At 70.9% G+C, this 112511-nt stretch carries 111 protein-coding genes (2 of these 111 cut by a window edge); 53 read left to right on the forward strand and 58 right to left on the reverse strand.

Annotated features, from left to right (window positions below; all coding sequences use genetic code 11):
* Positions 1–117, forward strand: the 3' portion of a protein-coding gene (locus AC07TY_RS15865; protein ID WP_494785949.1) for a cupin domain-containing protein. The gene continues 264 nt to the left of window position 1, outside the view; 117 of the gene's 381 nt are visible here — the last part of the coding sequence; its start codon lies off the left edge, out of view; it ends in the stop codon at positions 115–117.
* Positions 118–196: 79 nt separating this feature from the next.
* Here the strand turns inward: AC07TY_RS15865 and hxlA are convergent, their stop codons facing one another.
* Positions 197–820: a 3-hexulose-6-phosphate synthase gene (hxlA, locus tag AC07TY_RS15870; RefSeq protein WP_494785950.1), complete on the reverse strand. Its 624-nt coding sequence runs from the start codon at positions 818–820 to the stop codon at positions 197–199.
* A gap of 50 nt (positions 821–870) precedes the next feature.
* A complete protein-coding gene (gene hxlB / locus AC07TY_RS15875) occupies positions 871–1440 on the reverse strand; it encodes a 6-phospho-3-hexuloisomerase (protein ID WP_123505759.1) in 570 nt (189 codons plus the stop codon).
* A 98-nt stretch (positions 1441–1538) separates the two neighbouring features.
* Here hxlB and AC07TY_RS15880 point away from each other — a divergent pair, with 98 nt between their 5' ends.
* Positions 1539–2357: a helix-turn-helix transcriptional regulator gene (locus AC07TY_RS15880; RefSeq protein ID WP_123505760.1), complete on the forward strand. Its 819-nt coding sequence runs from the start codon at positions 1539–1541 to the stop codon at positions 2355–2357.
* 39 nt (positions 2358–2396) lie between these two features.
* On the opposite strand, the gene AC07TY_RS15885 is transcribed toward AC07TY_RS15880, so the two are convergent.
* Both AC07TY_RS15885 and AC07TY_RS15890 read right to left on the reverse strand, forming a co-directional pair.
* Complete coding sequence (locus tag AC07TY_RS15885; protein ID WP_494785951.1) at positions 2397–2891, reverse strand: nucleoside/nucleotide kinase family protein; 495 nt, start codon at positions 2889–2891, stop codon at positions 2397–2399.
* Positions 2892–2994: 103 nt separating this feature from the next.
* The gene (locus tag AC07TY_RS15890; RefSeq protein ID WP_494785952.1) at positions 2995–4185 is read right to left on the reverse strand and encodes an MFS transporter; all 1191 of its coding nucleotides are present in this window, start codon (positions 4183–4185) and stop codon (positions 2995–2997) included.
* Between the two features lie 58 nt (positions 4186–4243).
* On the opposite strand from AC07TY_RS15890, the gene AC07TY_RS15895 reads away from it, so the two are divergent.
* Entirely contained in the window at positions 4244–4984 is a 741-nt protein-coding gene (locus tag AC07TY_RS15895; protein ID WP_494785953.1) for a hypothetical protein, read from the forward strand.
* Positions 4985–4988: 4 nt separating this feature from the next.
* Here the strand turns inward: AC07TY_RS15895 and AC07TY_RS15900 are convergent, their stop codons facing one another.
* On the reverse strand, positions 4989–5441 hold the full coding sequence (locus tag AC07TY_RS15900) for a MarR family winged helix-turn-helix transcriptional regulator (protein ID WP_123505765.1): 453 nt from the start codon (positions 5439–5441) through the stop codon (positions 4989–4991).
* A gap of 341 nt (positions 5442–5782) precedes the next feature.
* Between AC07TY_RS15900 and AC07TY_RS15905 the strand changes: the two genes are divergently transcribed.
* A complete protein-coding gene (locus AC07TY_RS15905; protein WP_494785954.1) occupies positions 5783–6994 on the forward strand; it encodes a glycoside hydrolase family 16 protein in 1212 nt (403 codons plus the stop codon).
* Positions 6995–7002: 8 nt separating this feature from the next.
* On the opposite strand, the gene AC07TY_RS15910 is transcribed toward AC07TY_RS15905, so the two are convergent.
* Positions 7003–8376 carry an MFS transporter gene (locus tag AC07TY_RS15910; protein WP_123505767.1) on the reverse strand — a complete coding sequence of 458 codons (1374 nt, stop codon included), beginning with the start codon at positions 8374–8376 and terminating at the stop codon, positions 7003–7005.
* Between the two features lie 112 nt (positions 8377–8488).
* Complete coding sequence (locus AC07TY_RS15915) at positions 8489–8701, reverse strand: antitoxin (RefSeq protein WP_123505768.1); 213 nt, start codon at positions 8699–8701, stop codon at positions 8489–8491.
* Positions 8702–8821: 120 nt separating this feature from the next.
* On the opposite strand from AC07TY_RS15915, the gene AC07TY_RS15920 reads away from it, so the two are divergent.
* Positions 8822–9925, forward strand: coding sequence for a calcium:cation antiporter (locus tag AC07TY_RS15920; RefSeq protein ID WP_494785955.1), 1104 nt, complete (start codon positions 8822–8824; stop codon positions 9923–9925).
* A 65-nt stretch (positions 9926–9990) separates the two neighbouring features.
* Here AC07TY_RS15920 and AC07TY_RS15925 read toward each other — a convergent pair whose 3' ends face one another.
* Positions 9991–10734: an aspartate/glutamate racemase family protein gene (locus AC07TY_RS15925; protein WP_494785956.1), complete on the reverse strand. Its 744-nt coding sequence runs from the start codon at positions 10732–10734 to the stop codon at positions 9991–9993.
* A gap of 2 nt (positions 10735–10736) precedes the next feature.
* Positions 10737–12356: an NCS1 family nucleobase:cation symporter-1 gene (locus AC07TY_RS15930; protein ID WP_123505771.1), complete on the reverse strand. Its 1620-nt coding sequence runs from the start codon at positions 12354–12356 to the stop codon at positions 10737–10739.
* Between the two features lie 212 nt (positions 12357–12568).
* Between AC07TY_RS15930 and AC07TY_RS15935 the strand changes: the two genes are divergently transcribed.
* The 3 genes from AC07TY_RS15935 to AC07TY_RS15945 all read left to right on the forward strand — a co-directional run bounded on the left by AC07TY_RS15935 (position 12569) and on the right by AC07TY_RS15945 (position 15382).
* A complete protein-coding gene (locus AC07TY_RS15935; RefSeq protein WP_199738234.1) occupies positions 12569–13174 on the forward strand; it encodes a helix-turn-helix domain-containing protein in 606 nt (201 codons plus the stop codon).
* A 43-nt stretch (positions 13175–13217) separates the two neighbouring features.
* Positions 13218–14318, forward strand: a complete 1101-nt coding sequence (locus AC07TY_RS15940; protein WP_494785957.1) for a ketopantoate reductase family protein — start codon at positions 13218–13220, stop codon at positions 14316–14318.
* A 140-nt stretch (positions 14319–14458) separates the two neighbouring features.
* Positions 14459–15382 (forward strand): ketopantoate reductase family protein, encoded by a 924-nt coding sequence (locus AC07TY_RS15945; RefSeq protein ID WP_494785958.1) that lies wholly within the window; start codon positions 14459–14461, stop codon positions 15380–15382.
* Here the strand turns inward: AC07TY_RS15945 and AC07TY_RS15950 are convergent.
* Together AC07TY_RS15950 and AC07TY_RS15955 are read right to left on the reverse strand one after the other, a co-directional pair.
* A complete protein-coding gene (locus tag AC07TY_RS15950) occupies positions 15312–16106 on the reverse strand; it encodes an oxygenase MpaB family protein (RefSeq protein WP_494785959.1) in 795 nt (264 codons plus the stop codon). The two genes, AC07TY_RS15945 and AC07TY_RS15950, sit on opposite strands and share 71 nt — an antisense overlap.
* A 109-nt stretch (positions 16107–16215) precedes the next feature.
* Positions 16216–17229 (reverse strand): glycoside hydrolase family 6 protein, encoded by a 1014-nt coding sequence (locus AC07TY_RS15955; RefSeq protein ID WP_494785960.1) that lies wholly within the window; start codon positions 17227–17229, stop codon positions 16216–16218.
* A gap of 188 nt (positions 17230–17417) precedes the next feature.
* On the opposite strand from AC07TY_RS15955, the gene AC07TY_RS15960 reads away from it, so the two are divergent.
* The 5 genes from AC07TY_RS15960 (at position 17418) to AC07TY_RS15980 (ending at position 21644) form a co-directional block, all read left to right on the forward strand.
* Positions 17418–17897, forward strand: a complete 480-nt coding sequence (locus AC07TY_RS15960; protein WP_494785961.1) for a PaaI family thioesterase — start codon at positions 17418–17420, stop codon at positions 17895–17897.
* A gap of 295 nt (positions 17898–18192) precedes the next feature.
* The gene (locus tag AC07TY_RS15965; RefSeq protein ID WP_494785962.1) at positions 18193–19179 is read left to right on the forward strand and encodes a putative endonuclease domain-containing protein; all 987 of its coding nucleotides are present in this window, start codon (positions 18193–18195) and stop codon (positions 19177–19179) included.
* Positions 19176–20465, forward strand: coding sequence for a chloride channel protein (locus tag AC07TY_RS15970; protein ID WP_494785963.1), 1290 nt, complete (start codon positions 19176–19178; stop codon positions 20463–20465). The genes AC07TY_RS15965 and AC07TY_RS15970 overlap by 4 nt, the downstream gene beginning before the upstream one ends.
* Before the next feature lie 45 nt (positions 20466–20510).
* Positions 20511–20924 (forward strand): DUF4383 domain-containing protein, encoded by a 414-nt coding sequence (locus AC07TY_RS15975; RefSeq protein WP_494785964.1) that lies wholly within the window; start codon positions 20511–20513, stop codon positions 20922–20924.
* Positions 20925–20993: 69 nt separating this feature from the next.
* The gene (locus AC07TY_RS15980) at positions 20994–21644 is read left to right on the forward strand and encodes a biliverdin-producing heme oxygenase (protein WP_494785965.1); all 651 of its coding nucleotides are present in this window, start codon (positions 20994–20996) and stop codon (positions 21642–21644) included.
* Positions 21645–21720: 76 nt separating this feature from the next.
* On the opposite strand, the gene AC07TY_RS15985 is transcribed toward AC07TY_RS15980, so the two are convergent.
* Positions 21721–23019, reverse strand: a complete 1299-nt coding sequence (locus AC07TY_RS15985; protein ID WP_123505936.1) for an ATP-dependent DNA helicase — start codon at positions 23017–23019, stop codon at positions 21721–21723.
* Positions 23020–23105: 86 nt separating this feature from the next.
* Here AC07TY_RS15985 and AC07TY_RS15990 point away from each other — a divergent pair, with 86 nt between their 5' ends.
* The 8 genes from AC07TY_RS15990 (at position 23106) to AC07TY_RS16025 (ending at position 32276) form a co-directional block, all read left to right on the forward strand.
* Positions 23106–24083 (forward strand): hypothetical protein, encoded by a 978-nt coding sequence (locus AC07TY_RS15990; RefSeq protein ID WP_494785966.1) that lies wholly within the window; start codon positions 23106–23108, stop codon positions 24081–24083.
* 46 nt (positions 24084–24129) lie between these two features.
* Entirely contained in the window at positions 24130–25149 is a 1020-nt protein-coding gene (locus AC07TY_RS15995) for a LacI family DNA-binding transcriptional regulator (protein ID WP_488625034.1), read from the forward strand.
* 65 nt (positions 25150–25214) lie between these two features.
* Positions 25215–26150, forward strand: coding sequence for an ABC transporter ATP-binding protein (locus AC07TY_RS16000; RefSeq protein WP_494785967.1), 936 nt, complete (start codon positions 25215–25217; stop codon positions 26148–26150).
* Positions 26150–27376, forward strand: a complete 1227-nt coding sequence (locus tag AC07TY_RS16005; RefSeq protein WP_494785968.1) for an ABC transporter permease — start codon at positions 26150–26152, stop codon at positions 27374–27376. Before AC07TY_RS16000 ends, AC07TY_RS16005 begins: the two co-directional genes overlap by 1 nt.
* Positions 27373–27831 (forward strand): DUF6314 family protein, encoded by a 459-nt coding sequence (locus AC07TY_RS16010; protein ID WP_494785969.1) that lies wholly within the window; start codon positions 27373–27375, stop codon positions 27829–27831. Before AC07TY_RS16005 ends, AC07TY_RS16010 begins: the two co-directional genes overlap by 4 nt.
* A gap of 68 nt (positions 27832–27899) precedes the next feature.
* A complete protein-coding gene (locus AC07TY_RS16015) occupies positions 27900–29546 on the forward strand; it encodes an HAD family acid phosphatase (protein WP_494785970.1) in 1647 nt (548 codons plus the stop codon).
* Positions 29547–29806: 260 nt separating this feature from the next.
* The gene (locus tag AC07TY_RS16020) at positions 29807–31543 is read left to right on the forward strand and encodes a hypothetical protein (protein ID WP_494785971.1); all 1737 of its coding nucleotides are present in this window, start codon (positions 29807–29809) and stop codon (positions 31541–31543) included.
* A 154-nt stretch (positions 31544–31697) separates the two neighbouring features.
* Complete coding sequence (locus tag AC07TY_RS16025; protein ID WP_494785972.1) at positions 31698–32276, forward strand: GNAT family N-acetyltransferase; 579 nt, start codon at positions 31698–31700, stop codon at positions 32274–32276.
* A gap of 98 nt (positions 32277–32374) precedes the next feature.
* Here the strand turns inward: AC07TY_RS16025 and AC07TY_RS16030 are convergent, their stop codons facing one another.
* From AC07TY_RS16030 to AC07TY_RS16045, 4 genes are all read right to left on the reverse strand, one after another.
* Positions 32375–33601: a saccharopine dehydrogenase family protein gene (locus tag AC07TY_RS16030; RefSeq protein ID WP_494785973.1), complete on the reverse strand. Its 1227-nt coding sequence runs from the start codon at positions 33599–33601 to the stop codon at positions 32375–32377.
* A gap of 6 nt (positions 33602–33607) precedes the next feature.
* Complete coding sequence (locus AC07TY_RS16035) at positions 33608–35344, reverse strand: APC family permease (RefSeq protein ID WP_494785974.1); 1737 nt, start codon at positions 35342–35344, stop codon at positions 33608–33610.
* A 148-nt stretch (positions 35345–35492) separates the two neighbouring features.
* Positions 35493–40319 (reverse strand): GH92 family glycosyl hydrolase, encoded by a 4827-nt coding sequence (locus AC07TY_RS16040; protein WP_494785975.1) that lies wholly within the window; start codon positions 40317–40319, stop codon positions 35493–35495.
* A 132-nt stretch (positions 40320–40451) separates the two neighbouring features.
* Positions 40452–41072 (reverse strand): TetR family transcriptional regulator C-terminal domain-containing protein, encoded by a 621-nt coding sequence (locus tag AC07TY_RS16045; RefSeq protein WP_488625043.1) that lies wholly within the window; start codon positions 41070–41072, stop codon positions 40452–40454.
* A gap of 135 nt (positions 41073–41207) precedes the next feature.
* Here AC07TY_RS16045 and AC07TY_RS16050 point away from each other — a divergent pair, with 135 nt between their 5' ends.
* The gene (locus AC07TY_RS16050; protein WP_494785976.1) at positions 41208–42302 is read left to right on the forward strand and encodes an LLM class flavin-dependent oxidoreductase; all 1095 of its coding nucleotides are present in this window, start codon (positions 41208–41210) and stop codon (positions 42300–42302) included.
* Between the two features lie 202 nt (positions 42303–42504).
* On the opposite strand, the gene AC07TY_RS16055 is transcribed toward AC07TY_RS16050, so the two are convergent.
* The 9 genes from AC07TY_RS16055 to AC07TY_RS16095 form a co-directional block, all read right to left on the reverse strand.
* Positions 42505–44379 (reverse strand): bifunctional copper resistance protein CopD/cytochrome c oxidase assembly protein, encoded by a 1875-nt coding sequence (locus AC07TY_RS16055; RefSeq protein WP_494785977.1) that lies wholly within the window; start codon positions 44377–44379, stop codon positions 42505–42507.
* A 96-nt stretch (positions 44380–44475) separates the two neighbouring features.
* Positions 44476–44763, reverse strand: a complete 288-nt coding sequence (locus tag AC07TY_RS16060) for an HU family DNA-binding protein (protein ID WP_123505790.1) — start codon at positions 44761–44763, stop codon at positions 44476–44478.
* Between the two features lie 112 nt (positions 44764–44875).
* Positions 44876–45181 (reverse strand): 30S ribosomal protein S14, encoded by a 306-nt coding sequence (rpsN, locus tag AC07TY_RS16065; RefSeq protein ID WP_123505791.1) that lies wholly within the window; start codon positions 45179–45181, stop codon positions 44876–44878.
* A 2-nt stretch (positions 45182–45183) separates the two neighbouring features.
* On the reverse strand, positions 45184–45351 hold the full coding sequence (gene rpmG / locus AC07TY_RS16070; RefSeq protein WP_055961458.1) for a 50S ribosomal protein L33: 168 nt from the start codon (positions 45349–45351) through the stop codon (positions 45184–45186).
* The gene (gene rpmB / locus AC07TY_RS16075; RefSeq protein ID WP_123505792.1) at positions 45351–45587 is read right to left on the reverse strand and encodes a 50S ribosomal protein L28; all 237 of its coding nucleotides are present in this window, start codon (positions 45585–45587) and stop codon (positions 45351–45353) included. Before rpmB ends, rpmG begins: the two co-directional genes overlap by 1 nt.
* 246 nt (positions 45588–45833) lie before the next feature.
* Positions 45834–46226: a Fur family transcriptional regulator gene (locus AC07TY_RS16080; RefSeq protein WP_123505793.1), complete on the reverse strand. Its 393-nt coding sequence runs from the start codon at positions 46224–46226 to the stop codon at positions 45834–45836.
* Positions 46223–47128 (reverse strand): metal ABC transporter permease, encoded by a 906-nt coding sequence (locus AC07TY_RS16085; RefSeq protein ID WP_494785978.1) that lies wholly within the window; start codon positions 47126–47128, stop codon positions 46223–46225. Before AC07TY_RS16085 ends, AC07TY_RS16080 begins: the two co-directional genes overlap by 4 nt.
* Positions 47125–47958: a metal ABC transporter ATP-binding protein gene (locus AC07TY_RS16090; RefSeq protein ID WP_494785979.1), complete on the reverse strand. Its 834-nt coding sequence runs from the start codon at positions 47956–47958 to the stop codon at positions 47125–47127. Before AC07TY_RS16090 ends, AC07TY_RS16085 begins: the two co-directional genes overlap by 4 nt.
* Positions 47955–48875: a metal ABC transporter solute-binding protein, Zn/Mn family gene (locus AC07TY_RS16095; protein ID WP_494785980.1), complete on the reverse strand. Its 921-nt coding sequence runs from the start codon at positions 48873–48875 to the stop codon at positions 47955–47957. The genes AC07TY_RS16090 and AC07TY_RS16095 overlap by 4 nt, the downstream gene beginning before the upstream one ends.
* A 176-nt stretch (positions 48876–49051) precedes the next feature.
* Between AC07TY_RS16095 and AC07TY_RS16100 the strand changes: the two genes are divergently transcribed.
* Genes AC07TY_RS16100 through AC07TY_RS16115 form a run of 4 tightly spaced genes read left to right on the forward strand, consistent with a single transcriptional unit; the run spans position 49052 to position 52629 of the window.
* Positions 49052–50290, forward strand: coding sequence for a sensor histidine kinase (locus tag AC07TY_RS16100; protein ID WP_488625049.1), 1239 nt, complete (start codon positions 49052–49054; stop codon positions 50288–50290).
* Entirely contained in the window at positions 50287–50937 is a 651-nt protein-coding gene (locus AC07TY_RS16105; protein WP_494785981.1) for a response regulator, read from the forward strand. The genes AC07TY_RS16100 and AC07TY_RS16105 overlap by 4 nt, the downstream gene beginning before the upstream one ends.
* A gap of 52 nt (positions 50938–50989) precedes the next feature.
* Positions 50990–51907 (forward strand): ABC transporter ATP-binding protein, encoded by a 918-nt coding sequence (locus tag AC07TY_RS16110; RefSeq protein WP_494785982.1) that lies wholly within the window; start codon positions 50990–50992, stop codon positions 51905–51907.
* Positions 51904–52629: a hypothetical protein gene (locus AC07TY_RS16115; protein ID WP_494785983.1), complete on the forward strand. Its 726-nt coding sequence runs from the start codon at positions 51904–51906 to the stop codon at positions 52627–52629. Before AC07TY_RS16110 ends, AC07TY_RS16115 begins: the two co-directional genes overlap by 4 nt.
* Before the next feature lie 109 nt (positions 52630–52738).
* On the opposite strand, the gene AC07TY_RS16120 is transcribed toward AC07TY_RS16115, so the two are convergent.
* The 4 genes from AC07TY_RS16120 to AC07TY_RS16135 form a co-directional block, all read right to left on the reverse strand.
* Positions 52739–54100, reverse strand: coding sequence for a dihydrolipoamide acetyltransferase family protein (locus AC07TY_RS16120; protein ID WP_488625052.1), 1362 nt, complete (start codon positions 54098–54100; stop codon positions 52739–52741).
* A 10-nt stretch (positions 54101–54110) separates the two neighbouring features.
* Entirely contained in the window at positions 54111–55076 is a 966-nt protein-coding gene (locus tag AC07TY_RS16125; protein WP_488626750.1) for an alpha-ketoacid dehydrogenase subunit beta, read from the reverse strand.
* A gap of 65 nt (positions 55077–55141) precedes the next feature.
* Positions 55142–56287, reverse strand: coding sequence for a thiamine pyrophosphate-dependent dehydrogenase E1 component subunit alpha (locus tag AC07TY_RS16130; protein WP_123505802.1), 1146 nt, complete (start codon positions 56285–56287; stop codon positions 55142–55144).
* A 50-nt stretch (positions 56288–56337) separates the two neighbouring features.
* Positions 56338–57402: a histidinol-phosphate transaminase gene (locus AC07TY_RS16135; RefSeq protein WP_488625053.1), complete on the reverse strand. Its 1065-nt coding sequence runs from the start codon at positions 57400–57402 to the stop codon at positions 56338–56340.
* Between the two features lie 53 nt (positions 57403–57455).
* On the opposite strand from AC07TY_RS16135, the gene AC07TY_RS16140 reads away from it, so the two are divergent.
* The 3 genes from AC07TY_RS16140 to purB are packed head-to-tail and all read left to right on the forward strand — an operon-like array spanning position 57456 to position 59799.
* Positions 57456–57863, forward strand: a complete 408-nt coding sequence (locus AC07TY_RS16140; protein WP_123505804.1) for a phage holin family protein — start codon at positions 57456–57458, stop codon at positions 57861–57863.
* Between the two features lie 5 nt (positions 57864–57868).
* Entirely contained in the window at positions 57869–58423 is a 555-nt protein-coding gene (locus tag AC07TY_RS16145) for a low molecular weight protein-tyrosine-phosphatase (RefSeq protein WP_494785984.1), read from the forward strand.
* Positions 58420–59799, forward strand: coding sequence for an adenylosuccinate lyase (gene purB, locus AC07TY_RS16150; protein ID WP_494785985.1), 1380 nt, complete (start codon positions 58420–58422; stop codon positions 59797–59799). Before AC07TY_RS16145 ends, purB begins: the two co-directional genes overlap by 4 nt.
* A gap of 147 nt (positions 59800–59946) precedes the next feature.
* Here purB and AC07TY_RS16155 read toward each other — a convergent pair whose 3' ends face one another.
* From AC07TY_RS16155 to AC07TY_RS16185, 7 genes are all read right to left on the reverse strand, one after another.
* Positions 59947–60237, reverse strand: a complete 291-nt coding sequence (locus AC07TY_RS16155) for a hypothetical protein (protein WP_123505807.1) — start codon at positions 60235–60237, stop codon at positions 59947–59949.
* Positions 60234–60872: a DUF308 domain-containing protein gene (locus AC07TY_RS16160; RefSeq protein ID WP_488625056.1), complete on the reverse strand. Its 639-nt coding sequence runs from the start codon at positions 60870–60872 to the stop codon at positions 60234–60236. The genes AC07TY_RS16155 and AC07TY_RS16160 overlap by 4 nt, the downstream gene beginning before the upstream one ends.
* 99 nt (positions 60873–60971) lie before the next feature.
* Complete coding sequence (locus AC07TY_RS16165) at positions 60972–61646, reverse strand: hypothetical protein (protein ID WP_488625057.1); 675 nt, start codon at positions 61644–61646, stop codon at positions 60972–60974.
* Positions 61637–62695, reverse strand: a complete 1059-nt coding sequence (locus AC07TY_RS16170) for an alpha/beta hydrolase (protein ID WP_494785986.1) — start codon at positions 62693–62695, stop codon at positions 61637–61639. The genes AC07TY_RS16165 and AC07TY_RS16170 overlap by 10 nt, the downstream gene beginning before the upstream one ends.
* Positions 62692–64338 carry a GMC oxidoreductase gene (locus AC07TY_RS16175; protein ID WP_494785987.1) on the reverse strand — a complete coding sequence of 549 codons (1647 nt, stop codon included), beginning with the start codon at positions 64336–64338 and terminating at the stop codon, positions 62692–62694. Before AC07TY_RS16175 ends, AC07TY_RS16170 begins: the two co-directional genes overlap by 4 nt.
* Positions 64335–66332 (reverse strand): GMC family oxidoreductase, encoded by a 1998-nt coding sequence (locus AC07TY_RS16180; RefSeq protein WP_494785988.1) that lies wholly within the window; start codon positions 66330–66332, stop codon positions 64335–64337. Before AC07TY_RS16180 ends, AC07TY_RS16175 begins: the two co-directional genes overlap by 4 nt.
* Complete coding sequence (locus tag AC07TY_RS16185) at positions 66329–67459, reverse strand: hypothetical protein (RefSeq protein WP_494785989.1); 1131 nt, start codon at positions 67457–67459, stop codon at positions 66329–66331. Before AC07TY_RS16185 ends, AC07TY_RS16180 begins: the two co-directional genes overlap by 4 nt.
* A gap of 177 nt (positions 67460–67636) precedes the next feature.
* Here AC07TY_RS16185 and AC07TY_RS16190 point away from each other — a divergent pair, with 177 nt between their 5' ends.
* Positions 67637–68791 (forward strand): fatty acid desaturase family protein, encoded by a 1155-nt coding sequence (locus tag AC07TY_RS16190; RefSeq protein ID WP_494785990.1) that lies wholly within the window; start codon positions 67637–67639, stop codon positions 68789–68791.
* 26 nt (positions 68792–68817) lie between these two features.
* A complete protein-coding gene (locus AC07TY_RS16195) occupies positions 68818–69192 on the forward strand; it encodes a hypothetical protein (RefSeq protein WP_494785991.1) in 375 nt (124 codons plus the stop codon).
* A gap of 16 nt (positions 69193–69208) precedes the next feature.
* Here AC07TY_RS16195 and AC07TY_RS16200 read toward each other — a convergent pair whose 3' ends face one another.
* Positions 69209–69667, reverse strand: a complete 459-nt coding sequence (locus tag AC07TY_RS16200) for a hypothetical protein (RefSeq protein ID WP_123505816.1) — start codon at positions 69665–69667, stop codon at positions 69209–69211.
* Positions 69668–69754: 87 nt separating this feature from the next.
* Here AC07TY_RS16200 and AC07TY_RS16205 point away from each other — a divergent pair, with 87 nt between their 5' ends.
* Positions 69755–70786 carry an aldo/keto reductase gene (locus AC07TY_RS16205; RefSeq protein ID WP_123505817.1) on the forward strand — a complete coding sequence of 344 codons (1032 nt, stop codon included), beginning with the start codon at positions 69755–69757 and terminating at the stop codon, positions 70784–70786.
* A 34-nt stretch (positions 70787–70820) separates the two neighbouring features.
* Here AC07TY_RS16205 and AC07TY_RS16210 read toward each other — a convergent pair whose 3' ends face one another.
* The gene (locus AC07TY_RS16210; RefSeq protein ID WP_494785992.1) at positions 70821–71618 is read right to left on the reverse strand and encodes an FAD-binding oxidoreductase; all 798 of its coding nucleotides are present in this window, start codon (positions 71616–71618) and stop codon (positions 70821–70823) included.
* Complete coding sequence (locus AC07TY_RS16215) at positions 71615–72193, reverse strand: sulfite oxidase-like oxidoreductase (RefSeq protein WP_488625063.1); 579 nt, start codon at positions 72191–72193, stop codon at positions 71615–71617. Before AC07TY_RS16215 ends, AC07TY_RS16210 begins: the two co-directional genes overlap by 4 nt.
* Positions 72194–72318: 125 nt before the next feature.
* Here AC07TY_RS16215 and AC07TY_RS16220 point away from each other — a divergent pair, with 125 nt between their 5' ends.
* Positions 72319–73569 carry a mannosyltransferase family protein gene (locus AC07TY_RS16220; protein ID WP_494785993.1) on the forward strand — a complete coding sequence of 417 codons (1251 nt, stop codon included), beginning with the start codon at positions 72319–72321 and terminating at the stop codon, positions 73567–73569.
* Between the two features lie 67 nt (positions 73570–73636).
* Here the strand turns inward: AC07TY_RS16220 and AC07TY_RS16225 are convergent, their stop codons facing one another.
* Complete coding sequence (locus AC07TY_RS16225; RefSeq protein ID WP_233579944.1) at positions 73637–74113, reverse strand: MarR family winged helix-turn-helix transcriptional regulator; 477 nt, start codon at positions 74111–74113, stop codon at positions 73637–73639.
* Positions 74114–74154: 41 nt separating this feature from the next.
* On the opposite strand from AC07TY_RS16225, the gene AC07TY_RS16230 reads away from it, so the two are divergent.
* The 5 genes from AC07TY_RS16230 (at position 74155) to AC07TY_RS16250 (ending at position 79382) form a co-directional block, all read left to right on the forward strand.
* Positions 74155–75375, forward strand: coding sequence for a multidrug effflux MFS transporter (locus tag AC07TY_RS16230; protein ID WP_488625065.1), 1221 nt, complete (start codon positions 74155–74157; stop codon positions 75373–75375).
* Between the two features lie 107 nt (positions 75376–75482).
* Positions 75483–76523: a glycoside hydrolase family 6 protein gene (locus AC07TY_RS16235; protein WP_494785994.1), complete on the forward strand. Its 1041-nt coding sequence runs from the start codon at positions 75483–75485 to the stop codon at positions 76521–76523.
* 27 nt (positions 76524–76550) lie between these two features.
* The gene (locus AC07TY_RS16240) at positions 76551–76883 is read left to right on the forward strand and encodes a hypothetical protein (protein ID WP_494785995.1); all 333 of its coding nucleotides are present in this window, start codon (positions 76551–76553) and stop codon (positions 76881–76883) included.
* A 71-nt stretch (positions 76884–76954) separates the two neighbouring features.
* A complete protein-coding gene (locus AC07TY_RS16245; protein ID WP_494785996.1) occupies positions 76955–77533 on the forward strand; it encodes a PadR family transcriptional regulator in 579 nt (192 codons plus the stop codon).
* Positions 77534–77591: 58 nt separating this feature from the next.
* Positions 77592–79382: an MFS transporter gene (locus AC07TY_RS16250; protein ID WP_488625070.1), complete on the forward strand. Its 1791-nt coding sequence runs from the start codon at positions 77592–77594 to the stop codon at positions 79380–79382.
* A gap of 75 nt (positions 79383–79457) precedes the next feature.
* On the opposite strand, the gene AC07TY_RS16255 is transcribed toward AC07TY_RS16250, so the two are convergent.
* The 6 genes from AC07TY_RS16255 to AC07TY_RS16280 form a co-directional block, all read right to left on the reverse strand.
* The gene (locus AC07TY_RS16255; RefSeq protein WP_494785997.1) at positions 79458–80666 is read right to left on the reverse strand and encodes a C40 family peptidase; all 1209 of its coding nucleotides are present in this window, start codon (positions 80664–80666) and stop codon (positions 79458–79460) included.
* A 68-nt stretch (positions 80667–80734) separates the two neighbouring features.
* Positions 80735–81733: an alpha/beta hydrolase gene (locus tag AC07TY_RS16260; protein ID WP_488625072.1), complete on the reverse strand. Its 999-nt coding sequence runs from the start codon at positions 81731–81733 to the stop codon at positions 80735–80737.
* 95 nt (positions 81734–81828) lie between these two features.
* Positions 81829–82548, reverse strand: coding sequence for an SDR family oxidoreductase (locus AC07TY_RS16265; RefSeq protein ID WP_494785998.1), 720 nt, complete (start codon positions 82546–82548; stop codon positions 81829–81831).
* A gap of 57 nt (positions 82549–82605) precedes the next feature.
* On the reverse strand, positions 82606–83097 hold the full coding sequence (locus tag AC07TY_RS16270; protein WP_494785999.1) for a winged helix-turn-helix transcriptional regulator: 492 nt from the start codon (positions 83095–83097) through the stop codon (positions 82606–82608).
* Position 83098: 1 nt separating this feature from the next.
* Positions 83099–83446: a LysR family transcriptional regulator gene (locus tag AC07TY_RS16275; RefSeq protein ID WP_123505829.1), complete on the reverse strand. Its 348-nt coding sequence runs from the start codon at positions 83444–83446 to the stop codon at positions 83099–83101.
* A 103-nt stretch (positions 83447–83549) separates the two neighbouring features.
* Positions 83550–84407 carry a thioredoxin-like domain-containing protein gene (locus tag AC07TY_RS16280; RefSeq protein WP_494786000.1) on the reverse strand — a complete coding sequence of 286 codons (858 nt, stop codon included), beginning with the start codon at positions 84405–84407 and terminating at the stop codon, positions 83550–83552.
* A 100-nt stretch (positions 84408–84507) separates the two neighbouring features.
* On the opposite strand from AC07TY_RS16280, the gene AC07TY_RS16285 reads away from it, so the two are divergent.
* The 3 genes from AC07TY_RS16285 to AC07TY_RS16295 all read left to right on the forward strand — a co-directional run bounded on the left by AC07TY_RS16285 (position 84508) and on the right by AC07TY_RS16295 (position 86425).
* Positions 84508–84906 carry a DUF3060 domain-containing protein gene (locus tag AC07TY_RS16285; RefSeq protein ID WP_494786001.1) on the forward strand — a complete coding sequence of 133 codons (399 nt, stop codon included), beginning with the start codon at positions 84508–84510 and terminating at the stop codon, positions 84904–84906.
* Between the two features lie 107 nt (positions 84907–85013).
* Entirely contained in the window at positions 85014–85907 is an 894-nt protein-coding gene (gene pucL, locus AC07TY_RS16290) for a factor-independent urate hydroxylase (RefSeq protein ID WP_123505831.1), read from the forward strand.
* A gap of 26 nt (positions 85908–85933) precedes the next feature.
* A complete protein-coding gene (locus AC07TY_RS16295; protein ID WP_494786002.1) occupies positions 85934–86425 on the forward strand; it encodes a nucleoside deaminase in 492 nt (163 codons plus the stop codon).
* A 171-nt stretch (positions 86426–86596) separates the two neighbouring features.
* Here the strand turns inward: AC07TY_RS16295 and uraH are convergent, their stop codons facing one another.
* Both uraH and uraD read right to left on the reverse strand, forming a co-directional pair.
* Positions 86597–86923 carry a hydroxyisourate hydrolase gene (uraH, locus tag AC07TY_RS16300; RefSeq protein ID WP_494786003.1) on the reverse strand — a complete coding sequence of 109 codons (327 nt, stop codon included), beginning with the start codon at positions 86921–86923 and terminating at the stop codon, positions 86597–86599.
* Complete coding sequence (uraD, locus tag AC07TY_RS16305; RefSeq protein WP_494786004.1) at positions 86920–87396, reverse strand: 2-oxo-4-hydroxy-4-carboxy-5-ureidoimidazoline decarboxylase; 477 nt, start codon at positions 87394–87396, stop codon at positions 86920–86922. The genes uraH and uraD overlap by 4 nt, the downstream gene beginning before the upstream one ends.
* Here uraD and AC07TY_RS16310 point away from each other — a divergent pair.
* From AC07TY_RS16310 to AC07TY_RS16325, 4 genes are all read left to right on the forward strand, one after another.
* Complete coding sequence (locus AC07TY_RS16310) at positions 87395–87988, forward strand: nucleotidyltransferase family protein (RefSeq protein WP_494786005.1); 594 nt, start codon at positions 87395–87397, stop codon at positions 87986–87988. The genes uraD and AC07TY_RS16310 overlap by 2 nt on opposite strands.
* Before the next feature lie 83 nt (positions 87989–88071).
* The gene (locus AC07TY_RS16315; protein ID WP_494786006.1) at positions 88072–88887 is read left to right on the forward strand and encodes an FAD binding domain-containing protein; all 816 of its coding nucleotides are present in this window, start codon (positions 88072–88074) and stop codon (positions 88885–88887) included.
* On the forward strand, positions 88884–91586 hold the full coding sequence (locus tag AC07TY_RS16320) for a molybdopterin-dependent oxidoreductase (RefSeq protein ID WP_494786007.1): 2703 nt from the start codon (positions 88884–88886) through the stop codon (positions 91584–91586). The genes AC07TY_RS16315 and AC07TY_RS16320 overlap by 4 nt, the downstream gene beginning before the upstream one ends.
* A 150-nt stretch (positions 91587–91736) precedes the next feature.
* A complete protein-coding gene (locus AC07TY_RS16325; RefSeq protein WP_494786008.1) occupies positions 91737–92495 on the forward strand; it encodes a methyltransferase domain-containing protein in 759 nt (252 codons plus the stop codon).
* On the opposite strand, the gene AC07TY_RS16330 is transcribed toward AC07TY_RS16325, so the two are convergent.
* Complete coding sequence (locus AC07TY_RS16330; RefSeq protein ID WP_494786009.1) at positions 92492–93532, reverse strand: XdhC family protein; 1041 nt, start codon at positions 93530–93532, stop codon at positions 92492–92494. The genes AC07TY_RS16325 and AC07TY_RS16330 overlap by 4 nt on opposite strands.
* A gap of 265 nt (positions 93533–93797) precedes the next feature.
* On the opposite strand from AC07TY_RS16330, the gene AC07TY_RS16335 reads away from it, so the two are divergent.
* Positions 93798–95132 carry an amidohydrolase family protein gene (locus AC07TY_RS16335; RefSeq protein WP_494786010.1) on the forward strand — a complete coding sequence of 445 codons (1335 nt, stop codon included), beginning with the start codon at positions 93798–93800 and terminating at the stop codon, positions 95130–95132.
* Between the two features lie 112 nt (positions 95133–95244).
* On the opposite strand, the gene AC07TY_RS16340 is transcribed toward AC07TY_RS16335, so the two are convergent.
* Positions 95245–96204 (reverse strand): PDR/VanB family oxidoreductase, encoded by a 960-nt coding sequence (locus AC07TY_RS16340; RefSeq protein ID WP_494786011.1) that lies wholly within the window; start codon positions 96202–96204, stop codon positions 95245–95247.
* Complete coding sequence (locus tag AC07TY_RS16345; protein ID WP_494786012.1) at positions 96201–96824, reverse strand: helix-turn-helix domain-containing protein; 624 nt, start codon at positions 96822–96824, stop codon at positions 96201–96203. Before AC07TY_RS16345 ends, AC07TY_RS16340 begins: the two co-directional genes overlap by 4 nt.
* A gap of 156 nt (positions 96825–96980) precedes the next feature.
* Between AC07TY_RS16345 and AC07TY_RS16350 the strand changes: the two genes are divergently transcribed.
* From AC07TY_RS16350 to AC07TY_RS16365, 4 genes are read left to right on the forward strand one after another with little or no spacing between them, the layout of a single operon-like run.
* The gene (locus tag AC07TY_RS16350) at positions 96981–98282 is read left to right on the forward strand and encodes an amidohydrolase family protein (protein ID WP_494786013.1); all 1302 of its coding nucleotides are present in this window, start codon (positions 96981–96983) and stop codon (positions 98280–98282) included.
* Complete coding sequence (locus tag AC07TY_RS16355) at positions 98279–99622, forward strand: FAD-binding oxidoreductase (RefSeq protein WP_494786014.1); 1344 nt, start codon at positions 98279–98281, stop codon at positions 99620–99622. Before AC07TY_RS16350 ends, AC07TY_RS16355 begins: the two co-directional genes overlap by 4 nt.
* Positions 99619–100413 (forward strand): creatininase family protein, encoded by a 795-nt coding sequence (locus AC07TY_RS16360; RefSeq protein WP_494786015.1) that lies wholly within the window; start codon positions 99619–99621, stop codon positions 100411–100413. Before AC07TY_RS16355 ends, AC07TY_RS16360 begins: the two co-directional genes overlap by 4 nt.
* On the forward strand, positions 100410–100541 hold the full coding sequence (locus tag AC07TY_RS16365; protein WP_488625090.1) for a hypothetical protein: 132 nt from the start codon (positions 100410–100412) through the stop codon (positions 100539–100541). The genes AC07TY_RS16360 and AC07TY_RS16365 overlap by 4 nt, the downstream gene beginning before the upstream one ends.
* A 129-nt stretch (positions 100542–100670) precedes the next feature.
* Here AC07TY_RS16365 and AC07TY_RS16370 read toward each other — a convergent pair whose 3' ends face one another.
* Together AC07TY_RS16370 and AC07TY_RS16375 are read right to left on the reverse strand one after the other, a co-directional pair.
* Positions 100671–101066, reverse strand: a complete 396-nt coding sequence (locus tag AC07TY_RS16370) for a PIN domain-containing protein (protein ID WP_494786016.1) — start codon at positions 101064–101066, stop codon at positions 100671–100673.
* Positions 101063–101407 (reverse strand): type II toxin-antitoxin system Phd/YefM family antitoxin, encoded by a 345-nt coding sequence (locus AC07TY_RS16375; protein WP_494786017.1) that lies wholly within the window; start codon positions 101405–101407, stop codon positions 101063–101065. The genes AC07TY_RS16370 and AC07TY_RS16375 overlap by 4 nt, the downstream gene beginning before the upstream one ends.
* 233 nt (positions 101408–101640) lie before the next feature.
* On the opposite strand from AC07TY_RS16375, the gene allB reads away from it, so the two are divergent.
* Positions 101641–102975: an allantoinase AllB gene (gene allB, locus AC07TY_RS16380; protein ID WP_494786018.1), complete on the forward strand. Its 1335-nt coding sequence runs from the start codon at positions 101641–101643 to the stop codon at positions 102973–102975.
* Positions 102976–103001: 26 nt separating this feature from the next.
* Here allB and AC07TY_RS16385 read toward each other — a convergent pair whose 3' ends face one another.
* From AC07TY_RS16385 to AC07TY_RS16405, 5 genes are all read right to left on the reverse strand, one after another.
* Positions 103002–103853, reverse strand: coding sequence for a MurR/RpiR family transcriptional regulator (locus tag AC07TY_RS16385; protein WP_494786019.1), 852 nt, complete (start codon positions 103851–103853; stop codon positions 103002–103004).
* The gene (locus tag AC07TY_RS16390; protein ID WP_494786020.1) at positions 103853–105091 is read right to left on the reverse strand and encodes an allantoate amidohydrolase; all 1239 of its coding nucleotides are present in this window, start codon (positions 105089–105091) and stop codon (positions 103853–103855) included. Before AC07TY_RS16390 ends, AC07TY_RS16385 begins: the two co-directional genes overlap by 1 nt.
* Positions 105088–106323, reverse strand: coding sequence for a pyridoxal-phosphate-dependent aminotransferase family protein (locus AC07TY_RS16395; RefSeq protein ID WP_494786021.1), 1236 nt, complete (start codon positions 106321–106323; stop codon positions 105088–105090). The genes AC07TY_RS16390 and AC07TY_RS16395 overlap by 4 nt, the downstream gene beginning before the upstream one ends.
* Positions 106324–106507: 184 nt before the next feature.
* Complete coding sequence (locus tag AC07TY_RS16400; RefSeq protein WP_494786022.1) at positions 106508–108037, reverse strand: AtzH-like domain-containing protein; 1530 nt, start codon at positions 108035–108037, stop codon at positions 106508–106510.
* A gap of 46 nt (positions 108038–108083) precedes the next feature.
* A complete protein-coding gene (locus AC07TY_RS16405) occupies positions 108084–109148 on the reverse strand; it encodes an acetamidase/formamidase family protein (RefSeq protein ID WP_494786023.1) in 1065 nt (354 codons plus the stop codon).
* Between the two features lie 127 nt (positions 109149–109275).
* Here AC07TY_RS16405 and AC07TY_RS16410 point away from each other — a divergent pair, with 127 nt between their 5' ends.
* Together AC07TY_RS16410 and AC07TY_RS16415 are read left to right on the forward strand one after the other, a co-directional pair.
* Positions 109276–111513, forward strand: a complete 2238-nt coding sequence (locus tag AC07TY_RS16410) for a transglycosylase domain-containing protein (protein ID WP_494786024.1) — start codon at positions 109276–109278, stop codon at positions 111511–111513.
* A 94-nt stretch (positions 111514–111607) separates the two neighbouring features.
* A protein-coding gene (locus tag AC07TY_RS16415; RefSeq protein ID WP_494786025.1) for an AI-2E family transporter crosses the window boundary here: on the forward strand, positions 111608–112511 show its 5' portion. The gene runs 293 nt beyond the window's last position; only the first 904 of its 1197 coding nucleotides appear in the window; its start codon is at positions 111608–111610; the stop codon falls past the right edge of the window.

Below are 112511 nucleotides of genomic sequence, written 5' to 3' on the forward strand. Positions count from 1 at the left end.
CCCGTCGCCGACGAGGAGGTCGGCATCGTGCTCATCGAGACGGTGACGACGGCCCACACGGGCGATGTGGTCGACGCGCGGAGCGTGCCGATCGACCAGCGGGTGGCGCCTAGCTGACGGCGGTCAGCACGTTCCTGCGCCCCAACGGCAAAGGGGCGGGCGACATCGTCGCACCGCCCCCGAGGGTGAAGCTGGACTACTTGATGGCGGCGCGGAGCTCGGCGGCGGCGGCGCCGACGTCGGGGGCACCGTAGATGGCGGCACCGGCGACGGCGACCTGAGCGCCCGACTCCTGCACCGACGCGATCGTCGCGACCTTGACGCCGCCGGCGACCGAGAAGGGCACGCCCGAGGCCTTGCCGTCGTCGAGGAGCGTGTCGAACGTGAAGCCGTCCTCGGCCTGCTCGTCGAGGCCTGCGTGCATCTCGACGAACTCGGCGCCGAGGGCGACGACCTCCTTGGCGCGGGCCGACTTGTCGGCGACGCCGATGAGGTCGACGACGATGCCCTTGCCGTGCTTCTTGGCAGCCGCGACCGCACCGACGATGGTGTTGTCGCCCGCGACGCCGAGGACGGTCACGAGGTCGGCTCCGGCGGTGAAGGCGATGTCGGCCTCGAGCTCGCCGGCGTCCATCGTCTTGAGGTCGGCGAAGACGATCTTGTCGGGGTGGGCGGCCTTGATCGCGGTCACGGCCGAGAGGCCGGCCGACTTGATCAGCGGCGTGCCGAGCTCGATGATGTCGACGTGCGGGGCTGCCGCGGCGGCGAGCTCCAGGGCGGCTTCGGTGGTCAGGGTGTCCATTGCGAACTGCAGTTTCATGATTTTCCTTGTCTTTGCGGTGAGGGAAAGGGGCGCAGGATCCGGCAGCGCTACTCGAGGTTCGCGTGCCGAGGCCAGATCTCGTCGGCCGTCAAGCCCGACCGCTTCCACAGTGAATGGAAGACGGCGTCGCCGACGAGTCCGACCGCCTGCTCGAACAGGCTTCCGGCGTACTGCTGGCTGGCGGTCGCCGAGCGGTCGAGCTTGGCGGCGGCGGGGATGACGACGACCACGTCGGCGCGCTCGGCCAGGGGCGAGTCGCCGGCCGTCGTGAGGACGGCGACGCGCGCGTTCGCCTCGGCGGCCGTGGTGGCCGCTGCGACGATGCCGGACGTGGTACCGGAGCCGCTGGCGACCAGGAGGACGTCGCCGGCCGCGATCGCGGGCGTCGTCGTCTCTCCGACGACATGCACGGCGAGGCCGAGGTGCATGAGGCGCATGGCCGTCATGCGGAGGGCGATGCCCGACCGGCCGGCGCCGTGGACGAAGACCCGGTCGGCCCCGGCGAGGAGTGCCGCGAGTTCATCGAGCGCGTCGGCGTCGATGCGGCTCGTCACCGCCTCCAGCTCGCCCGTGATCAGGTCGAGGGCCGCCGTTGGTCGCTCGTTGTCGTCGCTCATGACTCGAGTCTCGTCCGCCGGGAGCCGCATCGCGGCCACCCACTGGGACGGTTCGGCCTACCCGTTGGGGTAGGCCAGGACATGGGTAGGGTTGAGCCATGATCGACACCGGCGAGCACGCGACTCGCGAGCTCCTCCTCGCACACGCTCGCACCGTCGCCGAGCAGTCGGACAGGCATGCCGTGGCCCTGGAGTCGATGCTGGCAATTCTTCGCTCGACCCGGCTCGACGACCGCGCCGCCCGGACCATGGCGATCGATGTCGCCGCCGCCTCGCTGGTCGAGATCCGCATGACGACCGACCAGCAGCGCGACAGCATGCTCGAGCCCGTCATCGGAGCCTTCGCCCGGCTCCGCTCCGACCTCCGCCCCCTGGTGCGGTTCGGCGACCTCGACGTGCAGTTCGTCGAGCCTCCGGTCACCGGCCGGGCCCTGCCCGGCGAGGTCGCCCACGCCGCCCGCGCGATCGTGCGCAGCGCCGTGCTCGCGTTCGTCGACACCGGCGAGAGCCGGCGGGTGCGGATCCAGTGGGACTGCGACGGCCTCAACCTCCTGATCGGCATCCGCGACGACGGCCGCGGCGAGATGACCGCCCACGACGACTCGCTGCGCCCGATCGCCGAGCGCGTCTCCGCCCTCGACGGCGACCTCAGCGTCGCCTCCACGCCGGGCTGGGGCTCGGAGCTCTCGATCGCCCTCCCGCTCGACCCTCCGGTCGAGCCCGATCAGACGATCACCGCCGTGCCCCTGAGCCCGCGCGAGCGCGAGGTGCTCAGCCTCGTCGCCGCCGGTGCCCGCAACCGAGACATCGCCCGGAAGCTCGGGATCAGCGACAACACGGTGAAGTTCCACGTGTCGAACCTGCTGCGCAAGGTCGGGGCCCGGTCGCGGTCGGAGCTGGTGGCGCTGGCGCGCTGAGGTCGGGTTGGGCGGGGGTGGGGCAGTTCCTGCGCCCGATCAGAGGCCGAGCAGCGCCTGGAGCTCGTCGGCGACCGTCGCGGTCGGCCGGCGCGCGTCGATGCGGGCGGCCCCGCGCTCGATCATCTGGGCCTGCATCACCGGAAGCCCTGCGGCGATCTGCTGCCGGTCGAGGGGATGGCGGGTCAGGACGCGGTCGTGCTGGGTGGCCTCGTCGAGCTCGAGGAGCACGAGGCGGTCGAAGCGGTCGGTGAAGTCCCACTGGTTGACGGCGATGCCGAGCAGCACGCCGTCGGAGCCCAGCTCGTCGAGTACGTCGTCGAGACGGGCGGCCGACCAGCCCCAGTAGAAGTCGGCGAGCAGCTCGGGCGTGACGGGCAGGGTGTGGTCGCCGACGACGGCGCCGGACGCATCCATGAAGGCCGCGAGGCCGTCGACCGCGTCGGAGTCGAGGGCGCGGACGCCGCGGCGCACGAGCTCCGCCGTCAGCGTGGACTTGCCCGCGCCGGGATTGCCGCTCACGAGGTAGGCCATGGGCCATGGTCGCACGGACCCGCGAGAGCCGTCGAGAGTGGCCGCCTCGCGGCCCGCCCGGCGTCACGGTGCCGACGTGCCGCCCTCGGCGACACCGGCCCCGTCAGGCGACGCGACGGATCGCCCTCGCGCTGACGGCGGCGCACGCGAGGCTGATGACGACGAAGCCGCCGAGCACGACGGCGGTCCCGACGATCGGCGCGAGGGCGGCGAGCACGACCGGGAAGAAGAAGCCGACGTAGCTGAGGGCGTAGAAGACGGCGGTCAGCCCCGCGAGGTCGCCGCCCGTCGCCATGCCCTGCACGGTCGTCAGGCCGGTGACCATGCAGAGGCCGTAGCCCGCGCCGAACAGCGGTGCCGCGACGAGTACGGCCCAGGGCGCCGTCGCGACCGCCGCCACCATGAGCACCGCGGCCGCTGCGGAGCAGAGGAGCACGCCCGCCGTACCCGACCGGCCCTGGAGCAGCCGGTCGATCGGCGCCGAGGCGAGCTGCACTGTCGTGCCGACGCCGAGGGTGATCGCCGTCGTGAGCGTGGCGAACGCGACGACGTAGTCGCCCACTCGCGACGCGACGAGGCTCGGGCCGACGGCGAACGAGAGGGCGGCGGCACCGAAGATCCACGGCGCCATCGGGACGATGCCCCGGACGAAACGCGGGCGAACTGCCGGGGGCACGCGCACGTCGCCGAGAAGGGACGCGACCGACGGATCGGGCAGACGAGTCTCGGCAGCCCGGAGCACGATCGCCAAGGCGACGAGGCACGCCAGGATCTGCACGGCGTACGGCAGCACGGTCGGCCACGGGGCCCACTGAGCGAGGACACCCGCGACCCCGGCTCCGCCCCCGAAGCCGAGCGACATGGCGACCGACGCGCGCCGGGCGCCGGACGAACCTCGGCCTTCCGCCGTCGAGAGCTCCTTGATCCAGCTGCTGCCGACGACCATCGCCACGGCGACGCTGATACCGCTCAGAAACCGCCCCGCGCACAGCCCGACGAGGCTGCTGCTGGTGCTGGCGAGCACGATGCTCGCGACGACGCCGATCGCGATGCCGGCGAGCATCACCGGCTTGCGCCCGTAGCGGTCCGACCACGCGCCGGCGAGCACGAAGCCCGGCACGATGCCGAAGACGTACACGGCCAGCGAGAGGTCGATCTCGACCTGGGTGTAGCCGTCGACCCGACGGTAGAGGAGGAGCAGGGGCACGAAGTGGTTGCCGCCCCACGCGAGGGCGATCACCGCCGGGGCGACGCGGAGCCACCCGCCGAGGGCGGCGGGTGAGGAGCTCGGCATGGATTCAGACTAGGGGGAGCCTCCGACACCAGATCCCCGCGCGTGCCAGGCTGGCTCCATGACACGGCTACGAGGGGCAGGCCTGGCAGGGGGCATCGTCGCGGCGGCGCTGCTGATCAGCGGGTGTACGGGCACGACGACAGCGGCGCCGCCGGCCACGTCGCAGGCTGCGGTCGTCACGCCGACGCCGACGCCCACGCCCACGCCCACCGTGACGGCCCCGGCCGTCGAGAAGCCGCTCTCGAAGACGGTCGACGCAGGAACCGTCGCCGCCGCCGTCACAGCCACCGCCTCCGGCACCGGCTCGTCGAACGTCACGTACAAGCGCAACGGCGACTTCGCCGTCGTCGTCGAGCTCAACTGCCTCGGCTGCGCGGGCACGGCGACCGTCACGGCGCCCGGCCGCCTGTCGCCCTTCGGTCAGGCCGAGGCGCCCCTGCGCGCGTCCTTCCTGATGGACGTCTTCAAGGACGACCCGGTCTCGCAGACGCTGATCGTCAAGGCGACCGGCCCGTGGAAGGTCACGCTGCAGAGCTGGAACGACCTGACCCCGGTGTCGGGCAAGCAGTCCGGCGCGGGGCCCGCGGTGCTGTTCTTCTCGGACGACGTCAAGCACGTCATCGTCGACTACAAGCCGTCGGGAGCCGGCGACTCGTTCTCGGGGCGCGTGTTCACGACGTCCGACAAGCCGCTGGTGTTCGGCGACTCGGTCTCGTTCGCGAAGAAGTACGACGCCGATCTGCCGGGCGTCATGGCCATCCAGACCAACGGGACCTGGAGCGTGACGCCGACCCCCTAGCCGGCTACTCGCCGTCGACGGGACGCTCGAGCGCCTCGGCCAGCCGGAGCAGCAGCTCCGTCGCCGCAGGCCGCTCGCTCAGGGGGACGACCGACTCGGTGACTCCGGCGTAGAGGGCGCCCGCGCCAGTGGCCGCCGCGAGGCCGCTCGGCGTCAGCATCATCAGCGTGCTCCGACGGTCGGTCGGGTGCGGCTCGCGCGTGACGTAGCCGGCCGCGACCAGACGGTCGATCAGCGCTGTCGTGGCCCCGGTCGTCAGGCCGAGCGCCTCGCCCACGGCCTTCGCCGGGCTGCCGTTCTTCGCCGACAGGAAGACCAGCGTCTGAAAGTCGCTCAGAGACAGTCCCGCCTCGCCGGCGAACCGCTCGCGCACGTGCCGGCTCGCCACCTCGAGGGCCTGCCAGGCGAGCAGGAACTCGACGGTCGAAGGATCGAAGGGGGAAGCGGCATCGGACATGACGCAAGTGTGGCGCAGGCGAGCCCTGCGACGCGCCGCGTTACGCTCCGCGCACCGAGCCCGAGGTGCCGCCCGGCTCGTCCCCCGCTGGTCCCCCCTAGTGCCGACACCCTCCTTGGGGGCTGTGCGAGCGACCCTCGCCTGGGAGGCTGGACCCAGGAAGAAACGGGTGGTGGGACACCCGGGACTTCGCAGAGGGCCGCGGGGTGCGGCTGACACCGTGGTGCGGGAATTCGGGCCGGCACCAGGGCGTCAGCCGCGCCGCTCACCGGGCTCTCATTCGCGACCCCAGTGTTCTCCTCACAGCACGCGCCGTCCCGGGCTCACCCCGAGGAGCACACGTGACCTTCTCTCTTCGACTCGCCGCAGCGGCCGTCGTCACCGTCTCAGGACTGGTCGGCATCGGAATGCTGGACGCCCCCGGGGCCTCCGCCGAGTCGAGCGTCACGGTGCCGACCGAGGCCGGCGCGAAGGCGCTGAGCGCGACGTACGAGTCGAAGCAGGCGGCGTCGGTGAAGGCCGCATCCGCGTACGCGACGAAGTCGGCTGCCGCAGCGAAGTCGCGTGCGACCTACCTCGCCAAGGCGAAGGCCTCGACGGCGTCGCAGTCGCGACTGAAGGTGGTCCTGACATCGTCCACGTACTCCGCCTCGTACAAGGCCACGGCGAAGAAGAACTCGGCCGTCACGGTGAAGGCCACGGCGTCGGCCAAGACGGCGTACTCCGCCGCGAAGGCGATCGCCGCGAAGTACAAGGCGCTGGCCGCCGTAGCGGCGGCTGCTGCGGCAGCCGCACAGAAGGCGGTCGCAGCGACGCAGGGAGGCCTGGTCGCCATGGGCAGCGGAGACGCCGCGATGCCCACCGGCAGCGTCACCTCGAACGGCCGCACCTGGACGCAGTCGTACGCCGAGGACTTCACCACCCCGGCCGCCCTCGGCACGGTCTTGACGACCTATCCCCAGATGGAGGCTTACGACGGCTTCGACGACACCAGCGGCCAGGGCCTCTACGCTCCGGACAGGGTGCTCAGCGTGTCGAACTCGAACCTCGACTTCTTCCTCCACTCCGAGAAGGGCCAGCCCCTGGTCGCCGCGGTCATGCCCGACGGCTACACGCCGCACACCACAGGCCGCGTCTCGATCCGCTACAGGTCGGACGACATCCTCGGCTACAAGTTCGTCGGCATGTTCTGGCCGTCGAGCGACGACTGGAACGACGGCGAGATCGACTGGCCCGAGGCCGACCTCGGCGCGAATCCCCGTCCCGCCTCGGCCGTCCCCGGCTCGCTCCGAAACGGCGGCATGACCTTCAAGCCGGCCGTCGAGACGTTCGCGGCGACCGACCAGAGCGAGTACCACGTCGCCACCACCGAGTGGGATCACGACGCCATCCGCTACTACTGGGACGGCGAGCTCGTCTCGACAGTCACCGACGCGGTGCCCGCCACGGCCATGCGCGTGACCCTGCAGGCTGAGACGTTCATCGGCGAGGGCACGGTACCGAAGACCACCGCGGGCCACCTCGACATCGACTGGATCAGCATCTGGGACTGACCTGACGGTCAGCCCTGGCGGCGCCCCACCGGGATGCCGCGACCGCTGACGATCAGTGCCACGACCGCGACGAGAGCCGCGACCGCGAAGCACGCCACGAACGCCGTGATGTCGCCCGGCCCGCCGATCAGGCCGAACAGGGCGCCATTGACGCCGAGCACGACGGCCGCGCTCGCGGAATCCGAGATCGTCAGGGCCGAGCTGTTGAACCCCTTCTCGGAGTCCTTCGACCATCGCAGCGTGAGCACCGAGAAGCGGGAGTAGACAAAGCCGATCCCGAAGCCGAGGATCGTCCACCCGATGATGATGACGACGGGGTGCAGGTGCCACAGCGGCGTCGCCACCGCCGACAGGCCGCCGACGATCATCAGCGCGATGCCCGTACGGAGGCCCGTGAGCTGAGGCACCCTCTCGCCGATCCGCCCCACCAGCCAGCTCGCGAACGCCCAGCTGACCGCGCCGGAGGTGAGCGTCACCCCGGAGGCGGCGGGTGAGAAGCCGTAGTGGGAGCTCAGCAGATAGGGGATGTAGACGTCGCCGCCGATGAAGGCGGCGCCGACGAGGCCGCGGAGGAGGACCAGGGCGGGGATCCCCGTTCCTGCGCCCAGGGTCTTCTTCGGGAGCAGCGGACGCAGGGTCACCGCCAGGGCCGCGACCGATGCGACGACGACGAGGGCTCCGAGGAGGTCGGGCAGCTCGGAGATGAGGTTGAGAGCGACGATGGCGGCCGCTGCGCCGAGGGCCCAGAGGATTCGGGCGGGGCGCCAGGGGGCTCGAGTGTCGGAGGGCTCGAGACGCCGGAGCGTCGGCAGGATCATGAGAAAGGCGGGGACGCAGAGTCCCAGCGCGCCGATGAACACCCAGTGCCAGCCGACGGTCTGCGTCACCGTGCCCGCGATGACGGGGCCGACGAGGCCCGGGAGCACCCAGGCGGCCGCGAAGCCGGCGAAGACCGCCGAGTGCAGCCGCTCGGGGAAGACCTGCGAGACCATCACGTAGAGGCCCACGATGACGGCGCCCGACCCCAGGCCCTGGATCAGCCGTCCGATGAGGAGGACGGTCATCGACGGGGCCAGCCCGACGACGAGGAGGCCGACTGCGAAGAGGAGCGTCGACGCCAGGACGACGGGGCGCGGCCCGCGACGGTCGGCCCAGTTGCCGGCGACGACCATGCCGACGAGGCCCGACGCCAGTGGCGCTGCGAAGGCGAACGCGTAGAGCGACTCGCCGTCGAGCTCGCGGCTCACCGTCGGCATGACGGTCGTGACGGCGAGAGCCTCGAAAGCGCTGATGCCGATGAGGGCGCACATTCCGAGGGTGGCGAGGATGTACTTCTTGCTGAGGACGCCCGGCGAAGACGTGTCGACAGCGGCGGTGCTCATGGGGTCAGCCTAGGCCCCGTCGAGAACTCAGGCTTGGTGCGCGATGGCCGACCCGGGGCCATGGCCCGAGGCCGACGCCTCGCGCACCGCCCCTGAGTTATCGACGCAGGGCCTACTCGTTGCCGACGCGCTTGTCGGCCTCGTCGCGCGCCTTGTCGATCTTGTCGGTGTACTTGCCGCCGGTCGCCTTGTCGGCGGCACCCGCGACGGCGTCGAGCAGCTTGTCGCTGGTCCCCTCCGCCTTCTCGCTCTTCAGAGCGTCCTTGACCTTGTCGTTGCCGAGGAATTGCTGCGCCTTCTTGGCGATGTCGTCGAATCCAGCCATGGTGTGCTCCTTCGGTCGGTGAATGTTCGTCACGATAGACCAGCCAGACCCCTCGTGCACGGCCGGGGGTTATCAGGCGGCGTTCAGTAAGCTGAGATCCCGACCTGGAAGGGGTACTCCATGGCCGCCCGACTCCAATCGCTCGCACCGATCCTGATGCCTGTGCTGGCGCTGATCGCTCTCGTCGCGACGTATCACCGGCATCTCTCGACCGGCGTGGCGATCCTCGTCGGCGCCATCCTCATCGGCGCCGTCCTCGCGGCGGTCCACCACGCGGAGGTCGTCGCGCACCGCGTCGGCGAGCCGCTGGGTTCGATCGTCCTGGCCGTCGCCGTGACCGTCATCGAGGTCGGATTGATCGTGACGCTGATGATCGCCGGCGGCCACGACGTCGAGACCCTCGCCCGCAACACCGCGTTCGCCGCCGTGATGATCACGTGCAACGGCATCGTCGGGCTCTCGCTCCTGCTCGGCTCCGTCAAGCACGGCCTGCCCCGCTTCAACCGCGAGGGCACCGGCGCCGCCCTCAGCGTCGTCGCCGCACTCGCCGGCATGGCGCTCGTGCTTCCGGCCTTCACCACCGGCGCCTCGGGTGGGCGCTTCACCGGCGTGCAGCTCGCGTTCGTCGCCGTCGCGGCCCTCGCGCTCTGGCTGGCGTTCGTGTCGACTCAGACCGGTCGCCACCGCGACTTCTTCCTGCCGGTGAAGCTCACCTCCGACCCGAAGCTCGACTCCACCGACTCGGGCGACCACGCCGACCCTCCGTCCAACCGCGCGACGATCATCAGCCTCGTCCTGCTCGTCCTGTCGCTGCTCGCGGTCGTCCAGCTCGGCCACACCGTCCAGCCCAACATCGAGGACGGCCTCGACGCCGCCGGCATCCCGGGAGCCTTCGTCGGTGTCGTGATCGCCTTCATCGTCCTGCTCCCCGAGGGCATCGCGGCCTCGCGCGCCGCCCTCGGCAACCGCCTCCAGACCAGCCTCAACCTCGGCTACGGCTCGGCGATCGCCAGCATCGGCCTCACGATCCCGGCCATCGCCGTCGCCAGCATCTGGCTCGACGGGCCGCTCGTGCTGGGCCTCGACAGCGTGCAGATCGTTCTGCTCGCGATCACCCTCCTCGTGAGCACGCTCACCGTGGCGCCGGGCCGTTCGACACGGCTGCAGGGGATCATCCACCTGATCATCCTGGCGGCGTTCGTCTTCCTCGCCATCAGCCCGTAGAGGCGAGGGCCGCAGGAACTCGCGGCCCGGCGACGGGCTCGGAGTTCCTGCGCCCGGATCCGCCGTCAGGCGTCGGCCCACGCCCGTTCGAACCCGGCCATCAGGCCCGTCATCGCCTTGACCGGCGGCGGCGCGTACTCGCCGCGCTTGCCGGTGGCGAGGCGCAGGCGGACGAGCGACTCCGCGAAGACCGTGGCGGAGGAGACGCCGTCGACGACGGGCGCGCCGATCTCGTCGGAGACGCGGTGGCAGAGGTCGGCCATGCCGGCGCAGCCGAGGAGGACGGCGTCGGCTCCGGCGTCGAGCACGGCGCGGCACTCCGCGACCACGCGGCCGTAGGCGTCGGAGCGCGGGTCGTCGAGGGCGAGGACCGGGATCTCGCACGCGCGGATGGCGACGCAGACGTCGCCGAAGCCGTAGCGGTGGGCGAGCTCGCGGGCGCGTCCGGTGGTGCGCTCGAGGGTGGTGACGATGCCGAATGTGCGGCCGAGCATCGCCGCGGCGTGCATGCCGGCCTCAGCGATGCCGAGGACCGGCCCGCGCGCCAGCTCGCGCGCCGCATCGAGCCCCGGGTCGCCGAAGCACGCCACGACGTACGCATCGACCCCCTCGGACTCCCCCAGTGCCACCTGCTCGAGGATGCCGGGTACGGCCAGCGCCTCCTCGTAGTGGCTCTCGATCGAGGCGGGGCCCATGCTCGGGCTCACCGCCTCGACGAGGGTGAGCGGACCCGCGACGTCGCTCGCACACCGGCCGATGGCGTCGGTCATGGACTGCGTGGTGTTGGGATTGATGAGGCGGATCCGCATGGTCAGTCCGTCTCGAGGGTTCCGTCGCTGACGGTGGAGTCGTCGGCGGACAGCTCGGGCATGCGCGGGTTCACGGTCTCGAACGCCCAGAAGATGGCGAGGCCGAGGGCGCAGCCGATGAACCATCCGTAGTTGCCGAGCCAGGTGAAGTCGACGCCGCCGAGGTCTTTCACGATGGACGGGACGAGGGCGGCTGCGACGGAGATGATCCCGGCGATGACCATGGTCCACACGGCGTTCGGGTTGAAGCCCCTCTTGTACCAGTAGCGGCCGGTCGGCTCCATCGTGAACATGTCGTCGACGGCGATGCGCTGCTTGGCGACGAGGTAGTAGCCGGCGATGAGGAGGCCGAACAGCGGGCCGATGAGGGCGCCGAGGATGCCCAGCGTGTACTGGATCGCCTGGGGGTTGCTGTACCAGTTCCAGGGGGTGAGGAGGACGGAGCCGACTGCTGCGATCATGCCGCCCATGCGCCACGAGATCTTCTGCGGCGACACGTTCGAGAAGTCGAAGGCCGGCGAGATGAAGTTGGCGACGATGTTGATGCCGACGGTCGCGGTGACGAAGGTGAGACCGCCGAGGAGGATCGCGAAGGGGGCGCCGATGGCCTGGACGGTCTCGATCGGGTCGGTGATGAGCTTGCCGAAGACCGGGACGGTCGCCGACGCGCAGAGCACGGTGAGGACTGAGAAGAACAGGAAGTTGAGCGGGAGGCCGAGCCAGTTGCCCTTCTTGACCGACTTGAACGACTTGCCGTAGCGCGAGAAGTCGCCGAAGTTGAGCATCGGGCCCGAGAAGTAGCTGACGACGATCGCGACGGCGGAGATCATGACGGGGATGGCTGCGGCGAGCGACATCGGCGGCCCGGAGGAGAGGTTGAGGCTGATGTTGCCCCAGCCGGCGGTGGCGACGAGGTAGACCGCGAGCGCGATCATGATGACGTAGACGGCCGGTCCGGCGAAGTCGATGAACTTGCGGATCGTCTCCATGCCCCGCCAGAACAGGGCTGCCTGCGCGACCCAGAGGATGGCGTACGAGATGTAGCCGAGGGCGCTCAGGCCGAGGAAGGAGTGGTCGAGGAGCGCGGACGACGCCGGGATGAACTTCAGGAAGATGATGTTCAGCGACTGGGCGGCGAGGTAGGTCTGGACGCCGTACCAGGCCGTCGCGATGAGGCCGCGGATGATGGCCGGGATGTTCGCGCCGAGCACGCCGAAGACGGCCCGGTTGATGACCGGGTACGGGACGCCGGTGCGCTGGCTGGGCTTCGCGACGAGGTTGGCGAAGACCATGACGATCATGATGCCGACCACGAGCGAGATGAGCACCTGCCAGCTGGCGATGCCGAGCGCGAACAGGCTTCCCGCGGTGACGTAGCCGCCGACCGAGTGGACGTCCGACATCCAGAACGCGAAGAAGTTGTAGCCGCCCCAGGTCTGCTTGCGGAGGGGCGCGAGGTCCTCGTTGGTGAGGCGGGGGTCGTAGTGGTCTTTGATGAGTCCGCCGCCGACCGGGTGGCCGGCCGCCTCGACGATGTCGTGCGGACCGGTCAGCGTGGCGGCGCGGTTGGCCTCCTCGCGGGGGTCGGTGGTCGAGGTGGGCGGAGCGATGTTCGATGCCATGGCACTCTCCTGGGTGGCTGATACCCTCGTGGGCAGATGAGACGAGCTGGTGATCCCGGCGCGTGGCCGGCAGGCGTTCCCGTGATTCGGTCTGAAGAGTGAACCTATTGCTTCACGCGAACGCGCAGGTTTCGGCCTTGTAACAAGCATGTGACAGCGATTGCTTCACGTGCTTCCCTGTTCTTGTTCTTGTGCAGTCCTGGAGGCGCGACGTGACCGAGGCCGTCGCCAGCGAGCTCGACGCGGTCGTGCTCGGAGCCCGGCTGCGGACGCTCCGCACCGATTCCGGCCTGACGCTTCGCGAGATGGCCGAGGCGCTGGGGATCTCCTCGAGCGCCGTCTCGCAGATCGAACGCGGCGTCAGGCGCCCCTCGGTGTCGCGGCTCCTCGCGATCGTCCAGGTGCTCGGCCGCCCCCTCGCCGACGTGTTCGACGCCGCCGAAGAGCCGGCCGCCGACCGCGCCGAGATGCCCGTCGGGTACGTCCTCGCCCGTGCGGGAGCCACGCACCCCGTGACCCTCGGCACCGGCGTGGTCTTCCGCCGCCTGTCGCCCGCGCACACCGCCGGCGTCGACTTCTTCGAGTCGACCTACCCCGCCGGAGCCGTCGCCACCGACATGGGCTCGCTGATCACGCACGAGGGCTACGAGGTCGGCACCGTGACCTCCGGCGAGCTCACCATCGACTTCGCCGACGAGCGCGTCGTGATGCGCGCCGGCGACTCGATCCGCTTCCCGTGCGAGGTGCCGCACCGGATGGGCAACTACGGCTCGGTGGACGCCGTCGCCACGTGGGTCATCGTGCACTCGCGGCGCTAGGCGGGCCTGTCGCGTTCGCAGGGGCCTTTGGTTAGGTGGGGCCATGCGATACGTGATCATCGGCGCCGGAGCCATCGGAGGGGTGCTGGGTGCGCGGCTCGCCCAGCACGGGAAGTCGCCGCTGCTGATCGCCCGCGGTGAGCACGGCGACGTGATCGCCTTGGCGGGCATGCGGCTCCGCTCGCCCGACGACGACACCGTCGTGCGCATCCCCGTCGCGTCGGAGCCCGCAGGCGTACACCTCCGGGTCGACGACGTGCTGGTCTTCGCCACCAAGACGCAGTCGCTCGACGCGGCCGTCCGGGAGTGGGTCGACGAGCCCGTGTACGTCGACGGCCGCCCGATCGGGACCGCGGGGGCGTTGCTCCCGGCGTTCATCGCGCTCAACGGCATCCAGGGCGAGCGCATCGCCGCCCGCTACTTCGACCGGGTCTATGCCGTCTGCGTGTGGCTCCCCGGTGTCCACCTCGTGCCCGGCGAGGTCATCGTCCGCATCGCGCCGTCGAGCGGGACGTTCATCGTGGGGCCGGCGTTCGGCGGCGCCTCGCTGGGCGGCTCCGGGTCGTCGGGCGGCGGTGCCGGCTTGAGCTCCACGGCCGGCGGCCCCGGGTCGTCGGGCGGCGGTGCCGGCTCCACGGCCGGCGGTGCCGCCGCTGATCCGTTGCTCCTCGAGCTCCAGCGCGACTGGCAGGACGCCACCTTCCGCATCTTCCTCGACGACGACGTCCTGGCGTGGAAGCACCGCAAGCTCCTGTCGAACCTGGGCAACGCCCTCCAGGCCCTCCTCGGGCCGGACGCCGCACCCGACATCTACGACGACCTGAGGTCGGAGGCGGAGGCCGTCTACCGCGCGCTCGGGATCACCTGGCCGAGCGACGATGACGAGGCGGCTCGCCGGGGGAACGCGTTCGACCTGCGGCCGGTCCCCGGCACCGGCGAGCTCGGCGGGTCGTCGTGGCAGAGCGTCCAGCGCGGAGGCTCGATCGAGACCGACTACCTGAACGGCGAGATCGCTCTCCTGGCCCGCAGCCACGGCCTCGACGCGCCCCTCAACGCCGAGGTGCAGCGGCTGGCGCGCTCGGCCGACGGGGCGATGAGCGTCGAGCGGCTGCGCGAGCTGCTCGAACGCGTCGCGGCGCGGTAGCCGCCCGCGGCTGCGGCGCCGCCGCGCGCCGGCCCGCCGTCGAGAACTCAGGCCCGGTGCGCGCTGCCGGGCCGATGGAGCCCGACCTGCGGCCCGCCGCCGCGCACCGCCCCTGAGTTGCCGACCGCTACCGTTGCCCCATGCGGATTCTGGTGGTGGGCGCGGGTGCCGTCGGCGGCTATTTCGGCGGCCTGCTTGCGCAAGCGGGCAGGGACGTCACCTTTCTGGTGCGGCCCGGCCGTCTCGAGTTCCTGCGCTCGGGGCTGGTGATCGAGCAGCTCGACCGCACCCTGCGCATCGATGTGCGGGCGACGACGGCCGATGCGCTCCACGGGACCTACGACCTCGTGCTCGTGACGGTGAAGTCGTTCGGGCTCGAGGCCGCGATCGACGACTTCGCGCCCGCCGTCGGCCCGACGACGACGATCGTGCCGCTGCTGAACGGCATGCGGCACCTCGACCTGCTGCAGGCGCGGTTCGGCGACCGGGTCGTCGGCGGCCTCTGCTTCGTCGCGACTCACCTCGATGGCGGCACGGTGCGGCAGCTCGGCCCCCTCCAGACCCTCATGTACGGGGAGCTCGACGGCACTCCGACGCCGCGGATCGACGCTGTCGACGCCGCCCTCACGGGCGCCGGGTTCGACGCGCGGGCGCGCTCCGGGCCCGACGGCATCCTGCAGGCGCTGTGGGAGAAGTGGTTCGTGCTCGCGGCCGGCGGCGCCCTGACCACCCTCCTCGGCGGCGACGTCGGCGCCATCGAGGCAGCGCCGAACGGCACGCGCACGGCTCTCGCGATCGTGGCGGAGTGCGCGTCCGTGGCCGCGGCGGCGGGGCACGAGCCGTCGGCGAAGGCGCGCGCGAGCGCCGAGCGGACGCTGACCGCGGCGGGCAGCGACTTCACGACGTCGCTCTACCGCGACCAGGCGGCGGGCGGCGAGGTCGAGGCGGAGCAGATCCTCGGCGACCTGGTCGCGCGGGCCGACGGGCTCGGCGTCAGCGTCCCGCTGCTCGCTGCGGCGGATGCGGCGCTCGAGGTGTACCGGCGAGGGCGCGCAGCCTCCTGAGGTAGTAGCGCTCGGGCCAGGTCCGGACCCCGCCCGGCAGCCGCGGGTACACGGCCGCGACGACGCGCCAGAGCCGGTCGAGGCGGCGCTGGTCGGCGCGACTCCAGGTGAGCCCGTAGGCGTCGCGCACCGTCTCGGGCAGGAGCCCCGCGGTCATCCAGCGGTTGAACGGCATCAGCAGACGCACCCACCGCGGCGCCCGCTCGGCCCTCCAGAGCGCGTCGGCCTGCGCGCCGATCGCCGGCGACACCGTCAGCTCGGCCACCCGGGCGGCCCAGTACGTCCTGAATTCCGCGCGCGACGAAGGCCACATCGACGCAGGAACTCGCAAGGCCGTCCCGAGCCCCGCGTACCGGGCGAACAGGGCGTCCGCCGCCCCCTCCGGGAGGTGCCCGAGCACGCGGTCGTGGACGAGCACGGCCGTGTCGTACAGGGTCGCGGCGACCCAGAGCTGGAGCTCCGGGTCGTGGGCGTCGTAGGCGTCGCCGTGGACGGGGTCGTGCCTGCGGTCGACGTAGGCCGAGGCGGCGCGGCGGTCGGCGTCGGTGCCGCACATCACTGCGTAGACGTACATCAGCGTGCCATGCAGCCGCCCCATCGGGTTGCTCGCGAAATCGCTGTGGTCGGCGACGCCGCGGCCGACCTCCGGGCGGGCCAGCTGGAGGAGGATGGCCCGGCCTGCTCCGGCGAGGATGACGGCCTCACTGGGCGGGTCGATGCGCATAGGCGCACGATACCGGTCGGGTTCTGGAGCTTCGCTGCGCTTTCTTCTCGGGCTTCGCTGCGCTTTCTTCTCGGGCTTCGCTGGGTCTGCTCTTTGAGCTTCGCCGCGTCTACTTCTTGAGCTTGACCAGGGCGTTGGCGTAGCTGGCGAACCACTTGCCGGCGGCGGGGCCTCCGTTGCAGGTGCCGTCGCTGGCGCCGGGCGTCTTGACCCAGAGGAGGGCGTCGAGGCCGGTGCTGCCCGCCGTGACGTGGGGGTCCTGGCCGAGGCCCGCGCCCGGAGCGTTGCACCAGGTGCCCTTCCAGCCGCGGCCGTTGCGCGACACGTCGATGACGTAGTGCGCGCCGTTCGTGAGCTTCGAGACGGAGGAGGCGTAGGCGCGCTCCTCGTCGACTCCGACGTAGTTCGAGACGTTCGTGTAGAAACCCCGCGCGTACTGGATACCGGCCTTGTCGAGGAGGTCCGCCACCTGCTGCGGCTTGAGCCAGCGGGAGTTTCCGCCGTCGAGATACGCGGGGATGCCGTCGGCGGCGAAGGTCTCGACCGCCGACTTCAGCTGGGTGAAGCGCTCCGAACCGAGGCTGGCGCAGGTCGTGGTCTGGCCGAGGGAGTCCGGCTCGACGAGCACGACGGCGTTGTGGCCCTTGAGCGTGGACGCGATCGTGGAGTTCCAGCTGGCGTAGGCCGCCGGGGTGAGCCCGCCGGCCGAGTAGCCGCCGCAGTCGCGGCCGGGGATCGCGTAGGTGACGAAGACCGCGGTCTTTCCGGCCTGGTCGGCGGCATCGACGTTCTTCTTCACGTACGCGGCGAGCTTGTCGCCGGTGTACCAGTCGCCGAGCCAGATGGCGACCGGGCGCTTGGCGATGTAGGCGGCCGAGGCGGCGTCGGTCGCCTTGCCCGCCGCGCTGAGCTCGGCCGCGCGCTTGGCGGCGAAGCTCTCCTTCTGTACGTAGAGGCCGCCGTCGAAGAGCGACCTGTTCGTGGCCGCGGCGATCGAGGCGGCTTGGGTCGTGGCGCTGGCCTTCGTAGAGGTGGCCGCGCTGGCAGCGCTCGCTTCGAGCGGCGAGGCCAGGACGAGCGCCGCCAGGGCGACTACGGCAGCGATCTGGTGCGTTTTGGGCATGCGTGGGTCCTGATCCTGGAGCGCACGTCGAGAGACGCGGAGGGCGGAGGTGCGGGGCGGTCCGAATGACGCGAAGCAATCTCAACATGTGCGCTGGCTGGGCTGTAGCGGCATTTTGGGGGACACAAAGCTGACAGCCGCTCCGTACCCTTCCGTCCGGTCGGCGATCCGCCTCGTAGGGTCGACGGGTGGAACGACGACGCGACTACTCCTGGACCGACCCCGCCGAGATCGCGGCGGCGGCGCCGTTGACGAGCGGGGTCGAGTTCCTGCGCCGGATGATCGCCGGGGCGATCCCGCAGCCGCCGATCGCGCACACGCTCCAGTTCGAGCTGGTCGAGGCGAGCGAGGGGCGCGTCGTGCTGGTCGCGCACCCGGCGGAGTTTGAGTACAACGCGATCGCGTCGGTGCACGGCGGGGTCATCGCGACCTGGGCCGACACGTCGATCGGCTATGCCGTGCAGACGCGGCTGGCTCCCGGGCAGAGCCTGACGACGCTCGATCTGCAGGTGCGGTACCTCCGGCCCATCACCGCGGCCCTCGGGGACGTCACCATCACGGCGGTGACCGACCACGTCGGGCGGCGGACCGCGACGGCGCGGAGCGAGATCGTCGACGGGTCGGGGCGGCTGCTGGCGACGGCGACCTCGACCTGTCTCGTGCTGTAGGGGCCGCTGCGCGGCCGCGGCCCCGGGGCAGCCCGCGGCGCCACCCTCCCGGCGCCGCCGCCGTCCCGCACCGCCGCCTCCCCGCGCCGTCGCCGTCCCGCACCGCCGCCGTCGGCAACTCAGGCCCGGTGCGCCGAGCGGCCGTCGGGCTCGCCCCGGGGCGGCCCGCCGCTGCGCACCGCCCCTGAGTTGCCGACGCCCGACCATCTCTCCACAGCCGGCCGCCTCCGGTCGCCCCTCCACAGATGGGCCGCAGCACCCCACCGGGCCCGCCCGAATCGCGAACCTCGACGGCATGATCATCAGCGAACTGGTCGCTCAGAGGGGCGGCATCCTGCACAAGAACCACCTCGTGGCCCTCGGCGCCACCGACCGCGACCTGACGTGGGCAGTGCGCCACGGTCACGTCAGGCGGGCGCGGCGGGGGTGGTACACGACGTTCGCGAAGTCCGATCCGCGGTTCGTGGCCGTGCAGGTCGGTGGTCGCCTGACGGGCGCCTCGGCGCTGCGGATTCGGGGGGCGTGGATGTGGGGCGAGCCGCCGGTCACCGTGTCGGTGCCGGCGAATGCGAGTCGGCTGCGGCGGCGGAAGGGGGTCCGGGTCGTGTGGGACTCCCCCGAGGTCGGCGGGCGCGGCGACCTCATGTCAGTCGGCCTCCGCGATGCGCTCCGCCAGGCCGTGCTCGACCTCGCGTTCGAGGAGGCGGTGGCGGTGCTCGACTGGGCGCTCTCCGAGAGGCACCTCGACGTCGACGAGGTGCCGCAGCTGCTGGAGGCTCTGCCGCAGGATGTTCGCTCGATCGCGGACTGGGTCGACCCGAAGTGCGGCAGCTTTCCCGAGAGCATCGCGCGGACCCGGTTGCGCAAGCTCGGCCACACGGTCGAGACCCAGGTCGCCGTCGACGGGAACAAGGCGATCGACCTCGTCGTCGACGGGGTCGTCGGGATCGAGGTGGACGGGCGCGAGTTCCACGAGTCGCGGTTCGAGAAGGACCGCCGGAAGGACCTCGCGATCGTCATCGAGGGGCGGACTCCGGTCAGGTTCAGCTACCGGATGCTCGTGGAGGTGTGGGACCGCGTGGCGCTGGCGGTGCGGACCGCCGTCGCGGCGCACCGGCGGGGCCGTGCTGCCGTCGGCAACTCAGGCGCGGTGCCGCGGCCGGCGCGGCGCGCGCCGCGCCTGTGGCGCCTGCCGGCGCCGCGGCGGCGCACCGCGCCTGAATTGCCGACGCGCGGCCTCGCGCGAAGGCCCTTCCCGCGCATCGCTACGATCGTCGGGTGACGCATCCCCCCATGAAATGGCTCGCCCGACTGACTTTCGTGACGATCCTGGTCGGCATCGGGAGCGGCCTGAGCGGCCTCGTCGTGAGCTTCCTCCTGCACGGCCTGGAGCACCTGGTCTACGGGTTCGGCGAGGGCGACTTCCTCGACGAGCTGCCGACCCCGAGCAACGGCCTTCGCGTCCTGGCGCTGTTCGTCGCCGGCGTCATCGGCGGCTTCGGCTGGTGGGCCGTCCGCCGCTGGGGCCGGAAGGTGGTCTCGGTCGAGGCCGCCGTGAAGGGCGAGCGGATGCCCTTCTGGTCGTCCCTCAGCAACATCGCGCTGCAGATCGTCATCGTCGGACTCGGCGCGAGCATCGGCCGCGAGGTCGCCCCGCGGGAGCTGGCAGCGCTCGCGGCCCAGTGGATAACCCGCAAGACCGGTGTCACTTTTCGCGAGACCAGGATCCTGGTGGCCTGCGGCGCCGGCGCTGGCCTGGCCGCCGTCTACGACGTGCCACTCGGCGGTGCCGTCTTCGCGGTCGAGATCCTCCTCGCCGAGCTCACCCTGGCGACCGTCGTGCCGGCGATCGCGACATCGGCCATCGCGGCGATCGTGGCCAGACTGGTTACCAGCGCCGCCCCGCTCTACAGTGTCCCCCACCTCGAGCTGAGCCCTTCCCTCATCGTCTGGTCGATCATCGCCGGGCCCGTCATGGGGTTCGCGGCTCTCGGCTTCGTCGTCCTGGCGAAGAAGGCGGGGGAGCGCCGGCCGAAGAGCTGGGGCATCCTCATCGTCATGCCGGTGGTGTTCACGGCGGTGGGCGTCTTGTCGATCTGGTTTCCGCAGATCCTCGGAAACGGCCGCGCGCTCGGCCAGCTCGGGTTCGACGGCGGCGCGAACCTCGACGGTGCGACCCTCGGCGCGGCTCCGCTCCTCTTCATCCTGATCATCGTGCTGCTCAAGCTCATCTCGACCGTCGGCACGATCGGCGCCGGGGCGGCCGGCGGCACCCTGACCCCGTCGCTCGCCCTCGGCAGCGGGCTCGGCGCCGTGCTCGGCGGACTCTGGCTGCTCCTCTGGCCCGGCAGCGGCATCGCGGCCTTCGCATTCGTGGCCGCGGCGTCCTTCCTCGCGGCGAGCATGCGGGCGCCGCTGACGGCGCTCGTCCTGGTCGTCGAGTTCACCGGCCAGGGCCAGGCGATCCTGGTGCCGGCCCTCCTCGCGATCGCCGGCTCGATGACGATCGGCTACATGATCACCCGCCGTCAGCTGTGGAAGACGCCGCGTGGCGAGGGCGTGGCGTAGGTCCAACTAGGCTGGGGGCACGCATTCGCTAGGAGGCACCTCGACATGATCCACTCCCCCAATCGGCTCCTGAGCACGATCATCGGCATCGTCTTCCTGCTCATCGGCCTGTTCGGCTTCTTCGTGGCGACCCCGCTCCCGTTCGCCACGGCCGAGGGTGCGGTCCTGATCGGCCTCTTCGGAGTCAATGCGGCCCTCAGCACGATCCACGTCCTGGTCGGCGCCGCGCTGCTGCTGGCGGGCCTCGGCGGCGTCCTCCCGGCGAAGCTCGCCACCGTCGTCCTCGGCGCTGCTCTCGTCGTCTTCTCACTCGTCGGCTTCGGCATCGCGCACACAGGCGCCAACATCTTCGCGCTCAACACCCCCGACAACCTGCTGCACCTCTTCGCCGGGCTCCTGCTGGTCGCCTTCGGCCTCACGACCGACAAAGTGATCCTCAAGGCTCCGAAACTCGCGTAGCGAGCCCTGGCGATTCGCGGCCTCCGCCGTTAGAGTTAGGGTCACCTAACCGTGACCGAGAGGCGCCGCATGCACGCTGTCGTCCCCTTTTCCCAGGTCCTGCGCGAGCGCGGTTCACGGCCACGATCGACTCCCGCGGCGAGCGAGCTCTTCATGTCGGCGCTGCTGAGCGGCCACGGTTCGCGCGGCGACTACATCGCGATGGTCGAGCAGAACTACTTCGTGTACCGCGCCCTCGAGCGCGCGGCCGAGGCCCGGCAGTCCGATCCGGTCGCTGCGGCATTCATGTCGCCGGCCCTGACCCGGCTCCCGGCGATCCGCGAAGACCTCCGTTTCCTGATCGGCGACGACTGGGAGTCGCGCGTCGTCCCGATGCCGACGACCCTCCGCTACGTCGACCGGATCGAGACCGTCGCCGCCACCTCCACCGGCGGCTTTGTCGCCCACCACTACACGCGCTATCTCGGCGACCTGTCGGGCTGCGCGATCATCCGCCAGATCATGCAGCGGCAGTTCGGCTTCGAGACGAACGGAGTCGGCTTCTACCTCTACGCCGGCATCGCCCGCCCGAAGGAGTTCAAGTCGACCTACCGGGCCCAGCTCGACTCGGTCGGCTGGACGGACGACGAGCGCGAGCGCGTCATCGACGAGGTCGGCGTCGCCTACCGCCTGACCGAAGACCTCTTCGGCGAGCTCTCCGCGCCGCGAACCGCGGCATAGCCCGAAACGCCGCACAGCGACGCGAACTGCAGCGCGTCGACGCGAACCGCAGCGGAGTCCGGCAGGCCCGCAGCCCTTACGACCCCACCGTCGCAGCCTGAATCGCAGGAACTCGGGTCGCCTGCGACATGAAGCGCCTCACGTCCAGATCGACGATGATGTCGGCGGGTCGCAGTGGCCGTGAGAGGTAGAGGCCCTCGAGTGACGTGATCCTGCTGAGTGCCACGTACGTCTGACCGGCGCTGAACACTCGGGTACCGAGGTCGACGATGGCCTGGTCGTACGTCTTGCCCTGCGACTTGTGGATCGTCACAGCCCACGCGAGCCGCAGCGGGAACTGCTGGAACTCGGCGACGATGTCTTTCTTCAGCTCTTTCGTCGTCTCGGAGTAGGTGTACTTGTACTTCTCCCAGACGGCCGGCTGCACCTCGACCTCTTCGCCGTCGAGCTCGACGAACACGGTGTCGCGGATCTTGGTGACCACGCCGACCGAGCCGTTGACCCAGCGCTGGTCGGAGTCGTTGCGGAGGAACATCACCTGCGCCCCCACCTTCAGCTCGAGCGCCTCGTCGGCCGGGAACGTGCGCCCGCCGAAATCGCCGGTCACCTCGGCTTTCGCCGTCTTCACCCCGCCGGCCAGGCGCGACAGCTCGAGCTTGTTGATGCGGTTGACGGTGTCGTTGCGGGTAGCGAGCGTGATCGTGCCGTCGGTGGGCACGGGCCGGGCCCCGGCAGTATTCAGCGCGTTCGCGATCTCGGCGGTGACGCGACCGTGGCGGACGGCGTTCAGCATCTCCTTGAAGCCGGCATCGCTCTGCCGGTGGATGAAGGCGAGCTCGAGGATTCGGAGCGTCGCCTCCTCCCAGACGTGGGCGTCGAAGAACCACATCGACCGATAGTGGTCTTTGAAGTACGCGCGCTCCTCCGGGTCGCCGGGTACGGGCGGCAGCTGGTACGGGTCGCCGAACAGGACGACCTGCACGCCGCCGAACGGCTCGCTCTTGCGCTGACGAGCCTTGCGGAGCGACCGGTCGATCGCGTCGAGGAGATCGGCGTTCACCATCGAGACCTCATCGATGACGAGCGTGTCGATGGTGTTGAGCAGCTTGCGCAGCTCGGAGTTCTGGTCGATGTCGTGGTCGGCGATGAGCCCGATCGGCAGCCGGAAGAGCGAGTGGATGGTCTGCCCGCCGACGTTGAGGGCGGCGACGCCCGTGGGCGCGCAGACGACGACCTGTTTCGAGGTGTTCCACGACAGGTGGTTGAGCAGCGTCGACTTGCCGGTGCCGGCCCGCCCGGTGACGAAGATGTGCTCCCGGGTGTTCTCGATCGCGTCGTAGACGGCGGCCTGCTCGGGCGACAGCTCTGGAGCCACGAGCACCCCTTTCGTCGACCGGCCCGGGTCATCCAATCTACCGGTCGCGGACGGGTCACCCGGCTAGCCGAAGTTAGGATGTGGAAATGTCTGTGCCTGTGGGGAGCGCGCGGCGATCCGCGAGAAGACGGGCCGCCCTCCTCTACGGCGGGCTCCTCGTCGGGATCGCGATCGCCTTCGTCGTGACGGTGGCGATCCTCAACTCGACGGTCTACAGCGCGTCGGGATTCGTCCGCGGCTACCTGCACGCCCTCGACCGCGGCGACACGGCGAGCGCGCTCGGCCTCGCCGGCGTGACCCCGTCGGCCGACGACGTGCTCCTGACCATCCCGGAAGACGGCCGGATCGACGACATCTCCACGACGGCGAAGGGCGACCGCGTCACGGCGAGCTTCCTCCTCGACGGAACGCGCCACGAGGCCGTGTACGACGTCGCGCCGACGGGCGCCTTCGGCGGGCTCTTCACGGCGTGGGGCTTCCGGACCACGCCGACGGCGTTCCTCGATGTCACGCCCGAGCACGACCCGCGCTTCACCGCCAACGGCGTCGATGTGAAGGCGGAGGGGTCCGACATCGCGACCCGCTACACGGTCCTCGCACCGGCGGTCTTCGATCTGACCCACGACACGACCTACCTCACGGCCGATCAGACGACCGTCGTGGCCGCCGCTCCCGGCGCCGTCGCCAAGGGCACGGTCGACGTCGAGCCCCGCAAGAGCTTCGCCGACGGCGTCCGCCGCGACGTCACCAAGTACCTGCGCACGACGTGCGTCCCGCAGAAGGTGCTCTTCCCCGCCGGCTGCCCGTTCGGCAAGGAGGTCGACGACCGCGTCACCTCCACGCCGACGTGGTCGATGACGTCCTACCCGCCCGTTGCGCTGAAGCCGACGAGGACGTCGGGCGTCTGGATCGTCAAGCGCGCGGCCGGCCGCGCCCACCTCGAGGTCGAGGCCCAGTCGCTCTTCGACGGCCAGGCCTACGACATCGACGAGGACGTCCCCTTCGACGTCGAGTACCTCGTCACCATCGGCTCCGACAACAACCTGACGATCACCCCGCGCTGACGGACGCCAGCGCTGACATAATCGACTCACCCGACCCAGGAGCGCCGTGCCGATCCCCCAGACTCCCGCGACGCTCGTCGACGTCGCCGAGCGGGCGGGCGTCAGCCTGAAGACGGCGTCCCGCGCCATCAACGGGGAGCCGCACGTCGCGGAAGCCACGCGCAAGAAGGTGATGACGGCCGCGGGCGAGCTCGGCTTCCAGCTCAACAGCATGGCGTCCCTGCTCAAGCGCGGCATCCGCTCGAGCTTCATCGGCCTGGTGACCGGCGACCTGGGCAACCCCTTCTACTCGGCGCTGGCCAAGGGCGTCGAGCGTGAGCTCCGGGACGAGGGCCTCCAGCTCGTCATCTCGTCCACCGACGAGAGCGGCGACCGCGAGCGCGTCCTCGTCGACGAGATGGTCGCCCGCCAGGTCCGAGCCCTCATCGTCGTCTCCACCCTCGAGTCGAGCGACGCCCTCGGCCAGGCTCAGGAGCGCGGCATCCCCGTCATCTTCGTCGACCGCCCCTCGACCGACCTCACTGCCGACAGCGTCGTGCTCGACAACCGCGCCGGCGCCCGCATGGCCGTCGAGCACCTCATCGCCCACGGCCACACCCGCATCGGCTTCATCGGCGACTACTCCCGGCTCCCCACCCACCAGCAGCGGCTCGACGGGTACCTCGACGCGGTGGCCTCGGGCGCAGGAACTTCAGCTCGCGAACTCGTCCGCGAAGATCTCCACGACGCCGCCGGGGGCCGGAACGCCGCGCGCGAGCTCCTGTCGCTCCCCCACCCGCCGACGGCCCTGTTCACCAGCAACAACCGCGTCACCATCGGCGCGCTCACCGCCTTCCGGGGCCTATCGACGGCTCCGGCGCTCGTCGGCTTCGACGACTTCGACCTCGCCGATGTGCTCGGCGTGACGGTGGTCTCGCACGACCCCGTCGACATGGGAGCCCGCGCGGCCCGCCTGGCCCTGGAGACGCTCGCCTCGCGCACCCCGCGGGGTGACGAGCTGGTGCTGCCGGTGCGCCTCGTGCCGCGGGGGTCCGGCGAGGCGGGGCCCGGAGTGGACTGGCGGTAGACCCGAGTTCCTGCGCCGGTTTCGCCTGCTGGCAGGTGTCGGCGGCCTTCAGTAGGGTGTTGGCCATGGATCAGGGAACGACCGAGCCGATCGTCCGAATCCAGAACTTCCGGATGGATTTCGGGCGAACCACCGTCATCCACGACCTCTCGTTCGATATTCGGGCGGGTGAGACGTTCGGATTTCTGGGCTCCAACGGATCGGGCAAGACGACCACCATCCGCGCGCTGCTGGGCATCTACCAGCCGACGGGCGGGGTGCTGCACATCGACGGGCGGCCGTTCTCACCCGAGCAGGGATCCCGCCTGGGCTACCTGCCGGAGGAGCGCGGGCTGTACAAGAAGGAGTCCGTCATCGACGTGATGACCTACTTCGGGCGGCTCAGGGGGCTCGGCAAGGCCGAGGCGAAGGGCTGGTCGCTGGAGTACCTCGAGCGCGTCGCCCTGGCCGACAAGGCGACGACTCGGCTCGACAAGCTGTCGGGCGGCCAGCAGCAGAAGGTGCAGCTCGGTGTGACGATCATGAACGGGCCCGAGCTGCTGATCCTCGACGAGCCGACCAAGGGGTTCGATCCGGTCAACCGTCGGCTGCTGATGGACATCATCGAGGAGCAGAAGCGGGCCGGGGCCACTGTGCTGATGGTGACGCACCAGATGGAGGAGGTCGAGCGGCTCTGCGACCGCGTGATCCTCCTGAAGAACGGCACCGCCGAGGCGTACGGCACGATCCCCGAGGTGCAAGACCAGTTCGGCGGCACTACGGTGCGGCTGCGCTACTCGGGCGACATCCCCGCGTCGGGCAAGTACGAGGTGACGCTGCGGGAGCGCAACTACGCCGAGCTCGCCGTGATGGAGGGCGTCGACGAGGCGGGGATCCTGCGCGATCTCATCGAGGCCGGGTTGACGGTGCGCGGGTTCGAGACGAGCAAGCTGAGCCTCGACGACATCTTCCTGAGGGTCTACGGCGAAGCCGCCGACGGGCATAGCAGCGAGGCCGCCTGATGGCGCGGCACAACCTCTCGACCGTCGTCTCGTTCGAGATCGGGCGCACGCTGTCGAAGCGGCGGTTCTGGATCACGACGCTCATCGTGCCCGTGATCATCGGCATCGTCGTCGCGCTGATCGTGGCCGCGAACTCGTCGACCGATTCGAGCGTGGCGTCGCAGAAAGACCAGAAGTTCTCGTTCTCGTACACCGACGCGTCGGGGATCGTCGACCCCGCGCTGGTGCAGAAGCTCGGCGGCAGGGAGGCCGCGTCGCCGACTGCCGCGATCGCCGCCGTCAAGAACGGGACGCTCGACGCGTACTTCTCGTACCCCGCTGATCCCGCGAAGCAGGCGACCGAGGTCTACGGCGTCGACACCGGGGTCTTCGACAACGGCAAATACAAGTCGGTGGCGACGCAGGTGCTGACTCTGAGCGCCCAGGAGAAGGTCGGCGACACCACGCTGACGAAGCTGGTGCAGGGCGACCTGCCGGTCGACGCGACGACCTACGATTCGGGCGGGCGGGTCTCGGCGGGCGTCGCCGGGGTGATCCCGCCGCTGCTGTTCCTCGCGATCTTCTACGTCGTGATCCTGCTGCTGGGCAACCAGATGCTGACCTCGACGCTGGAGGAGAAGGAGAACCGCGTCACGGAGATGATCCTGACGACGCTGAACCCGACGACGCTGATCATCGGCAAGGTGATCTCGCTGTTCGTCATCGGAATCGTGCAGATGCTCGTGTTCGCGCTGCCGGTCGTGATCGGGTACCTGTTCTTCCGCTCGTCACTCAACCTGCCGTCGTTCGATCTCGCGAACCTGCAGCTCGACCCGTGGCAGATGATCGTCGGCGCGCTGCTGCTGATCGGCGGCTTCACCCTGTTCACGGGCACGCTCGTCGCCGTCGGCGCCATCATGCCGACGGCCAAGGAGGCCGGCCAGATCTTCGGCATCATGATGGCGCTGATCTTCGTGCCGTTCTACGCGGTGACGCTCATCGTCAGCGATCCGAGCGCGTTCATCGTGCAGGTGTTCACGTGGTTCCCGTACTCGGCGCCGGTGACCGGCATGCTCCGCAACGGCTTCTCGTCGCTGTCGCCGGTCGAGGCGATCGGCCTGATCGTCGAGCAGTTCGTGCTCGGGATCATCGTGCTGCGGCTGGCCGTGCGGCTGTTCCAGTACGGGTCGGTCGAGTACTCGAAGAAGGTGTCGCTGTCGGTCCTGCGGTCGACGCGAAAAGCGTGACGCCGCTCGACCTGCTCGGCGAGTGGGCGTTCGACAGGATCATCGACGACCGGCTGACGGGGTCGCGGATGCCGGTGGTCGGGACGGCTGTGTTCACGGTGGGCCCCGACGGTGTCGACTGGGTCGAGACCGGAACGCTCGACGGGCCGACGGGGCCTGTGCCGGTGGCGCAGACGCGGCGAATCGTGGCCGACGAGAGCGGCTGGCGGGTCGAGTTCGCCGACGGACGACCGTTTCACCCGTGGCAGGTCGACGAGCCGCTCGTGCACGACTGCGCGCCCGACCTCTACCGCGGCCGCGTCGCCGGGCCTTCGCAGGGCGCCGATGCGGGGTCTTCGGCGGGCTCGGCGGGCTCGGCGGGCTCGGCTGACGCGTGGACGATGCGCTGGGCGGCCACCGGCCCCGCCAAGGACTACGTCGTCGACACGAGGTACGTGCGCGTGATTTCTGCGTAGAGTGCAATCACCCCCGAACAGGGGGTCCGCTTCGATCAGGGCGGAACGATCACACTCGAGGGACACCCATGCCACGTCGCAGGTCCATGACCACTGTCGCCGCCATCGCGGCACTCGCGCTGGGAGCGACGCTCGTCAGCGGCGCCTCCGCCTCCGGATACGCGCCGTCGCATCACGGACCGACGCATCACAGCGACAGCGCACTCTCGCCGCGCACCCAGTTCGTGATGGCAGCAGATGGCTCGAGCGGCGCGACGCAGGGCGGCGAGGGCATCCCCAACATCGACAGCGTGAAGTCGACCATCGCGAAGTACTACGGCGACACCGGCACGGGCATCGCCTCGAAGACGGCGTCCCCGTACATCAGCGAGATGGCGTCGATCGTGTCGTCCGAGAAGCGGGCGCTCCGCTCGCTCTACGCCTCGTCGAAGCGGCACCACCAGAAGCCCGCGATCGTCTTCGACGCTGACGACACCACTCTCATGACGTACGACATGGAGGTGGCCGACATGCACTTCACGTTCGACCCCGCCGAGCAGGACGTCTGGGTGCAAGACGAACGGTTCCCGGCGACGCCGTCCATGGTGTCGTTCGTCGCGGCGGCGAAGAAGATGGGCTTCGCCGTCTTCGGCCTCACCGGCCGCAACGACGACCAGAAGGCGGCCACCCTCGCGAACCTCACCAAGGTCGGCTACACGGGATTCACCGCCGACAGGTTCTACACGAAGTGGACCGGGACGGGATCGTCGCAGCAGCCCTCGTACGTGACCTGCGCGACAGCCAAGTGCACGACCGTCGAGTACAAGGCGCTCACCCGCAAGCACATCGAGAGCCTCGGCTACGACATCGCCCTCAATGTCGGCGACCAGTGGTCTGACCTCCAGGGCGGGTACGCCGACCGGATCCTGAAGCTGCCGAACCCCACCTACTACCTGCCGTCGGCCGACCTTCCCGGCGTCTCGGAGCCCCGGCTGGCGCCGCGGACCCGCTTCACGATGAAGGCGGACGGCTCCAGCGGCCTGACCCAGGGCGGCGAGGGCATCCCCAACATCGACAGCGTGAAGTCGACCATCGCGAAGTACTACGGCGACACCGGCACGGGCATCTCGAACAAGACCGCGTCGCCGTACATCAGCGAGATGGCGGCTCTGGTGAAGCGGGAGATCCCGAAGGTCGCGTCGGAATGCTACGCCGCCAGCGAGAAGGGCGAGAAGCCGGCGATCGTGCTCGACGCCGACGACACCACGCTGTGGACGTACGACATGGAGGTGGCCGACATGCACTTCACGTTCGACCCCGCCGAGCAGGACGTCTGGGTGCAAGACGAGCGCTTCCCCGCGACGCCGAAGATGACGACGCTCACCCAGGTGGCGCAGGCCGCCGGATGCACGCTGATCGGCCTCACCGGCCGCAACGACAACCAGAAGGCCGCCACGATCGCCAACCTCGCGAAGGTCGGCTACACCGGGTTCACCTCGGCGAACTACTACACGAAGTGGACCGGGGTCGGCTCGTCGCAGCAGCCGTCGTACGTCACGTGCGCCGCGGCCAAGTGCACGACGATCGAGTACAAGTCGCAGACCCGCGCTCACGTCGAGTCGAGCGCCGGCGGCGGGTACGACATCGTTGCGAATTACGGCGACCAGTTCAGCGACCTGATCGGCGGCCACGGCCGGGCGGTCAAGCTGCCGAACCCGACGTACTACCTCCCGTAGGCAGGAGCACGAGCGCAGCCCTGCCGAAGGCAGGAGCCCGGGTGCGGCCCATCGCACGTCGCGCCGTACCCCGGAAATCGCCTGGACGCCACCCGATGTAGGAGTCGAACTGTGTCATAACGTTCTCTCAGGGCAGCGATGCGCGCCGCCCGGAGAGACCGGGGGCCGGGATGCGTCGGAAGAGCGGCACGCGCACAACGAGATCGGCGACCATGGTCGCGTTGGCCCTGGGCCTGGGGGTGATCAGCCTGGGAGCGCTCATGGCCGTTCCGGCCCCCGCCGAAGCCGCGGCGACCACGCGGATCGGCAGCATCAGCCTCGCCGCCCGCGGTCCGGACTCACCCCTCTCGAGGTTCTTCGCGGACGGCAGCGGCCTTCAGCTGAACACGGCGACCACGAGCGCCGGTATCAGCATGGGCGGAGGTTCAGGCCGTGACCGCTTCGGCTTCTCGATCGTGCCGCCGAAGGGCGACTACCTCCGTCCTGGCACGTTCTACGCCCGGCCCACCGGCACGGACGAGCCCGATCCGGCTGTGCCGTCGTACACGGTGGCGGTCGGCTCGATCACGACCGAGGCGGACCGCGCGGACATCATCGACCTGGCGTCCGATGCGAGCGGTCGCATCACCCGGTTCGACGTCGTCCTCGAGGGGATCGGCGAGTTCCGCCTCGGGCAGGACGAGGGGACGTCCGTGTCGATCGGGATGCGCCACATGGTCTTCCCGATGACGGCGCCGGGCGCCCCCATCCGCATGACGCAGACGCTCCACAACCGAAGCGCCGTGGGTCTGGCGCTCGGCGCGAAGGCGTTCTCCGGTCTGTCGAGGTCGTCGTTCGACTTCGGGAAGAGCGGCTGCCCGGTCGTGCTCGCGGCCGGCGCCACCTGCCGGTTCGACGTCGTCTTCGACCCGACGAAGGGCGGGCCGGCGCAGGCGACCCTGTCGATCCCGATCGGCTCGAAGACGCAGAAGGTCGCCGTCTCCGGACAGGGCATGCTCGGCACGACGCGCCTCCAGACCACCGGCGACGTGGCAGGCACGACGGTCAACGCCGCTGCCGCCGACGTCATCTGGTTCCGCGCCAGCGGCTGGTCGTTCATCGGGGTGGAGCCGTACGCGGAGCTCGGTGCGCCCAACCGGGGCTCGCAGCTGTACACCGTCCAGCTGCGGTCGGACACCTTCGGCACGCCCCTGGCCGTGGGAGTCCACAACACGACCCCGTTCAACGCCCTCGACCGCAGCCAGTACGGCACCTACGTTTCCGTCGACAACCGCGGGCCCTGCAGCGACAGCGAGGAAGGCACAGAGACGGTGCGCTCGTTCGCGGTCGACGACCGCGATCTTCCGACCGTCGCGGACGTCGAATTCGACCTGGCGTGCACGCCGGGTGCCGGCGGTCACCGCATCTCGGGTCGCTTCCAGTACCAGGCTCGAGACGACCTCACGCCGCCCGCCGCACCCACGGGGCTCGCGATCTCCGGCTCGAGGGCCACCTGGAAAGTGTCGAAATCTAGCGACGCGGTCGCCAGCGTGGCTCGGCTCGTCCAGGGCAACGGTGCGCGCGTAGGACCGAACAGCGGTATCTCGCTCTCGGCTGGCACTGCGACCAGCACCACCCTGCCGACCCTGAGGACGGGCGTCCGCTACACGATCGCGCTGTTCGCGGTCGACCGGGCCGGCAATGTCAGCCTTGCCGCAAAGAAGTCTCTCGGGACGGCGGCGCCCGTCGTCCGGGTACCCGGCGCCCCCGTAGTCCTCTCGGCGGCGAGCGGCAAGGGCAAGGTCACCGTCCATTTCAGGCCTCCCGCCTCCACGGGCGGATCGCCCATCACCCAGTACGTGGTGACGACCTCGGGCGGTCGGTCGGCGACGGGGACGCACAGCCCCATCGTGATCTCGGGCCTGCGGCACGACGCGAGCGTCTCGCTCAGCATGGTCGCTTACAACGCCGCCGGTCGCGGGGCGCAGGCATACATCGGCGTGCGGCATCCGAGCTAGAGCGCCCGGGCAGGAGTCCTCAGCTGACCGGGAACGGGGCCCCGTCGACAAGGGCCGGGCGCAGGAACTATCGAGCTCCAGTGAGCCTCGGCAGTCCGGGGCCGATGCTCGCCGCGCGGCCCCTCCAGCTGCCGAACCCGACGTACTACCTGCCGTGAGCGAGGACGCCCGAGTGGAGCTCCGGGCGTACCTCCCCGAGGATGCCGCCGCCACGCTCGCCGTGTTCCGGCGGGCAATCCGCGTGACGGCGGCGGGCGACTACACGCCGGCGCAGATCGAGGCGTGGGCGTCGGACGACATCGACGGCGGCGACTGGGCGGCCAGACGGCTGGCCTCCGCCACCGTCGTCGCCGTGGCGGAGGGCCGCGTCGTAGGGTTCAGCGATGTCGACGATTCCGGCTGCATCGACATGCTCTTCGTCGACCCCGCCGTGGCCCGACGGGGAGTCGCCTCCCGGCTGCTCGAGTCGCTCGGCGACGGCCCCCGGTCGGTGCACGCCAGCCGCACGGCGCGCCCGTTCTTCGAGCGGCATGGCTTCGTCGTCGTCGCCGAGGGGCGGCCGATCACCCGCGGCGTGGAGCTCGTGAACTACGTGATGGAGCGCCCCGCCGTCGACAACTCAGGCTCGATGCCGGGCGACGGCCCCCTCGCCCGCCGACCCCGACGACGACAGCTCGCACCGAACCTGAGTTCTCGACGGGCACCCGGCGCCGCTCCCGCCCGGCCCCGGTGAAGCCCCGACAACTCAGGCCCGGTGCACGCGCCGCCGCCCCATCCGGGGCCGCCGGCGCGGATCCGGCGCACCGGGCCTGAATTGCCGAGGCGGCTGCGCTAGACCGCCTTCTCCTGGATCCCCCACGGCGACCCGTACCCCTCGGGCGCCGGAGCGGCGAGCAGCGACAGGAACGGCCGCGCGTCGAACGCCTCCGGCCCGAGCACGCCGGCGCCGCTCCACACCCCCGCGGCCAGCAGCTCGAGCGCGATGACCGGGTTGATGGCAGTCTGCCAGACGACGGCCTGCGACGAGTACTCGGCCATCGTCTGCTCGTTGTCGACGACGTGGTAGAGGTAGGTGGAGCGCGGCTGGCCGTCCTTGCCGGTGCCTCGGACCCAGACGCCGGCGCAGGTCTTGCCCGACATTCTGTCGCCGAGGGTGGCCGGGTCGGGCAGGGCTGCGGCCACGACGTCGCGGGGCGACACCTCGACGCCCTTGACCGTCAGCGGCTTCGTCGAGTCCAGGCCGAGCTTGTGAAGGGTCTTCAGCACCTCGATGAACTCGTCGCCCAGGCCGTACTTGAAGGTCACGCGCTTGGCCTTCGTCCAGCGCGGCATGAGGAGCACCTCCTCGTGCTCGACGTTGACGCACTCGACCGGTCCGATGCCCTCGGGGAAGTCGAACACCTCGGGCTCCGAGAACGGCGCAGTCGTGTACCAGCCCCTGCCCTCCTCGAACACGACGGGCGGGTTGAGGCACTCCTCGATGGTGGTCCAGATCGAGAACGACGGCGCGAAGTCGTAGCCCTCGACGACGAGGTTGGCGCCGTCGCGCACGCCGAGCTCGTCGATCTCGTCGAAGAGCTCGTCTTCGGCGTAGCGGGCGAAGACGTCTGACAGGCCCGGTTCGACGCCGATTCCGACGAGCGCCAGCGATCCTGCGTCCGTCCAGGCCGAGGCGACGGCGAACTGGTCGTCTCCGAGCTTGACGCCGGTCTCGGTGTGCGGGTCGGTGGGGTGCGGGCTGGAGAGGCTCATCGCCATGTCGAGGTAGGTCGCACCGGCCTCGAAGCAGCCGTTGAAGATCGGCATGACGAAGCGCGGGTCGACGGCGTTCAGCACGTGGGTGATGCCGTGCGCGCGGATGAGCTCGGCGACCGACGACGCCGACGACGCGTCGACCTGGGCCGCGACGAGCCGCGGGTCGCCGACAGCCTCGACGAGCGAGGCCGGTCGGGCGGGGTCGTAGTCGGCGACGACGAGAGTGTCGAAGAAGTCGCGGCGGACGGCGATGCGCACGGCGGCGGAGCCGACGCCACCGGCGCCGACGATGAGGATCTTCATGGGGAGCTACTTCTCTGTGGGGGATGTCGGACCCGTGTGGCGGGTCCCGCGGATGGGCTTGCCGGTCTCGGCGTCGATGGCGATGGCGCCGGTCGGGAGGTTCGAGAGGTCCTGCGCGACCACGGTCGGGAAGTACCCGGAGTCGGGCATCCCGAAGTTGGCGACGACGCCCTCGCCCGGCGCGAGCACGTAGTCGGCGCGCTTGGTCAGGGTCTGGCCGCGGAAGAAGTCGGGCTTCCGCCATCGCCAGATCAGCATGAGCACGACCCCGACGAGAAGTCCGCCGACGCCGACGACCGCCTGGGCGCCGATCCCGAAGATGGTGATCGGCTTCTTGTCGGCGTCGGTCAGCCAGTCGGGCGCCGCGAAGGCGTAGACGCCGTAGACGAAGACGGCCAGAAGCATGACTCCGCCCAAGAAGGGGAAGATGCCGCGCATGATGATGTTGCGCGGCGACGAGAACAGCGTCTTTCGGTAGAACCACACGCAGGCGAAGCCGGTGAGGCCGTAGTAGAAGGCGATCATCAGGCCGATCGACCCGATCAGGGCGCTGAGCAGATTGACGCTGATGAGGGTGAAGATCAGGTAGAAGGCTACGGACGCGACGCCCATGCCGACGGTCGACCAGGTCGGCGTCAGGAACTTCGGGTGGATGCGCGCGAACTGCGCTGGGAGGGCCTTGTAGACGGCCATCGACAGGGAGGTGCGAGCCGTCGGCAGGATCGTCGTCTGGGTCGAGGCCGACGCGCTCGTGAGGATCGAGAAGCCGAGCAGGGCCATCAGGATGCTGCCCACGACGCCGCCGCCGAACAGGGTGGGGCCGACCGATGAGAAGACGTCGAGCGCGTTGTCCTCGTTCGCGAGGCCGATGCCCTTGTCGCCGACTCCGGCGAAAGCGATCGTGGCGACCGCGACGAGCACGTAGGTGACGAGCAGCAGCACGGTCGAGATGATCGCGGCGCGGCCGGGGGTCTTCTCCGGGTCCTTCGTCTCCTCGTTGATGGAGACGGCCGTGTCCCATCCCCAGTAGATGAAGATGGCGGTGAGCATGGCCGGAGCGATGGTGCCAGGGCCGAGGGTGAACGGGTTGAGCCAGTCGAGCGACGGCGTCAGCGAGTACGACTCGGCGTTGCCCGTGTAGACCTTCACGAGCGCGAACACCGCGAAGAAGATCAGGATGACGACTTCGAACGCGAGCAGAAAGTACTGGAGGCGGGCCGAGACCTCGATGCCGCGGTAGCAGATGTATGTCATGATCACGATCCAGGCGATGCCCGCCGCGGTCGACCAGAAGACGTTGGTCGACAGGGCCGCGACAGCCGGCAGCCCGAAGCTGCCGACGAACGTGAACGAGTACGAGCCGGCGATCGAGGCGAGGTTCGCCATGACGATCACGTCGGCCACGATGATTCCCCAGCCGCCCATCCATCCGGTGATCGGCCCGAACGCTCGCGAGGCCCACGTGAAGGTGGTGCCGCAGTCCGGCTCCGCCTTGTTGAGCTCCTGATAGGCGACGGCGATCAGGTACATCGGGATGAACGCCAGCAGGATGATGCCTGGCGCGTGCACGCCCGCCACGAGCGTCCCGCCGATGACGATGTATCCGAGGCTCGCCGCCAGGCTGTAAGCCGGGGCGGTGGAGGCGACACCCACGACGACGCTCGAGACCAGCCCGAGTGAGCCCTCTTTCAGGCCTTTGGTGTCGACAGGTTGAGTGGTCGTCGCCACTGACGGTGCGGTCATCGTTTCTCCATCACGGTGCGTGAACAGCGAAGGGAAGAGCAGTTGGCCAACCCAATCGTTTCGGCCCGCGAAGCGTCAATGCCGTTCCGTCGCACAATGCGAAGGCCGGCTGCCAGATCGGCAACCGGCCCCGCACGGGCGTCGACCGCTACTCGACGGTCACGTCGACCGTCGCCGGCACGCCTGACTTCACGCCGGTCGCGATCACCGGGTAGGTGCCGGCCGTCGCCTTCTTCGGCACGGTGCCGCTGAGCACGAACGCGCCCGTGGCCGTGGCGGTCGTCGTCTTGGCCAGCTTGAGGCCCGAGACCGTCAGCTTCACCCGCTCACCGGGGGCGAAGCCCGCTCCGCGCACGGTCACGATCCCGCCGGGCGTGGTCGCCCGAGCGGTCAGGGTCGGCGCGTAGGCGACCGTGGCCTTCGCGATGACTGCCTTGAGCGTCGTGGTGGCGCTGCCCGTGCCGTCGTCGGCGGTGACGGTCACCGTGTAGGTGCCGGGGGCGGCGTAGGTGTGGGAGCCCGTGACCGTTCCGTCGGCGATCGTCGCATCGGCCGTCGCGGAGCCGTCGCCCCAGTTCACGGTGGCGGCGTAGCTCTCCGCGGCACCTCCCGCGACGGTGGCGAGCGTCTGCTTCACGCTCACCCCGGCTCGCGCCTGGATCGAGGCTCCCGCCTTGACGCTGAGCGCAGGAACTGCCTCCCGGGTCCCGTCCGTCGCGACCGCAAACACGTGGATCCGGCCCGTGCTCGTGACCGCACCCGTCTGCACCGGCAGCGTCAGCGACACGGCCTTCTTACCCTCCGGCAGGGTGAACGGCGCCGTGGCGTAGATCGCCGCGACGGCGTCGTCGCCCGGGGCACCGCCGTCGTAGCGTCCCTTCGAGGTGGCGACAACCGTGTTGCCGAACTGCGGCTTCGCCGCCGCGGCGGTCCAGTCGCCGAACTGGATGGGCATGTCGGCCGTCGAGCCGTCGTCGAAGGTCAGCGTGCCGACGGTGTCCTGCGCCTTCTCGTTGGCCGTGCCGATCACCGACAGCTGCGTCACGTCGTCGCCCAGCGAGAGGGGGATGACCTGGCCGGCGCCGGTGGCGTTGTCGGCCTGGCCCGGCGCGACGTCGGGCAGGTCGAAGGTGAGCGCAGTTCCTGCGACCTCGTTCGTCTCGCCCTGCACGAAGCCGGACTCGGCGAGCGACGCAGCCGAGAAGGCGTTGCCGAGGCCGTCGCAGTTGCCGCCGTGCCCGTCGGTCGCCAGGCAGGTGCTGTCGTAGGCGCCGGTGAGGCTGGGTGCCGTGCGCGAGACCGTGACGGTGGCGGTCGTCGACGCCATGCGGGTGCCGTCGGTCGCGGTGACGAGGACGGAGTACGCGCCGGGCTTCGCGAACTCGTGCGAGGCGGCGATGTCGTACGAGCCGAGCTTCGACTTCGTCAGTGTGGCCGTCTGCGGGCCCTTTCCGTCGAGGAAGTCGACGGTGGCCGTCGAGGTCGCGGCGGTCGAGCCCGCGACGGATGCGACGGGCCCGTCGAAACGGCCGACCTCCGTCTTCGCGGACGCCTTCGGCGACACGGTGTAGCCGGCCTGGGTGGCCGTCGTGTCGGTCAGAAGCTCGACCTCGGAGAGCGTCGGCGCCGCTCCCGTCGTCGTTCCCGTGACGGTGAGGCGGTAGTGCGACAGAGCGCGGGGCTTCGCGATCTCGAACGGCCGCGTCTGCGTCTGCCACGGCCAGGTCTGCGCCGAGCGCTTGTCGACCGTCACCCACGTCTTGCCGTCGGAGGAGCCCTCGAGCTTCCACGACGTCGGGGAGTCGCCGTCGGCGCCGTTCGTCAGCGTGTACGAGTCGACCGTCGCCGGCCCCTCGTCGGAGTCGAACGTGATCGCCGGGTCGGACGTCGCGAACTCGACCGACGAGCGCGAGTTGTCGTCGGTGAGGGCCGTGACGTCGACGCCGTCGTTCGACGTGACCGTGCCGGAGCCCGCGGCGTCGACGAGCGGGACAGGCGTCGGCTCGGCCGGAGCGCTGCCCGCACCCCAGTTCGACGGGGTGGCGCTCATGTCGAATCGGAGTGCGCCGCCCTTCGCGACGAGAGCGGACGACAGCGTCGCGCTGGAGAGCGCCTTGCCGTTCAGCGTCGCCCCCTTGACGTAGACGTTCTTGGCCGAGTTGGCGGGAGCGTCGATCGTGAGGCGGTTGCCGCCGATCGGGCTGACCACGGCGTGCGTGAACAGCGGCGAGCCGATCTCGTACGAGTCGGACGCCAGTGCCAGCGGATAGAAGCCGAGCGCCGAGAACAGGAACCACGACGACATCTCGCCGTTGTCCTCGTCGCCGGGGTAGCCCTGGCCGATGTCGCTGCCGACGAACAGGCGCCGGGTGATCTCGCGGACTGCGGCCTGCGTCTTCGACGGCGCACCGGCGGCGGCGTAGAGGTAGGGGATGTGGTGCGAGGGCTGGTTGCTCATGCCGAGCTGTCCCATGCGGACGTCGCGGGCTTCGAGCATCTCGTGGATCGTTCCGCCGTAGCCGCCGGGCTTGTCGGCCTTCTCGGGCGTCGCGAAGAACTCGTCGAGCTTCTTCACGAGACCGGCGTCGCCACCGTAGAGCGAGGCCAGGCCCTGCACGTCGAACGGCGCGTGGAAGGCGAAGTTCCAGCCGTCGGTCTCGGTGTAGGCACCGCCCCACGAGCCGGGGTCGTAGTCTTTCGCGGCCTGCTGGAAGCTGCCGTCGGCGTTCTTCGCCTGGAAGAAGCCGATGGACGGGTCGAACAGCTCGACGTAGTGCTTCGCCTGCTCGAGGAAGTACGTCGACTCCTCGCGCAGCTGCGGCTTGCGGGCCGCCGGGACGGCCGGGTCTTTCGCGAGCTTCGCGGCCATCCGGCCGATCCCGTAGTCGTTGATGTAGCCCTCGAGCGCCCACGACACCGACTCGCCGGTGGACGACGGGGTGTAGCCCAGGAAGATGCTCGTATCGAGCCCCTTCCGCCCGGTGCCCGAGTTCGGCGACAGCACGGTGGCGTTCTTGAGCGCGGCGTCGTAGGCCGACAGGGCGTCCTTCGTCGAGGCTCCCTTGAGGTAGGCGTCGGCGAACGCGACATCGGACGACGTGCCCGTCATGAGGTCGGCGTAGCCGGGGCTCGACCAGCGCGCGATCCACCCGGCGTCCTTGTACTGCTGCACGAAGCCGTCCATCAGCTCGCCCGCGAGCTTCGGGTAGAGCATCGAGTAGGCGGGCCAGGCGGTGCGGTAGGTGTCCCAAAAGCCGTTGTTGACGTAGACCTTGCCGGGCTTGACGACGGCGTTGGTCGTGGTCGCCGTGGCGTCGCCGACGGTGGCGGCGACCGGGCTGGCGTACTTGTACACGGGCTTCGCGACCGTGCCGGTGTTCTCGAACTGCGAGTTCGGGTACATGTTGAGGCGGTACAGGCTGCCGTAGGTGGTGGCCAGCTGGTCTGTCGTCGCGCCGCCGAGCGTGATCACCGAGAGCCGGTCGTTCCAGGCCTTCTGCGCCGCGGCGTGGACCCTGGCAAACGACTTGCTGCCGACCTCCTGCTGCAGGTTCCTCGAGGCCTGGGCCGCCGAGATGAACGAGGTGGCGACGCGCAGCACGACGGACTTGTCGCTCGACGTGTCGAAGCGGGCGTACTTCGCCGAGGTGCGGTCGCCGGCGGCTGCTCCGGAGGCGAGGGGGGCCCGGTCGAACCTGCCGCTGACGAACATGCGCGAGGCGCCGGCCGAGAGGCCGGACCCGCCGTCGACCCAGCCGCTCACGGTGCCGTCGTCAGCGACGGTGAGTCCGGACGTTCCTACGACCCGATCGACCAGGACGCTGCCCGTCGACCCGGTGAAACCGAACCGCATGACAGCGGCATGGTCGGTGGGGGTCACCTCGGCCGTGATGCCGTCGGTGAACTTCACCGAGTACAGGTCGGGGCGGGCCGTCTCGTCGTCGTGGCTGAACTCGAGCGCGCGGGTCTTCAGCGTCGCGTCGGGGGTGCCGGTCTGCGCGGACGGGAGGAAGGCGAGCTGGTTGCGGTCGCCCATCCACGGGCTCGGCTCGTGCGAGACGCCGATGCCCTGGAGCGTGGGCAGGTTCTTCGCGTCGTTGGTCGAGGCGTAGTCGTAGAGCCAGGTCTGCGACGAGGCGTCGGTCATCGGCGTCCAGAAGTTGAAGCCGTTGGGCACGGCTGCCGCCGGGAAGTTGTTGCCGCGCGAGAAGCTCCCCGACGAGTTGGTGCCGCGGCGGGTGTCGACGTAGCTGACGAGGCCCGCGCCGGTGGCCGCCTTCGGGGCGTTCGCCACCGCGATGTCGTCGACCCACCCGGCGAACTCGGTCTTCGACGTTCCTGCCGGGTTCGAGTAGCTGAGCAGCACCTTCGTGACCGTCTTGCCGGCGAGCGAGCCGAGATCGATCTTCACGGAGTTCCACTGGTCGGCGTAGAGGATCTTCGACGTGCCCTGCGCTGCGGCCGAGATGCCGTCGCCGTGGCCGTCGACGAGGCCGTACGACGCGTCGCTCACGCGCGTGCCGTCGCTCAGCTCGAGGTCGACGGAGACGTAGGTGGCGGGGTACTGCAGGTCGGCGCCCAGCTCCGGGAAGACCTTGTAGCTGAGCTGGGTGCGTGTTCCGAGCCTGAGCGACTGGTCGGCGAAGAGCACCGTCGTGCCATTGGCCGCCGCTGCCGACTGCGAGCCGCCGTACGAGAGCGAGCGCGTGCCCGTGAAGCCGGCGCCGGACTTCATGTTGGGGCCTTCCGTCGGGCCGGCACCGGTCTTCGCCGCGAAGTCGGCGAGGTGGGTCGGGGTGCCGATCGGGGTCGGCGTCGGCTGCGCGTCGCCCGTCTCGAACGATGTGTGGAAGTCGGCGGCGGGTTTCGGGGTCGTGGTGGCGGGGGCTGCCATGGCGAGCGACCCTCCGCTCACGACCAGGGCCAGCGCGGTCACGGCTACGGCCGCGGCTCTCAAGGGCGAATTGGACGTCATCGTCGTGTGTCTCCGTGTGATCGGCGGATGCGACTCGACTGCCCTGGTTATGACAGCGTTGTCACGGTCCTCTAGTTCTACCCCCGTTCGGGTGGCACGTCAAGGGCGGGTGCGAGGGCGCGGCGAAACGCGCTACAGCGACCCGACAGGCAGCGCCAGCGAGATCTCGAGCGTGCGGCGCATCAGCTCGGCCCGCTCGGCGGCGGTGCGGTAGCCGACGAGCGAGTAGGCGGTCGTCGAGTCGATGAGGGCCAGGAACTGCATGGCCACGAGATCCGGGGCGACGTCGGCGAACTGGCCTGCGGCGATCCCCGCCTCGACGACGCGGGCGATGGTGTCGTTCCAGCCCTCCATGTTCGTGCGGGCGGCGGCCGCGAGCGGCGCATTGTGGCGGCCGAGGCTCCACGCATCCGCCCACACGGAGTTGTAGTCGTCGTGGGTGTCTTGCAAGAGCGACTCGACGAGCATGGTGAGGGTCTCGAGCGGTGAGGCGCCCGCGGCGATGGAGCGGTCGATGTCGGCGGCGGCGGCCAGGAGCTCGTCGGTGGCGAGCACCTCGAAGGTGCGCGCGATGAGGGCGCTCATCGAGGGCTCGTGCTGGGCGACGTCACCGGGCGAGACGCCGGCGGTCGCGGCGAGACGCCGGAGGGTGATCCCGGAGAGCCCGGACGTGAAGGCGATCTGCCTGGCGGCAGCATCGATGGCGGAGCGGCCGTCAGAGCTGCCCCCCGACAGCTGAGTGGTGGTCGACATGGGCATGATTCTAAAGTCACGGCGCCGGCCTCCCCCACCCCCAGTCGGTGTGCGACCCGTCTGCGGGTCGTGCGGAATAGTGGCCGCCGCCAGGCGTTGACCAGTAACATGCGTATGCATAGAAAAGGGGATCCCATGGCCACCGCCACCAATCCAGACCGCATCCTGCCCGAGATCGACCCGTCGACGATCGAGCTCGGCCTCGACACCTTCGGCGACGTCACCGAGAAGCCCGGGTCGACCGACCTCGTGTCGCATGCCCAGGCGATCCGCGACCTGGTCGACCAGGCCGTCCTGGCCGACGAGGTCGGCATCGACTTCATCGGGGTCGGCGAGCACCACCGCATCGACTTCGCCGTCTCCGCCCCCGAGGTCGTGCTCGGCGCCATCGCGGCCCGCACGAAGCGCATCCGCCTCGGGTCTGCCGTCACGGTGCTGTCGTCCGACGACCCGGTCCGCGTCTTCGAGCGCTTCTCGACCGTCGACGCCCTGTCGATCGGGCGTGCCGAGGTCATCCTGGGACGCGGCTCGTTCACCGAGTCGTTCCCCCTCTTCGGCCTCGACCTCGCCGACTACGAGGCGCTCTTCGAGGAGAAGATCGAGCTCTTCGCCGAGCTGCTCAAAGACGCCCCGGTCAGCTGGTCCGGCACCAAGCGCGGCGCCCTCCACGAGCAGTGGGTCTACCCGCGGCCCGAGAGCGGCACGATCACGACCTGGGTCGGCGTCGGAGGCTCACCGCAGTCGGTGATCCGCGCCGCGCACTACGGCCTGCCGCTCTTCCTCGCGATCATCGGCGGCAGCCCTGCCCAGTTCGCTCCGTACGCCGACCTCTACCGACGCGCGCTCGTCGAGTTCGGCCGGGCGCCGCAGCCGATCGCCATGCACTCCCCCGGCTTCATCGCCGCGACCGACGACGAGGCCCTCGACACGCTGTATCCGTACCAGTCGGCCCAGACGGCGCAGCTCGGCCGGGAGCGCGGCTGGCCGCCGCCCACGCGCGAGCAGTACCTTCAGCAGGCCGCCCCGGACGGCGCGCTCTACGTCGGCTCGCCCGAGACGGTCGCCCGCAAGATCGCGCACAACATGCGCCTGCTCGGAGCCACCCGCTTCGACATGCGCTACAGCATGGGCACCCTCCCGCACCCCGACATGATGAAGAGCATCGAGCTGTACGGCCGCGAGGTCGCGCCGATGGTGCGCGAGCTGATGGCGTCGCCCGTCCCGGCCTAGCCTTTCGCGGGCGCAGGAACTCGCCGCCCCGCCGATTCGGCCCCGCCCCGCTTGACCGGCACCGCTCCCCCGCCGATTCGGCTCAGGCCCGCCTCTGTTCGGGCGGGTCCGTGCCGTTTCGACGGGACCCACTCCGTGCCGCCTCCGCGGGACCCACTCCGTGCCGCCTCCGCGGGACCCACTCCGTGCCGCCTCGGCGGACCTACTCCGTCGAGGCGACCGGACGCCGCCGGCGCACGGCGGCCGCCCCGAGCACGGCGCACGCGACGATGCCGACGACGCCGAGCACCACGCCGCCCTGCTGCTGGTCGGCGACGGGGGCCGAGCCCCACGTGCGCCCCATCGCCCCGAACCAGGAGGCCAGGCGGAGTCCGGGCGAGACGCTGAGCACGGCGCCGACGGCGAGCACGGCGGCTCCCACGAGAGCGGCGAGCGAGACTCGCACACCGAAGCCCGCCCGCAGCGGCACGGGATCGACGCCGACCAGCGCCTGCACGAACAGCCAGCCCGAGAGCAGCAGCCCGAGCACGAGCGAGAAGTGGCCGAGCTCGGTCGAGACGGTCCAGCGGAGCAGCGGCCATACGGCGGCCCACAGGCCCAGCGCGAGGAGCGGCCCGCCGACGAACGGGTGGGTCAGGCGAGCGGCGACCCTGGACTGCACGACGAGCAGCGTCCACTCGCGGGGTCCACGGCTGCCGTCGGTCCGCTTCGCCATGGCGCGCAGAGCGAGGGTCCACGGGGCGGCGGGCACGAGCAGGGCCGGCACGACGAGCCCGACCAGCACGATCTGCAGGAGGTGCGCGCTAATCAGGTAGCGGTCGTAGACGTTGACCGCACCGCTCGTCGCGTACGCGAGCACGAGCAGGCCGACGCCCCAGCAGATCGTGCGCTGCAGCGGCCAGGTCTCGCCCCGGCGGCGCAGCCGGATCACGCCGGTGAGGTAGAACGCGAACAGGAAGACCACCCCGAGCAGCCACACCAGGTCGACGTTCCACGCCGTGAGCCACGCCCCGGGCGTGAACGGACCGGGCAGCTTCCCGTCGGTCAGCACCTCGGCGGGCGTCAGGTCGGCCGTGTCGGCGGCCGCCGTCTGCGCGACGGGCGTCTCGGTGCGCGAGAGCGCGGCCGCGATGCCCGAGGCGGAACCGAGAAACGCGATCTCGGCGGCGACGAACCACCAGAACGGCCCCCGGGCCAGGGCGCGGTCGGCCATCCGCCCGACGACGACGCGCCGGTGCACCACGCCGAAGAGACCGAGGACGACGAGCGCCACCGACTTCGCGACGACGAGGAGCCCGTAGGCGGAGCCGAGCTCCGACCATCCGCCGATCCGGATCTGCGCGCTGACCACTCCCGAGACTGCGACGATGACGAAGCAGACGAGCGCGATGGACGAGTACCGTCCGAGGACGGTCGCGAGCCGTCGCTCGAGCACGGACCGCAGCAGCACCAGCGCGAGCAGGCCGCCGAGCCAGACGGCCGCCCCCTCGACGTGGATGCCCAGCGCCGTGACGGCGGCGGCGTGCGATGCGGTGCCGGCGGCATGTCCCTGCTGGGCGATCGGGATCAGCCCTGCCGCCGCGACGACGGCGACGACGAAGACGGCCGTGACCCCGCGGACGGCGAAGCAGAGCACTGTCACGAGCGCGGCGATCAGAGTCGACACGAGCCAGGCGAGGCCGAGATCGGTACCGGTCAGGAAGAACGCGAGCGACTGGCCGAACTTCTCGTCGAGCGTCACCTGCACGTTCGCGACGCTGAGGAACGTGAAGAAGCCGGTCGCTGCCGAGGCGATCGTCCAGAAGAGGGCGCCGGCCGACGCGATGTCGAGAGCCCGCCCCCACTCCGGCCGATCGGCGCTGAGGCAGAAGCAGGCGACGGCCAGCGTGCCGATGGTCAGCGACGCCCCGATCTCAGAGAGGAACGTGGCGATCGGCAGACCGAAGCGGACGGTCGCACCCGGGTCGGCGAGCGCGAGCGGAGCCGCGGCGCCGCCGGCCTGGAGGGCGATGATGAGGGAGGCGAGCCCCACGACGATCAACAGTGCCGGCGCGGCGAGACGAGAGAGGCGGGGCACCGCATAAGCCTAACCGGGCGCAAATGAAGGGGCGGATCACGACCTGAGTCGTGATCCGCCCCTTCGAACGGTGCTGATGTCTACCGGTGCTGATGTCTACTTGACGGAAGCCTTGAGCTTCGAGCCGGCGCTGACCTTGACACTGTCGCTGGCGGCGATCTCGAGAGCCTCGCCGGTCTGCGGGTTGCGGCCGGTGCGAGCGGCGCGGTGCGTCTTCTCGAACGCGATCCATCCGGGGATGGTGACCTTCGTGCCGTCGGCGACGTTCTTGGAGACGACGGCGAAGAGAGCGTCGACGACGCCGCTCACTGCGGCCTGGCTCTGGCCGGACTCAGCGGCGACAGCTGCAACGAGCTCGGTGCGGTTCAGTGACTTGTCAGCCATTATTTGTCCTCCTCGGACACGATTCGAAAGCACATGCTTATTTGGCGCCCGCCGCGTAAACGGCGGTCGGCGGCCCTACACGGGCAAAACCCCTGTAGAACCGCCTCAGAACCTACCAGGAAGACTTCGTGATGCCCGGCAATTCGCCTCGGTGAGCCATTTCGCGGAAGCGCACACGGCTGATGCCGAACTCCTTGAGGTGGCCACGGGGACGACCGTCGATAGCGTCGCGATTGCGGACGCGGACGGGCGAAGCGTTGCGGGGCAGCTTCTGCAGGCCGACGCGGGCAGCCTCGCGGCTCTCGTCGGTGCCGTTCGGATCGATGAGAGCCTTCTTGAGCTCGAGACGCTTCGCAGCGTAGCGAGCGACGATCACCTTGCGCTGGTTGTTCTTCGCAACCATGCTCTTCTTGGCCATGTTTAGCGCTCCTCGCGGAATTCGACGTGCTTGCGGATGACCGGGTCGTACTTCTTGAGCACGAGGCGGTCGGGGTTGTTACGACGGTTCTTCTTGGTCACGTACGTGAAGCCGGTGCCCGCCGTCGAGCGGAGCTTGATGATCGGACGAACGTCCTGGGACTTGGCCATTAGATCTTCTCCCCACGAGCAAGGATGTCCTTGACGACCTTCTCGATGCCACGGGCATCGATGACCTTGATGCCCTTGGCGCTGAGCGTCAGGGTCACGTTACGTCGCAGCGACGGCACGTAGTAGGTCTTCTTCTGGACGTTCGGGTCGAAACGGCGCTTGGTGCGTCGGTGCGAGTGCGAGATGTTGTGTCCGAAGCCGGGAACGGCTCCAGTCACCTGGCAGGTTGCTGCCATGGTTATTCCTCCGTAGATACCGTAGGAGCCCGCCTCTTCTTACGGAGACTGGCCCTACCCAAGGTCACTTGTCGGCACGCGTCGTCCACTCCGCCAGGGCGGAAAGGCGTGGATTCGGCATACGTGAGCGCAGATAGCACTCAACCAAAGAGCAAGCTTAGACGACACGCCCGCGTGTGAACAAGTCCTGAAGGCAAGCTCAGCCTGAAGGCAAGCTCAGCCGGCAGGCAAGCTCAGCCGGCAGACTCAGCCGGCACCCGGCACCGAGCAGGCGGCGCACAGCCCGAACACGTCGACGACGTGGTTCGCCTGCGTGAAGCCGTGCTCGGCGGCGACGGCTCGCGCCCAGGTCTCGACCGGGTCGGCGGAGATCTCGACGGTGGTGCCGCAGTTCCGGCAGATGAGGTGGTGATGGTGGGCTCCCGTGGAGCAGGAGCGGTAGAGGCTCTCGCCGTCTTGCTGCAGGCTGTCGACCTCGCCCTCGCCCTCGAGCGAGGCGAGCGCCCGGTAGACGGTGGCGAGCCCGATCGCCGACCCGCCGTCGCGCAGCTGCGAGTAGAGCACCTGCGCGCTCACGAAGCCGCTCTTCTCATGCAGCGCCTCGCGGACGGCCTCGCGCTGCCAGGTCTGCCGCTTCATGCGGCGACCTTCTCTCGGGACGGTGCGGGAGCCCCGGGTTCCTGCGCCCGCCCGCCCCTGCCGCGGGCGGAGCGCCGGCCCCCCACGATGCGGCAGACCAGCCAGATCGCGAACGAGATGGTCGTGACGTAGGGCGAGATCGGCAGGCCGCCGCCGAGGGCCAGGAGGATTCCGCCGACGACGCTGGTGACGGCGAAGACGACGCTGAGGATCGGCACCCAGAGCGGCGCGACCGTCAGGCGCAGCGCGGCCGCCGCCGGGGTGACGAGAAGAGAGAGGACGAGCAGTGCGCCGACGATCTGCACCGAGACCGCGACCGCAAGGCCGAGCGCGAGCATGAAGACGATCGACAGGCCGCGGACAGGGACGCCGGCTGCGGCCGCCACGTCGGGGTCGACGCTCGCGAACGTCAGGGGGCGCCAGACGATGAACAGCGTCACGACGACGACCGCCGAGATGCCGAGCAGCCAGCCGAGCTGCGGGTTGTCGACCGACACGATCTGGCCCGTCAGCAGGCCGAACTTGTTGGCGGCGCGGCCCTGGTAGAGGGCGAGCGAGAGGATCCCCAGGCCGAGGCCGAACGGCATCAGCACGGCGATGATCGAGTTGCGCTCGCGGGCGCGGTTGCCCAGGAGGCCGATGATGAGGGCCGCCAGCACGCTGCCGACCACCGACCCGGTGACGACGTTGACGCCGACGAGCAGGGCGATGGAGGCGCCGGCGAACGAGAGCTCGCTGATGCCGTGCACTGCGAACGGCAGGTTGCGTGTGATCACGAACGGGCCGATCAGGCCGCCGACGACGCCGAGCACCGCGCCCGCGATGATCGAGTTGCGCACGAGCACGACGAGCTCGCCGAAGTTCTCGAACGACAGGATGTGAGTGAGCACGTCGAGGTTCATCGCACCGGGCCTTCGGGGTCGAGGTCGTCGGCGTGGTCGACGTGGTGGTCGTGATCGTGCGCCTCGCTGCCCCCGACGATCACGATGCGCCCCATCGTGCGCACCACGTCGACGGGCGTGCCGTAAAGATCGGAGAGGACGTCGGCCTGCAGCACCTCGTCGGGCGTGCCGATGGTGAAGCGCCCGCCGGCGATGTAGACGACGCGGTCGACCGCGTCGAGGATCGGGTTGACGTCGTGCGTCACGAAGACGACGGCGGCACCCGTGGTGCGACGCTGCTGGTCGATCAGCTCGGTGACACCGCGCTGGTGGCGCAGGTCGAGCGAGATGAGGGGCTCGTCGCACAGCAGCAGCGCCGGGTCGGAGGCCAGCGCCTGGCCCACGCGAGCCCGCTGCTGCTCGCCGCCCGACAGCGACGCCACCGGGGCCATCGCGAACGACGTCGCGCCGACCTGCTCCACGAGCGAGTCGACCCGGGCCTTCTCGGCCCTGGTCTCGCGGCCCAGGCCGAAGCGGTGGCCCGTGATCCCGAGGGCGATCATGTCGCGCGTCCGCAGCGGCGTGCCCGACTCCATCAGCCTCTGCTGGGGAATGTAGCCGATGCGGCGGTGGCCTCGACGAACCGGACGGCGCAGGAACTCGATCTCGCCGCCCGACAGCGCCTGCTGGCCGAGTACCGCCTTGAGCAGCGTCGTCTTGCCCGCCCCGTTCGGACCGAGAACCGCGATGAACTCACCCGGCGCCACATCGAGGTCGAGGTTCGCCCACAGCTCGCGGTCGCCGAAGCGCATGGCTGCGCCGCGGAGACGGAGGACGGGCTCGGCGCTCACTTGCTCAGGACGGCCTTCGCGAGAGCGGCCTTGACCGCGTCGATGTTCGCCTGCTGCCACGCCTGGTAGTCGTCGCCATTCGGCAGCGTCTCGGTCACCGGGACGACCGGGATGCCGGCGGTCTCCGCGGCCTTCTGCACCTGCGAGGTCTCCGGGCTGGAGGCCTGCTCGTTGTACGCGAGGAGTGCGACCTTCTTCTGCGTCATCAGCTTCAGCGTGTCGTTCAGCGCGGAGGGAGCGACGTCGTCGCCCTCCTCCACGGCCTCGGAGAACGCCGACGGCGTGACGTTCGTCAGGCCGATCGCGTCGAAGAGGTAGCCGGGCACCGGCTCGGTGTACGACACGTCGTCGCCCGCGTAGGTCTTCTTCAGCGCGGCCGTCTGGGCCTCGAGCTTCGACATCGAGGCGCTGAACGTGACCGCGTTGTCGAAGAAGAGCTTCGAGTTGTCGGGGTCGGCTACCGAGAGGTCGGTGGCGATGCGGTTCGCCAGCTTCGCCATCGTCGCGTAGTCGTAGAAGACGTGCTCGTTGAGCTCGCCGCCGGTCGCGGTGAAGCCGGAGACCTCGACGGCGTTGATGAGGGTCGCCTTGCTGCTGGTCGAGTCGCGCATCGTGTCGACGTAGTCGTCGTAGCCGCCGCCGTTCTCGATGATCAGCTGCGCCTTCGAGATGGCGAGCTGCGTCTGCGCGTCGGCCTCGAACCCGTGCGGGTCTTGGTTGGGGTTCGACAGGATGCTCGTGACCGAGACGTGGTCGCCGCCGATCTGCGAGGCGATGTCGCCGTAGACGTTGGTCGAGGCGACGACGAGGACCTTCTCGTCGGACGAGGTCGAGGCGGAGGGCGTCGAGGACGAGCAGCCGGCCAGGGTCAGCGCGGCCACGACGGCCGTGGCTGCGGCGAGGAGGGGGTACTTCACGGAGGAATCCATCTAAGGGCGGCGCGGAGGGAGGAGGACGGGTGCCGCCCTGAGGCCCGACCGGGATCGACGCTATCGCTAAACGATAATCATTGTCAAAAGCAGTGGTACCGCGGTGCCTGAGCGCGGAACCGGGGGGCGATCCTGCGCGGCTCGGCCCTGCGTACGCTGGCATCATGTCGACCCCCGCGCCCGCAGACGACCTGCTGCTGCCGCGCCCGCCGGGGCTCTTTCGTCGGCTTCTCGCGCGACCCTCCCTGCTTGTCGACGCCGTCGTGGCCCTGCCGGTGCTCGGCATCGAGTACCTCGACGCGCTCAGCGGCGACGGTCTCGGGTTCCAGGGTGATCTGCTGCTGCACGGCACCTGGCCGCTCGTGCTGATCGGCTGCGCCGGACTCCTGCTCCGGCGCCGCCAGCCGCTCGTCGCCCTGGCCGTCATCGCGGCGTTCGGCGTGACCCTGACCCTCCTGGGCCAGCCCTACCTCCTCGTCGCGGCCTCGTTCGCGGTCTACGCGGCGGCCGTCTACCGCTCACCGCGGCTGGCCTGGCTGGGCCTGGCCGGCACGGTGGTCCTCTTCATCGCCGCCACGAGCGCGGCGCACCTGATCATGCACGACCGCTCCTTCTGGTCGGGATTGCAGGGGACCATCGGCCTCACCCTCTTCCTGGCCATCGCGGCCCTCATCGGCGTCAACATCGGCGACCGCAAGCGCTACCTCGACGCTCTCCTCGAGCGCGCCGCGCAACTGGCCCGCGAGCGCGACCAGCAGGGCCAGCTCGCCGCCGCCGCCGAGCGCTCTCGGATCGCCCGCGAGATGCACGACGTCGTCGCGCACAGCCTCTCGGTCGTCGTGCGCCTCGCTGACGGCGCCGACGCGATCGCCGACGCCGACCCTGAGAAGTCGCGCGAGACGGTGCGCCAGATCGGCGAGGTCGGACGGGAGTCGCTTCGCGACATGCGCCGCCTCCTCGGAGTGCTCCGCGACGACTCCTCGGCTGAGCTGGCACCGCAGCCGTCGCTCGACGAGCTCGACCGGCTGATCGAGACGTACCGCAGCGCAGGGCTGCCGGTCGCCGTCCAGCGCACCGGAGACGCGCCCTCCGACGTCGCCCTCCAGGTGGCCGTCTACCGCGCCGTCCAGGAGTCGCTCACCAACGCCCTGCGCTACGCGACCGAGCCCTCGCGCGTACTGGTCCAGCTCGCCTTCGAGCCCGAGTCGTCGACGGTCGACGTCACCGACGACGGCATCTTCGTCGGCGCCAAGCCGTCCGTCGGCACCGGCAGCGGCCTCGTCGGCCTGCGCGAGCGGGCCGCCGTGTTCGGAGGGACCGTCGAAGCCGGTTCGACTCGCTGGGACGGCGCCGGCTGGCGGGTCCGCATGACTCTTCACCACCCTCGAGAGGACTCCCCATGACCGACACGACCCTCCTCCTCGTCGACGACCAGGACCTCCTCCGCGCCGGCATGGCGATGGTGCTCGGCGCGGCCGAGGGGCTCCGTGTCGTCGGCGAGGCCACGAACGGCGCCGAGGCCGTCGAGCGCGCCGCCGCGCTCTCGCCCGACGTCGTGCTCATGGACGTCCGCATGCCCGGCATGGACGGCATCGAGGCGACGAAGCGGATCACCGAGGCCGCCCCGGAGACGCGGGTCGTCATCCTCACCACGTTCGACCTCGACGAGTACGCATTCGGCGGCCTGAATGCGGGCGCCAGCGGGTTCCTGCTGAAAGACGCCCCCGCCGCCGACCTCGTCCAGGCGATCCGCACCGTCGCCGCGGGCGAGGCCATCGTGTCGCCGCGAATCACGCAGCGGATGCTCGAGATGTACCGCGGCAAGCTGCCCTCGCAGGCTGCTGCGACCGACGCCGACTCGCCGCTGTCCGAGCGTGAGCACGAGGTGCTGGTCGCGATCGGCCGCGGATTGTCGAACACGGAGATCGCCGCCGAGCTCTTCCTGTCGGAGTCGACGGTGAAGACGCACGTCGGGCGCATCCTGTCGAAGCTCGAGCTCCGCGACCGCGTCCAGGCCGTCATCTACGCGTACCACCGCGGCCTCGTCTGAGTGGTACCAGGAGACGATATGCAAAATACGGAGTGATTGATATCATCGAGGAATGATCGAAGCGATTGACCTCACTAAGCGATACGGCGACAAGACCGTCGTCGACTCCATCTCATTCCGAGCCGAACCCGGCACCGTGACCGGCTTCCTCGGCCCCAACGGCGCAGGGAAGTCGACGACGATGCGCATGATCGTCGGTCTCGACCGACCCACCTCCGGCCGCGTCACCGTGAACGGCCATTCCTACGTCGACTCCCGGGCCCCGCTGCACGAGGCATCGGCCCTTCTCGATGCGAAGGCCGTGCACCCCGGCCGGACAGCCCGTGACCACCTCCGGATCATCGCCCGCACGCACGGCATCCCCGACCGCCGCGTCGATGAGATCCTCGACTACGCGGGGCTGTCCTCCGTAGCCCGCAAGAAGGTCGGCACGTTCTCCCTCGGGATGGGGCAGCGCGTCGGCATCGCCGCAGCGCTGCTGGCCGACCCGAAAGTCGTCATCCTCGACGAGCCGGTCAACGGCCTGGACCCCGAGGGCGTCATCTGGGTCCGCACGCTCGCGCGCGATCTCGCGGCGAGGGGGCGCACCGTCCTGCTCTCGAGCCACCTGATGGCCGAGATGGCGCAGACGGCCGACCGCGTGATCGTCCTCGGCCGCGGCCGGATCATCGCCGACGCGGCTATGGAGGACGTCCTCCGCGGGGCCGGCGACCCCAAGACCCGCGTCCGCAGCGACGACATGGCGCGCTTCGCACGCGTCCTCGAGGCGGCGGGCGCCGCGGTCACCGTCGAGTCTGCCGACACGGCTGTCGTCGACGGACCCGACAGCGCGTCGATCGCCCGGATGGCCTCGACGGCAGGCGTGATCCTGTTCGAGATCGCCCCTGTCAGCACGTCTCTCGAGGAGGCGTTCTTCGCACTGACCGATGACACGGTCGAATACCGCACCACCGAGAGGCCGAGCCGATGACCGCCGTTCCCGTTCTGCAGACCGCACCCCGCGCATCCTGGGCCGGATCGCTCCGGAGCGAGCTGCTCAAGCTCACCAGCCTGACATCGGTCCGCTGGACCTTCGTCATCGCCGTCGCCGCCGGTATCGTCGGCGCGATCCTGCAGGTCGGCATCGCAGTGACCCCGACGGCCGCACTGCTCGGCTCGACGGTGTTCAGCGCCGCCGCCATCGGCGTCATCGGCGCCGTCGCCGGCTCGTCCGAGTATGCGACGAAGACGATCGGACCGAGCCTCATGGCCACCCCTCGACGCGCCGCGTTCCTGTTCTCGAAGCTCGTCGTCAGCGCCATCGCCGGAGCAGCTGTGAGCCTGGTGTCCGCGGTGCTCGGCATGCTGGTCGTCGGGCTCGTGCCCCGTGCGGACGATGTCGCGGCCATCGCCGGGTGCACGGCCTACGGCGCGGCCGTCGGCGCGTTCGCCGCGTGCTTCGGCATGGTGATCCGGAGCGCGGCCGGCAGTGTGGCGGGCATCCTCGGATTCCTGATCCTGCTGCCGGGCCTGCTCGGAGCCATCCGGCTCGGCGACGGCTACCTGAGCGACTTCAGCGTGGCCGAGAGCGGCGGCAGGCTCGTGACGGCGCCGACGGCGGGCGACGCCCTGGCAGCAGCGCTTGCGCTCGCCGTCTGGCTGGCAGCGTGCGGCACGGTCGCACTCGTGCGGCTGATCCGCACCGACGCCTAGATACAGCACCCGCTCCCACACCACGATCGGGACTCGGCACCGCAGAATTCTGCAGTGCCGAGTCCCGATCGTGGGCAGGAGAAGAAGAGCTGGCCCTCGCGCGCCGACGTCAGTCGAGCAGCAGCGCCGGCTCCTCGAGCACCGAGGCGACATCGGCCACGAAGCGCGACGCCACGTCGCCGTCGACGACCCGGTGGTCGAACGACGCGCCGATGGTCGTGACCATGCGCGGACGCACCTCGCCGTCGACGACCCAGGGCTTCAGCTTGATGGTGCCCAGTGCGACGATGCCCACCTCGCCCGGGTTGAGGATGGGCGTGCCGGTGTCCATGCCGAACACGCCGATGTTCGTGATGGTGATGGTGCCGTCGGCGGTGTCGGCGGGCTGCGTCTTGCCGTCGCGCGCCGTCAGGGTGAGCTGCTCCAAGGCCTGCGCCAGCTCGAGCAGGGTCATCGCCTGCGCCTCTTTGACATTGGGCACGATGAGGCCGCGGGGCGTCGCGGCGGCGATCCCGAGGTTCACGAAGTGACGCACCAGGATCTCCTGGTCGGTCCACGCCGAGTTGACGGTGGGGTTGCGTCGCACCGCCCAGATGACGGCCTTCGCCATGATCAGCAGTGGCGAGACCTTCACGCCGGCGAACTGCGCGGAGTTCTTGAGGCGCTTGACGAACTCCATCGTGCGGGTCGCGTCGACGTCGACGAAGAGGCTGACGTGCGGGGCCGTGAACGCGCTCGACACCATCGCCGAGGCGATCGCCTTGCGGACGCCCTTGACCGGGATCCGCTCGATGCGCTCCTCGCTCCACTCGGGCGTCTCGATGTTGTGGAACACGCTGGCCTGGCGCGCGTGCCGGATCACGTCGTCGCGAGTCGTCTCGCCGGCGAGACCCGTCGGCTCGACGGTCGACAGGTCGACCCCGAGGTCTTTCGCAAGCTTCCGAATCGGCGGCTTGACGATGACAGGCTGCGCCGAGGCCGCAGGAACTGAGGCCGGCCGCCGCCGCTTCTCTTCGGCAACCCGCTGCACCCGCGCGTCGGCCTCGCCCTTGGAGGGACGGCGTCGGCGAGTCGCACCGTGGGCCCCGGTGATGCCGTAGCCCACCAGCACCGACCCCGAGGCCTCGTCGGCTGCGGCAGCGGCGGGCGAGGCGGCGGCATACGCGGCCTCCTCGGCCTCGGCCTCGAGGACCTCGTCGGCGGGGGTGCGGGGGATCTCGCCACCCGCGACTCGGATGATCGGGGCGCCGACGGCCACCGTCTGGCCCGAATCGACGAGCAGGGCGTCGACGACGCCGGCGAACGGCGAGGGGAGCTCGACGAGCGATTTGGCAGTCTCGATCTCGACGATGACCTGGTTCAGGGCGACGGTGTCGCCGGGCGCGACGCGCCATTCGACGATCTCGGCCTCGGTCAGGCCTTCTCCCACGTCGGGGAGGTGGAACTCGTTGCTGGTCGTGACAGTCGACACGGGATTCCTTCTAGTAGGCGAGGGCGCGGTCGACGGCCTCGAGCACGCGGTCGGCGTCCGGGAGGAAGACCGACTCGAGCTTCGCGGGCGGGAAGGGCGTGTCGTAGCCCGAGACGCGGAGCACCGGCGCCTCCAGCGAGTAGAACGCCTTCTCGGTGACGGTCGCGGCGATCTCGGAGCCGACGCTCACGTTCTGGGGCGCCTCCTGCGCGACGACGAGGCGGCCCGTCTTGCGGACGGACTCGAGCAGGGGGCCGTAGTCGACGGGCGACAGCGAGCGGAGGTCGACGACCTCGATGCTGATGCCCTCCTCGGCGGCGATCTCGGCGGCCTGGAGCAGGACGCTCACCATGGCGCCGTGGCCGACGACGGTGACCTCCGTGCCGACGCGGACCACGCGGCTCGCGTGCAGCGGCACTCCGGCCGAGGCGAAGTCGACCGGGCCCTTGGGCCAGTAGCGGCTCTTCGGCTCGAAGAACATGATCGGGTCGTCGCTCTTGATCGCCTCCTGGATCATCCAGTAGGCGTCGTGCGGGGTCGACGGGCTGACCAGGCGCAGGCCGGGGGTGTGCGCGAAGTACGCCTCCGGGCTCTCCTGGTGGTGCTCGACGGCGCCGATGTGCCCGCCGTAGGGCACGCGGATGACGACGGGGAAGGCCTGCGACCCCTCGTGGCGGGCCGTCAGCTTGGCGAGCTGCGAGGTGATCTGGTCGAAGCCCGGGAAGATGAAGCCGTCGAACTGGATCTCGGCGACCGGTCGGAATCCGCGCATCGCGAGGCCGATGCTCGCGCCGACGATGCCGGACTCGGCGAGCGGGGTGTCGATGACGCGCTTGGCGCCGAACTCGGCCTTGAGGCCCTCGGTGACGCGGAAGACGCCGCCGAGCGTGGCGATGTCCTCGCCCAGGAGGAGCACGCGCGGGTCGTCCTGCATCGCCTTGCGGAGGCCCGCGTTGAGCGCTCGGCCGAGCGGCATGGTCTCAAGGGCGGAGGCCGCAGGGGTTGCGAGGGACGCGGCGGCGAGGGTCTGGGTGGCGTCGGTCATGAGGTCTCTCCGAAGGACGACTCGTAGTTGCTGAGCCACTCCCTCTGCTCGTCGATGCGCGGGTGCCGCTCCGAGTAGACGTGGCGGAACATCGAGTCGTTGTCGGGCTTCTCGAGGGCGAGCGTGCGCTTGCGCACGTCTTCGGCGAGGTCGTTCGCCTCCTCCTCGATCGAGGCGAAGAAGGCGTCGCTCTCGCCGCGGCTGCGCAGGAAGAGCTCGAAGCGGACGATCGGGTCGCGCGCTACCCACGACTGCAGCTCGTCGTCGGTGCGGTACTTCGTCGGGTCGTCGGAGGTCGTGTGGGCGCCGATGCGGTACGTCATCGCCTCGATGAACCGGGGACCGCCGCCCGCGCGAGCGGCGTCCATGTCGCGGAGCGTCACCGCGTAGCTCGCGAGGACGTCGTTGCCGTCGATCTGCGTGGAGGGGATGCCGAAGCCGGTGCCGCGGAGGTACAGCGGAGTGCGCGACTGCGTGGCCACCGGGACCGAGATGGCCCACTGATTGTTCTGCAGGAAGAACACCTGGGGCGTCTGGAAGCTCGCGGCGAAGATGAAGGCCTCGTTGACGTCGCCCTGGCTGGTGGCGCCGTCGCCGAAGTAGGTGATGACGGCGGTGTCGCGCTCGGGGTCGCCGGTGGCGTAGTCGCCGTCGATGGCGACGCCCATCGCGTAGCCGGTGGCGTGCAGCGTCTGCGAGCCGATGACCAGCGTGTAGAGGTGGAAGTTCTGGCGCTCTGCCGGATCCCACCCGCCGTGCGTGTTGCCGCGGAGGAGACGGACGACGTCGACCGGGTCGATGCCGCGGACCATGCCCACGGCGTGCTCGCGATACGAGGGGAAGAGGTGGTCCTGCGGCCGGGTCGCTCGAGCCGAGCCGACCTGCGCGGCCTCCTGCCCGTGGCTCGGGACCCACAGGGCGAGCTGGCCCTGGCGCTGGAGGTTGCCGGCCTCGTCGTCGAAGCGTCGCGTCAGCACCATGTCGCGGTGGAACGACCGGAGGGTGTCGTCCGAGAGGGCCTCGATCACCGGGAGGAACTCGGCGGTGGCGTCGGAGACCTGGAGGACGCCAGCGGTGTCCAGAAGCTGGACGGGAGCGGCGCCCGGATCGGACTCTGCTGTCGGGCGCACGCCGTGCCCCATCGCGTCAGATGACATGAGGACGAGCCTATAGGGATGCTCCTCCTCGGAACCTAGAGGCTACGGACAACCTCCTGGGCCGCTCCTAGGAGTTTGTCGACAGACGCCGACTCGCCGATCGAGATCCGGATGCCCTCCGGGGCGAAGGCCCTGACCACGATTCCGGCGCGGTCGAACACCTCTGCGGCGCGCGCCGTGTGCTCGCCGGTGGGGAGCCAGACGAAGTTGCCCTGCGCCCTCGGGACGTCCCAGCCCTGGTCGATCAGGGCCTGCCGCACCTGATCGCGGAGGCGGACGATGCGCGACACGCGCTCGAGCAGCTCCTCCTCGTGCTCCAGCGACGCGATCGCGGCCTGCTGACCCATGGCGGTGACCGAGAGGGCGATCGCGGTGGATCGCGCGGCGTCGAGAACATAGGCCGGGCCGATGGCATAGCCGATGCGGAGTCCGGCCAGGCCGTACGCCTTCGAGAAGGTCCGCAGCACGACGAGGTTGGGGTGCTTCTCGGTGAGCGACTCGCCCTGGACGGCGGTGTCGTCGGTGACGAACTCCGCATAGGCCTCGTCGAGCACGACGAGGACCGACTCGGGCACGGCGGCCATGAAGCGCTCGAAGTCGTGGGTCGAGACGACCTCGCCGGTCGGGTTATTCGGCGAGCAGATGATGACGAGGCGCGTCGCGTCGGTGACGGCGGCGGCCATGGCCTCGAGGTCGTGGCTGCCGTCGGCGCGGTTCGGCACCTGCACGCTCGTCGCGCCGGTCACCGTCACGAGGCCGGGGTAGGCCTCGAACGAGCGCCAGGCGTAGACGACCTCGTCACCCGGCTGGGCCGTCGCGAGGAGCAGCTGCGACAGGATCGAGATCGAGCCGGCACCGGCGTGGACCTCGTCGATGCCGACGCCGAAGCGCTCCGCGAGCACGGAGCGGAGGCCCGACGCCGCGCCGTCGGGGTAGCGGTTGACCTGGAGGGTGTCGCGGAGCACGTCGAGCACGGCCGGGAGCGGCTCGAACGGGTTCTCGTTGCTCGACAGCTTGAACGCGTGAGCGTCGGCCTGCTTGCCCTGGCGGTAGGGCGGAAGGGCGGCGATCTCCGGGCGGAGTCGAACGGGAACGGTCATCCCGCAAGACTACGGGCTACCACCGACGGCCCCGGGTCGGCATAGTGGTGCCCATGCGATTCTTCGTGCGACTGGTGATCAACGCCCTCGCCCTCTGGCTGACCACGTTCCTCCTCGCTCCCCACGTGAGCGTCGACTCCTTCGGCGATAAGACCGTCGTGCCGACCGTCCTCACCTACCTGCTCGTGGCCTTCATCTTCGGCCTCGTGAACAGCATCGTCGGCACGGTCATCCGGATCGTCGCCTTCCCCCTTTACATCCTCACGCTCGGCCTCGTGTCGTTCGTCGTCAACGGCCTGCTCCTCCTCGTCGTCGCCTGGGTCTCCGACGTGATCGGCTTCGGCCTCGACGTCGAGAACTTCGGCTGGGGCATCCTGGGTGCGCTAGTCCTGGCCATCCTCGGCTGGCTGATCGGCCTCGTGCTCCGCCCCCTGTTCGGCAACGTGCGCGGGCGAGCCTGACCACCATGGCCTTCGAGGTGAGCGCGTTCGACGAGGACGGCGACACCCCGCCCCTCTTCCGCGTCGTGTTCGTCTGCACGGGAAACATCTGCCGCTCCCCCATGGCCGAGGTCGTCTTCCGGGCTCGCGTCGAGGAGGCAGGCTTCGGCGACCGCGTGGTCGTCGGCTCCCGCGGAACCGGCGACTGGCACGTCGGCGAGCACGCCGACGCCCGCACGGTCGCCGCCCTCCAGAGGCGCGGCTACGATGGTTCTCGGCATCGGGCCCGGCAGTTCGAGGCCGCCGACTACGACCGCCACGACCTCGTGGTGGTCTTCGATCGGGGCCAGGAGCGCATCCTCCGCGGCTGGGCTCCGACCGAGGCCGACCGGTCGAAGGTGCAGCTGCTGCTGAGCTTCGACCGCGACGCGGCCACGGGCGCAGGCGACGGGACGGACGTCCCCGACCCCTACTACTCCGATGCCGCCATGTTCGAGACGGTCCTCGACATGGTCGAGCACGCGTCGACGGCGCTGTTCCGGCAGATCGAACCAGCACTCCGACAGGGATCCACCTCATGAGCCTTCCTCCCCAGCCCCTCAGCCCGCTCGACGGCCGCTACCGTCCCGCTGTCTCCGAACTCGGCGAGTTCCTGAGCGAGGCCGGCCTGAACCGGGCCCGCGTCCACGTCGAGATCGAGTGGCTGATCGCGCAGACCGATCGCTCCTTCGCCGGAACTCCGCCTCTCACCGCCGACCAGAAGGCCGCGCTCCGCCAGGTCGTCGCCGACTTCGGCCAGCCCGACATCGACGAGCTCGCCACCCTCGAGGCCACCACGCGCCACGACGTGAAGGCCGTGGAGTACTACGTCCGCGCCCGCCTCGCCGATCTGGGCCTCGCGTCGATCGCCGAGCTCACCCACTTCGCCGCCACCAGCGAGGACATCAACAACCTCTCCTACGCGCTCACGGTCAAGCAGGCCGTCTTCGAGGTGTGGCTGCCCCGGTTCGACCACGTCATCGCCCTGTTCGCCGGCCTCGCCGAGCAGCACGCCGAGACGCCGATCCTGTCGCACACCCACGGTCAGCCGGCGACTCCGTCGACCGTCGGCAAGGAGTTCGCGGTCTACGCCTACCGCCTCGGCCGCATCCGCTCGCAGATCGCGGGCTCGGAGTTCCTCGGCAAGTTCTCGGGCGCGACCGGCACGTTCTCGGCGCACGTCGCCGTCGACCCGGCCATCGACTGGGTCTCCGTCTCGCGCTCGTTCGTGGAGGGCCTCGGCCTCACCTGGAACCCGCTGACCACCCAGATCGAGTCGCACGACTGGCAGGCCGAGCTCTACGACCGCGTGGCCCACGCCAACCGCGTGCTCCACAACGTCGCGACCGACATCTGGACCTACATCTCGATGGGCTACATCACCCAGATCCCGGTGGCCGGCGCGACCGGCTCGTCGACCATGCCGCACAAGATCAATCCGATCCGGTTCGAGAACGCCGAGGCCAACCTCGAGCTGTCGAGCGCCCTGTTCTCGTCGCTCTCCGAGACCCTCGTCACGAGCCGCCTCCAGCGCGACCTCACCGACTCGTCGGCGCAGCGCAACATCGGCGTCGCCTTCGGCCACTCGATGCTCGCCCTCGACAACATCACCCGCGGCCTCGGCGAGATCTCGATCAACGCCGACGCCATGGCCGACGACCTCGACGGCAACTGGGAGGTGCTCGGCGAGGCGATCCAGACCGTCATCCGCGCCGAGATCACCGCCGGCCGCTCGACCATCAGCGATCCCTATGCGCTGCTCAAGGAGCTCACGCGCGGCCACCGCGTCTCGCAGGCCGACCTCGTCGCATTCGTCGAGGGGCTCGACATCGGCGACGCCGCCAAGGCACGGCTGACGGCGCTCACACCCGCGACGTACACGGGTCTCGCCGCGTCGCTCGTGAGCTACCTGCGGTAGGTGCGTGCGCCCAGTTCCTGCGCCCGGCAGAAAATTTCAAGGAGATTTTGCTGTCGCGACGCCCGGCATGCTGATCTGCCGGGGTTGCCGGCGAATTTCTCCTTGAAATTCGGAGGGGGGCGGCGAGAGGCCTCGGCCGGGGTGAACTCAGTGGCCGCGGGGGTAGTGGCGGTCGTCGTCGTCGCTCTCGAGCATGCCCTTGATGCGGCCGTTCTCGTCGCGGATCTCGTGCATCTCGGCGTCGTTCGGCTTCGAGGCGAGCGACAGCATCGCCAGGACGACGACCGCGAGGATGAACGCGATGCAGAGGAAGATGCCGGCGAGGTTCAGCTCGCGCGTCGCCAGGAGCACGATCAGGCCGGTGAAGACGGCGAACACCGCCGAGAGGCCGAGGAGCTCGGCCGGACGGACGCGTTCGCGGCGGCTGGGTGTGGTCATGAGGAGTGTGCTCCGTCGGTGCTGGATTCGTGCGTGCCCGTCTGCCACTTGAGCGACAGGCCCTGAATGATCAGGAAGACGGCGACGAGCGCGCCGTACGCGCCGACGAAGCCCACCAGGATCGTCGACGAGGTCAGGGTGCCCTGGATCTTCTCAATGCCGCCGAGCTCTTTCGAGTAGTCGGTCGGCACGATCAGGTAGATCACGGCGAGCAGCAGGGTCAGTCCCCCGACGATCATCCAGTCGCGCGAGAGGGCGCTCCGGCCGCGACGCCGAAGCCCTGCGACGAGCTCGAGCACGCCGGTGATGAGCGCCCAGCCGGTGACGACAGCGACGAGCAGCACGAGGCCGCCGGTCGGGACGAGCAGCGCCACGAGCCCGAAGGCGACGCCGACGGCGCCCTGGACGATCGCGATGAGCCGGCTGCTGGGGTCGGAGAGGAAGCGGTACGACGCGAGGGCGAGGATCACGCCGCCCGCCACCGTCGTGGCGCCGAAGGTGGTGAGGCCGATGTTCGGCGAGTGGTCGTTCACGAAGGTCGTGACCATGCCCAGCACGAGGAGCGGCAGCGCCCGGAGGATGGGGACGGGCCAGTAGCGCGAGTCGCTCGCGGCGTCTAGCTGGTGGGCCGTCACGTTTCTTCTTCCGGTGGATTGGGGACGATCGAGTTTACCCCGGGCCGAACCGGCCGCTCGCCGAGGCTGCTCGGCGCCGAGGGTTCTCGACCGGGCCGCTCACCGCACGGCGAGGCGCCACGCGAATCCGACGAGGAACCGGGGGATCCGCCCGCGCATGCTCAGCACCTGGCGCACGAGGTCGGCCGGGCGGATTCGTAGGACTCCGGCGGCCACGGGCACGACCCCGACGAGCGGACGGTCGGGCCTGGCCACCACCGTCTCGATGTCGTGCTCCGACGCGAGCGTCGAGACCCGGGTGTAGAGCGTCGTGGTCTGCTGCCACACGCGCAGCCGACTGCCGCGGATCACCTTGACGCCCTCGACCAGAAGCGGACCGTCGACCGGCCCGACGACGAGCCGATAGTACATGCGGCGATCGCCGGGGCCGCCCCGAGGAAGGAGGTCGGCGAATCCGGCGAGCACCGGCCGGGCCGAGAACCCGGGCAGCCCTCGCGCCGAGCCCCTCGCGACCGTGGAGCGGTAGCCGTCGCGGCCGTCCGGCACGACGCCGACGCGGAGCTGGAGCCCGTCGAGGTCGAGAACCCGCGAGGGCGCAGGAACTCCGAGCCCCGCCGCCCGTGCCTGGGCGACGATGTCGTCGCCCACCGCATCGGCACGGCCCGGGACGTCGACGGGCTCAGCGCCGGTGACGGCCGTGACACCGCCGACCATCCGCTCGGTGAACCGGGCCAGGACTGGTGTGGCGCGCTGGGCTGCGGTGGTCAGCGACATGGCGCTACCTCTTTCTGTACGGCGGGGTCCTGCGTGGTCGAGCTGTGCGTGCTCGGACGGTCCTCGATCACGGGGCGCCCCTCCGCTGCCGCTCGGACGAAGTCGACGAGGTCGGCGCGAGCCGCCGGGCCGAGCGGGTACGCCTCGAAGTCGAGGCCGTGCCGGGCCCCGGCGCAGGTGCGGACAGTCACGTCGGCGCCGGCCGCAGCCGCTCGGCCCATCGCCCATCGGGCGACCGCGGCGGTGTCGACGTACAGGTCGTCCGCGGGGTCCCTGAGCTCGACGAGAGCGGGGATGCCGGCCGGGAGCGGCCTCGCCGATGCGAGCTCGGCCTCGACGAGCAGGCGCCCGGCGAAGAGCGGGTCGAGCAGCGGCGACGCCGGGCTCGGCGGCCCGGCGACAGGAGCACTGCGGTCGTGAGTGAGCGCGCGGAGTCGGGAGACCCCGTCCCCTCCCGCGGCCGGATACGGGGCGAGCGCCGGGACCTCCAGCGCGAGTCCGGAGACCGGCCGGTCGAACGCCGCCAGGAGATCGGCGCTCTGCGCGATGCGGGTGGCGAGCAGCCCGCCGAACGACCAGCCGGCGAGCACGAACGGCGTGTCGTCTTCGGTCGACGTCGCTGCCGCGACGCGCGCCGCCAGCTCGGACAGGTCGTCGAAGCTCCACACGTCGATGGGGCCGGCATCGGTGAGGCCGTGCGACGGCAGGTCGAACGACACGACGCGGACGCCCGCCCGGCTCAGCTCGTCGAAGAGCGCGGGGTGGTTGTCGAGCCGGTCGGCGTGGCCGTGCAGGAAGAGCACCTCCGCCACCTCCACCCCGCGCGCGGGTACGACGCCGACCCGCACCCGGTGCGCCCCGGACCCGAGGTCGGGCACCGACAGCCAGCCGGTCTCGAGTCGGGGGACGACCGAGGCGGGGTCCGCCCGCAGCGTGACGACGCCGGCGGGCGCGGAAGTCGGACCCGCCTCAGCGACGACCGGCACTGCGAGCGCGACGACGGACGCCACTGCGAGCAGGACGCCGAGCGCGCGGCCGAGGCGCGTCATGCGCCGGCTCGCAGCCGCAGGAGGTCGTCGGCGACGAGTCCGGCCGTGATCCGCTCGGCGAGCGCGGCGATGGTCAGCGACGGGTTGGCACCGGTCGAGGTCGGGCAGAGGGCGCCGTCGACGACGTAGAGCCCGGCATGGACTCCGCCGCGACCGTCGAAGACTCGCCCGCGGGAGTCGCAGGCACCCGCGTCGGCGGTGTCGGCGAGCACGGCGCCACCGAGAGGGTGGACCGTGATCGGCGTGTACGAGGGCTTCCCGCGCGCCATCAGAGCGTGCCGGGGGTTGGCGACCAGGGTCGCCTCGGCGTCTTCCGACAGCAGCGCGATGTCGCTGGCCTCGGCGGCGAACACGCCGTGGGTGCCCGAGTCGCGCCAGACCACGCGCGGTACTCCGCGGCGGTCGAGGATGATCCGTCCCCGGGAGCCGTCGCCTCCCATGGCGAGCCACACCTGCGAGTGCTCCAGCGCGCCGCAGCCGGGCGGACAGCCGCCCGCGCGGATGTCGCACCACACCTTCTGGTCGCGCTGCAGCGCGAACCGGGCGCCGAGGATCCGCCGCAGGATCTCGCCGATGCCGTGCGGGATCGCGCCGTCCTGCACGAGGTGCCCGCCGGTAGGCGTCCGCAGATCGACCATCTCGGTGATGGTCGGGCCGGTCCGGAAGTCGGGGTCGAGCTGGTCGGCGGCGCCCAGGCCGGTGCGCCGGTCGGTCGAGTTGTAGGCCACGGCGAGCGCGTCTCCGTTGCCCGAGAAGCGGTCGCCGAGCGCGGGTGAGAGATCGAGCTGGGTGCTGCGGAGGAGGATGCCGGTGGTGCCGATCGCCCCGGCACCGAGGACCACCAGGTCGCAGCTCACCTCGAACGGGACAGCCGTCGCGCGGCGACCGCGCTGCTCGTACCGGCGCCCGCGGACCACCCACCGTCTTCCGGCGTGAGGCGACGGCGCAACGGTCTCGACCTCGACCCGCGTGACGAGACGGGCGCCGGCCCGGACGGCGGCCGGAAGATAGTTCGTCCAGAGCGTGCCCTTGGCGCCGACATTGCAGCCGGTCATGCAGTTGCCGCAGAGGGTGCACTGCGGCTGCACGACGCCGTGAGCGTTGAGAGGCTCGGGCCGGGTGAGGTTGATGGCCACGGGCACGCGCGTCGACGCCGTGCCATGGGCGTCGGCCAGGCTGCCGAGGGCCGCGGCCTTGGCGAACGTCGGACCCTGCCACGTCTCCGGGCGCATCATCGCCCGGACGCGGTCGAACCACGGGGCCATCGACGCGGCAGTGATCTCGGCGGGCCACCCCTCGGCGAAGACCTCGGGACGCGGCTCGAGCAGCACGTTCGCGTAGATGAGCGAGCCGCCGCCGAGACCGGAGGCGACGAGCGAGTCGATGTCGCGGCCGAAGGTGAGGTCGAACAGCCCGTCGGGATTCCGCTTGGTCCGGACCGACGACCTCACCTCCGAGAATTCGGTCGGGAACTCCCCGGGCAGCCACTCTCGGCCGCGCTCCAGCACGACGAGGTCGCCGTCGGCCACCTGCGGCGCGAGGCGGGCAGCGGCGACGGACGCTCCGAAGCCGGAGCCGATCACGACGACCTCGCAGTCGGCAGGCATCGCGTCGCTCGCGAGCCGGGTGAATGGTGCGCTCATCGGGCGCCTCCTTCGGTGGATGCCGCTCGATCGCTGCGGACGGAGTCGGCGATGATCTCGCTCGCGGCTCTCTCGGCCATGGCGAAGATGGTCATGAGGGGAAAGAGCGCGGGGATTGCGGGAAAGACGGAGGCGTCGACCACGCGGACCCCGTCGGCCCCGCGCAGACGGAATCGCGAGTCGAGCACGGCCATCGGGTCGCCGTCGCTCCCCATGCGGGCGCTGCAGCTGGCATGGTGCCCCCACGTGTCGCGCCGGATGAGGTCGTCGAGATCGGAGTCGGACTCGACGTCGGGCCCGGGATACGTCTCGATGTCGGTGACCCCGTCGGAGAAGCGGAGATGCCGAGCGGTCTCGTTAATGCTCCTCGCCCGGGCGATGCCCTCGCGCATCGCCGCCAGGTCGCGGTCGCTCTCGGGGCCGCCGCGGCCGTCTCCGAAGTACTTGAAGTTGATCGCCGGGGTGTCGGTGGGGTCGGCCGAGCGGAGGCGGACGGTCCCGTGGTTGCTGGTCGTGTAGCCGCGCAGCACGGCCCAGTTGAAGTGAGTGCCACCGGCGAGACCGGCTGCTGCGAAGCCGGGCCGGTAGCCGGTGAAATTGGACGGCGCGCCGAAGACGAAGAGCTCCGGATGGTCGGAGCCGCCCGCCACCTTCTGCTTCATGCCGATGAGGATCCCGTTCGAGCGGTAGAGCGCGTTCGGGTCGTCGGCACGCCACTGCGCCACGCCGGGGTCGCCGGGAGCGCCGTAGGTGGCGCCGCGCAGCACGGAGAACGGACGGTCGTACTCGGTGACGACCGTCATCTCGTAGCGGTCCTGGAGGTTCGCGCCGACGCCCGGGAGGTCGAGGACGGGCTCGATGCCGTGCTCGCGCAGGTGAGCCGCGGGGCCGACGCCCGACAGCAGCAGCAGCTGGGGCGTGTTGAAGGCGCCCGCCGCGACGATCACCTCGCGGCGCACGGTCACCCGCCGTCGAGCCGCCCGCCGCTCGGTGTGGGACAGCCTGCGCTGACGGGGACTCGCCCCGTAGGCGTTCGGCGCCAGCAGGACGTCGAGCCCGACCGCCCTCGGCCGCGAGCCGCCCTCGTCGAACACGATGCGCTCCACGAGCGCGTCGGTCTGAAAGAACAGAGTGCCGGCCAGACGGGGCGCCGCCTCGAGGAGCCGCTCGCGGGCGCCGTAGCGGCGGCCGTCGCGCGTGGACTGAGGCACGAGGGTCGCGCCCTCACGGAGCGATTCGATGGCGAGAGGGTCGTTGGGGTCGAACAGGGTGCCCCCGACACGGCCGTTGACCGCGTCGACCGCCGTGGCGGGCCCCGCCTGACCGGCCGTATCGACCACGGCCGCCGTGACGATCCGCGCCAGCACGGGGTCTTTCGCGAGAAGCGTCGCCGGTGACGTCTCGATGGGAAGCCACTCCCGCACCCGGCGCTCGAACGGCGCCATTCCGAGGGCGTTCCAGCTGGGATCGCCGATCGCCCGGCCGATGCGGTCCCAGTCGTCGTTCTCGGGCGCCAGCATGAGCATCGCGTGGTGCGCGGTGCACCCGCCGAGGGTCGACGCCCGAGGGTAGAGCACGCCGTCCTCCTCCCGGACGAACGCGGAGCCGTGCAGCGCGCGGTCGGTGTAGTGCCGGACGTGGAAGTCCCAGCTCATCTCGGGATCGCTCGACGCGAACAGGTGGAAGGCGGGGATCGAGTACACGTCGGCGTCGGTCTTCGCCGGCCCCGCCTCGACGACGAGGACGCTGTGACCCGCCTCGGCGAGACGGACGGCGACCGGGCCGCCGCCTGCTCCTGCGCCGATGACGACGTAGTCGAACTCGTCGCGGTCGGCGAGGGCGTTCGTGTCGGTCACCGGGCGGCGCGGGCCGGCCTCGACGCGCGGGGTGAACCCCGGCTGCGCCGACGCGACCCCTGCGACGGCCGCGGCGGCGCCGATCGCGCCGACCCCGGCGGCCACGAAGCCGCGGCGGGTGACGGTGGGGCGGGTCACCGCGAGTTCCTGCTGTCGAGACCGAGGCCGAGCGCCGCGACGGCGGCCGACAGAGCGAACAGCACGAGGACGACCCCGGCGAAGGGGAGCGGAGCCACGACGACGAACGCGAGCCCGACGGCGACGAGGATGCCGAGCCGGGTCGACGTCGCCTCGCGCCGGAGGACGATGTCGACGACGGCCGGGACAGCGAGGGACAGCGCCGCCACGACCGTGGCCGCCGTCGCACCGCCGAGCACGGCCGCGGCTACCGTGGCGATCAGCAGCCCGCAGTACTCGAGGACCCGGTGGGTGCGGGGCCGCACGTCACTCAGCAGAGCCACGACGATCGCCGCGCACAGGCACCCGACGCCCAGCAGGAGACCCGGCCACGGCGAGCGCGGCTCGAGGAGGCCGGCCACGGCCGGGATGCCGCCCAGCGCGATCTGCGCGACGAGCACGACCGACGCCGTCAGCCGCATCAGCGGCCACAGGCGCTCGTAGGTGGGGCGGTCGACCCGTCGCGCCCCGATCAGGACGGCGAGGGCGGTGAATCCGGCGAGCGTGGCGACGTCGGCCCCGTCGACGGCCGGGCCGTCGTGGGTGAGCGGGTGCACGGCGAGAGCCGCGGTGAGGGGAATCAGGATCGTCGTCGACACGACGACGGTGCGCGACAGGCCGACGGCGCTGGTCCACCAGACGCCGGCGAGTGCGGCCACGATCCCGGCCAGCGGAAACATCCCGTAGACGTGCGCGATCGCCGACCAGACGAAGGCGAGCCACTGCGTCGCCGCGAAGTGGACAGGCGAGCGGAACCACAGGGCGAGCACGGCGTTCACTGCGACGATGGCGACGAGCGCGACCAGCAGGCCGCCGCCGATCCCGGCCAGGGTCGACCCGGCCGACAGGGCGAACGCGGATGCCACCCCGGCCCACCCGGCGAGGGCCCGGGCGCTTTCGACCTGGCCCCGGGACGCGAGGAGCCGCCCCCGCACGACGAGCGCCGCCGTCGCAGCGGCCAGGACGGTGGGAATCACCCATCCCGCGAGAAGCGGCAGCGCCTCGCCGACGAGGAGCACGACCGCCGATACCGCGATGGCGGCGGCGACCGTGGTGACGGCGAGGTGCCGTGAGGTGGGTGTGGTCATGACGGACGAGTCTACCAAAATGCAGAGTGTCAGATATTACAGATCGGAGATGGATGCACCGGGCGAAGACGGACGCACAGCGCGCCGGAGGCGCCTTCCCAGCCTTCCCCGCTACGTTCGCGATATCTGTACCGGAGCACCTGCTCGAACCCGCGACTGAGAAGTCGATCCCCAGTCATGGGAGATGACTTGTCCGTCCTCGATTCCCCCACGGTCGCCGACCCCGTGCCGACCCGGGTCCGCAACAGCGCCGAGCTTCCGGCCGGCTTCCGCGGCACCACCTCCGGCGCCACGTCGAAGCCCATCAGCACCTACACCGCCCTGCTCTCGCGAGTCCGGGACGCCGGCCTCCTCGAGCGCCGCACCGGCTTCTACATCGGCATGTTCGTGGTCGTCACCCTGCTGCTCGCCGGCGCCGTCGCCGGGTCGTTCCTGCTCGGCGACAGCTGGTTCCAGCTCCTGATCGCCGGCGGCATCGGCCTGCTCTTCACGCAGTACGCCTTCCTCGCTCACGAGACGGCGCACCGCCAGGTGTTCTCGTCGGGCGTCGTCTCCGACCGGGTCGGCCGAATCCTCGCGTCGGGCGTCGTCGGCATGAGCTACGCCTGGTGGACCTCGAAGCACACCAAGCACCACGGCAACCCGAACACGATCGGGCGCGACACCGACATCGACTACGACACCGTGTCGTTCCTCGAGCAGGACGCCGTCAAGCAGCGCGGCCTCAGCCGCCTGTTCACGCAGAAGCAGGGCTACGCCTTCTTCCCCATCCTGCTGTTCGAAGGCGTGAACCTCCACCTGCTCTCGTACCGCACGCTCTTCGGGCGCGGCAAGGTCGACAAGCGCTGGCACGAGATCGCCATGGTCACGGTGCGCTTCACCGTCTACCTCGGCCTGATCTTCTGGTTCCTCCCGGTCGGCATGGCGTTCGCCTTCGTCGGCGTGCAGCTCGCGATCTTCGGCCTCTACATGGGCTCGGCCTTCGCGCCGAACCACATCGGCATGCCGATCATCCCCGAGGGCAGCCGCGTCGACTTCCTGTCGAAGCAGGTCCTCACCTCGCGCAACATCACCGGCGGCGGCTTCATGACCTTCGCGATGGGCGGCCTCGACTACCAGGTCGAGCACCACCTCTTCCCGAGCATGGCCCGACCGCACCTCCGCAAGGCCTCGAAGATGGTGCGCGAGCACTGCCTCGAGCACGGCGTCCCCTACACCCAGAACAGCCTGCCGCAGGCGTTCGGCACCGTCATCCGCTACCTCAACCGCGTCGGCCTCGCCGCGCGTCGCCCGTTCGACTGCCCGATGGCGGCGGAGCTCCGCCCGCGCTGATCGCCTCCAGCATCTAGGGTCGAGTCATGGCCGCCCTCGACGAACTCCGCACCGCGGAGGCGCGCCGCATGCTCGGCCTCGAAGACGGCACGGCTCTCCGCGCGCGGGCCGAGGCGTGGCTCGCCCAGGGCCTGATCTCGCCCAGTCTCGAGCTCCTCGCCGCCAGCTACGATCTGACCGACGGCGAGGCCCTGCGCCTCCTGCGCTCGGCCGCGGTCGAGCTCGACGTCGTGTTCGCGACGACGCAGAAGGCCCGCTCGCACTACCTGACGGCGTCGATGTCGACCCTGACGACGGCCGAGGGAGTCGACGGCATCGTCGCGGTCTCGAACGGGGTCACCGACGAGCTGACGGCGCGCGCCCGCCGGGCTCTGGCCCGGGTCTTCGGGCGCAGGAGCTGACCGACTGCATGGTGATCTACTGCTCCGTGGCCTCGACCCACCAGGTGAGCTCGTCGTCGATGTGCAGGTCGCGCCGCAGCTCGCCGTCCTTCACGTGCAGCACCTCGAAGTCGAGGTCGTAGAGGCTGCCGGTGGTGAGCCTGCCGGTGAGACGCAGGTGGGGCAGGAACTCGCCCGACCCCACGTCGTTGACGGTGTTCTCGACGCCGGCGATCCTCGACACGTCGATCGACGCCGCCTTCCACACGGGGTCGCACCCGGCGTAGAAGAGCACCCTGCCGCCGTCGACGACGGCGGTGAGGAACGACTCGCCGACGATCGCCAGCTCACGGTCGCCGTGCACGGCCTCGAGGCTCCGGAGCACGATGCGGGTCGCGAGCGGCGCCAGCAGGTGCTTGGGCTCGGCGGTCGGGTGCAGCTCGGCGACCTCCGCCTGGCGGGCGAGGGCTTCGTGATCATGCGCTGTAGTGGCCATGCGCGAGACGGTAGACCTCGCGACCGGGCAGGCGTCGGTCGGGGTACGCCCGGCCCGACGACGCCTGCCGGGTCTAGCGTCCCCCTCATGGACTATAGAAACCTCGGCAACTCAGGAACCATCGTGTCGGAGCTGACACTCGGGACCATGACCTTCGGCGCAGAAGCCGACGAGCAGACCTCCCACCAGATCCTCGACACCTTCGTGGAGCACGGCGGCACGTTCGTCGACACCGCCGACGTGTACTCGTCGGGTGTCTCGGAGTCGATCATCGGCTCCTGGCTCGCCGCGCACCCCACCGAGGCGCAGCAGATCGTGCTCGCCACCAAGGGCCGCTTCCCGATGGGCGACGGCCCCAACGACCTCGGCCTCTCGCGCCGCCACCTCCGGACCGCCCTCGACGCCTCGCTCACCCGCCTCGGAGTCGAGCACATCGACCTGTACCAGATGCACGCGTGGGACGCCCTGACCCCCATCGACGAGACGCTGCGCTTCCTCGACGACGCCGTCGCCGCCGGCAAGATCGGCTACTACGGCTTCTCGAACTACCTCGGCTGGCAGCTCACCAAGGCCGTGCACCGCGCCGCGGCCCTCGACCTCGTGCCGCCGGTGACGCTGCAGCCGCAATACTCCCTGCTCGTGCGCGACATCGAGCACGAGATCGTCCCCGCCTCGCTCGACGCGGGCATCGGCCTTCTGCCCTGGTCGCCCCTCGGCGGCGGCTGGCTCACCGGCAAGTACAAGCGCGACGAGTCGCCCACGGGAGCCTCGCGCCTCGGTGAGAACCCGGCCCGCGGCATGGAGGCGTGGGAGGCCCGCAACGGCGACCAGCGCACCTGGGACATCCTCGACGCCGTCCAGGCGACCGCTAAGGACCACGACGCGACGGCATCGCAGGTCGCCATCGCCTGGCTCCTCGAGCAGCCCGCCGTGACGAGCGTCATCCTCGGCGCGCGCACGGTCGACCAGCTCGTCGACAACCTCGGCGCGAGCGGCCTCGGACTGAGCGCCGGCGACGTGGCCACGCTGTCGGCGGCGAGCGCCCCGGCGGCCGACGACTACCCGTACGGGGTGGCCGGAGTCGCGCAGAGGGTCAGGAAGATCGGGGGCGGGCGCTAGTTCCTGCGCCCTCGGGTCTCGCAGGATCGCGCCGTCAGGCGCCGCCGAACCTCTCGGTGCGGATCAGGGCGGGGTCGTGGCCGAGCTCGACGAGCGACGCCGCGACCGCCGCCACGAACCCGTTGGGGCCGCAGACGAACACGGACGCGCCCGGCGGCAGCACGAGGCTCTCGATCACGGCGGTGTCGAGCCGGCCGGGCGGGCGCGACGACCCGGGCGGCGCGACGCGGGTGTACACGCGGTCGACCGTCGCCGTTCCTGCGGCCTCGAGCGCAGCGAGCTCGGTGCGGAAGTACTCGGACGCAGGAACTCGCATGGAGTACACGAGCCGGAACTCGGCGGCGCTTGTCGCGCTCGCGGCCCGCGCCCGCAGCATGGCCATGAGCGGCGCCACGCCCGAGCCGCCGCCGATCAGCTGCACGGGAGCGGGGTCGGCCTCGTGCCACACGAACCACCCGCCGATCGGGCCGCGGATCTCGACCGGGTCGCCGACCTCCAGCCCGTCGACCAGGTAGGGCGACACCTCGCCGTCGGCGAGCTTCTCGACGGTGAGCTCGACCTCGTCGGCGGCGAGCGCGTGCCCCGCGGGGCCGCGGCTCGGAACGGCCGACAAGGAGTACGAGCGGACGGCCTGGTAGCCGTCGTCGGCGGTCAAGCGCACGTCCACGTGCTGCCCGGGGAGCACGTCGAGGCCGCCCGACCCGTCAGAACCGCCGGACCCGCCCGACCCGTCGGAACCGCCGGACCCGTCGATGCGGAGGCGGATCGTGCGAGCGCTGCTCGTCTCGGACCGGGCGCCGACGCAGACCGCCCGGCGCCAGGTACCCGTCACGAGTAGCGCTCCTCCTTCCACGGGTCGCCGTGGGAGTGATAGCCGAGGCCCTCCCAGAACCCGGGGGTGTCCGTGGGCATCGTCTGGATGCCCTGGACCCACTTCGCGCTCTTCCAGAAGTAGAGGTGCGGGATGAACAGGCGCGCCGGCCCGCCGTGGTCGGGGGCGAGCGGCTGACCGTCGAAGGTGTGCGCGATCCACGCCCTGCCCCCGAGGAGGTCGGCGAGCGGCACGTTCGTCGTGTAGCCGCCGTAGCTGTGAGCCATGGCGAACTCGTGCTCGGTGTCGAGGCCGTCGAACAGGGTGTCGAGAGAGACCCCGCGCCAGCGCGTGCCGAGCTTGGTCCAGCTCGTCACGCAGTGGATGTCGGTCGTGATGTCCTCCTGCGGGAGGGCCAGGAAGTCGTCCCAGCTGAGCGACTTCGCGCCGTTCTCCGTCGCGATCTGGAGCTCCCAGCGCTTGATGTTCGGCGTCGGCCCGGCCGAGAGCACCGGGAAGCCGCGCTCCAGGTACTGGCCCGGTGGCAGATCCGAGGCGGCCTTGCGGCGACTCGCGGTACCGGTGAAACCGACCAAGGGGGCCTCCTCGACGTGGGTGAGACCAGCCTGGCACCTCGCGACCCGCGAAGGAAGGGACGGAACGGTCGGTCTCACCCTCCGGGGTGATGCGGCCCGACGGTCGGGCGTGAATACAATGTGATGTGCTGGACCGAGACCCTGCAACAACGAGTGTCGCCGTAGCCGAGCCCCTGACATCGCCGTCGCGTCTGCTCACAGCAGCGAGACGGCTCCCGTGGTGGGGCGCAGTCCTCGCTCTCTACGGCCTTTCGCGCGTCTTCTCGACGGCGATCCTCTTCGTGCTCTACCGGGTCGCCGCCACCGCTCCCGGCCAATACGCCGACGGCTACGTCGACGGCGGCTCGTCGAAGGGGTTCCTCGGGTTCCTCGGAACGATCTGGGATGCCCGCTACTACGTGCAGATCGCCCAGCACGGCTATCCGCACCAGCTGCCGGTCGCGACGGACGGCAGCGTGCAGCCCAACGCCTGGGCCTTCCTGCCGGCCTTCCCGTGGGCGACCCAGATCCTGGCCCAGATCACCGGCTGGGACACCGCCGCCGTCGGGGTCGGGGTCGCGACGGTGTTCGGCGCCCTCGCCGCGCTCATGCTCCACCGCCTGCTGCGCCTCCGGGTCGACGAGCTCGGCGCGCTCTGGGGCACCGTCTTCTTCGTCTTCGGGCCGATGGCGTTCGTGCTGCAGGTCGGCTACGCCGAGAGCATGTTCCTCTTCCTCATGTTCACCGGGCTGTGGGCGCTGATGACCCGGCGGTACGTGACGCTCATGTGGTGCGGGGTGGTCGCGGCCTTCACTCGACCCGGAGCGCTCGCGCTCGCGCTCGCGCTGCTGGTCGTGGTCGTCGTGCGGTTCTGGAAGGAGCGCGACGACTTCCCGAAGACCGAGCGGGCGTCGGCCGTGTTCGCCGGCGTCGTCATGGGCGCCGCCGGGCTCGCCTGGCCGCTCATCGCGGCGGGCATCACCGGCGACCCCGACGCCTACCTGAAGACCGAGATGTCATGGTGGGTGCAGGTGCTCGGCTTCGAGCCGAAGTTCGTGCCGCTGACGCCGTGGTTCATCATGCTGGTCCACTTCCTCGGCATCCTGGGCGCCGTCGTCGTGCTCGCGATCGCCGCTCTCTGGATCTACGGCATGCGCAAGCCGTCGCTCCGCCGGCTCGGGCTCGAGGTCCGGGCCTACCTGACGTCGTTCGCGCTGTACCTGCTGGCGGTCTTCCTCCCGCAGCAGAGCATCGCGCGGCTCATCATGCCGCTGGCGCCGCTCGTCGCCGTCGACAGCATCACGCACCGGTCCGCGCTGCGGCGAATGGTGCTCGCGTCGGCGCTGGCGTTCCAGGTGTCGGCGGCGGTGACGCTCTGGCTGACCGGACCTCCGTGACCGTGGACCCCGCATTACGGCACGCGCGCAGCGTCGCTGCCGGGGGCGGACGCCGCTTCCGGGGGGTCTAGGCCCGCGCGGCCGACTCGACGGCGGCGCGGCGGCCTGCCGTGAGCCCGGCCTCGACGCGCTCGAGCAGCCGGAGCACCCGCGCGCCCTCGACGGGGTCGACCTCGTCGCCCAGCGCCTCGGCGATCAACGCCGACCGGGCGGCGCGCAGGCGATCGAGGTTGGCGTCGGCGGCCGCCGTGTGCCACAGCTGCACGCGCCGGGCGTCCGACGGATCGGGCCGGCGCTCGACGAGGCCACGTGCCTCGAGCGTCCTGAGGGCCGCGCTGAGATTGCTGCGCTGAAGGCCTGTCCCGACAGCGACGTCGCTGGGGCTCGACCCGGGATTGCGGTGGATGTAGCGGATGACCATCTGCTCCGAGCCGACGAGCTCGACGACGTCGTCCGGAAACCCGTGCGTCTGGATCTCGCGGGCGACCGTCACCACGAAGTCTGCGAGGTCGGCCCAGGGAGCGTCGTCGGCCAGGGTGTTCACGCCTCGATCTTAGGCGCTCCATCAGTTATAGTTTTATAACTATGACTGCTACTTCGACCGACACCGCCTCCCGCGCTCTGCCGACCGGCCACCGCGGCCTCACGCCGAGGCTTCTCGTCGTCCTCGCCCTGCTCTCCGCCCTCGCCCCGTTCGGCACCGACCTCTATCTGTCGGCGTTCCCGATCATGACGCGCGAGCTCGACACCACGGCCACGGCCGTCCAGCTCTCGCTGACCGCCTTCCTCGTGGGCATCGCCGTGGGCCAGCTCCTCTTCGGCCCGCTCTCGGACCGCGTCGGACGCTTCCGCCCCCTCCTCATCGGCGCTCTCGTCTGCGTCGCGGCGAGTGCCGTCGCCGCGCTCGCCCCGACCGTCGGAATCCTGATCGCCGCTCGCTTCGTGCAGGGGCTGACCGGCGCCGCGGGCATGGTCATCGGCCGCGCGATCATCTCCGATCTCGCCACCGGCAAGGCGGCGGCCAAGGCCTTCAGCCTGATGATGATCGTCGGCGGCGTCGCCCCTGTCGTCGCCCCGCTGGTCGGGAGCCTCCTGGTGTCGAGCATCGGCTGGCGCGGCATCCTCTGGGTGGTCTTCGGGATCGTGGGCGCGAGCTGCGTGGCGGTGGCGCTGGTGGTCCGCGAGTCGCACACCCCCGACAGGCGGCGGGCCGCCCGGGAGAGCACGGCCCCCGCCGGGTGGGGTGCGCTGCGGTCGCGGGAGTTCCTGGGCTACACCCTGGCTTTCGCGTTCGCCTTCGCGGTGATGATGGCCTACATCTCGGCCAGCCCCTTCGTGTACCAGGTGATGATCGGTCTCTCGGCACCGGCGTACGGCGCGCTCTTCGGGCTGAACGCCGTGGGGCTCGTGGCGATGAGCGCCGTCGCGGCGAAGCTCGCCGCCACCCGGCCGGAGCGCTCGCTCGTGCGGGTCGGCCTCCTGCTGATCCTCGCGGCGGCCGTCGCGATCCTGGTGCTCGTCGTCACCGGCGCACCGGTCGCACTGCTGCCGATCCCCCTGTTCGTCGCCGTGACGAGCCTGGGCCTCGTGCTCGGCAATGCGACGGCGCTCGCGCTGGGTGCGGTTCCGAGGGCGGCAGGAACCGGCTCGGCCGTCCTCGGGGCCCTCCAGTTCGGGCTCGCAGCCCTCGTCTCGCCCCTCGTCGGACTCGGCGGGGAGCACACCGCTCTGCCTCTCGCCATCGTCATGACGAGCTCGGCCGTCGTCGCTGTCGCCGCGTTCCTGGTGGTCGGCCGCCGGCGCTGAGGCTTCGCCCCCTCGATGCGGGCGTTGCCGGATCGGGCGAGGCGTGGTGCACTGGGAGAGCGTGCGAAGTGGGGCGCCCCTTGACCCGCGACGCCCGATCGGACCCCATGACCCCTCGCCGCACCCGCTCTCTCGCCCGGCGCCTCGCCGCCGTCGCCATGGTCGGCGCGGCTGTGGCCGTGGTCGCGTCGGCCTGCACCTCGGGCTCGACGACCAGCGAGCCCACGCCGAAGGAGACCCCGACGCCCACCCCGACGACGATCCAGGCCGAGTCGAACCAGACGCTGTACGCCGGAGGGCTGTACGTGCAGGCGGACAGCCTCGCCGCCCGCGCGGCCGTCACCCTGCGTGACAAGGGCGACGACACTGCCGCCACGGCGGCCGAGGAGATCGCGAAGACGTCGACGGCGATGTGGCTCGGCGACCAGTACTCGGTCGCCGAGGTGAAGAAGGTCGTCGCGAAGAACGTCGCCGCCGCCGAGAAGGCCGGCACGACGCCCGTCTTCGTGCTCTACGCCATCCCCAACCGCGACTGCGGCGACTTCTCGGCCGGCGGCTGGTCGGAGAAGGAGTACCCGGTCTGGACTCAGGCGGTCGCCGACACGCTCGAGGGCCACCGCGCCGTCGTCATGGTCGAGCCCGACTCGCTCGCGATGCTCACCAACTGCCCCGACGAGACCGAGCGGCGGCTCCCGCTCGTGAAGCAGGCCGTCGAGCAGCTCGCGGCGGCGAAGGTCCCCGCCTACCTCGACGCCGGCAACAGCCACTGGGTCCAGCCCTCCGTCATCGCCGAGCGACTCGAGAAGGCCGGCATCGCCGACGCCCGCGGCTTCTTCACGAACGTCGCCAGCTTCTATCCGGTCGACGACGAGCGCGCCTTCGCCGAGAAGGTGTCGGCGCTGACCGGCGACTCGCACTACGTCATCGACGTGTCGCGCAACGGCCAGGGCTGGAAGGGCACCTGGTGCAACCCGTCGGGAGTCGGACTCGGGCAGGCGCCGCACGTGACCTACGGGACCACCGGGCTCGACGCGCTGCTCTGGATCAAGACGCCGGGCATCAGCGACGGCTCGTGCAACGGGGGGCCGAAGGCGGGCGTGTGGTTCTCGTCGTACGCCGAGCGCCTGGTCGCGCTGCGACGGTCGTAGGTCGCGCCGGGCCTCTAGAATCGGTCGGTGATCGTCGCCGCCATCGTCCTCTTCGTGCTCGCCGCCGTCGTGATGGGCACGACCGTTCTGGCAGCGGCCGGCGTCGTCAAGCTCAACGGGGCTGTCGGCATCAGGATCGGGCACTTCCTCGACTCGCAGGACGCCTGGGAGGCCGGGCACCTGAAGGCGCTCCTCCCCGTGACCGTCGGCGGGCTCGTCGCCGTCGCGGGCGGGCTCGTCGCCCTGCAGCCGGCGCCGTCCGCCGGGCTCGTCGTGGTCGCGTACGTGTTGCTGTTCGCCTTCCTCACGTGGGGCATCGTGCGGGGCAACGCGGCGGCGGCCGGCGCGCCGTCAGCCTGAGGGTCGGCGGCGGCCGGGCAGTTCCTGCGCCCGACATTGACAGGTGAGAGTACTTACGCGAGAGTAGTCGCATGTCGTCCATCCGCCTGTTCATCCTCGACGCCTTCGAGCGCTACGGGGAGATGCACGGGCACCAGCTCCGCCTGCAGGCGGAGCAGGAGCGGATCTCGCTGTGGACCGACGTCAGCGTCGGCGCGCTGTACGGCGCCCTCAAGCGGCTGGCGTCCGACGGGCTGCTGACCGAGGTGCGGACGGAGCGCGAGGGCAACTTCCCCGAGCGTCAGGTCTACGCCATCACCGAGAGCGGCCGGGTCGCTCTGACGCAGCTGCGCCGGTCGACCCTGCTCGAGGTCGTCCACCGCCCCGACCCGTTCGACCTGGCACTCGCCCGGCTCGACCCCGAGCGCCTCGACGACCTCCCGCGTACGATCCAGGAACGCGCCGACGCCCTCGAGAAGCTGCTCGCCGACACCGTCGCGAACAACGAGCGAGCCAAGCCCTGGCTCTCGACCGGCGAGGAGTTCGTGATCGCTCACGGTGAGCACCGACTGCGGTCGGAGATCGACTGGCTGCGCTCCCTCCAGCAGCACCTTCCGGCGATCGTCGCCGACGAGAAGTCGCGCGTCGAACCCGACCGGGCCACCCCCTGACTCCTCACCCTCCCCCTGTTCTCCTCTCCCCTGCTGTTCCAGAAAGGCTCCGCCGACCATGACCACCGCCCCCGCGGCCGCCACAGCCGGCGCTCCCGCAATCCCCAAGACGGCGTGGCGATCCCTCGTCGTGCTGCTCATGGGCATGTTCATCGCCCTGCTCGACACGACCATCGTCAACGTCGCGCTCCCCACCATCCGCACCTCGCTCGACGCCTCCGAGTCGACGATCTCGTGGATCATCTCGGGCTATGCGCTCGCGTTCGGCCTCGCCCTCATCCCGGCCGGCCGCATCGGCGACCGCATCGGACACAAGTGGGTGTTCTTCACCGGCATCGCACTGTTCACTGCCGCGTCGTTCGCCTGCGGGATCTCGCAGACCGACGAGCAGCTCGTCATCTTCCGCGTCATCCAGGGTCTGGCCGGCGGCATCTACGTGCCTGCCGTGACCGCGTTCATCCAGCTGCTCTTCCCGCCCCAGGCCCGCGGCAAGGCGTTCGCCATCATGGGCAGCGTCATCGGCGTCTCGTCGGCCCTCGGCCCGATCGTCGGCGGCCTCCTGATCCAGGCGTTCGGCGACACGGACGGCTGGCGGACCGTGTTCTACGTGAACCTCCCCATCGGCGTCGCGACGTTGATCCTCGCTGCGATCTGGCTGCCGAAGCGCGACAGGTCGGCACCGCGTCCGCCAGCCGGGCTCGACTGGATCGGCGTGATCCTGGTCTCGGCCGCACTCGTCGCTCTGCTCGTGCCGCTGATCCAGGGCCAGCAGGCGGGGTGGCCGATCTGGACCTACCTCACCATCGCCGGCGGAGTCGTGCTCCTCGCGCTGTTCGGCCTGTGGGAGGTGCGCGTCTCGCGCAGCGGGCGTTCGCCGCTCGTCCCGCCGTCGCTCTTCCGCCACCCGCAGTTCACCGGCGGCCTGATCCTCGCACTCGTCTACTTCGCCGCGTTCACCAGCATCTTCTTCACGATCTCGCTGCTGTGGCAGACGGGCCTGCAGCACACGGCCCTCGAGTCGGGTGCCGTCACGATCCCGTTCGCCGTCGGCTCGATCCTCGGCTCGTCGCAGAGCAACCGCCTGTCGCAGCGCCTCGGCCGCACTGTCCTGATCATCGGCACGGCGCTCGTCGCGATCGGCCTCATCGTGATCTGGCTGCTGCTCGTCAACGTGTCGGGCCAGGACCTCACGAGCTGGATGCTGCTCGCGCCGCTCTTCGTGGCGGGCCTCGGCAACGGCCTCTTCATCGCCCCGAACGCGCAGTTCATCGTCGCGACCGTCGACCGCAAGGACGCCGGCTCGGGCTCCGCGGTGATCTCGGCCATCCAGCGCATCGGCTCGGCGATCGGCATCGCCGTGATCGGCTCGGTGCTGTTCGGCACCTTCGTCTCACCCACCGCCGGCAAGCCGACCTCGAACACGCCCGCCGCTATCGCAGCAGTGAAGCGAGACGTCCTCGACCAGCTCGCGACCAACTTCACCTCGGCCTCCGCCCACGCCATGCTCGTCAGCGCCATCTTCGCCGTCGCGGCCTTCGTCCTCGTCTTCGCGCTGCCGAAGCGCGTCGGGTTCGGCGGCGGCCACGGGGGCGGGGCGCCTGCCGGGAAGGGTGCCGATGCACCTGCCGGCGGTGCGGACGGCTCACGGCCTGACGACGGGGACGGCGCGTCGGCGAAGGTGGCCGAGCCCGTCGGGGCCGGTGCGCCCCACCACGGGGCGCACGCCGCTGATCCCGCGCATCCTGCCGAGCCCGTGCACACGGGAAACGGCGCTCACGCCGGCACTCCGCACCACGGCGACCACGCGGCCGACGTCGAACCCGACGCCGGATCTCCCGCCGCCCGCTGATCTCCGCATGACGAACCGCCCCCGAGCTCAGGCCCGGGGGCGGTTTCGTCTGCACCCGGGAGAGCCGGTGCGCGGCTAGCCGGCGATGCGCACGAAGTGGTGCGGGGCGTCCCAGATGGGGCGGACGCTGACGTAGCCGCCCGGCTTCGGAGCGTCGAGGATCATGCCGTTGCCGGCGTAGATGCCGTCGTGGTCGTCGCTGTCGAAGACCACGAGGTCTCCCGGAACGGCCTCGCTCTGCGAGATAGTGGTGCCGGCGGCGTCCTGCGAGGGGACGTAGTGCGGCAGCGAGATGCCGAACTGCGCGTAGACGTACATGATCAGGCCCGAGCAGTCGAACGAGCCGGGGGTGTCGCCGCCGTGCACGTACGGCGTGCCGAGGTACTGCAGCGCGACCTGGTAGACCTCGGCGCGGTCGAGCTTGGCGTACTTCGGCTTGGCGAGGTAGTCGGCGGCGGTGGGGCCGGTCCACTCGTAGATGCCGAGCTTCTGGCGGGCCGCGATGGCCGAGACCTCGTAGTCGACGACCGAGGTGGCGCCGTACGAGTCGCGGCCGGAGACGGTGTTCAGGACGCCGGTGGCGACGTCGTACGTCTGGCTGCCGGTGGCGACGACAGTGGTCGTGCCGGTCGGGGAGGCGTAGGCGGCGGTCTGTGCGGACTTCAGGACGGGCAGCACGGAGGTCGCCAGGATGCCGCAGACGACACCGACGATCACGCCGCGACGGGCGGCCAGGGCGATGCGGGCCCCGCGGCGGCCGGCTGGGGCGGCGATCGCCGGACGCTGAGCCGGACGGGAGACGACGACGCGGGAGCGCCCGGTCGGCTCGACGGCGGAGGGCACGAAAGTCTGGCGGCGGCCCGCGACGACGCTGCTGGGGATGCTGGCGGCGAGCCCCGAGAGGGCAAGCGGGGCGGTGGTGGCCGCAGGTGCGACCGGGGCGACCGCGGTCGGCGCGACGACCGGCGAGACCGGGGCGGGAGCCACGGAGGCTGCAGGTGCCATGATCGGCGACACGGGCGCAGCAGCCACGACCGGCGAGACCGGGGCGGGATCCGAGGCCGAGCCCGACATGAGCTCAGCGGCGGCCGCAGCCTCGCGAGCGGCACGGGCGGCGCGACGCGGGCTGATGACCGGATCGATACCGAACGGGGCCTCGGCAAGGGCGGACACAGACGACGCGACGGCCGCACGACGGCCCGAGCGCCTCGGTTCGGCGGCGATCCGGACTTCGACCGAGGGTCCGGTGGTGCGGGGCTCGGGAGTCGGGTCGATCGTGTGCATCGGAGTCCACCCTAGGGGGAATCCGGCCCGAGGCCAACCTCTGATCCTGGGCGTTCGTTATCTTCCTGTTATCCACCCACAGGATGATCTCGATCATCCGAGAGGGTCTCTCTCAGGAAGGTCACCGACGCCTCGAAGGCATCACGCGACTCCGGCAGGTGCGCGTGGAACTGGTACTCGTGCGGCATCCCGGTGCCCTCCGGCCAGAAGAGAGTCGACACCGGCACGCCCAGCTCGCCGAGGCGCTGCGCGAACGGCCTCGACTGCGAGGCGGTCAGCGGGTCGGCGTCGCCGCCCGACACGAAGGTCGCCGGGTAGCGCTCCGTCACCGCCCGGATGGTCGACATCTCAGGAGCCCCGCGGCGCGACCCCGTGTACGCCCAGAGCGCCTTCGCGAAACCCCACGCGATCACCCCGCGCCGATCGTCGACCGCTCCGACGTCGTAGATCCCGCAGTGGAGGACGAGCGCGCGCAGCTGCCCCGGCCGCAGCGGCGGCGTCACGCCCACCTCGGCGGCGTACTTCGAGTTCGTGACGACCGCCGCGACCTGGCTGGCCAGCTGCGCCCCGGCGGAGTCGCCCGCGAGCACGATGCGCTCGGGGTCGACGCCCAGCTCGGCGGCGTTGGCGACGAGGTGCCGCAGCGCGTCCGAGATCTGCCTGACGGGGGTCGGATACCCGGCCTCCGGCGCGATCGTGTAGTCGACGCTCACGGTCGTGAACCCCTCCGCGGCCAGCGCCTGCACGTAGGGCGTGACATGCGAGCGCGTGCCCGAGACCCAGGCGCCGCCGTGGATCCACACGATCGTGGGCCTGGCGACCACGTCGCCGAGCGGCCGATGCAGGTCGTAGCGCGTCTTCTCACGCGCCGGGCCGTACCGGATCCCGAAGCGGTCGACGACGGGGCCCGCCGTCGAGTACAGCCGCATCTCCCGGGCGCAGGAACCGGCATCCCGGTCGAACAGCCACCGTATCGCCGCCACCGCGGGCCGCGGCGACACCAGTTCGACCACGGCCACCGCGGCGCCCGCGGCTGCCGCCGCCACCCCCCACCCGAGCTTGCTCATCGCCCCAGTCTGCCGGTGCGAACCTCCGAGCTGCACCGGCCGCAGGGCTACGGCCTGGGGCGGGCGCCGCTTCATCGGGTCCGCCGCCGACGCGGTCAGGCGCGCGCGGCGGCCAGCTCCGGGTACAGCGCCTCGAGCGGCGCGGCGAGGCCGGCCTTCACCTGGGCGCTGATCTCGTCGGCCAGGACCTCGTGCTCGCCGGCGACGAGCCCGTCGTAGGCCACGCGGACCACGTCGGACGCCTCGCCCATCTCGGCGTCGATCCCCTCGGTCATCGGGGTCGCCGTGTAGCCGAGGTGCAGGCCGAGCACGTGCGTGCCCTGGCCGGCGAGCTCCAGGCGGAACGAGTTGGTCGCCGACCAGAACGCGGCCTTCGTCGCCGAGTAGACGCCGCTGATGCCAATCCAGCTCAGGACGGAGTGGACGTCGATCAGGCCCCCGCCGCCGTGTGCCGCGAGGACCGGCGCGAACGCGCGGACGACCTCGACAGCGCCGAAGAAGTTCGTCTCGAAGAGGACGCGGACGCTCTCCATCGGGCTGGTGAGCAGCGAGTTCTCGGTGCGGCTGGAGATGCCGGCGTTGTTGACGACGATCGTGGTGTCGGAGGCCGCGTCGGCGGCGGCGCGGACCGACTCGGGGTCGGTGACGTCCAGGCGGAGCGGCACGATGCGGGCGTCGCCCCAGTCGCGGGGCGTGCGGGCGGTGGCGTAGACCTTGCTGGCACCGCGCTCGAGGGCCTGCGCGACGAACTGCTCGCCGAGGCCTCCGTTCGCACCGGTGACCAGGACGACTGCATTGGTGAATTCGACGGACATGAGAACTCCTTGCGTGAGATGGGCTGACTTGCTTAGTGCAACCCAGCCGGGCAGGAGCTATTCCGGATTCGTGCGGGCGCCGTGGCCGGGGTAGGCGTCGGTCGTCTCGAACGTCACGTCGTCGATGCCCAGAGCCGCGCCGTCGGCCGTGACGAACGCGACCGACGCCGGTGCTCCGCCGTCGACGGTGCGGCGGACGACGGTCGGGCCGGCGGCGCGGGGCTCGTACTCGTCGCCCCACTGCTGCAGGGCGGCGAGGACCAGCGCGAGGTCGGCTCCCGCGCGCGTCGGGTGGTAGCTCGGGCGGGTGCGAGTTCCTGCGTCTCGATACGCCTTTCGCTCGAGCACCCCGCCGTCGACGAGCCGCTCGAGCCGGTCGGTCAGGACGTTGCTGGCGATGCCGAGCGCCGCCTGGATCTCGGCGAACCGCGAGCGCCGGTACATCAGGACCTCGCGGAGGATCAGAAAGCTCCAGCGGTCGGCGATCAGGACGAGGGCGCGCTCGATCGAGCAGTACGGAGTGACCGGGGTCAACTCGGGGCGCGCCACGTCAGCGCCCCTGCCGCTTCTTGAACGGCTTGGGCTCGCCCTTCAGCACCTTGCCGCGGCCGACGCCCTTCGATGCCTTGGCCTTGCCGCCGGCGGGCTTCGGCTCGGGCGGGGGTGGCGTCGAGGGCTTGGCGAGCTCCTCGTAGGCATCCGCGAGCGCCTGCTGGCCGGCGCGGGTCAAGCGCGGCACGGCCTCGCTGCGGTCGAACAGCGCCTTGCCGTACTCGGCCTCGATGGCGGCCAGCGACGAGTTGAGCTTCTGGCGCGAGATGTCCAGGATCTGGGCCGCGCGCGGGAAATGGAGCTCTTCCGCCGCGACGACGAAATGGCGGAGCTGCGCGATCTTCACGGCGTCAGCCTAGGCGCACCCGTCGGGTGTCGGAGCCTGGCGGGGACTGGCTCTCGTCGACGACGACCCCCTGCTCGACCTCCCCGGGCTCGTGCTGGGGCGGCTACTCGCTCGCCGATCCGGCCGGGTTCGCCTTGCGGCTGCCGTCCGAGGCAGGCACGCCGCCGGTCTGCACGGGCACGCCGTCGACCTGAGCGCCGTACTCGGGCGTGTAGGTCTTGCTGTCGCGGAACGTGTCGACGAACGTCTGCAGCCGCGAGTCGTCGGCGCTGTCGACCCGCAGCTGGTGGCCCCACGCGCTGACCACGATCTTCGAGGGGAGGTCGTCCGACGCCCACGGGCTGAGGTCGACGTAGCGGTTGGCCTGGCCGGTGACGTTCTGCTCGGTCTCGTCGATCATCGTCTGCCTGCCGACGAACGCGCTGAGCTGCTTCACCTGGTCGGCGGGGAGGTCGGGGTCGTACGTGATCCAGACGGCGCCGTGCTCGAGGTTGTGCACGGCGCGCTCGGTCGGCACGGGCTTCGTGTACACGCCGGCGTTCATCCAGATGGCATCGTGCGGCCCGCCGACGGGCGGCGTCACGCTGTACGTCACGGATCCGGTGACGTGGTCGTGCTCGAGAGCGCCGGCGTGGTCCTTGCCGTCACCGGGCCAGCCGGTGGTGTCCCAGGCGAGTACTCCGTCGATGCCGGAGTCGTCGGCCACCGGAGTCGCCTTCGCCTCGGCGACCTTGGTCGTGCCCGGCACCGCCGCCGGGATGACCTGAGTCGACGACGCCCCGGTGTCGGCCGCCTTGTTGCCGTCGATCGTGCTCACGAAGATCAGCACGATGACGATCGCCGTCGCGACCGCCCCGGCGATGATGAAGATCAGGCGCCGACGCTGCTGCGCCTCCTCCTGCTTGCGGAGGGCTTCCGCCTTCGCCCGACGCTCCGCCGACTTCTCTGCTTTCGTGGCCACCCGCCGACGCTAGCAGGCGACGTTCTGACGCAACCCGTTAGGGTTTTCGGGGCCTTCGGCACCCCGCAGGCGCACGCACCATCAGAAAGCATCTCGAACCATGCGCTCCACCAGGATCACCCTCCCCCTCGCCCTCGCCGCCGCAGCCCTCGCGCTCGCGGGCTGCGCCTCGTCCACCCCGGATTCGGGCGCAGGAACTCCGACCGCCGCCGCCACGGCCCCCGCCTGCGTCGACGGTGTCATGACCATCCCCGCCTCGGCGCCCAAAGCCGTCAACGCCACCTCCGACTGCGCGTCGGTCGTCGTCTCCGGCTCGCACAAGATCGTCAGCCTCCGCACCGTCACGTCGGTCGAGGTCAGCGGCTCCGACAACACGGTGACCGTCGACTCCGCCGCGTCGATCACGACCTCGGGCGACGGCAACACCGTCTACTTCGGCGCCACCCAGAAGCCCAAGACCAGCGACACCGGCTCGAAGAACACCATCGGCGAGCGCTGAGCCGGTGATCTCCTCGCCGCGGCCGGCGCCTCCGGGTGCCGACCGCGGCACGCGCCCGGAACCGTCACGAAACACTCCGGTCACAAAGTGTTGACAGACTCACCATCATGGCCATCATCCTCGGAGACAACCAGTACGGAAAAGCGGAGTCCCGCGTCGTCCGCATCGTCCGCGACAGCCCGCGCCACGAGATCCGCGACCTGAACGTGTCGACCGCCCTGCGCGGTCCGTTCGCCCCCGCGTACCTCGAGGGCGACCAGGCGAACGTGCTCCCCACCGACACCCAGAAGAACACGGCGTACGCCTTCGCGAAGACCAAGGGCGTCGACACGATCGAGCAGTACGGGCTCGAGCTCGCGCGCCACTTCGTGCACGACATCGACCCCGTCGAGGGCGCCCGGATCGAGATCGAGGAATACGAGTGGGAGCGCGCCGTCGTCGACGGCACCGAGCACGACCACACCTGGCTGCGCAGAGGGCAGGAGGTGCGCACCGCTGCGATCACGGTCGATGCGACCGGCGAGTACGTGATCGGCGGCCTGAAGGACCTCGTGCTGCTCAAGTCGACCGGATCGGAGTTCCACGGCTTCCTCAAAGACGAGTTCACGACTCTGCCCGAGGTCACCGACCGGATCATGGCGACCGCACTCGAGGCCCGGTGGCGCTTCTCGTCGGTCGACGTCGACTGGAACGCCGTCTACCCGGCGATCAAGGCTCTGATGGTGAAGGAGTTCGCGACTCTGCACTCCCTCGCGCTCCAGCAGACGCTCTTTCACATGGGCACCGCCGTCATGGAGGCGTTCCCGTTCATCGCCGAGGTGCGTCTGAAGGCCCCGAACAAGCACCACTTCGACTACGACATCGGCCGCTTCGGCGTCGAGAACAAGGGCGAGGTCTTCTGGGCGGCCGACCGCGCCTACGGGCTGATCGAGGCGACGCTGATCCGCGACGACGCCCCTCCGGCGAACGACGCGTGGCGCTCCGCGGCGGGTCTGGCATGAGCGGCTCGGACGGAACGGACACCGGCATGACGACCGCCGTCGAGCCCGACGCGGTCGACGCCGGCTATCTGGCGCAGGCCATCGAGCTCGCGAAGCAGAACGTCGCCGACGGCGGCGGCCCCTTCGGAGCCGTCATCGTGCGCGACGGAGCAGTCCTCGCCACCGGGCAGAACCGCGTGACGCGCGACCTCGACCCGACGGCGCACGCCGAGGTCAGCGCGATCCGGGCCGCGTGCCAGGTCGTGGGCGACTTCTCGCTCGCCGGAGCCACCCTCTACACGTCGTGCGAGCCGTGCCCGCTGTGCCTCTCGGCGTCGCTCTGGGCCCGTCTCGACCGGGTCGTCTTCGCGGCCGACCGGCACGACGCCGCCCGCGGAGGGTTCGACGACCTTGCGTTCTACGAGCTGTTCGCGACGCCTCGCTCCGAGTGGAGCATGGCCATCGACACGGCCCGTCCGTCCAACGCCTCGGCGCCGTTCGACGCGTGGCTCGAGGCCGACGCCCGCACCGACTACTGACCCGCCTCATAAATTCAAGGAGATTTCCGGCTCGGGCGCGCGCCGATCGGCATGGCCCGGCTCGCCGCCAGCACAATCTCCTTGAATTTCCGGGCCGGGGTGGCTGCCGCGCCGGGCCTGGAGTCAGCTGCCGCGCGGCACCTATGATCAGCTGCCGCGCGGCACCTATGATCAGCTGCCGCGATAGGTGCTGTAGGCGAAGGGACTCAGCAGCACCGGCACGTGATAGTGCGACGACTCGTCCGCGAGGTCGAAGTCGATGGTGATGCTCGGGTAGAAGGTCGGCGTGCCCGAAGCGGCGAAGTACGCCCCGGTAGCGAATACGAGCCGGTACGCGCCGGCCGCGAGGCGCTCGGGGCCGAGCTCGGGAACGCGGCCGTCGGCATTCGTGATGCCCGTGGCGATCGGTGAGCCGTCGAGTTCCTGCAGCTGGATCTCGATCCCGGCGGCGGGCCGGCCGAGCGACGAGTCGAGCACGTGCGTGGTGACGTGGCTCATGCGGCACCCCCGAACAGCGTCTCGAGACGCAGCAGGGCGATGTCGCGCAGCTGCTCGCCGACGATCTCGAGCTCGGTGTCGTCGTCGAGCACGATGCGGCGGCGGAGCTCCGACAGCACCTCGGCGCGCGAGCGCCCGGCGGCGCGGATGAGGAAGACACGGGCGAAGCGCTCCTCGTATGCGGCGTTGCCTTCGGCGAGCGCCTCGGCGATGGTCTCGTCGGAGGCGTCGGGCGCCTGCTGCTCCGACCGGCTGAAGTTCGCCGACGCCGACGTGCCGGTCGGCTTCTCGCCGATGCGCGGGTGCGACGCCATCGCCTCGTCGATCTCGGCCGGGCTGAGCGGTGTGGCGGCATCGTGGGCCGCTTGGCGGAGGGCCGGCCAGTCGGCGTAGGGCGAGCCGGCACCGACCTCGCGGGCGAATCGGGACACGTGGAGGGCCGCGCTGAGGTCGGCCTCGGAGACGTCGATCATGGTGTGGTCAACTGTAGCCATGCCCGAGCTGCCCGCCCCGTCGCTGCACGGGATCGTGCTCGCCGCCGGGGCCGGAAGCCGCATGGGCATGCCGAAGGCGCTCGTGCGCGAGGATGACGGGACGCCGTGGCTCCACCTCGCCTGCGGTCTGCTGCGCGATGCGGGCTGCGACCCCGTCACGGTCGTTCTGGGGGCGCGCGCCGACGACGCGACCGCGCTGCTGCCTCCCCGCGCTCGGCACGTGTTCGCCGCCGACTGGGAGTCCGGGCTCGGTGCGAGCCTGCGGGCGGGGCTGGCCGCCGCGGGCGACGCCGACGCCGTGCTCGTCACGCTCGTCGACCTCCCCGACCTGCCCGTCTCGGTCGCGCGACGCGTCGTCGAGGCCGGCACTGCGGCGGCGGCCCTCCGCCAGGCGGTGTTCGACGGCCGCCCTGGCCACCCCGTGCTCATCGGCCGGGATCACGTGCCGCAACTAGCCGCCGCCCTGGTCGGCGACCGCGGAGCCCGCCCCTACCTCACGGCGCACGGCGTCGTCGAGGTGGAGTGCGGCGACCTGTCCGCCGGCGCCGACGTAGACACCCGGCCGTCCTGAGGCCGCAACCGCAACCGGCGATCGGCGACCCGCCGGTCCCGGAAACACCCCCGAAACAGCGATGATGTTGACTCGGTGAACACATGGACCTCGTCGGCGTAACTCAGATCACGGTGCCCCGCACCCGCGGCGATGTCGTGCTCTCGGCCGACGTCCGGCCGCTGGGCGGCGGCTCGTGGCTGTTCTCCGAGCAGCAGCCCGAGGTGACCGGCCTCGTCGACCTCATGGCGCTGGGGTGGGAACCCGTCGTCGAGACCCCCGACACCCTGACCATCGCCGCCACCTGCCTGATTCGGGAGCTCACCGAGATCCCGCTGCGACCCGAGTGGCCGGCGCAGGAACTCGTCCGACTCTGCGCGGACTCCCTCCTGATGAGCTTCAAGATCTGGAACATGGCCACCGTGGGCGGCAACGTGTGCACAGCCCTCCCCGCGGGCGCGATGACGTCCCTGCTGGCGGGGCTCGACGCGGTCGCCGTCATCTGGGACGCCGAGGGAGGCGAGCGTCGGGCGGCGGTGGCCGAGTTCGTGACCGGGGTGCGGACCACGGCGATGGGGCCGGAGGAGTTCCTGCGCTCGATCGAGATCCCGGTGAAGTCGCTCGAGGCGAGGGTCGCCTTCCGGCGCATCGCCCTCTCGAACCTGGGGCGGTCGGGCACGCTGGTGATCGGACGCCAGGACGCCGACGGCGCAGTGGTCGTCACAGTGACCGCGTCGACGCCGGCTCCCGTGCAGCTGCGGTTCGACGGCGTGCCGACCGCCGCCGAACTGGCGCATGCCCTGGACGGCATAGACGTCTGGTACGACGACCCGCACGGCGCTCCCGACTGGCGGGAGGCCGTGTCGCGGCTGTACGCCGAGCAGATCCGGGTGGAGCTTTCGGCTGGAGGTGCCGCATGAGATTCGAGGTCAACGGCGAGGAGCTCGAGACGACGACCGAGCCGGGGCAGGTTCTCAGGACGCTCCTGCGAGAGCACGAGCACTACGAGGTCAAGAAGGGCTGCGACGCCGGCGACTGCGGCGCGTGCAGCGTCCTGGTCGACGAGCAGCCCGTCCACTCGTGCATCTACCCCGCGCATCGGCTCGAGGGCAAGAGCGTAACCACCGTGGCCGGTCTCGGAACCCCCGAGGCGCCGCACCCGCTGCAGCAGGCGTTCGTCGATGGCGCGGGACTGCAGTGCGGCTTCTGCACCGCCGGGATGGTCGTGACGGCCTCGACCTTCACGGAGGACGACCTCGACGACCTCCCGCGCAAGCTCAAGGGCAACATCTGCCGCTGCACCGGCTACCGCGCGATCCGCGACGCGATCCAGGGCGTGACGAACGTCGAGACGGCCGCCGCCGGCGACGCAGCCGGCCGCTCGGTGAAGGCGCCCGCCGGGATGCGCGTCGTGACCGGACGCGAGCAGTACACGCTCGACTTCACGACGCCGACGAAGCTGCTGCACCTCGCCGTCCTGAAGAGTCCGCACGCGTCGGCGCGCATCCTCTCTCTCGACACGTCGCGGGCCGAGGCGATGGAGGGGGTGCACGTCGTCTTCACGCACCGCGACTCGCCCGCGACGCTGTTCTCGACCGGCCGCCACGAAGACCGCAACGACGATCCCGACGACACAGTCGTCATGGACCCGGTGATCCGGTTCCGCGGGCAGCGCGTCGCCGCCGTCGTCGCCGACACCGTGCGCATCGCCGAGCTCGCCCTGCGCGAGATCGACGTCGAGTACGAGGCGCTCGGCGCCGTGTTCGATCCGCACGAGGCCCGGCTCCCCGGCGCGCACCTGGTGCACGGCGAGAAGGGCCCCGAATCGCGCATCTCGGAGCCCGGACGCAACGTCGTCGCCCAGCTTCACGGCTGGCACGGCGACGTCGACACGGCTCTGGCCGAGGCGCACGCCGTCGTCGAGGGCACCTGGCAGACCCAGCGCGTCTCGCACGCGGCTCTCGAGACGCACGCCACGCGGGGCTGGATAGACGACGACGGCCGACTCGTGCTCCGCACCAGCACCCAGGTGCCCTTCCTGATCCGCGACGAGATCGCGCACATCTTCGGCCTGCCGCAGGATCGCGTGCGCGTATTCGCCGCCCGGGTCGGCGGAGGCTTCGGAGGCAAGCAGGAACTCCTGACGGAAGACCTCGTAACGATGGCGGTCCTGCGCACCGGGCGCACCGTCCAGTACGAGTACACCCGCGACGACGAGTTCACCATCGCGACCGTCCGGCACCCGATGACCGTCAAGGTCACGGCCGCCGCCGACAGCGACGGCCTCCTGACGGCCCTCGCGGTCGACCAGCTCATGGACACCGGCGCCTACGGCAACCACGGGATCGGCGTGATGTTCCACAGCGTCGGCGAGTCGATGGCGGTCTACCGGGCACCGAACAAGCGCGTCGACGCCGAGTCGGTCTACACGAACAACCCGCCGTCGGGCGCGTTCCGCGGCTACGGACTCGGCCAGGTGATCTTCGCGGTCGAATCGGCCATCGACGAGCTCGCCCGCAAGCTCGACATCGACCCGTTCGAGTTCCGGCGCCGCAACGTCATCGTGTCGGGCGGGCACCTCACGGTGGTCGACCCGCTCGACGCCGAAGACCTGCTGTTCGGCAGCTACGGCCTCGACCAGTGCATCGACCTCGTCGAGAACGCCCTGAACTCGCCGCCCCCGGCCGACTCGGGCTCGCTCACCGGCGAGACCCCCGTGCCTGTGGGCGACGAATGGGCCTTCGGCACCGGCGTCTCGGTCGCGATGATCGCCACTGCTCCCCCGCGCGGGCACTTCGCCGACACGACGGTCGAGCTGAACGCCGACGGCACGTACTCGATCGGCGTCGGAACAGCCGAGTTCGGCAACGGCACCACGACCGTCCACACGCAGCTCACCGCGACGGTCCTCGAGACGACGCCCGACCGCATCGTGGTCAGGCAGTCCGACACCGACGTCGCCCGCTACGACACCGGCGCCTACGGGTCGGCCGGCGTCGTCGTCGCGGGCAAGGCGCTGCACGCCGCCGCGACGAAGCTCAAGGCGGCGATCCTCGAGCGCGTGCCCGGCACCCTCACCGCCGACGGCGTGCTGGTCGGCGATCGGCTCGTCACCCCGGCGGAGCTCCTCGCCGGCGGGCCGCTGGTCGCCGACGGCAGCCACAACGGCACGCCCCGGTCGGTCGCGTTCAATGTGCACGCGTTCAGGGTCGCCGTTGACACCACGACCGGCGAGGTGCGGATCCTGCGCTCGATTCAGGCCGCTGATGCCGGCACCGTCCTGAACCCGGAGCAGCTGAGGGGCCAGATCGAGGGCGGCACGGCGCAGGCCATCGGGACCGCGCTCTACGAGGAGGTGCTGCTCGACGGCGCCGGCACCGTGACCACGCCGGCGTTCCGCAGCTACCGCGTGCCCCGGTTCGCCGACATCCCCGTCACCGAGGTGCACTTCGCGTCGACCCACGACGACACCGGCGTGCTGGGCGCCAAGAGCATGAGCGAGGCGCCGTACAACCCCGTCGCGCCCGCGCTCGCCAACGCGATCCGCGATGCGATCGGCGTGCGGCCCTTCGAGCTGCCGATGTCACGCGACCGCGTGTGGCGGCTGCTGCACGGCTAGGCCGCCGGCGGGCGTCGCGGGGCGTCGCCACCGCCGCCGAGAGTGCGATCGTTGTCGCTTTCGGCCCCTGTGGCGACAACGAGTGCACTCTCGGCGACCATTGGGCGGCCCCGACGACGGGACGAGGCTCTGACACGGCAGACTGGCCCCATGCGCGAATTCGACGACCTCATCACCGAGGCAGCCGCGGTGTCGGTCGACGGGTGGGACTTCTCGTGGCTCGACGGCCGAGCCACCGAGGAGCGCCCGAGCTGGCACTTCTTCGAGGCCCTCGGCTACCGGATGGCGGGCGCGACCGCGTCCCTCGACATCGACACCGGCGGCGGGGAGGTCCTGGCCGGCCTGCCGACGATCCCGCCGCTCGCCGCCGCGACCGAGTCGTGGCCGCCGAATCTCGCCAAGGCGACAGCGCTGCTGCGTCCGCGCGGCATCGTGGTCGTCGCCGGTCCTGAGCAGCCGCCGCTCCCCTTCGCCGACGCGACCTTCGACCTGATCACCGCGCGCCACCCCGTCGAGCCCTGGTGGAGCGAGATCGCCCGCCTGCTCTCGCCCGGGGGCGCCTACTTCGCGCAGCACGTCGGCCCGCACTCGGTGTTCGAGCTCGTCGAGTTCTTCCTCGGGCCGCAGTCCGAGTCCGTCCGCCGCGGCCGGCACCCCGACGACGACACGGTCGCCGCCCAGGCCGCCGGGCTCGAGATCGCCGACCTGCGCTACGAGCAGACCCGGATCGAGTTCTTCGACATCGGCGCGGTGGTCTACTTCCTGCGCAAGGTGATCTGGATGGTCCCCGGCTTCACGGTCGAGGCCCACCTCCCGAAGCTCCGCGAGCTCGACGCCCTGATCCGGGCAGACGGCCCGTTCGTCGCCTACTCGACCCGCTACCTGGTCGACGCCCGCAAGCCGCTCTAGCGGATCGCCCGCACTCCGCGACGTTGGTGGATCGACCCCGTCGTCGTCGCGAGCGCGGCCGCCGAGGCGTTGTTGCGCGCCGCGATGACCTCCGCCAGGATCGAGATCGCCGTCTCCTCCGGCGTCGACGCGCCGAGGTCCAGGCCGATCGGAGACCTCAGCCGGGCGATCTCGGGCGCAGGAACTCCGCGCTCCCTCAGCGATGCCACGCGTCGATCGTGCGTGCGCCGCGACCCCATCGCACCCACGTAGAAGGCCGGCGACTCGAGCGCCAGCTGGATGGCCAGGGCGTCGAACCGCGCGTCGTGCGACAGGACGCAGACGACCGACCGCTCGTCGAGGTCCAGCGTCGGCAGCACCCGCTGCGGCCAGCCGACGATCACCTCGACGCCGGGGAAGCGCTCCTGCGTCGTGAACAGCTCGCGCGGGTCCGTGACCACGACCCGGTAGCCGAGCACGCGGGCCGCGGCGGCGAGCGCCGTCGAGAACTCCATGGCGCCGATGATGACGAAGACGGGCGGGGCCGTCGCGACCTCGAAGAACAGCTCGACCTGCGCCCCGTCGCAGTCGAGGGTGGTGAGGGCGGACTCCCCGATCGCCACACGGGCGCTGAGCTCGGCGGCGATGCGCTCGCTCCACCCGCCGGGGACGACGCCGCTGACCACAGTGACGGCGCCGGCTGCTCGGCCGGCCGCGGCAGACCCGAGTTCCTGCATCAGGGGGTGCGCGGAGTCGACCCGCTCGATGCGGATGCGGAGCTGGCCGCCGCAGGTGAGTCCGACCGAGAACGCGGTCTCGTCGTCGACGCCGTACTCGACGGTGCGCGGTCGCCCGTCGGCGAGGACCTCCTCGGCCTCGGCGACCACGGCGGCCTCGACGCAGCCTCCGGCGATGGAGCCGATGACGACCTCGCCGTCGTAGGCCATCGAGGTGCCGACCGTGCGCGGGGCGCTGCCCTCGATCGACACGGCCGTCGCGACCGCGAGCGTACGGCCCGCGGCGAGCGCGGAGAGCAGGCGGTCGGCGATCTCGAACATCTCCCCAGGGTCGCACGGCGCCGTTTCGGCGGTGTTACGTGTCGCGCCCCTTCTCGAATTTCAAGGGGATCCGGCGGCCGGGCGACGGCGCCATGCGGATCGGGGGTCGTTGGGGCGAAAATCTCCTTGAAATTTGAGGATGGCGCGGCGGGGAGGGGGGGCGGACGGCCGCGGGCGGGCGGAGGGCGGACGGCGGGCGAGCGGACGGCAGGCGGTCCGGCGGCGACGACACATCGCCGACACATGGCGGTGCCACGATGGCGGCATGGCCCAGACGCAGACCCCGACTCCCGCCCCGACCCTGCGAATCAGCGGGGCCGTGCGCACCGTCGTCGACGAGGACATCGAGCGCGACGGCGACCTGCTCGCTCGGGACGGCCTCATCGTGGACACGCTCGGCGACGACGCCGTCGAGACCCTCGACGCGACCGACGCCGTGGTCACGCCGGGCCTGATCAACGCGCACCACCACCTGCTCCAGAGCGCCTTCAGGACGCTGCCGGGCACGCGCGGGGTCCCGATGGCGACATGGCTTCCGACGATGGCCGCCGCCTACGCCGACGCGGGCATAGACGCCTCGCTGCTTGCCGCGTCGGCCGCCGCCGGGGTGGCCGAGGGGCTCCTGAACGGCGTGACCACCGTCGCCGACCACCACCTGAACTGGCCGCTCGAGGCCTCCGTCGACGACCGGACGGCCGTGGCCCGGGCGACCGCCGACGCCGCGGCGCGACTCGGCGGGCGCCTCGTCTTCGTGCGAGGCTCGGCGCGCGACGCCGCCTCGGACGCCGCGGAGTCGGCCGAGGCGATCGTGCGCGCGCTCGTTCCCGGCGCGGTCGGCGGCGTGCGGGCCGACGGGATGCTCCAGGTCGCGGTCGGACCGGCCGGCGTGCACAGCGACTCCCGCGAGACCTTCGAGGCGCTCGGCGAGATCGCTGCTCGGCACGGCCTGCGCCGCCGCACCCAGGCCAACGAGCAGGTCGATACGGCGATCGCGCTCGAGCGCTACGGGAGGCGGCCGATCGATCTGCTCGACGAGTGGGGCTGGCTCGGCCCCGACGTCACCGTGGCGCACCTCTGCGACGTGACGCCCGACGAGATCGCTCGACTCGCCGCAGCCGGCGTGACCGCGACTCACGCGCCGGGCTGCGATCTGCCGATGGGCTGGGGCATCTCACCCGTGGCTGCTCTGCGCGAGGCCGGCGTGCCGGTCGGGCTCGGCACCTCGGGCGGCGGCTCGAACGACGCCGGGCACCTGCTCGCCGACGCGCGCCTCGCGATGCAGGTGGCGCCGCTGGTCGGCCCGCCGCTCTCGGCGCGCGCCGTGCTCGGCATGGCCACGGCCGGCGGAGCACGCGGTCTCGGGCGGCCAGAGCTCGGCCACCTGCGGCCGGGAGCCGCCGCCGACCTGTGCGTGTGGGACGTCGGCGGGGTGGCCGATGCCGGAGTCGCCGACCCCGTCGCGGGGCTGCTGTGGGCGTCGCCGGGGAGGCGTCCGCGGCACGTCGTGGTCGCCGGCCGGGTGGTCGTGCGCGACTACGCCCTGGTGAACGCCGACGAGCGGGAGCTGGTGGCGGCGGTGCGGGCGCGCGTCGGGCGCTGAGTACGGCGGTGAGCGGCGAGTTCCTGCGCCCGTGGACACCGTGAAGCGGCACCCGCACACCGCCGCGGCCCGAGACCCGCGCCGCATCGCCGGGTCGACCGCGCCGGACGGACTAGAGCTCGAGCACCAGCCGCGGGCACGCCGCCCGCGACACGCACACGTACATGACCTCGTTCGCCGCCTGCTCGTCGGGCGTGAGGATCGAGTCGCGATGGTCGACCTCGCCTTCGAGCACGACGGTCTCGCAGGTGCCGCAGGTGCCCTCGCGGCAGCTCGACAGCACGAGGGCGCCGGCCTCCTCGGCGACGTCGAGAACCGACCGGTCGGGCGGCACGGTGACGGTGACGCCGGTGAGCGCCAGCTCGACCTCGAAGGCCCCCTGCAGCACCGGCTCGCCGACCTCGCGCGGCGCGAACCGCTCGACGACGAGCTGGCGCCCTGCGGCGGCCTTCTCGATCGCCTCGATGAGCCGGGTGGGTCCGCAGCAGAACGTGGTCGTGAACGGCTTCATGCCGGTGAAGAGCGCGTCGAGGTCGAGCCGCCGGCCCTCGTCGGCGGCGTACACGTGCGTCTCGGCGTCGGGCAGCTCGTCGAGCAGGGCCATCGTCGAGCGCGAGCGTCCGGCGTAGTGCACCTCGTACGACACCCCGGCACGCTCGGCCGCGGCGGCCATCGACGAGATCGGCGTGATGCCGATGCCGCCGGCGACGAGCACGTACGACGTGCCGTGCACGGGCTGGAACTCGAAGTGGTTGCGCGGCCCGGCGACGGTCAGCCGGTCGCCGGCCTGGACGCCGGAATGCAGCCACTCGCTGCCGCCGCGGCCGTCGGGCTCGCGGAGCACGCCGATGCGCCAGCTCTCGCTGCGGCCCGGCTGCGGCGGCCCCGAGAGGGAGTACTGGCGCACGTCGCCGTCGGGCAGGACGACGTCGATGTGCGAGCCGGCGTTCCAGCCGGGAAGCGAGAGGCCCGCCACTGGTGCGAGCTCGAACAGGTCGATGCCGTCGGCTCCGCGGGTGCGGGAGGCGACGACGACCTCGAACTGGGTCTCGTGGAGATCGGGATGGTTCACAGCGACTGCGGCTTCTCTTTGACGACGATGATCCGGTAGCCGCTCTCGTCGGCGGCCTTCCAGCGGTGCGGGGTGCCGCCGACGAAGTACAGCGAGTCGCCGGGCGTCAGGGTGCGGGGCGCGTCGTCGCCGAGGTCGACGATGACGGTGCCGTCGAGCACGTGCACGAACTCGTCTTCGGCGTGCGCGAAGTAGTCGCCCGGGTCGACGTTCGTGCCGACGAGCTCCATCGGCGAGAAGCCGCGGTGGCCGTGCGTGAGCATGCGGCCGACCGACTCGCCGTAGCGGCCGTGCGACCCCTCGCCGGCGCGGACCAGCACGATCCCGGGCTGGTCGACCGGCGCGTCGTCGTCGTCGGCGAGCAGCTCGACCTGCGATGAGCCCAGGGCCCGCGCGATGCGCTCGAGCGACACCATGCTGGGTCGGGCCAGGCCGCGTTCGAGCTGCGACAGGAAGGGGTGCGACAGGTCGGCGGCGGCCGCGAGCTGCACGAGGGTCAGCTTGCGGTCGCGACGGAGTCCGCGGATCCGGCGCCCGACGAGCAGCGCCTGCCGGTCGACGGCAGGGGCTGCGGCATCGGCGACTGTGTCGCTGTCGGTCGTGGTGACGGGGTCCTCCAAGGTCGAGGGGCAGTAGCGCCGTGACGTGTGTACCACGGCGTACCGGCGGCCGCAGCCGCAATTAACACGTCGAAACGACCGTGTTACGTCGTGGAAACGCGGCGTCCGTAGATTCAATCATGTTGATCTCATCAACATTCTGACGAAAGCGTGCCAGTGCCCTTCCTCCCCCGCCGCCTCACCCTCCTGCAGAACGCGATCCTGCCCGACGGCTCCGTCGTCGACGTGACGATCGACGGCGAGACCGTGACCCGCATCGAGGCGGCGCGGACCGCGGGCGCGCCAGCCGACCCGGGCGCCGCCCTCGACCCCGGTGCCGCTCTGGATTCCGGTGCCGCCCTCGACCCCGGTGCCGTCCTGGACCTCAGCGGCCACGTTCTCCTCACCGCGCCCGCCGAGCCGCACGCCCACCTCGACAAGGCCCTCTCGTGGGAGGCCATCCGGCCCCCGATGGGCGACCTCGTCTCGGCTATCACAGCCTGGCGCGAGTACGCCCGCACGATGACCGTCGACGACATCGCCGACCGGGCCCGCGAGCAGCTGCTCCGCATGCTCGGCCAGGGAACGACCGCTGTCCGCACCCACGTCGACATCCTGCTGGGCGACCAGCCCCTCCGCGGCGCCCAGGCCCTGGTCCAGGTGCGGCAGGAACTCGCCGGCCTCGTCGACCTGGAGCTCGTCGCGCTGGCCGGCCCCGACGTGCCCGACGCCGCCGTCGAGGCCGCCCTCGACCTGGGCGTCGACCTCGTCGGCGGGTCGTCGCACCTGGCGCCCGACCCGAGCGCCGACCTGCAGCGGCTCCTCGCCATCGCCGCCCGGCGCGGGGTCGGCGTCGACCTGCACACCGACGAGTCGCTTGCCGGCGCGGTCACGCTGGGCGAGTTCGCCGAGACGGTCGTGGACTGGACCGTCAACGTCAGCGCCGGCCACTGCGTGCGGCTCGGAACTGTCGACGCCACCACCCGCGACGACCTCATCGCCCTGGTCAAGGCCGCCGACATCGGCATCATCGCCAACCCGATCACCAACCTCTACCTGCAGGGCTGGGAGCACCCGGTCTCCACCCCGCGCGGACTCACCGCGGTGCGCGAGCTGCTCGACGCCGGGGTGCGCCTCGGTGCCGGGGCCGACAACGTGCGCGACCCGTTCAACCCGCTCGGCCGCAGCGACGCCCTCGAGACCGCCATGCTGCTGGTCACGGCGGGCCACCTCACCATCGACGAGGCCTACGCGGCGGTCAGCGACGGGGCGCGGTCGGTGATGGGCCTGGCCCCGGCGGGTGCGGTCGTCGGCGGGCGCGCCGAGTTCCTGGCGGTCCGCGGTTCTTCGCTGGCCGACGTCACGGCCAACGCGCCCGCGGACCGGTACGTGATCCACGCCGGGCGGCTCGTCGCCCAGAGCCGCACCACCAGCGACATCGCAGCACCCCACCTCACGGAAAGCACGGTGACAGCATGACCACTCCTGACGCGAAGCGACACATGCCCTACCCCCTCGAAGAACTGATCGCCGAGCTGCGCGAGCTCCTCGGCGAGCGCGGCGTCTCCGTCGAGCTCGCGGCCCGCGAGAGGGCCTCCGTCGACGGCTCCCGTCTCTCCCCGGTCATCAGCGCCCAGCTGCCGCTCGGCCTCGCCGACGTCGTCGCCTACCCGACCTCGGCCGACGAGATCGCCGTCGTCGTCGGCGCGGCCTCGCGTCTCGGGGTGCCGATCACCCCGCGCGGCAAGGGCACCGGCAACTACGGCCAGGCCATCCCGTTCACCGGCGGGCTCGTGCTCGACGTGACGAAGGCGCGCGCGGTCGTGTCGGTCGGCGACGGCGAGCTCACGGCCGAGGCGGGCGCCACGATGGTGTCGCTCGAGCAGGCCGCGAACAAGGCCGGCCAGCAGATCCTGATGTACCCGTCGAGCGCGCAGTCGTCGCTCGGCGGCTTCCTCGCCGGTGGCTCCGGCGGCACCGGCTCGATCAAGCACGGCTCCAACCACCAGGGCTTCGTGAAGGCGCTCGACATCGTCCACGCCGACGGCACCGGCGAGATCGTGCACGTCGAGGGCGACGAGGCCCAGAAGTACGTCCACAACTACGGCACCGCCGGCATCATCGTGCGCGCCACCATCGCCCTCGAGCCCCTGCAGGACTGGCGCGGCTTCTTCGCCAGCTTCGACTCGTTCGAGCAGCTCCTGCCGCTGATCCGGGCGTTCGGCGAGCTCGACCCGCTTCCGCGCCTGACCTCGGGCGACCTGTCGACGCTGGCCGACGCCCTGCCCGACGACCCGGCCATCCCGGCCGGACGCGCGTCGCTCCGCGCGATCCTCGACGCGTCGACCGTCGACGCCGCCACGGCACTCGTTCAGGCGGCCGGCGGTCGCGTCGAGGACGTCCGCGAGGGCCCCCAGACCTCCATGAAGATCAGCATGATGTCGTACAACCACCCCATCGAGTGGCTGCAGAAGGCCTACCCCGACACGTACTTCCACGTCGAGGTGTCGGGCGATGCGCTGATCGACCGGATCGACGAGGTGCACGCCGTCTACCCCGGCGGCATGCTCCACATCGAGACGGCGCACGGCCGCCCGATCGGCATGCTCGCCGGCCGGTACTCGTCGCCCGAGGAGGTGTTCGCCGGCTTCGACCGGCTCGCCGAGCTCGGCGTGGGCTATCACAACCCGCACCAGTGGTTCGTCGACTTCGAGCCGACCCGCACCCGCGAGCTCGCCAGGACGACCGACCCGAACGGCCTGCTCAACCCGGGCAAGCTCGTCGACGCCACCCTGGTGACGGGGGCGAAGGTCTCGTGAGCCGCGATCTCGTCCACCTCTCCGGGCCGTCGCTCGCCACGACGCTGACCGAGTCGTCGGTGCTGGTGCTGCCCACCGGCGCGATCGAGCACCACGGCCCGCACCTGCCGCTCTCGACCGACTGGCTGATGGCCGACATGATCGGCCGCGGCGTGGTCGAGGCGGCGGCCCAGGCCGGCCAGGACGTCTGGCTGCTGCCTTCGCTCGCCTACACGAAGTCGGACGAGCACCACTGGGCCCCGGGCACGATGTGGCTGAACGCCGACACGCTGCTCCAGACGGTCGTCGACATCGGCCGCTCGATCGTCGCCACCAACGCGCGCACGCTCGTCTTCTACAACGGGCACGGCGGAAACATCGCCCTGCTCCAGGTGGCGCTGCGCGAGCTGCGTCGCCGCTTCGGCCTCCGCACCTTCCTGATGGGGTCGAACATGAAGGGCGGCGACGGGGTGGACGGGCCGGACGAGCACGGGTTCGGCGTCCACGGTGGTCACAGCGAGACGTCGATGATCCTGCACCTGCGACCCGACCTCGTCGACATGACGAAGGCAGAGCGCTGGATCCCCGAGCACATGCTCGACCTGGAGTACGTGAAGTTCAACGGCGGCCCCGTGCACTTCGGCTGGCTGTCGAACGACTTCGGCGAGGCCGGGGTGGTCGGCGACGCCTCGCAGGCGAACGCCGAGTGGGGCAAGGTGCTGTACGACACGGCGATCGAGGCGGGGGTCGCCTCATTGGCAGAGATCGCGCGCTTCGCGCACCCGGCGCTCGAGCCCGGCACGCTCTCGTGACGGACCCGGCCGCCACGGCATCAGCGCCGACTATCGTCGCGATCCCGGACGAGGCCTGGGCCCTGCTCGTCGACTGGCTGCCGAACGACGACCCCGATCGGCCGCAGATCACGCTGTCGACGTGGTGACGCCGACGCAGCTCACCTTCTGGTCGTCGAGCGACGACACGGCGTCGCGGCGCGTCGAGTTCGCCCTCGGCGCCGACGGCTGGGTGCGGCGGTACCTCGCCGGCTGAGCCGGATTGCGCCCGGGAGCCGTCAGGCCGAGCGACGCGGCGGCACCACGATCGGCACCAGGTGCTCGACATGGCAGAAGTCGCCTGGATTGAGAGTCGCCAACGACGCCCCCAGCTCGTACGCGGTCGCGGCGATCATCAGGTCGCGGGAGCGCGCCTTGCCGGGCGCGTGGGGGTGCGTGACCTCCATGAGCTCGGCGTGGAACGTGGCTGTCGCGTCGGTGTAGGGAAGCCACTGCATCCTCGCATTGGCGAGTCGAGCTAAGAGCGACCGGCGCTCCGCGTGCGCGACCGCCGAAGTGGCGACGGCCACACCGAACTCGAGTTCCGCCCGGACCACGGCCGACGAGACGGCCGCGTCGGACGGCAGAGCGATGTCGTCCCAGTCGATCAGCACCGAGGTGTCGAGCACGATCACCGGCCTGCCCTTTCGAACGGGTCGCGAAGGTCGTCTTCGTCGTCCGTGGAGTGAATGTCGGCCATCCAGGCGTCGGCCCCCTCGCGAGACAACGGCGGGCCCCCGAACGCCGCCATTCGAGCCCGCAGCACCTCCATCGGGATTCCGATTCTCTCGACCCGGTGCCCCGGCTGGTCGACGACGATGTCGCCGAGCGGCACGATCGCCGCGACAGGCCGTCCGTTCACGGTCACGATTCGCCCGAGGTTCTCGGCCTGCACCTCGGCAAGAACGCGAGAGGCGTTCTGCTTGAGCTCGCGGACCCCGACCGACGGCCGATCGCTCTGGAGTGGAATAGACATTTCACCACTGTAGCCCAGACGAAGAACAGGTGCTACGGCCGCAGCACCGCCGATCCCCCTGCCGCCAGCGCCTCCGCGAAGAGCCCGGCCCCAGCCGGCCCGTAGACCATGCTCTTCAGACACGTCGGCTCCGTCGCGGCGACAGTCCTCTCCATGGTGAACACGCTTGCATTCGCGTGTTTCCCCCGAGACTCCGGGCATTTCGGGCCGGTAAAACTCTCTAAAATGGGCGAATGGCCCCCACAGAGTCCCCCGTCGACCTCGTCGTCCGTGCTTCTCGAGTCCTCGTCGAGGGGGCGTTCCGGCCCGCCGCGGTGAGCGTCACCGGCGGGCTGATCACGGCGATCGACGACATCGACACCGTGCTGACGGCCCTGGAAGACCGCACGCTTCCCGAGGGGCAGGTGCTGATCCCCGGAATCGTCGACAGCCACGTGCACGTCAACGAGCCCGGCCGCACCGACTGGGAGGGCTTCGCGTCGGCCACGACGGCGGCGCTCCGCGGGGGCGTGACGACGATCGTCGACATGCCGCTGAACAGCATCCCGCCGACGACCACCGTCGAGGCGCTCGATCTGAAGCGCGCGGCCGCCGAGCCCCAGGCCCGCGTCGACGTCGGATTCTGGGGCGGCGCGATCCCGTCGTCGCTCGGCGCCCTCCGCCCGGTGCACGACGCCGGGGCCTTCGGCTTCAAGGCGTTCCTGTCGCCGTCGGGCGTGGACGAGTTCCCGCACCTGTCGACCGAGCAGCTGCACGCCGCGATGGCTGAGATCGCCGCGTTCGACGGCCTCCTGATCGTGCACGCCGAAGACCCGGACACCCTCGAGCACTCCCCCGCCCCCGAGGGCGCGTCGTACTCCGCGTTCGTCCGGTCGCGGCCCGACTCGAGCGAGCAGTCGGCGATCGACCACGTGATCGACGCGGTCCGGCGCACGGGCGGCCGGGCGCACATCCTGCACCTGTCGTCGGCGGCCGCTCTGCCCGCCATCCGCGCGGCGAAGGCCGAGGGCCTGCGCCTCACCGTCGAGACCTGCCCCCACTACCTGTCGTTCGACGAGGAGCACATCCCCGACGGCGGCACCCAGTACAAGTGCTGCCCGCCGATCCGCGACGCCGCGAACCAGGACGCCCTGTGGGAGGCCCTCGTCGACGGCACCATCGACCTCGTCGCCAGCGACCACTCCCCCTCGACCGCGGCGCTGAAGTTCGCGGGCGACGGCGACTTCGACCTCGCCTGGGGCGGCATCTCGGGCCTGGAGCTCAGCTTCCGCGCCGTCTGGACCGGCGCCGCCGCCCGCGGGATCCCGCTCGAGTCGGTGGTCCGATGGATGTCGACCGCCACCTCCGACCTCGTCGGGCTCTCCGACCGCGGCCGCATCGCCGTCGGCACCCAGGCCGACCTCGTCGCCTTCGACCCCGACGCGGCCTTCACCGTCGATGCCACGCGCCTCGCTCACAAGAACCCCGTAAGCGCGTTCGACGGCAGCGAGCTGCGCGGCTCGGTCGAGACGGTGTGGCAGCGCGGCGTCGTGGACGCCGGCGGGCGGCTCGTGGTGCGGCCGGCGTAGCCGCCCTCCGGCAGCCGGGCGCGGCGCTACTCCAGCTCGCCGAGCTCGTCGTACAGCGCCGTGATGGCCGCGACACGGGTACGCCCAGCGCGAGAATCGGCACCGAGCACCGCGGCGGCGAGCAGGTTCGCGAGACTCATCGGCGCCGCGTACGAGTCGAAGGCCGAGATGCCGTCGACCGGGCAGGGCAGCACGACGGTGTCGGGCGTCACCGGCAGGCGCAACGCCGGGTCGGCGAGCACCACCAGCGGCACCCCGCGCGACTGCAGCGCCGCGACCACGGCGGCGAACCCCGCCGGACGCCGCCGGAACCCGACGAGCACGACGACGTCACGGGCGTCGAGCCCGGCGAGCTCCTCGCCCACCGACTGGCCCGGCGCCGGAGCGACGCGCACGCGGGGCCTCGCCTGAGCGAGCTGCTGCCGAAGGTGCAGGGCGACCGGGTAGCTGTTGCGGAAGCCGGCGACGACGACCTCGCGCGAGGCGGCGATCATGCCGGCGGCGGTCTCCAGGCGCCCGTCGGCGAGCCCGGCGACCATGCGCTCGAGGGCGGCCTGCTCGCTGCGGAGGTGCTCCGCCAGGTCGCCGGTGGGGCCGGTGGCGACGGGCACGCCCCGTCCGCGGAGGGCTCTGGCCTGGTCGCGGAGTTCCTGCGCGTCGGCATAGCCGAGGCTCCTGAAGAGGCGGGACACCGTCGCCTTCGAGACCCCGCTGCTGTCGGCGATCTCGGTGGCCGAGAACACGGCGAGGTCGGCCACGTGCTCGAGCATGAAGTCGGCGGCCACCCGCTCGCGGGCTGTCAGCTCGGCGTAGGCCTCGCGGATCCGGCCCTCGATGTCGTCAGAACCGGGCGCAGGAACTCGGGGCCCCTCCGTCATCACGCCGCGTACGTCGCCGCGTACGCCCTGACCGCCGCCTCGAACGCGTCGAGCGCCACGGCGACGTCCGCCTCGGTCACTGTCTCGTCGGGGTGATGGCTGATGCCGCCTCTGCCGTTGCGGATGAAGAGCATCGCCCAGTCGGTGAGGTCGGCCACCGCCATGGCGTCGTGCCCGGCCTTCGAGAAGAGCGCCATCGGGTCGGGCTCGCCGGTCGTCGCGGTGATCCCCGCGCGGATGACGTCTCGCAGGTGGGGCGCGGCCACGACGGCGGGGGCGCCGTGCGTCTGCTCGTCGGCGAAGGCCAGCCCGCGCCGGGTGCAGACCTCGGCCGCGACGTCCTGGATCTGCGCCCACACGGCGTCGCGCACGTCGTCGGTCTCGGCCCGGAGGTCGAGGCTGAACTCGACGCGGCCGGGGATCACGTTGACCCCGCCGGGGAACGCCTGCAGGCGGCCGACGGTGGCGATGGCGCCCGCCTCACGGGCCAGCTGCTCGACGGCGAGCACGACCTCGGAGGCGCCGGCGAGCGCATCGTGGCGGCGGTGGAACGGGACTCCCCCGGCATGGCCGGCCTCGCCCGTCATGGTGAGGGCGAAGCGGCGGGCGCCGGCGATCGACGAGACGACGGCCAGGGGCAGGTCGGCCTCTTCGAGGTAGGGGCCCTGCTCGATGTGCGCTTCGAGGTAGCCGACGACGTCATCCGAGCGGTACGCGGCGTCGGCGACCTTCGTCGGGTCGAGGCCGAACTCGACGAACGCCTCGCGAAGGGTGGTTCCGCTCTTGTCGGCGAGCGTCCACCACTGGTCGTCCCAGGTGCCGGCGACGGCGCGGGAGCCGAGCAGCGCGGTGCCGAATCGGGTGCCCTCCTCGTCGCCGAATGCGAGCACGTCGATCGCGAACGGGAGCGTCGCGTCGCTCTCGCGGAGGCGGTCCACGACGGCGATGGCGAGCATGACGCCGAGGATCCCGTCGAAGCGGCCGGCGTTCGGAACGGTGTCGAGGTGCGAGCCGAGGAGCAGCGTCGGCAGGCCCGGGGTGGCGCCCTCGAGGCGGCCGCGCTGGTTGCCGGCGGCGTCCATCCACGTGGTCATGCCGGCCTCCTGCATCCAGTGGCCGGCCTGCAGGTTGACGGCGGCGTGCTCGGGCGAGAGGTAGACGCGCTCGATGCCGGTGCGCGTCGACGACTGGTTGGCCAGCGCGTCGCAGCGGTTCAGGATCGTCTTCGCGTCGATCACACGGCACCCCCGTCGGCGTAGACGTCGTAGGCCGCCCCGACACCGCCGCCGGCCGTGATCGAGACGCCCCCGCGGCGCAGGACCGACTCCAGCGCGCTGAGCGTCGTGAGCACGGTGTCCTTCCGGGCGTTGTAGCCCATGGTGCCGACGCGCCACACCTTGCCGTGCAAGGGGCCGAACGAGGTGCCGATCTCGATGCCGAAGTCGTTCAGCATGGCCGCGCGGGCCGCGTCGCCGTCGATCCCGTCGGGGATCACGACCGCGGTGACGTTGTTCATGCGGTGCTCCAGGTCGCCGAACACCTCGAGGCCGAGCCCCTGGAGACCGGCGAGCATGGCCGAGCCGTGCAGCGCGTGGCGCGCCACGGCGTTGTCGATGCCCTCGTCGACGAGGAGGCGTGCGCACTCGCGAGCGCCGTAGAGCATCGAGGTGGCCTCGGTGTGGTGGTTGAGGCGCTGGGGGCCCCAGTAGTCGAAGATCATCGCGAGATCGAAGTAGTTCGAGCGGATCGGGTGGGCGCTCACGGCGTCGCCGTCGGTGCGGATGCCCGCCTCGATCGACTTGCGCGCAGTGATGACGTCGACGGCCTTCGCGGAGAACGTGACGGGGGCCGAGCCGGAGGGTCCGCCGAGGCACTTCTGCAGGCCGGCGGTCACCGCGTCGAGGCCGAGCTCGTCGGTGCGGAAGGTGTTGCCGGCGAGCGACGCCGTGACGTCGGTGTAGAACAGCACGCCGTGCTTCTCGCACAGCTCGCCGATGCCCTCCAGCGGCTGGGCGACGGTCGTCGACGTGTCGCCGTGCACGACGGCGAGCAGCTTCGGCTTCACCGTCTCGAGCGCCGCGGCGATGGCCGACAGCGGGAAGACCTCGCCCCACGGCACCTCGATGACGTGCACCTCGGCGCCGCAGCGCTCGGCGATCTCTCGCAGCAGGTGGCCGAAGCGGCCGAAGATCGGCACGAGCACCCGGTCGCCGGGCTCGATCAGCGACACGAGCGCCGCCTCGATGCCGGCGCGCGACGTGCCGTCGACGATCAGGGTCTGCTCGTTCCGCGTCTGGAAGACCTCGCGATAGAGGGCCTGCGTCTCGTCCATCGCGGACGTCATCCACGGGTCGTACTGGCCGACGAGCTGGGCCGACATGGCGCGCAGCACGCGCGGGTCGGCATTGATCGGGCCGGGGCCCATCAGGAGGCGGGCGGGCGGGTTGATCGACTGGAAGGGCTGTTTCACCAGGCCAGTCTACGGAACAACTGTTTCACGCGGGTAAACGTTTCGGCGAGCGAGCAGACGGGCGGGGTGCGAGATGGCCCTCGCCGGCGCCTCGCGGCGGGCAACGCGACGCCGAGGGCCATCTCGCCCGCCGGCACGCACGGGAACGCGGCGGGGCGGCGCCGTGGAGGGAGCGCCCGGGGCGTCAGGCCAGACCGGCGGCGAGAGCGACCAGCGCGAGGTCGGTACCGCGCGGGCCGACGAGGCACAGGCCGACGGGTCCGCCGGGCACGGTCATCAGGGGCGCGCTCACGGCGGGGTAGCCGCCGATGCCGGCGATGCAGGTGAGTCCGAGCGTCTGCGAGCGCAGCACGTCGAACTCGGCAGGCGTGGAGGACAACGACGGCGCCGCCGACGCGGCGCTCGGAAGCAGCAGGATCCGCCCGTCCAGCACCTGGTCGAGCTGCTCCCGCTGCTGCGCGAGGTCGGCGAGCGCGTCGGCCTCCTGAGAGGCTGTGACGCTGCGGCCGAAGTGGAAGCGCGACTCGACGTCGGGCGCGAGCGACCCCGGGTTCGCCGTGATCCAGTCGCCGTGCGACTTCCACGCCTCGGCGGCCTGCACGATGCGGAACAGCTCGTACAGGTGTGCGATGTCGCCGAGCTCGACCTCCTCGGGCTCCAGCCCGAGAGCCGGGAGCACGGCCCAGAACGCCTCGCGCACGTCGGGCGTGACCGACGAGAGCAGGCGCGGGTCGACGACGAAGCGCGGCTCCACGTCGCGCTGCAGCACGGCGGCTCCGGCCGAGACGCCGGTCAGCGTCGCGGCGGCGGCCCGCCCCAGAAGCCCGGCGTCGCGCGTCAGCCAGCCGACGGTGTCGAACGTCGGAGCGAGGGGCAGCACGTCGGTCTTGCGCACGGCGCCGTGCGAGGTCCGCAGACCCCACAGGCCCTGATACGACGCAGGAACCCGGATGCTCCCGCCTGTGTCGGTGCCGAGCCCGATGCTGGCGTGCCCGAGCGCCACCGCCGAGGCGGGCCCGCTCGTCGAGCCGCCCGAGATGGCGCCCGGCACCACGCCGTTCGGCGGAGTGCCGTACGCGGAGTTGCGGCCGGCGATGCTGTACGCGAACTCGTCGGTCTGGGCGATCCCGATGAGGGAGGCTCCGTCGTCGAGCAGCGCCTGGACGGCAGGAGAGTTGAACTGCTGATCGGCCTGGCCCTCGAGGTACGCGGGCACGCCGGCGCCGATGCGCACGCCCGCGACGGCGAACAGGTCTTTGACGGCGACTGTCTCGCCGAGCAGCGACCCCTCGTCGGCGCCGGCGACGAGGGGTGCGCCGACGACGCGCCAGATCCTGGTGTCGAAGATGGGAGAGGGGGCCTGCACGTGCGCCGTGGCGATGCGCCACGCGTGGTCGTGCCAGGAGCGGCGCCAGAGCTGGGTGACGACGCCGCGGCCTCCGGCGGCGGGTGCGTTGACCGACACCACGACGGCGTTCGAGGGGTCGACGACCCGGACGTGCAGCTCGACGATGCGGCGCAGCGGCACGGCCGACCGACGCGCACGGAACCCCGTGATGGCGTCATGGCCGCGCAGGAGTCCTCCGGCGTCGGCGCGGAGCGCGTCGGGGTCGTTCTCGAACGCGTCGGAGAGCGCCTCCTGGTCGTTGGCGGCGAGGGCCGTCTCGTACGCGTCGAAGGCCTCGAGCAGCCCGTCGGGGAGCTCGCCCTGCACGGTGGTCGGCTCAGTTGTGCGTGACGGCTCAGTTCTGCGTGACGGCTCAGTTGTCAAAATCACTCACCCGGATCCTGGCGTGGACGCCCTTGACCAGGTCGACGACCTGGGAGATGTTGAAGTCGGTCGCCGCCGACAGGTACGCGTAGGCGAGCGCCTCGTCCATTCCGAAGCGCGCCTTCAGGAGCGACAGGGCCGCGCGCACGCAGTTCTGCACCGCGACGTCGAGGTCGCCGTCCATTCCGGTCGGCACCAGGAACTCGGGAGTCTCGGCCAACGGACCGGCGATCTCGCCGAACGCGGCGATCGCGTCCGCCTTCTTCACCAGGTCGAGCCGGACCGTCACACGCAGGGACGCCTCCATGGCGGTGAGGGCCACCTCGCCGTCGCCCTGCGCGAAGTGCGGGTCGCCGACGTAGGCGAGGGCGCCGGGCACCTGGACGGGCAGGTGGAGCGACGTGCCCTCGACGAGGAGGTTGATGTCGATGTTGCCGCCGTGGGCGCCGGGCGGGACGGAGTGGGGGCGGGAAGTTCCTGCGACCGCTACGCCCATGATGCCGAGGAACGGCCGGAGCGGGAACCGGACCGTGTGCTCGGCGCCGGCCGTGCGGGGCATCGTGCCGAAGCCGTCGTCGGTCGCCCGCGCGAACACCGAGACGTTGAGGCCGCCGCGGGGGAGCTCGTCGGGCAGAGCGCCGCGGCCGTGGCGGTTCGAGATGACGCCGTACGGCACGCGGGGGGTGGCGGTGATCAGGGTCATCGTGAGGAGGTCGCCGGGCTCGGCACCCTCGACGGCGATCGGCCCGGTGACGACGTGCGGCCCGTCGACGGCGGGGTCGCGCCGGCCCGTCGACGCGGCGATCTCGACGGCGTCGGTCAGGACGTCGGAGGCGGGCACTCCGTGCTCGGCGAAGAAGCCGATGGGGTCGCGGCCCTGGTCTTCGAGGATTCCCTCGTGGCTCAGCGTGTCGATCGTCACCTCGGTGCCGGGCGCGACCGTCAGGACGGCCTCGTCGGCGCCGCAGGGCAGGCGGCCCCACAGCGTGTTGGCGGCGGAGGCGGGCAGGTAGGCCGAGGCGGGGATCGGGCCGGCGCCGGGCTGCAGGATCATGCTCCGACCCTAGCGGGCGGATGTTTCGTGCCTTCGTCCGCGAGCATCCGCTGGGGATTCCTGATGAGATCGCCGCGAGCGGGGCCCACCCCAGCTTCCTCATGGCGACACGTCCTTACCGTCGAGCGTGACTGCTCCCACGTCTTCGTCTCCCCGCGCTCTCCGCGCGCTCACCGGCTTCTCGGGCCTCGCCGTCGTCGCCGGCCTGCTCGTCGCCGTCCTGGCCGTCCCCGCCCTCGTCGTCGTGTCGAACACCGTCACGACCGGTGTGACGGCGTTCGACTCGCTGCCCGGCTACCTCGCGATCACCCCGCCCGCCCAGGCCACCAGCGTCTACGCGAAGGACGGCTCGAAAGAGGTCAAGATCGCGTCGTTCTACACGGAGAACCGCACCGACGTGACGGCCGACCAGATCTCGCAGAACGTCAAGGACGCCGCTGTCGCCGCGGAGGACCCGCGCTTCTACGACGAGGGAGCGATCGACCTCCAGGGCACGATCCGCGGCATCCTCGCGACCACGCTCGGCGGCGACGTGCAGGGCGGCTCGTCGATCACGCAGCAGTACGTGAAGAACGTGCTCGTCGAGCGCTGCGCGACCGAGAACACCGACGCCGCCAAGGCCGAGAAGTGCTACGAGGACGTCACCGCCGTGACCCCGCAGCGCAAGCTCCGCGAGATGCGCTACGCCATCACCGTCGAGAAGAAGTACTCGAAGTCGGAGATCCTCACCGGCTACCTCAACATCGTCGGCTTCGGCGGCAACATCTACGGCATCCAGGCCGCCGCCGAGTACTACTTCGGCGTCCCGGCGTCGGCCCTGAACGTCGCGCAGTCGGCGACGCTCGTCGCCATCCTGAACAACCCGTCGAACCTCCGCATCGACGAGCCGGCGAACGCCTCCAACGGGTCTGCCGACCACTACGCCCTGACGAAGGTGCGTCGCGACTACGTGCTCCAGCGCATGTACGTGCACGGCAGGATCACGAAGGCGGAGCTCACGGCGGCGAAGGCCAGCGTGATCGCGCCCCACATCACCGCATCGACCAACGGGTGCGCGGCGGCCGTGAAGTACGACGCCGGCTACTTCTGCGACTACGTCACGAACGTCATCAAGAACGACACCGCCTTCGGCTCCACCGCGGACGCCCGCCTGCAGAGCCTCAACGAGGGCGGCCTGAAGATCTACACGACCCTCAACCTGGCCCAGCAGCGCACCGCGCAGGCCTCGCTCAGCGCCTACATGCCGACGACGGTCTCCGGGCTGAACGTCGGGGCCTCGAACGTCTCGGTCGAGCCCGGCTCGGGCCGGATCCTGACGATGGTGCAGAACACCGACTACACGCAGAGCGACCAGGCGGCGGCGGGCTCCACTGCGGTCAACTACAACACCGACCAGGCGTACGGCGGCTCCACGGGCTTCCAGACCGGCTCGTCGTTCAAGGCGTTCACGCTGGCCGCCTGGCTCGAGGCCGGGCACACGCTGTCGGACTACGTCACGACAGGGACCCACGACTTCTCGTTCGCGCAGTTCACCGCGAGCTGCACGAATCTCGGCGCCGGAACGTGGCCCGTGGCGAACGCCGAGAGCGTCCCGTCGTCGATGTCGGTCCTGACCGCGACGCAGGAGTCCATCAACACGGCCTACGCCGACATGGGCACGCAGCTCGACCTCTGCGACATCATCGACGCCGCCAAGGCCATGGACGTCCACACGGCGACCACCGGCGGCTCGCTCAGCGTCGTCCCGTCGGCGATCCTCGGCACCAACACGATCGCGCCTCTGACGATGGCCGTCGCCTACGCCGGCATCGCCAACGGCGGCGTGGTCTGCACGCCCGTCGCCATCGACAGCATCACCGGCCCGGACGGCGCGATCGCGGCGACTCCGACGACCTGCACGCAGGGCATGTCCTCCGACGTCGCCGCCGGCGTCTCGTACGCCCTGCAGACCGTCTTGAAGGCGGGCGGCACCGGCTCGCTCGCGAACCCGGGCGACGGCGTCGACATGCTGGCCAAGACCGGCACGAACGACAACGCCGAGCAGAACTGGCTGGTCACGTCGACGACGAAGGTCGCGACCGCCACCTGGGTCGGCAACGTCTCGGGTTCGGCCGGCTTCTACGACACGTACATCAACGGCGTCTACGGCTACAACCTGAAGTTCCTGATCGCGAAGCCGATCCTGCAGTCGCTCGACGCCGAGTACGGCGGAGACACCCTCACGGCCCCGCCGGCGTCCGAGCTCGGCACGACGTCGAGCTCGAGCGACAGCGCCGGCTCCGGCTCCGGCTCCGGCTCCGGCTCCGGCTCCGGCTCCGGCCAAACAGGCGCGATTTCGGGTGGGACAGGCGGCGCTCAGGGCTGATTCCGTGACGTTTTGCGGTGTGTGCACGTCTGATCGTCAGCGGCACACCGACCGCCTCCTGACACACGGCTAGAAAGACGAGCAGAATTCGCTCATGAAACTCCCCGGCTCCTCGCGGCACGACTCCGACACGACTCCCACCCCGACCTTCCACGCCGACGACACCGTCAGCCGAGGCATGAAAATCGCCGGCGCGTGGGGATGGCGAATTCTCGTCCTGATCGCCTGCCTGGCCGTCGGGGGGCTCCTGATCTCCGAGCTCAAGGAGATCGTGGTGCCGTTCCTGATCGCGCTCCTGATCTCGGCGCTGCTGCAGCCGCTGGTCAAGCTCCTCGAGACGCACCGCTGGCCCAAGTGGCTGGCCATCGTGGTGACGCTGCTGGCGGCGATCGTCGTGTTCGGCGGCCTGATCCTGCTCGTGGTGCTCCAGGTGCGCGCCGGTCTGCCGGCGCTCGAGAAGGAATCCGTCTCGCGCTTCAACGTCGTGAAGGACTTCCTCGCCGGGCCGCCCTTCAACCTCACCAGCAAGGATTACAACTCGGTCATCGACAGCGCCACCAGCGCCATCCAGGACAGCTCGAAGAGCCTGCTCTCGGGCGTCGCCGCGTTCGGCCTGGGCGCCGGCCACTTCGTCGCCGACGGCCTGCTGACCATCTTCGCCACCATCTTCATGCTGATCGACGGCGACGGCGTGTGGCGCTGGGTCACCCGCCTCTTCCCGCGTCGCGCGCGTGCCGCGGTCGACGGTGCCGGCCACTCCGGCTGGATCACCCTCACCACGTTCGTCCGCGTGCAGATCTTCGTGGCTGCGGTCGACGGCCTCGGCGTCGGGCTGTTCGCGTTCTTCCTCGGCCTGCCCCTAGCCGTGCCGATCGGCGTGCTGGTCTTCCTCGCCTCCTTCATCCCGGTCGTCGGAGCCATCGTCTCGGGCGCCTTCGCCGTGGTGATCGCCCTCCTCTTCATCGGCCCGCTCCAGGCGCTCATCATGCTCGGCGGCG

It is taken from the genome of Frondihabitans sp. GW821-FHT04F02 (assembly GCF_059420045.1).

Coding starts and splice junctions, on each gene's coding strand:
- hxlA (WP_494785950.1), bottom strand. CDS start 820: ATGAAACTGCAGTTCGCAATGGACACCCTGACCACCGAAGCCGCCCTG.
- hxlB (WP_123505759.1), bottom strand. CDS start 1,440: ATGAGCGACGACAACGAGCGACCAACGGCGGCCCTCGACCTGATCACG.
- AC07TY_RS15880 (WP_123505760.1), top strand. CDS start 1,539: ATGATCGACACCGGCGAGCACGCGACTCGCGAGCTCCTCCTCGCACAC.
- AC07TY_RS15885 (WP_494785951.1), bottom strand. CDS start 2,891: ATGGCCTACCTCGTGAGCGGCAATCCCGGCGCGGGCAAGTCCACGCTG.
- AC07TY_RS15890 (WP_494785952.1), bottom strand. CDS start 4,185: ATGCCGAGCTCCTCACCCGCCGCCCTCGGCGGGTGGCTCCGCGTCGCC.
- AC07TY_RS15895 (WP_494785953.1), top strand. CDS start 4,244: ATGACACGGCTACGAGGGGCAGGCCTGGCAGGGGGCATCGTCGCGGCG.
- AC07TY_RS15900 (WP_123505765.1), bottom strand. CDS start 5,441: ATGTCCGATGCCGCTTCCCCCTTCGATCCTTCGACCGTCGAGTTCCTG.
- AC07TY_RS15910 (WP_123505767.1), bottom strand. CDS start 8,376: ATGAGCACCGCCGCTGTCGACACGTCTTCGCCGGGCGTCCTCAGCAAG.
- AC07TY_RS15915 (WP_123505768.1), bottom strand. CDS start 8,701: ATGGCTGGATTCGACGACATCGCCAAGAAGGCGCAGCAATTCCTCGGC.
- AC07TY_RS15920 (WP_494785955.1), top strand. CDS start 8,822: ATGGCCGCCCGACTCCAATCGCTCGCACCGATCCTGATGCCTGTGCTG.
- AC07TY_RS15925 (WP_494785956.1), bottom strand. CDS start 10,734: ATGCGGATCCGCCTCATCAATCCCAACACCACGCAGTCCATGACCGAC.
- AC07TY_RS15930 (WP_123505771.1), bottom strand. CDS start 12,356: ATGGCATCGAACATCGCTCCGCCCACCTCGACCACCGACCCCCGCGAG.
- AC07TY_RS15940 (WP_494785957.1), top strand. CDS start 13,218: ATGCGATACGTGATCATCGGCGCCGGAGCCATCGGAGGGGTGCTGGGT.
- AC07TY_RS15945 (WP_494785958.1), top strand. CDS start 14,459: ATGCGGATTCTGGTGGTGGGCGCGGGTGCCGTCGGCGGCTATTTCGGC.
- AC07TY_RS15950 (WP_494785959.1), bottom strand. CDS start 16,106: ATGCGCATCGACCCGCCCAGTGAGGCCGTCATCCTCGCCGGAGCAGGC.
- AC07TY_RS15955 (WP_494785960.1), bottom strand. CDS start 17,229: ATGCCCAAAACGCACCAGATCGCTGCCGTAGTCGCCCTGGCGGCGCTC.
- AC07TY_RS15965 (WP_494785962.1), top strand. CDS start 18,193: ATGATCATCAGCGAACTGGTCGCTCAGAGGGGCGGCATCCTGCACAAG.
- AC07TY_RS15975 (WP_494785964.1), top strand. CDS start 20,511: ATGATCCACTCCCCCAATCGGCTCCTGAGCACGATCATCGGCATCGTC.
- AC07TY_RS15980 (WP_494785965.1), top strand. CDS start 20,994: ATGCACGCTGTCGTCCCCTTTTCCCAGGTCCTGCGCGAGCGCGGTTCA.
- AC07TY_RS15990 (WP_494785966.1), top strand. CDS start 23,106: ATGTCTGTGCCTGTGGGGAGCGCGCGGCGATCCGCGAGAAGACGGGCC.
- AC07TY_RS16000 (WP_494785967.1), top strand. CDS start 25,215: ATGGATCAGGGAACGACCGAGCCGATCGTCCGAATCCAGAACTTCCGG.
- AC07TY_RS16005 (WP_494785968.1), top strand. CDS start 26,150: ATGGCGCGGCACAACCTCTCGACCGTCGTCTCGTTCGAGATCGGGCGC.
- AC07TY_RS16015 (WP_494785970.1), top strand. CDS start 27,900: ATGCCACGTCGCAGGTCCATGACCACTGTCGCCGCCATCGCGGCACTC.
- AC07TY_RS16020 (WP_494785971.1), top strand. CDS start 29,807: ATGGCCGTTCCGGCCCCCGCCGAAGCCGCGGCGACCACGCGGATCGGC.
- AC07TY_RS16030 (WP_494785973.1), bottom strand. CDS start 33,601: ATGAAGATCCTCATCGTCGGCGCCGGTGGCGTCGGCTCCGCCGCCGTG.
- AC07TY_RS16035 (WP_494785974.1), bottom strand. CDS start 35,344: ATGACCGCACCGTCAGTGGCGACGACCACTCAACCTGTCGACACCAAA.
- AC07TY_RS16040 (WP_494785975.1), bottom strand. CDS start 40,319: ATGACGTCCAATTCGCCCTTGAGAGCCGCGGCCGTAGCCGTGACCGCG.
- AC07TY_RS16045 (WP_488625043.1), bottom strand. CDS start 41,072: ATGTCGACCACCACTCAGCTGTCGGGGGGCAGCTCTGACGGCCGCTCC.
- AC07TY_RS16050 (WP_494785976.1), top strand. CDS start 41,208: ATGGCCACCGCCACCAATCCAGACCGCATCCTGCCCGAGATCGACCCG.
- AC07TY_RS16060 (WP_123505790.1), bottom strand. CDS start 44,763: ATGGCTGACAAGTCACTGAACCGCACCGAGCTCGTTGCAGCTGTCGCC.
- rpsN (WP_123505791.1), bottom strand. CDS start 45,181: ATGGCCAAGAAGAGCATGGTTGCGAAGAACAACCAGCGCAAGGTGATC.
- rpmG (WP_055961458.1), bottom strand. CDS start 45,351: ATGGCCAAGTCCCAGGACGTTCGTCCGATCATCAAGCTCCGCTCGACG.
- rpmB (WP_123505792.1), bottom strand. CDS start 45,587: ATGGCAGCAACCTGCCAGGTGACTGGAGCCGTTCCCGGCTTCGGACAC.
- AC07TY_RS16080 (WP_123505793.1), bottom strand. CDS start 46,226: ATGAAGCGGCAGACCTGGCAGCGCGAGGCCGTCCGCGAGGCGCTGCAT.
- AC07TY_RS16085 (WP_494785978.1), bottom strand. CDS start 47,128: ATGAACCTCGACGTGCTCACTCACATCCTGTCGTTCGAGAACTTCGGC.
- AC07TY_RS16100 (WP_488625049.1), top strand. CDS start 49,052: ATGTCGACCCCCGCGCCCGCAGACGACCTGCTGCTGCCGCGCCCGCCG.
- AC07TY_RS16105 (WP_494785981.1), top strand. CDS start 50,287: ATGACCGACACGACCCTCCTCCTCGTCGACGACCAGGACCTCCTCCGC.
- AC07TY_RS16110 (WP_494785982.1), top strand. CDS start 50,990: ATGATCGAAGCGATTGACCTCACTAAGCGATACGGCGACAAGACCGTC.
- AC07TY_RS16115 (WP_494785983.1), top strand. CDS start 51,904: ATGACCGCCGTTCCCGTTCTGCAGACCGCACCCCGCGCATCCTGGGCC.
- AC07TY_RS16125 (WP_488626750.1), bottom strand. CDS start 55,076: ATGCCGCTCGGCCGAGCGCTCAACGCGGGCCTCCGCAAGGCGATGCAG.
- AC07TY_RS16130 (WP_123505802.1), bottom strand. CDS start 56,287: ATGGGGCACGGCGTGCGCCCGACAGCAGAGTCCGATCCGGGCGCCGCT.
- AC07TY_RS16135 (WP_488625053.1), bottom strand. CDS start 57,402: ATGACCGTTCCCGTTCGACTCCGCCCGGAGATCGCCGCCCTTCCGCCC.
- AC07TY_RS16140 (WP_123505804.1), top strand. CDS start 57,456: ATGCGATTCTTCGTGCGACTGGTGATCAACGCCCTCGCCCTCTGGCTG.
- AC07TY_RS16145 (WP_494785984.1), top strand. CDS start 57,869: ATGGCCTTCGAGGTGAGCGCGTTCGACGAGGACGGCGACACCCCGCCC.
- purB (WP_494785985.1), top strand. CDS start 58,420: ATGAGCCTTCCTCCCCAGCCCCTCAGCCCGCTCGACGGCCGCTACCGT.
- AC07TY_RS16155 (WP_123505807.1), bottom strand. CDS start 60,237: ATGACCACACCCAGCCGCCGCGAACGCGTCCGTCCGGCCGAGCTCCTC.
- AC07TY_RS16165 (WP_488625057.1), bottom strand. CDS start 61,646: ATGTCGCTGACCACCGCAGCCCAGCGCGCCACACCAGTCCTGGCCCGG.
- AC07TY_RS16170 (WP_494785986.1), bottom strand. CDS start 62,695: ATGACGCGCCTCGGCCGCGCGCTCGGCGTCCTGCTCGCAGTGGCGTCC.
- AC07TY_RS16175 (WP_494785987.1), bottom strand. CDS start 64,338: ATGAGCGCACCATTCACCCGGCTCGCGAGCGACGCGATGCCTGCCGAC.
- AC07TY_RS16185 (WP_494785989.1), bottom strand. CDS start 67,459: ATGACCACACCCACCTCACGGCACCTCGCCGTCACCACGGTCGCCGCC.
- AC07TY_RS16190 (WP_494785990.1), top strand. CDS start 67,637: ATGGGAGATGACTTGTCCGTCCTCGATTCCCCCACGGTCGCCGACCCC.
- AC07TY_RS16195 (WP_494785991.1), top strand. CDS start 68,818: ATGGCCGCCCTCGACGAACTCCGCACCGCGGAGGCGCGCCGCATGCTC.
- AC07TY_RS16200 (WP_123505816.1), bottom strand. CDS start 69,667: ATGGCCACTACAGCGCATGATCACGAAGCCCTCGCCCGCCAGGCGGAG.
- AC07TY_RS16205 (WP_123505817.1), top strand. CDS start 69,755: ATGGACTATAGAAACCTCGGCAACTCAGGAACCATCGTGTCGGAGCTG.
- AC07TY_RS16230 (WP_488625065.1), top strand. CDS start 74,155: ATGACTGCTACTTCGACCGACACCGCCTCCCGCGCTCTGCCGACCGGC.
- AC07TY_RS16235 (WP_494785994.1), top strand. CDS start 75,483: ATGACCCCTCGCCGCACCCGCTCTCTCGCCCGGCGCCTCGCCGCCGTC.
- AC07TY_RS16245 (WP_494785996.1), top strand. CDS start 76,955: ATGTCGTCCATCCGCCTGTTCATCCTCGACGCCTTCGAGCGCTACGGG.
- AC07TY_RS16250 (WP_488625070.1), top strand. CDS start 77,592: ATGACCACCGCCCCCGCGGCCGCCACAGCCGGCGCTCCCGCAATCCCC.
- AC07TY_RS16255 (WP_494785997.1), bottom strand. CDS start 80,666: ATGCACACGATCGACCCGACTCCCGAGCCCCGCACCACCGGACCCTCG.
- AC07TY_RS16260 (WP_488625072.1), bottom strand. CDS start 81,733: ATGAGCAAGCTCGGGTGGGGGGTGGCGGCGGCAGCCGCGGGCGCCGCG.
- AC07TY_RS16265 (WP_494785998.1), bottom strand. CDS start 82,548: ATGTCCGTCGAATTCACCAATGCAGTCGTCCTGGTCACCGGTGCGAAC.
- AC07TY_RS16285 (WP_494786001.1), top strand. CDS start 84,508: ATGCGCTCCACCAGGATCACCCTCCCCCTCGCCCTCGCCGCCGCAGCC.
- pucL (WP_123505831.1), top strand. CDS start 85,014: ATGGCCATCATCCTCGGAGACAACCAGTACGGAAAAGCGGAGTCCCGC.
- AC07TY_RS16295 (WP_494786002.1), top strand. CDS start 85,934: ATGACGACCGCCGTCGAGCCCGACGCGGTCGACGCCGGCTATCTGGCG.
- uraH (WP_494786003.1), bottom strand. CDS start 86,923: ATGAGCCACGTCACCACGCACGTGCTCGACTCGTCGCTCGGCCGGCCC.
- AC07TY_RS16310 (WP_494786005.1), top strand. CDS start 87,395: ATGGTGTGGTCAACTGTAGCCATGCCCGAGCTGCCCGCCCCGTCGCTG.
- uraD (WP_494786004.1), bottom strand. CDS start 87,396: ATGATCGACGTCTCCGAGGCCGACCTCAGCGCGGCCCTCCACGTGTCC.
- AC07TY_RS16315 (WP_494786006.1), top strand. CDS start 88,072: ATGGACCTCGTCGGCGTAACTCAGATCACGGTGCCCCGCACCCGCGGC.
- AC07TY_RS16320 (WP_494786007.1), top strand. CDS start 88,884: ATGAGATTCGAGGTCAACGGCGAGGAGCTCGAGACGACGACCGAGCCG.
- AC07TY_RS16325 (WP_494786008.1), top strand. CDS start 91,737: ATGCGCGAATTCGACGACCTCATCACCGAGGCAGCCGCGGTGTCGGTC.
- AC07TY_RS16330 (WP_494786009.1), bottom strand. CDS start 93,532: ATGTTCGAGATCGCCGACCGCCTGCTCTCCGCGCTCGCCGCGGGCCGT.
- AC07TY_RS16335 (WP_494786010.1), top strand. CDS start 93,798: ATGGCCCAGACGCAGACCCCGACTCCCGCCCCGACCCTGCGAATCAGC.
- AC07TY_RS16355 (WP_494786014.1), top strand. CDS start 98,279: ATGACCACTCCTGACGCGAAGCGACACATGCCCTACCCCCTCGAAGAA.
- AC07TY_RS16375 (WP_494786017.1), bottom strand. CDS start 101,407: ATGTCTATTCCACTCCAGAGCGATCGGCCGTCGGTCGGGGTCCGCGAG.
- allB (WP_494786018.1), top strand. CDS start 101,641: ATGGCCCCCACAGAGTCCCCCGTCGACCTCGTCGTCCGTGCTTCTCGA.
- AC07TY_RS16385 (WP_494786019.1), bottom strand. CDS start 103,853: ATGACGGAGGGGCCCCGAGTTCCTGCGCCCGGTTCTGACGACATCGAG.
- AC07TY_RS16405 (WP_494786023.1), bottom strand. CDS start 109,148: ATGATCCTGCAGCCCGGCGCCGGCCCGATCCCCGCCTCGGCCTACCTG.